This is a genomic window from Marinomonas flavescens, from assembly GCF_004352835.1.
Lineage (GTDB): Bacteria > Pseudomonadota > Gammaproteobacteria > Pseudomonadales > Marinomonadaceae > Marinomonas > Marinomonas flavescens.
In genome coordinates this window covers 230,686-345,592 of record NZ_SJSB01000002.1, presented here as the reverse complement: position 1 = coordinate 345,592, position 114,907 = coordinate 230,686, and the positions used below count along the sequence as shown (strand labels likewise).

General features: G+C 43.3%; 119 protein-coding genes, 2 tRNA genes and 1 pseudogene (2 of these 122 running past the window's edge). 50 read left to right on the top strand and 72 right to left on the bottom strand.

Annotated elements, in window-relative coordinates; genetic code table 11:
* The 4 genes from E0D70_RS03775 to E0D70_RS03760 form a co-directional block, all read left to right on the top strand.
* On the top strand, nt 1-908 hold the 3' portion of the coding sequence (locus E0D70_RS03775; protein WP_133010933.1) for a GGDEF domain-containing protein. Its footprint begins 865 nt before the window's first position; 908 of the gene's 1,773 nt are visible here — the last part of the coding sequence; its start codon lies beyond the left edge, outside the window; it ends in the stop codon at nt 906-908.
* 78 nt (nt 909-986) lie between these two features.
* Nucleotides 987-1,805: a UDP-2,3-diacylglucosamine diphosphatase gene (locus E0D70_RS03770; RefSeq protein ID WP_133010932.1), complete on the top strand. Its 819-nt coding sequence runs from the start codon at nt 987-989 to the stop codon at nt 1,803-1,805.
* A gap of 141 nt (nt 1,806-1,946) precedes the next feature.
* Nucleotides 1,947-2,381, top strand: coding sequence for a MarR family winged helix-turn-helix transcriptional regulator (locus E0D70_RS03765; RefSeq protein WP_133010931.1), 435 nt, complete (start codon nt 1,947-1,949; stop codon nt 2,379-2,381).
* A 111-nt stretch (nt 2,382-2,492) separates the two neighbouring features.
* The gene (locus E0D70_RS03760; protein ID WP_133010930.1) at nt 2,493-2,924 is read left to right on the top strand and encodes an organic hydroperoxide resistance protein; all 432 of its coding nucleotides are present in this window, start codon (nt 2,493-2,495) and stop codon (nt 2,922-2,924) included.
* On the opposite strand, the gene E0D70_RS03755 is transcribed toward E0D70_RS03760, so the two are convergent.
* From E0D70_RS03755 to E0D70_RS03725, 7 genes are all read right to left on the bottom strand, one after another.
* Nucleotides 2,914-3,591, bottom strand: a complete 678-nt coding sequence (locus tag E0D70_RS03755) for a 3'-5' exonuclease (RefSeq protein ID WP_133010929.1) — start codon at nt 3,589-3,591, stop codon at nt 2,914-2,916. The two genes, E0D70_RS03760 and E0D70_RS03755, sit on opposite strands and share 11 nt — an antisense overlap.
* A complete protein-coding gene (locus E0D70_RS03750) occupies nt 3,591-5,456 on the bottom strand; it encodes a DUF294 nucleotidyltransferase-like domain-containing protein (protein WP_133010928.1) in 1,866 nt (621 codons plus the stop codon). The genes E0D70_RS03755 and E0D70_RS03750 overlap by 1 nt, the downstream gene beginning before the upstream one ends.
* Nucleotides 5,457-5,570: 114 nt before the next feature.
* Nucleotides 5,571-6,353, bottom strand: a complete 783-nt coding sequence (locus E0D70_RS03745) for a diguanylate cyclase domain-containing protein (RefSeq protein WP_133010927.1) — start codon at nt 6,351-6,353, stop codon at nt 5,571-5,573.
* Complete coding sequence (gene siaC / locus E0D70_RS03740) at nt 6,350-6,727, bottom strand: biofilm regulation phosphoprotein SiaC (RefSeq protein ID WP_133010926.1); 378 nt, start codon at nt 6,725-6,727, stop codon at nt 6,350-6,352. Before siaC ends, E0D70_RS03745 begins: the two co-directional genes overlap by 4 nt.
* A gap of 7 nt (nt 6,728-6,734) precedes the next feature.
* Nucleotides 6,735-7,271 (bottom strand): biofilm regulation protein kinase SiaB, encoded by a 537-nt coding sequence (siaB, locus tag E0D70_RS03735; RefSeq protein WP_133010925.1) that lies wholly within the window; start codon nt 7,269-7,271, stop codon nt 6,735-6,737.
* A gap of 3 nt (nt 7,272-7,274) precedes the next feature.
* Nucleotides 7,275-9,281, bottom strand: coding sequence for a biofilm regulation protein phosphatase SiaA (gene siaA / locus E0D70_RS03730; protein WP_133010924.1), 2,007 nt, complete (start codon nt 9,279-9,281; stop codon nt 7,275-7,277).
* A gap of 74 nt (nt 9,282-9,355) precedes the next feature.
* On the bottom strand, nt 9,356-12,319 hold the full coding sequence (locus tag E0D70_RS03725; RefSeq protein WP_133010923.1) for a bifunctional diguanylate cyclase/phosphodiesterase: 2,964 nt from the start codon (nt 12,317-12,319) through the stop codon (nt 9,356-9,358).
* Between the two features lie 323 nt (nt 12,320-12,642).
* On the opposite strand from E0D70_RS03725, the gene E0D70_RS03720 reads away from it, so the two are divergent.
* The 7 genes from E0D70_RS03720 (at nt 12,643) to E0D70_RS03685 (ending at nt 19,785) form a co-directional block, all read left to right on the top strand.
* On the top strand, nt 12,643-13,659 hold the full coding sequence (locus E0D70_RS03720) for a TRAP transporter substrate-binding protein (RefSeq protein WP_133010922.1): 1,017 nt from the start codon (nt 12,643-12,645) through the stop codon (nt 13,657-13,659).
* Nucleotides 13,660-13,776: 117 nt separating this feature from the next.
* Nucleotides 13,777-14,334, top strand: coding sequence for a TRAP transporter small permease subunit (locus tag E0D70_RS03715; RefSeq protein WP_133010921.1), 558 nt, complete (start codon nt 13,777-13,779; stop codon nt 14,332-14,334).
* Nucleotides 14,327-15,643 carry a TRAP transporter large permease gene (locus E0D70_RS03710; RefSeq protein WP_133010920.1) on the top strand — a complete coding sequence of 439 codons (1,317 nt, stop codon included), beginning with the start codon at nt 14,327-14,329 and terminating at the stop codon, nt 15,641-15,643. Before E0D70_RS03715 ends, E0D70_RS03710 begins: the two co-directional genes overlap by 8 nt.
* A 229-nt stretch (nt 15,644-15,872) precedes the next feature.
* Nucleotides 15,873-17,636, top strand: coding sequence for an IlvD/Edd family dehydratase (locus E0D70_RS03700; RefSeq protein WP_420813324.1), 1,764 nt, complete (start codon nt 15,873-15,875; stop codon nt 17,634-17,636).
* Nucleotides 17,637-17,784: 148 nt separating this feature from the next.
* Nucleotides 17,785-18,777 (top strand): 2-dehydro-3-deoxygalactonokinase, encoded by a 993-nt coding sequence (locus tag E0D70_RS03695; protein ID WP_133010919.1) that lies wholly within the window; start codon nt 17,785-17,787, stop codon nt 18,775-18,777.
* Between the two features lie 4 nt (nt 18,778-18,781).
* A complete protein-coding gene (locus E0D70_RS03690) occupies nt 18,782-19,414 on the top strand; it encodes a 2-dehydro-3-deoxy-6-phosphogalactonate aldolase (RefSeq protein WP_133010918.1) in 633 nt (210 codons plus the stop codon).
* Between the two features lie 164 nt (nt 19,415-19,578).
* Nucleotides 19,579-19,785 (top strand): hypothetical protein, encoded by a 207-nt coding sequence (locus E0D70_RS03685; protein ID WP_133010917.1) that lies wholly within the window; start codon nt 19,579-19,581, stop codon nt 19,783-19,785.
* A 393-nt stretch (nt 19,786-20,178) separates the two neighbouring features.
* On the opposite strand, the gene E0D70_RS03680 is transcribed toward E0D70_RS03685, so the two are convergent.
* Complete coding sequence (locus E0D70_RS03680; RefSeq protein WP_207923191.1) at nt 20,179-20,412, bottom strand: enolase-like domain-containing protein; 234 nt, start codon at nt 20,410-20,412, stop codon at nt 20,179-20,181.
* 202 nt (nt 20,413-20,614) lie between these two features.
* Here E0D70_RS03680 and E0D70_RS03675 point away from each other — a divergent pair, with 202 nt between their 5' ends.
* Entirely contained in the window at nt 20,615-21,130 is a 516-nt protein-coding gene (locus E0D70_RS03675; RefSeq protein WP_133010916.1) for a gluconokinase, read from the top strand.
* Nucleotides 21,131-21,276: 146 nt separating this feature from the next.
* A complete protein-coding gene (gene gntR / locus E0D70_RS03670; RefSeq protein ID WP_133010915.1) occupies nt 21,277-22,272 on the top strand; it encodes a gluconate operon transcriptional repressor GntR in 996 nt (331 codons plus the stop codon).
* Nucleotides 22,273-22,293: 21 nt separating this feature from the next.
* On the opposite strand, the gene E0D70_RS03665 is transcribed toward gntR, so the two are convergent.
* The 3 genes from E0D70_RS03665 to E0D70_RS03655 all read right to left on the bottom strand — a co-directional run bounded on the left by E0D70_RS03665 (nt 22,294) and on the right by E0D70_RS03655 (nt 24,232).
* Entirely contained in the window at nt 22,294-22,878 is a 585-nt protein-coding gene (locus tag E0D70_RS03665; protein WP_133010914.1) for a cysteine hydrolase family protein, read from the bottom strand.
* Nucleotides 22,875-23,240 (bottom strand): hypothetical protein, encoded by a 366-nt coding sequence (locus E0D70_RS03660; protein ID WP_133010913.1) that lies wholly within the window; start codon nt 23,238-23,240, stop codon nt 22,875-22,877. The genes E0D70_RS03665 and E0D70_RS03660 overlap by 4 nt, the downstream gene beginning before the upstream one ends.
* Nucleotides 23,241-23,335: 95 nt before the next feature.
* The gene (locus E0D70_RS03655; RefSeq protein ID WP_133010912.1) at nt 23,336-24,232 is read right to left on the bottom strand and encodes a LysR family transcriptional regulator; all 897 of its coding nucleotides are present in this window, start codon (nt 24,230-24,232) and stop codon (nt 23,336-23,338) included.
* 149 nt (nt 24,233-24,381) lie between these two features.
* Between E0D70_RS03655 and E0D70_RS03650 the strand changes: the two genes are divergently transcribed.
* Nucleotides 24,382-25,071 carry a type 1 glutamine amidotransferase domain-containing protein gene (locus E0D70_RS03650; protein ID WP_133010911.1) on the top strand — a complete coding sequence of 230 codons (690 nt, stop codon included), beginning with the start codon at nt 24,382-24,384 and terminating at the stop codon, nt 25,069-25,071.
* Nucleotides 25,072-25,165: 94 nt separating this feature from the next.
* Here the strand turns inward: E0D70_RS03650 and E0D70_RS03645 are convergent, their stop codons facing one another.
* Both E0D70_RS03645 and E0D70_RS03640 read right to left on the bottom strand, forming a co-directional pair.
* Nucleotides 25,166-25,462 (bottom strand): Dabb family protein, encoded by a 297-nt coding sequence (locus E0D70_RS03645; RefSeq protein ID WP_133010910.1) that lies wholly within the window; start codon nt 25,460-25,462, stop codon nt 25,166-25,168.
* 135 nt (nt 25,463-25,597) lie between these two features.
* Entirely contained in the window at nt 25,598-26,299 is a 702-nt protein-coding gene (locus E0D70_RS03640) for a GDSL-type esterase/lipase family protein (protein ID WP_133010909.1), read from the bottom strand.
* Nucleotides 26,300-26,390: 91 nt separating this feature from the next.
* On the opposite strand from E0D70_RS03640, the gene E0D70_RS03635 reads away from it, so the two are divergent.
* Nucleotides 26,391-27,128: an ElyC/SanA/YdcF family protein gene (locus E0D70_RS03635; RefSeq protein ID WP_133010908.1), complete on the top strand. Its 738-nt coding sequence runs from the start codon at nt 26,391-26,393 to the stop codon at nt 27,126-27,128.
* A 44-nt stretch (nt 27,129-27,172) separates the two neighbouring features.
* Here the strand turns inward: E0D70_RS03635 and E0D70_RS03630 are convergent, their stop codons facing one another.
* From E0D70_RS03630 to E0D70_RS03620, 3 genes are read right to left on the bottom strand one after another with little or no spacing between them, the layout of a single operon-like run.
* Nucleotides 27,173-27,835 carry an anthranilate synthase component II gene (locus tag E0D70_RS03630; protein ID WP_133010907.1) on the bottom strand — a complete coding sequence of 221 codons (663 nt, stop codon included), beginning with the start codon at nt 27,833-27,835 and terminating at the stop codon, nt 27,173-27,175.
* 7 nt (nt 27,836-27,842) lie between these two features.
* The gene (locus tag E0D70_RS03625; protein WP_133010906.1) at nt 27,843-29,279 is read right to left on the bottom strand and encodes an anthranilate synthase component I family protein; all 1,437 of its coding nucleotides are present in this window, start codon (nt 29,277-29,279) and stop codon (nt 27,843-27,845) included.
* Nucleotides 29,276-29,506, bottom strand: coding sequence for a Trp family transcriptional regulator (locus E0D70_RS03620; RefSeq protein ID WP_133010905.1), 231 nt, complete (start codon nt 29,504-29,506; stop codon nt 29,276-29,278). Before E0D70_RS03620 ends, E0D70_RS03625 begins: the two co-directional genes overlap by 4 nt.
* Before the next feature lie 184 nt (nt 29,507-29,690).
* Here E0D70_RS03620 and E0D70_RS03615 point away from each other — a divergent pair, with 184 nt between their 5' ends.
* The 3 genes from E0D70_RS03615 (at nt 29,691) to E0D70_RS03605 (ending at nt 30,988) form a co-directional block, all read left to right on the top strand.
* Nucleotides 29,691-29,873 carry a YhfG family protein gene (locus E0D70_RS03615; protein WP_133010904.1) on the top strand — a complete coding sequence of 61 codons (183 nt, stop codon included), beginning with the start codon at nt 29,691-29,693 and terminating at the stop codon, nt 29,871-29,873.
* 4 nt (nt 29,874-29,877) lie between these two features.
* Nucleotides 29,878-30,474 carry a Fic/DOC family protein gene (locus E0D70_RS03610; protein WP_133010903.1) on the top strand — a complete coding sequence of 199 codons (597 nt, stop codon included), beginning with the start codon at nt 29,878-29,880 and terminating at the stop codon, nt 30,472-30,474.
* 124 nt (nt 30,475-30,598) lie between these two features.
* On the top strand, nt 30,599-30,988 hold the full coding sequence (locus E0D70_RS03605) for a hypothetical protein (RefSeq protein ID WP_133010902.1): 390 nt from the start codon (nt 30,599-30,601) through the stop codon (nt 30,986-30,988).
* 77 nt (nt 30,989-31,065) lie between these two features.
* Here E0D70_RS03605 and feoB read toward each other — a convergent pair whose 3' ends face one another.
* From feoB to E0D70_RS03590, 3 genes are all read right to left on the bottom strand, one after another.
* Nucleotides 31,066-33,111, bottom strand: a complete 2,046-nt coding sequence (gene feoB, locus E0D70_RS03600; RefSeq protein WP_133010901.1) for a ferrous iron transport protein B — start codon at nt 33,109-33,111, stop codon at nt 31,066-31,068.
* Entirely contained in the window at nt 33,108-33,356 is a 249-nt protein-coding gene (locus E0D70_RS03595) for a FeoA family protein (protein WP_133010900.1), read from the bottom strand. Before E0D70_RS03595 ends, feoB begins: the two co-directional genes overlap by 4 nt.
* A 224-nt stretch (nt 33,357-33,580) precedes the next feature.
* Nucleotides 33,581-33,964 (bottom strand): septal ring lytic transglycosylase RlpA family protein, encoded by a 384-nt coding sequence (locus E0D70_RS03590; RefSeq protein WP_133010899.1) that lies wholly within the window; start codon nt 33,962-33,964, stop codon nt 33,581-33,583.
* 208 nt (nt 33,965-34,172) lie between these two features.
* On the opposite strand from E0D70_RS03590, the gene E0D70_RS03585 reads away from it, so the two are divergent.
* Nucleotides 34,173-35,261 (top strand): AbrB family transcriptional regulator, encoded by a 1,089-nt coding sequence (locus tag E0D70_RS03585; RefSeq protein ID WP_133010898.1) that lies wholly within the window; start codon nt 34,173-34,175, stop codon nt 35,259-35,261.
* Nucleotides 35,262-35,341: 80 nt separating this feature from the next.
* Here the strand turns inward: E0D70_RS03585 and cdd are convergent, their stop codons facing one another.
* From cdd to radC, 9 genes are all read right to left on the bottom strand, one after another.
* A complete protein-coding gene (gene cdd, locus E0D70_RS03580; RefSeq protein WP_133010897.1) occupies nt 35,342-35,752 on the bottom strand; it encodes a cytidine deaminase in 411 nt (136 codons plus the stop codon).
* A gap of 3 nt (nt 35,753-35,755) precedes the next feature.
* On the bottom strand, nt 35,756-36,724 hold the full coding sequence (locus tag E0D70_RS03575) for an ABC transporter permease (RefSeq protein ID WP_133010896.1): 969 nt from the start codon (nt 36,722-36,724) through the stop codon (nt 35,756-35,758).
* A 1-nt stretch (nt 36,725) separates the two neighbouring features.
* Nucleotides 36,726-37,835: an ABC transporter permease gene (locus E0D70_RS03570; protein ID WP_133010895.1), complete on the bottom strand. Its 1,110-nt coding sequence runs from the start codon at nt 37,833-37,835 to the stop codon at nt 36,726-36,728.
* On the bottom strand, nt 37,832-39,388 hold the full coding sequence (locus E0D70_RS03565; protein WP_133010894.1) for an ABC transporter ATP-binding protein: 1,557 nt from the start codon (nt 39,386-39,388) through the stop codon (nt 37,832-37,834). The genes E0D70_RS03570 and E0D70_RS03565 overlap by 4 nt, the downstream gene beginning before the upstream one ends.
* 252 nt (nt 39,389-39,640) lie before the next feature.
* The gene (locus E0D70_RS03560) at nt 39,641-40,636 is read right to left on the bottom strand and encodes a BMP family lipoprotein (protein WP_133010893.1); all 996 of its coding nucleotides are present in this window, start codon (nt 40,634-40,636) and stop codon (nt 39,641-39,643) included.
* Between the two features lie 245 nt (nt 40,637-40,881).
* Entirely contained in the window at nt 40,882-41,700 is an 819-nt protein-coding gene (mutM, locus tag E0D70_RS03555; protein WP_133010892.1) for a bifunctional DNA-formamidopyrimidine glycosylase/DNA-(apurinic or apyrimidinic site) lyase, read from the bottom strand.
* Between the two features lie 120 nt (nt 41,701-41,820).
* Nucleotides 41,821-41,991, bottom strand: coding sequence for a 50S ribosomal protein L33 (rpmG, locus tag E0D70_RS03550; protein ID WP_123096784.1), 171 nt, complete (start codon nt 41,989-41,991; stop codon nt 41,821-41,823).
* A gap of 11 nt (nt 41,992-42,002) precedes the next feature.
* Entirely contained in the window at nt 42,003-42,239 is a 237-nt protein-coding gene (gene rpmB, locus E0D70_RS03545; protein WP_133010891.1) for a 50S ribosomal protein L28, read from the bottom strand.
* Nucleotides 42,240-42,496: 257 nt separating this feature from the next.
* Complete coding sequence (gene radC / locus E0D70_RS03540) at nt 42,497-43,174, bottom strand: RadC family protein (protein WP_133010890.1); 678 nt, start codon at nt 43,172-43,174, stop codon at nt 42,497-42,499.
* A 196-nt stretch (nt 43,175-43,370) separates the two neighbouring features.
* On the opposite strand from radC, the gene coaBC reads away from it, so the two are divergent.
* The 4 genes from coaBC (at nt 43,371) to slmA (ending at nt 46,965) form a co-directional block, all read left to right on the top strand.
* Nucleotides 43,371-44,594: a bifunctional phosphopantothenoylcysteine decarboxylase/phosphopantothenate--cysteine ligase CoaBC gene (gene coaBC, locus E0D70_RS03535; RefSeq protein WP_133010889.1), complete on the top strand. Its 1,224-nt coding sequence runs from the start codon at nt 43,371-43,373 to the stop codon at nt 44,592-44,594.
* Between the two features lie 29 nt (nt 44,595-44,623).
* Entirely contained in the window at nt 44,624-45,082 is a 459-nt protein-coding gene (dut, locus tag E0D70_RS03530) for a dUTP diphosphatase (protein ID WP_133010888.1), read from the top strand.
* 331 nt (nt 45,083-45,413) lie between these two features.
* Nucleotides 45,414-46,322, top strand: coding sequence for an acetylglutamate kinase (gene argB / locus E0D70_RS03525; protein ID WP_133010887.1), 909 nt, complete (start codon nt 45,414-45,416; stop codon nt 46,320-46,322).
* A 49-nt stretch (nt 46,323-46,371) separates the two neighbouring features.
* Nucleotides 46,372-46,965 carry a nucleoid occlusion factor SlmA gene (slmA, locus tag E0D70_RS03520; protein ID WP_133010886.1) on the top strand — a complete coding sequence of 198 codons (594 nt, stop codon included), beginning with the start codon at nt 46,372-46,374 and terminating at the stop codon, nt 46,963-46,965.
* A gap of 45 nt (nt 46,966-47,010) precedes the next feature.
* Here slmA and pyrE read toward each other — a convergent pair whose 3' ends face one another.
* Nucleotides 47,011-47,664, bottom strand: a complete 654-nt coding sequence (pyrE, locus tag E0D70_RS03515) for an orotate phosphoribosyltransferase (protein ID WP_133010885.1) — start codon at nt 47,662-47,664, stop codon at nt 47,011-47,013.
* 116 nt (nt 47,665-47,780) lie between these two features.
* Here pyrE and E0D70_RS03510 point away from each other — a divergent pair, with 116 nt between their 5' ends.
* A complete protein-coding gene (locus E0D70_RS03510; protein WP_133010884.1) occupies nt 47,781-48,557 on the top strand; it encodes an exodeoxyribonuclease III in 777 nt (258 codons plus the stop codon).
* A 149-nt stretch (nt 48,558-48,706) separates the two neighbouring features.
* Here the strand turns inward: E0D70_RS03510 and E0D70_RS03505 are convergent, their stop codons facing one another.
* Nucleotides 48,707-49,645: a D-hexose-6-phosphate mutarotase gene (locus E0D70_RS03505; RefSeq protein WP_133010883.1), complete on the bottom strand. Its 939-nt coding sequence runs from the start codon at nt 49,643-49,645 to the stop codon at nt 48,707-48,709.
* 238 nt (nt 49,646-49,883) lie between these two features.
* Between E0D70_RS03505 and E0D70_RS17830 the strand changes: the two are divergent.
* Nucleotides 49,884-50,288, top strand: a pseudogene (locus E0D70_RS17830) (ATP-dependent zinc protease family protein); the annotation flags it as partial.
* 75 nt (nt 50,289-50,363) lie between these two features.
* A complete protein-coding gene (gene rimK, locus E0D70_RS03500) occupies nt 50,364-51,272 on the top strand; it encodes a 30S ribosomal protein S6--L-glutamate ligase (RefSeq protein ID WP_207923193.1) in 909 nt (302 codons plus the stop codon).
* A 70-nt stretch (nt 51,273-51,342) separates the two neighbouring features.
* Here the strand turns inward: rimK and E0D70_RS03495 are convergent, their stop codons facing one another.
* From E0D70_RS03495 to E0D70_RS03485, 3 genes are all read right to left on the bottom strand, one after another.
* Entirely contained in the window at nt 51,343-52,296 is a 954-nt protein-coding gene (locus E0D70_RS03495) for a sensor domain-containing diguanylate cyclase (protein ID WP_133010881.1), read from the bottom strand.
* 2 nt (nt 52,297-52,298) lie between these two features.
* Nucleotides 52,299-53,309 (bottom strand): response regulator, encoded by a 1,011-nt coding sequence (locus E0D70_RS03490; RefSeq protein WP_133010880.1) that lies wholly within the window; start codon nt 53,307-53,309, stop codon nt 52,299-52,301.
* Between the two features lie 109 nt (nt 53,310-53,418).
* Complete coding sequence (locus E0D70_RS03485) at nt 53,419-54,573, bottom strand: GAK system CofD-like protein (protein WP_240536963.1); 1,155 nt, start codon at nt 54,571-54,573, stop codon at nt 53,419-53,421.
* A gap of 237 nt (nt 54,574-54,810) precedes the next feature.
* Between E0D70_RS03485 and E0D70_RS03480 the strand changes: the two genes are divergently transcribed.
* The gene (locus E0D70_RS03480) at nt 54,811-55,767 is read left to right on the top strand and encodes a DUF808 domain-containing protein (RefSeq protein ID WP_338068566.1); all 957 of its coding nucleotides are present in this window, start codon (nt 54,811-54,813) and stop codon (nt 55,765-55,767) included.
* A 27-nt stretch (nt 55,768-55,794) separates the two neighbouring features.
* On the opposite strand, the gene E0D70_RS03475 is transcribed toward E0D70_RS03480, so the two are convergent.
* The 10 genes from E0D70_RS03475 to E0D70_RS03430 form a co-directional block, all read right to left on the bottom strand.
* Complete coding sequence (locus tag E0D70_RS03475; RefSeq protein ID WP_133010878.1) at nt 55,795-56,589, bottom strand: HAD-IIB family hydrolase; 795 nt, start codon at nt 56,587-56,589, stop codon at nt 55,795-55,797.
* Between the two features lie 7 nt (nt 56,590-56,596).
* Nucleotides 56,597-57,355, bottom strand: coding sequence for a DeoR/GlpR family DNA-binding transcription regulator (locus E0D70_RS03470; protein ID WP_133010877.1), 759 nt, complete (start codon nt 57,353-57,355; stop codon nt 56,597-56,599).
* A gap of 18 nt (nt 57,356-57,373) precedes the next feature.
* Nucleotides 57,374-58,129 (bottom strand): glycerophosphoryl diester phosphodiesterase, encoded by a 756-nt coding sequence (locus tag E0D70_RS03465; protein WP_133010876.1) that lies wholly within the window; start codon nt 58,127-58,129, stop codon nt 57,374-57,376.
* 7 nt (nt 58,130-58,136) lie between these two features.
* A complete protein-coding gene (locus E0D70_RS03460) occupies nt 58,137-59,204 on the bottom strand; it encodes a sn-glycerol-3-phosphate import ATP-binding protein UgpC (RefSeq protein WP_133010875.1) in 1,068 nt (355 codons plus the stop codon).
* A gap of 3 nt (nt 59,205-59,207) precedes the next feature.
* Nucleotides 59,208-60,056: a sn-glycerol-3-phosphate ABC transporter permease UgpE gene (ugpE, locus tag E0D70_RS03455; RefSeq protein WP_133010874.1), complete on the bottom strand. Its 849-nt coding sequence runs from the start codon at nt 60,054-60,056 to the stop codon at nt 59,208-59,210.
* Nucleotides 60,056-60,931: a sn-glycerol-3-phosphate ABC transporter permease UgpA gene (gene ugpA, locus E0D70_RS03450; protein ID WP_133010873.1), complete on the bottom strand. Its 876-nt coding sequence runs from the start codon at nt 60,929-60,931 to the stop codon at nt 60,056-60,058. Before ugpA ends, ugpE begins: the two co-directional genes overlap by 1 nt.
* 77 nt (nt 60,932-61,008) lie before the next feature.
* The gene (gene ugpB / locus E0D70_RS03445) at nt 61,009-62,310 is read right to left on the bottom strand and encodes a sn-glycerol-3-phosphate ABC transporter substrate-binding protein UgpB (protein ID WP_133010872.1); all 1,302 of its coding nucleotides are present in this window, start codon (nt 62,308-62,310) and stop codon (nt 61,009-61,011) included.
* A gap of 153 nt (nt 62,311-62,463) precedes the next feature.
* Entirely contained in the window at nt 62,464-62,799 is a 336-nt protein-coding gene (locus tag E0D70_RS03440) for an Hpt domain-containing protein (protein WP_133010871.1), read from the bottom strand.
* Nucleotides 62,800-62,818: 19 nt separating this feature from the next.
* On the bottom strand, nt 62,819-65,986 hold the full coding sequence (locus E0D70_RS03435; RefSeq protein WP_133010870.1) for an ATP-binding protein: 3,168 nt from the start codon (nt 65,984-65,986) through the stop codon (nt 62,819-62,821).
* 234 nt (nt 65,987-66,220) lie between these two features.
* Nucleotides 66,221-67,924 carry a methyl-accepting chemotaxis protein gene (locus tag E0D70_RS03430; RefSeq protein WP_165942864.1) on the bottom strand — a complete coding sequence of 568 codons (1,704 nt, stop codon included), beginning with the start codon at nt 67,922-67,924 and terminating at the stop codon, nt 66,221-66,223.
* A gap of 384 nt (nt 67,925-68,308) precedes the next feature.
* Between E0D70_RS03430 and E0D70_RS03425 the strand changes: the two genes are divergently transcribed.
* The 3 genes from E0D70_RS03425 to E0D70_RS17485 all read left to right on the top strand — a co-directional run bounded on the left by E0D70_RS03425 (nt 68,309) and on the right by E0D70_RS17485 (nt 69,249).
* Entirely contained in the window at nt 68,309-68,485 is a 177-nt protein-coding gene (locus E0D70_RS03425; protein ID WP_133010868.1) for a type II toxin-antitoxin system HicA family toxin, read from the top strand.
* A gap of 121 nt (nt 68,486-68,606) precedes the next feature.
* Nucleotides 68,607-69,014, top strand: a complete 408-nt coding sequence (locus E0D70_RS03420) for a type II toxin-antitoxin system HicB family antitoxin (RefSeq protein ID WP_133010867.1) — start codon at nt 68,607-68,609, stop codon at nt 69,012-69,014.
* Nucleotides 69,015-69,090: 76 nt separating this feature from the next.
* Nucleotides 69,091-69,249: a hypothetical protein gene (locus E0D70_RS17485; protein WP_165942863.1), complete on the top strand. Its 159-nt coding sequence runs from the start codon at nt 69,091-69,093 to the stop codon at nt 69,247-69,249.
* A gap of 75 nt (nt 69,250-69,324) precedes the next feature.
* Here E0D70_RS17485 and E0D70_RS03415 read toward each other — a convergent pair.
* Nucleotides 69,325-69,400 (bottom strand) — tRNA-Phe (locus tag E0D70_RS03415).
* Between the two features lie 93 nt (nt 69,401-69,493).
* Nucleotides 69,494-69,569: transfer RNA gene (locus E0D70_RS03410), tRNA-Phe, on the bottom strand.
* Nucleotides 69,570-69,688: 119 nt separating this feature from the next.
* Between E0D70_RS03410 and trmL the strand changes: the two genes are divergently transcribed.
* Both trmL and E0D70_RS03400 read left to right on the top strand, forming a co-directional pair.
* On the top strand, nt 69,689-70,162 hold the full coding sequence (gene trmL / locus E0D70_RS03405; RefSeq protein ID WP_133010866.1) for a tRNA (uridine(34)/cytosine(34)/5-carboxymethylaminomethyluridine(34)-2'-O)-methyltransferase TrmL: 474 nt from the start codon (nt 69,689-69,691) through the stop codon (nt 70,160-70,162).
* 15 nt (nt 70,163-70,177) lie between these two features.
* Nucleotides 70,178-71,284, top strand: coding sequence for a potassium channel family protein (locus E0D70_RS03400; RefSeq protein ID WP_133010865.1), 1,107 nt, complete (start codon nt 70,178-70,180; stop codon nt 71,282-71,284).
* A gap of 104 nt (nt 71,285-71,388) precedes the next feature.
* Here E0D70_RS03400 and E0D70_RS03395 read toward each other — a convergent pair whose 3' ends face one another.
* From E0D70_RS03395 to E0D70_RS03345, 11 genes are all read right to left on the bottom strand, one after another.
* Entirely contained in the window at nt 71,389-71,640 is a 252-nt protein-coding gene (locus E0D70_RS03395) for a YfhL family 4Fe-4S dicluster ferredoxin (RefSeq protein WP_133010864.1), read from the bottom strand.
* Nucleotides 71,641-71,695: 55 nt separating this feature from the next.
* Nucleotides 71,696-72,187, bottom strand: coding sequence for a pantetheine-phosphate adenylyltransferase (gene coaD / locus E0D70_RS03390; protein ID WP_133010863.1), 492 nt, complete (start codon nt 72,185-72,187; stop codon nt 71,696-71,698).
* Between the two features lie 171 nt (nt 72,188-72,358).
* Nucleotides 72,359-72,901: a YggT family protein gene (locus E0D70_RS03385; RefSeq protein ID WP_133010862.1), complete on the bottom strand. Its 543-nt coding sequence runs from the start codon at nt 72,899-72,901 to the stop codon at nt 72,359-72,361.
* A 14-nt stretch (nt 72,902-72,915) separates the two neighbouring features.
* Complete coding sequence (proC, locus tag E0D70_RS03380) at nt 72,916-73,743, bottom strand: pyrroline-5-carboxylate reductase (RefSeq protein ID WP_133010861.1); 828 nt, start codon at nt 73,741-73,743, stop codon at nt 72,916-72,918.
* A gap of 102 nt (nt 73,744-73,845) precedes the next feature.
* Nucleotides 73,846-74,541 carry a YggS family pyridoxal phosphate-dependent enzyme gene (locus E0D70_RS03375; RefSeq protein WP_133010860.1) on the bottom strand — a complete coding sequence of 232 codons (696 nt, stop codon included), beginning with the start codon at nt 74,539-74,541 and terminating at the stop codon, nt 73,846-73,848.
* Nucleotides 74,542-74,662: 121 nt separating this feature from the next.
* Nucleotides 74,663-75,766: a diguanylate cyclase domain-containing protein gene (locus tag E0D70_RS03370; protein ID WP_133010859.1), complete on the bottom strand. Its 1,104-nt coding sequence runs from the start codon at nt 75,764-75,766 to the stop codon at nt 74,663-74,665.
* Nucleotides 75,767-75,878: 112 nt separating this feature from the next.
* Nucleotides 75,879-77,156 (bottom strand): dihydroorotase, encoded by a 1,278-nt coding sequence (locus E0D70_RS03365; protein WP_133010858.1) that lies wholly within the window; start codon nt 77,154-77,156, stop codon nt 75,879-75,881.
* Nucleotide 77,157: 1 nt separating this feature from the next.
* On the bottom strand, nt 77,158-78,162 hold the full coding sequence (locus tag E0D70_RS03360; protein ID WP_133010857.1) for an aspartate carbamoyltransferase catalytic subunit: 1,005 nt from the start codon (nt 78,160-78,162) through the stop codon (nt 77,158-77,160).
* Between the two features lie 224 nt (nt 78,163-78,386).
* Nucleotides 78,387-78,884 (bottom strand): bifunctional pyr operon transcriptional regulator/uracil phosphoribosyltransferase PyrR, encoded by a 498-nt coding sequence (gene pyrR / locus E0D70_RS03355; RefSeq protein ID WP_133010856.1) that lies wholly within the window; start codon nt 78,882-78,884, stop codon nt 78,387-78,389.
* 75 nt (nt 78,885-78,959) lie between these two features.
* A complete protein-coding gene (gene ruvX, locus E0D70_RS03350) occupies nt 78,960-79,421 on the bottom strand; it encodes a Holliday junction resolvase RuvX (protein ID WP_133010855.1) in 462 nt (153 codons plus the stop codon).
* Nucleotides 79,421-79,987 (bottom strand): YqgE/AlgH family protein, encoded by a 567-nt coding sequence (locus E0D70_RS03345; RefSeq protein WP_133010854.1) that lies wholly within the window; start codon nt 79,985-79,987, stop codon nt 79,421-79,423. The genes ruvX and E0D70_RS03345 overlap by 1 nt, the downstream gene beginning before the upstream one ends.
* 278 nt (nt 79,988-80,265) lie before the next feature.
* Between E0D70_RS03345 and E0D70_RS17480 the strand changes: the two genes are divergently transcribed.
* Together E0D70_RS17480 and E0D70_RS03340 are read left to right on the top strand one after the other, a co-directional pair.
* Nucleotides 80,266-80,421: a hypothetical protein gene (locus E0D70_RS17480; protein WP_165942862.1), complete on the top strand. Its 156-nt coding sequence runs from the start codon at nt 80,266-80,268 to the stop codon at nt 80,419-80,421.
* A 129-nt stretch (nt 80,422-80,550) separates the two neighbouring features.
* Entirely contained in the window at nt 80,551-81,390 is an 840-nt protein-coding gene (locus tag E0D70_RS03340; RefSeq protein WP_133010853.1) for an isopenicillin N synthase family dioxygenase, read from the top strand.
* Nucleotides 81,391-81,514: 124 nt separating this feature from the next.
* Here E0D70_RS03340 and E0D70_RS03335 read toward each other — a convergent pair whose 3' ends face one another.
* Nucleotides 81,515-82,264, bottom strand: coding sequence for a sulfite exporter TauE/SafE family protein (locus E0D70_RS03335; RefSeq protein WP_133010852.1), 750 nt, complete (start codon nt 82,262-82,264; stop codon nt 81,515-81,517).
* A gap of 337 nt (nt 82,265-82,601) precedes the next feature.
* Here E0D70_RS03335 and E0D70_RS03330 point away from each other — a divergent pair, with 337 nt between their 5' ends.
* Nucleotides 82,602-83,264: a DsbA family oxidoreductase gene (locus E0D70_RS03330; RefSeq protein ID WP_133010851.1), complete on the top strand. Its 663-nt coding sequence runs from the start codon at nt 82,602-82,604 to the stop codon at nt 83,262-83,264.
* Between the two features lie 71 nt (nt 83,265-83,335).
* Here the strand turns inward: E0D70_RS03330 and E0D70_RS03325 are convergent, their stop codons facing one another.
* Genes E0D70_RS03325 through E0D70_RS03315 form a run of 3 tightly spaced genes read right to left on the bottom strand, consistent with a single transcriptional unit; the run spans nt 83,336 to nt 85,702 of the window.
* Nucleotides 83,336-83,932, bottom strand: a complete 597-nt coding sequence (locus E0D70_RS03325; protein WP_133010850.1) for a Crp/Fnr family transcriptional regulator — start codon at nt 83,930-83,932, stop codon at nt 83,336-83,338.
* Nucleotides 83,907-84,851: a DMT family transporter gene (locus E0D70_RS03320; RefSeq protein ID WP_133010849.1), complete on the bottom strand. Its 945-nt coding sequence runs from the start codon at nt 84,849-84,851 to the stop codon at nt 83,907-83,909. The genes E0D70_RS03325 and E0D70_RS03320 overlap by 26 nt, the downstream gene beginning before the upstream one ends.
* Nucleotides 84,848-85,702, bottom strand: coding sequence for an arylamine N-acetyltransferase family protein (locus E0D70_RS03315; RefSeq protein WP_133010848.1), 855 nt, complete (start codon nt 85,700-85,702; stop codon nt 84,848-84,850). The genes E0D70_RS03320 and E0D70_RS03315 overlap by 4 nt, the downstream gene beginning before the upstream one ends.
* Before the next feature lie 206 nt (nt 85,703-85,908).
* Here E0D70_RS03315 and E0D70_RS03310 point away from each other — a divergent pair, with 206 nt between their 5' ends.
* Nucleotides 85,909-86,841: a DMT family transporter gene (locus E0D70_RS03310; RefSeq protein ID WP_133010847.1), complete on the top strand. Its 933-nt coding sequence runs from the start codon at nt 85,909-85,911 to the stop codon at nt 86,839-86,841.
* Between the two features lie 9 nt (nt 86,842-86,850).
* Here E0D70_RS03310 and E0D70_RS03305 read toward each other — a convergent pair whose 3' ends face one another.
* The gene (locus tag E0D70_RS03305) at nt 86,851-87,810 is read right to left on the bottom strand and encodes a helix-turn-helix domain-containing protein (RefSeq protein WP_133010846.1); all 960 of its coding nucleotides are present in this window, start codon (nt 87,808-87,810) and stop codon (nt 86,851-86,853) included.
* A gap of 218 nt (nt 87,811-88,028) precedes the next feature.
* On the opposite strand from E0D70_RS03305, the gene E0D70_RS03300 reads away from it, so the two are divergent.
* The 4 genes from E0D70_RS03300 to E0D70_RS03285 all read left to right on the top strand — a co-directional run bounded on the left by E0D70_RS03300 (nt 88,029) and on the right by E0D70_RS03285 (nt 92,581).
* Nucleotides 88,029-89,447 carry an ethanolamine ammonia-lyase subunit EutB gene (locus E0D70_RS03300; RefSeq protein ID WP_133010845.1) on the top strand — a complete coding sequence of 473 codons (1,419 nt, stop codon included), beginning with the start codon at nt 88,029-88,031 and terminating at the stop codon, nt 89,445-89,447.
* Complete coding sequence (gene eutC / locus E0D70_RS03295; protein ID WP_133010844.1) at nt 89,447-90,349, top strand: ethanolamine ammonia-lyase subunit EutC; 903 nt, start codon at nt 89,447-89,449, stop codon at nt 90,347-90,349. Before E0D70_RS03300 ends, eutC begins: the two co-directional genes overlap by 1 nt.
* Nucleotides 90,350-90,456: 107 nt before the next feature.
* Entirely contained in the window at nt 90,457-91,860 is a 1,404-nt protein-coding gene (eat, locus tag E0D70_RS03290; RefSeq protein WP_133010843.1) for an ethanolamine permease, read from the top strand.
* A gap of 235 nt (nt 91,861-92,095) precedes the next feature.
* Nucleotides 92,096-92,581 (top strand): helix-turn-helix transcriptional regulator, encoded by a 486-nt coding sequence (locus E0D70_RS03285; protein WP_165942861.1) that lies wholly within the window; start codon nt 92,096-92,098, stop codon nt 92,579-92,581.
* Between the two features lie 26 nt (nt 92,582-92,607).
* Here E0D70_RS03285 and E0D70_RS03280 read toward each other — a convergent pair whose 3' ends face one another.
* From E0D70_RS03280 to E0D70_RS03265, 4 genes are all read right to left on the bottom strand, one after another.
* Nucleotides 92,608-92,910: a 4a-hydroxytetrahydrobiopterin dehydratase gene (locus E0D70_RS03280; RefSeq protein ID WP_133010841.1), complete on the bottom strand. Its 303-nt coding sequence runs from the start codon at nt 92,908-92,910 to the stop codon at nt 92,608-92,610.
* Between the two features lie 52 nt (nt 92,911-92,962).
* Nucleotides 92,963-93,931, bottom strand: coding sequence for a TDT family transporter (locus E0D70_RS03275; protein ID WP_133010840.1), 969 nt, complete (start codon nt 93,929-93,931; stop codon nt 92,963-92,965).
* 152 nt (nt 93,932-94,083) lie between these two features.
* Nucleotides 94,084-94,608: a DUF7482 domain-containing protein gene (locus E0D70_RS03270; protein WP_133010839.1), complete on the bottom strand. Its 525-nt coding sequence runs from the start codon at nt 94,606-94,608 to the stop codon at nt 94,084-94,086.
* 44 nt (nt 94,609-94,652) lie between these two features.
* A complete protein-coding gene (locus tag E0D70_RS03265; RefSeq protein WP_133010838.1) occupies nt 94,653-96,623 on the bottom strand; it encodes a sigma-54-dependent Fis family transcriptional regulator in 1,971 nt (656 codons plus the stop codon).
* 424 nt (nt 96,624-97,047) lie between these two features.
* On the opposite strand from E0D70_RS03265, the gene E0D70_RS03260 reads away from it, so the two are divergent.
* The 6 genes from E0D70_RS03260 (at nt 97,048) to E0D70_RS03235 (ending at nt 103,152) form a co-directional block, all read left to right on the top strand.
* On the top strand, nt 97,048-98,133 hold the full coding sequence (locus E0D70_RS03260; protein ID WP_133010837.1) for an ABC transporter ATP-binding protein: 1,086 nt from the start codon (nt 97,048-97,050) through the stop codon (nt 98,131-98,133).
* A 4-nt stretch (nt 98,134-98,137) separates the two neighbouring features.
* Nucleotides 98,138-99,292 (top strand): ABC transporter ATP-binding protein, encoded by a 1,155-nt coding sequence (locus E0D70_RS03255; RefSeq protein WP_133010836.1) that lies wholly within the window; start codon nt 98,138-98,140, stop codon nt 99,290-99,292.
* Nucleotides 99,282-100,151 (top strand): carbohydrate ABC transporter permease, encoded by an 870-nt coding sequence (locus E0D70_RS03250; protein ID WP_133010835.1) that lies wholly within the window; start codon nt 99,282-99,284, stop codon nt 100,149-100,151. The genes E0D70_RS03255 and E0D70_RS03250 overlap by 11 nt, the downstream gene beginning before the upstream one ends.
* A 144-nt stretch (nt 100,152-100,295) precedes the next feature.
* Nucleotides 100,296-101,072, top strand: a complete 777-nt coding sequence (locus E0D70_RS03245; RefSeq protein ID WP_133010951.1) for a carbohydrate ABC transporter permease — start codon at nt 100,296-100,298, stop codon at nt 101,070-101,072.
* 11 nt (nt 101,073-101,083) lie between these two features.
* Nucleotides 101,084-101,356, top strand: a complete 273-nt coding sequence (locus E0D70_RS03240; protein ID WP_133010834.1) for a DUF2160 domain-containing protein — start codon at nt 101,084-101,086, stop codon at nt 101,354-101,356.
* Between the two features lie 68 nt (nt 101,357-101,424).
* Nucleotides 101,425-103,152, top strand: coding sequence for an extracellular solute-binding protein (locus E0D70_RS03235; RefSeq protein ID WP_133010833.1), 1,728 nt, complete (start codon nt 101,425-101,427; stop codon nt 103,150-103,152).
* Nucleotides 103,153-103,279: 127 nt separating this feature from the next.
* Here the strand turns inward: E0D70_RS03235 and E0D70_RS03230 are convergent, their stop codons facing one another.
* A complete protein-coding gene (locus E0D70_RS03230; RefSeq protein WP_133010832.1) occupies nt 103,280-103,822 on the bottom strand; it encodes a hypothetical protein in 543 nt (180 codons plus the stop codon).
* Between the two features lie 240 nt (nt 103,823-104,062).
* Here E0D70_RS03230 and E0D70_RS03225 point away from each other — a divergent pair, with 240 nt between their 5' ends.
* From E0D70_RS03225 to E0D70_RS03210, 4 genes are all read left to right on the top strand, one after another.
* Nucleotides 104,063-105,112, top strand: coding sequence for a peptidase M42 (locus E0D70_RS03225; protein ID WP_133010831.1), 1,050 nt, complete (start codon nt 104,063-104,065; stop codon nt 105,110-105,112).
* 185 nt (nt 105,113-105,297) lie between these two features.
* Entirely contained in the window at nt 105,298-106,314 is a 1,017-nt protein-coding gene (locus E0D70_RS03220; protein WP_276312840.1) for an NAD-dependent epimerase, read from the top strand.
* A gap of 26 nt (nt 106,315-106,340) precedes the next feature.
* Nucleotides 106,341-107,522, top strand: coding sequence for a nucleotide sugar dehydrogenase (locus E0D70_RS03215; protein ID WP_276312839.1), 1,182 nt, complete (start codon nt 106,341-106,343; stop codon nt 107,520-107,522).
* A 221-nt stretch (nt 107,523-107,743) separates the two neighbouring features.
* The gene (locus E0D70_RS03210) at nt 107,744-108,214 is read left to right on the top strand and encodes a YehS family protein (RefSeq protein ID WP_133010830.1); all 471 of its coding nucleotides are present in this window, start codon (nt 107,744-107,746) and stop codon (nt 108,212-108,214) included.
* A gap of 81 nt (nt 108,215-108,295) precedes the next feature.
* On the opposite strand, the gene E0D70_RS03205 is transcribed toward E0D70_RS03210, so the two are convergent.
* From E0D70_RS03205 to E0D70_RS03180, 6 genes are all read right to left on the bottom strand, one after another.
* On the bottom strand, nt 108,296-109,318 hold the full coding sequence (locus tag E0D70_RS03205) for a peptide ABC transporter ATP-binding protein (protein ID WP_133010829.1): 1,023 nt from the start codon (nt 109,316-109,318) through the stop codon (nt 108,296-108,298).
* On the bottom strand, nt 109,315-110,283 hold the full coding sequence (gene dppD, locus E0D70_RS03200; RefSeq protein WP_133010828.1) for a dipeptide ABC transporter ATP-binding protein: 969 nt from the start codon (nt 110,281-110,283) through the stop codon (nt 109,315-109,317). The genes E0D70_RS03205 and dppD overlap by 4 nt, the downstream gene beginning before the upstream one ends.
* A 9-nt stretch (nt 110,284-110,292) precedes the next feature.
* Nucleotides 110,293-111,237 carry a dipeptide ABC transporter permease DppC gene (gene dppC / locus E0D70_RS03195; RefSeq protein ID WP_133010827.1) on the bottom strand — a complete coding sequence of 315 codons (945 nt, stop codon included), beginning with the start codon at nt 111,235-111,237 and terminating at the stop codon, nt 110,293-110,295.
* Nucleotides 111,238-111,248: 11 nt separating this feature from the next.
* A complete protein-coding gene (locus E0D70_RS03190) occupies nt 111,249-112,259 on the bottom strand; it encodes an ABC transporter permease subunit (protein ID WP_133010826.1) in 1,011 nt (336 codons plus the stop codon).
* Between the two features lie 107 nt (nt 112,260-112,366).
* A complete protein-coding gene (locus tag E0D70_RS03185; protein ID WP_133010825.1) occupies nt 112,367-113,968 on the bottom strand; it encodes an ABC transporter substrate-binding protein in 1,602 nt (533 codons plus the stop codon).
* Nucleotides 113,969-114,591: 623 nt separating this feature from the next.
* A protein-coding gene (locus E0D70_RS03180; RefSeq protein WP_133010824.1) for an NAD(P)-dependent oxidoreductase crosses the window boundary here: on the bottom strand, nt 114,592-114,907 show its end. It continues 554 nt past the right edge of the window; only the last 316 of its 870 coding nucleotides appear in the window; the start codon falls outside the window, past its right edge; the stop codon is at nt 114,592-114,594.

Below are 114,907 nucleotides of genomic sequence, written 5' to 3'. Positions count from 1 at the left end.
CACAACTTTTTACTGACTACCCGACTTTATTTGCGGTTCCCATACTCAAGAATGAAAAACCGATTGGTGTCATTCGTCGACACCAGCTCCATGAGCTTTTCTCGACCACCTATGGACGATCTTTATACGAGCATAAGCCCGCAACGCTATTACTCAGTGACGACATATTAATCGTTGAGAGCACGGCCAGCTTATCAAGTGTGTCGGCACTAGTAACCAATCAAGAAGCGGATGCATTGAACAATGAAATCATCATTGTTCAAGAAGGAAAATTTATAGGTACTGGGCATTTACGTGACTTACTAAAGCGCATTACCGAATTAAAAATACAGAATGCGACCTATTCAAATCCGTTAACTTTGTTGCCCGGGAATGTTCCAATTCATAAAGAAGTCAGTTTGCGATTGGCCGCTAAAGAAGATTTTCACGTGGCCTATTTCGATCTCAACGATTTCAAACCCTTCAATGACTATTTTGGCTACGCAAAAGGCGATGCGGTGATCCAACTCGTGGGGAATCTAATCAAAGAACTGGTCAGCCCCGAGGGTAATTTTATAGGCCATATTGGTGGAGACGATTTTGTCGCTATTTTCCGCTCGCAAAATTGGGAGCATCAATGCCGCGCCATCTTAGATAAGTTTGCCCTAGAGGTGCGTCATTTCTACACCCAAGAGACCTTACAAGAAGGCGGTGTTTGGACTCAGGATCGCCAAGGTAATACGCTATTTCATCCGATTTTAAGCTTAGCCATTGGCGTAGTAAACCCGAACCCAGAAGAGTGTGACAACCATCATCTTGTTGCAGAACTGGCCGCCCAAGCAAAAAAATCAGCCAAACAAAAAGGCGGAAATGCCCTTTATATTCAACCTTATCAAAACACCTATTGCGAACCAATGTGCGCGGTGTGACAAAACTGTCATATGGCGCTCATGAATTTGTCATAAAGCCTCCCTACTCTAAGACTAAATCGTTTAAAGGAAGCTGTTATGCAAACCACTTTTCGTTCGGTCTTTATTTCAGATGTCCACTTAGGCACTAAAGCGTGCCAAGCGGATCATTTGCTAGATTTTTTACAAAAAATCACGACGGAAACCCTGTATTTGGTTGGCGACATTATCGATTTACAAGAGATGAAAAACCGCGCGCATTTTGTCGATACCCATACACGGATTATTGAACAAGTACTCGACATGGCTCGCACTGGCACTAAGGTGATTTATATTCCTGGGAACCATGACGCCTTCTTTCGACAATTCGCGGGACAAACACTATCAGGCATAGATATCCGTCTGAATGCCAGACACACCACCTCAGATGGACGTACCTTTTATGTGAGCCACGGTGATGAATTCGACCAAATGATAAAAATAAGCCCTCTTATGTTAGCCATTGGCGACCGCGCCCATGGCCTTATGCTTTCTCTGAATCAATGGATTAATGGCGTACGCCGCTTATTCGGTTTGCCCTATTGGTCGCTGGCTGGTTATCTAAAAACACATATTAACAAGGCAAAAGAGTTTATCGAGCGTTTTGAAACCGCTGCGCTGAAATCGGCTAAAAATCATCAGGTCGATGGCTATATCTGTGGGCATATTCACTACGCATCATTTCGCATCAAAGACGATGTGTTGTATTGCAATGATGGCGATTGGGTTGAGCATTGCACCGCATTAACCGAAGCACCAAGCGGGCAACTCAATCTTATTCATTGGTCAGAGCAGCCCAGACATCTTGCTACAGAACCACTAAATGACAATTGGGGGTTTACACCTAATGGCTCGCCAACTCCATCAAAGGCGACGTAACAAAATGCTCAAATTTGGAGTCAAAAGAACACTAAAATAGGATCAAGGCGTCAAAAAGCAAGGAAGCGGAATAGAAGGTATTGCTATTAAATAGCGCGCTATCTACTATAAACGAATCCAGAGTTTAGAGGTAAGTCCGCCATGACAGGCGCTCCAAAGTTAAATGAGCTTTTGTGTTTTTCCTTGTATTCAACGTCGTTGGCGATGAATAAGTTGTACCGGAAATTACTCAAGCCTTTAGGCATCACTTACCCACAATACCTGGTTTTAATTGTACTTTGGCAACATAGATCCTGCTCCGTATCAACCATTGGAGAACAGCTCTATTTAGACTCAGCCACCCTCACCCCGTTACTGAAAAGAATGGAGGTGGCCGGCTTTGTCACAAGGCACCGCGCTCAAGAGGATGAACGTCATGTCATCATCGAGCTAACCGAGCAAGGTGAAGCCTTAGAAACCAAAGTAGAAGGCATCATTCAACAGGCAGTTTGTGCTGTGGATCTTTCGTTGGATGAGCTATCGAATACCAAAGTAGCAATAGAAGCACTTCGACAGAGCTTACTTACACACTCTTAAGACGATTATAGAAGAGTGCCTTGTAACTAAGTTCTTATTTTTTAGCTATCAAATAGCGCACTATTTAATAGCTAGCTATTTTATTTTAAATTTCAACATTAGGAGACAGCAATGACAACATTAAATGAGGTTCTTTACACCGCACACGCAACATCAAAAGGTGGACGTACGGGAGAATCACGCTCCGATGATGGCGCTCTCAATGTTAAACTGAGCACCCCAAAAGCACTTGGTGGCGCCGGTGGTGAAGGCACCAACCCTGAACAACTGTTTGCCGCGGGTTACTCGGCTTGCTTTATTGGTGCGCTGCAATTGGTTGCATCACAACAAAAAGTCACGTTACCAACAGAAACCAGTATTGATGCGTCTGTTAGCATTGGGCCAATTGAACATGGTTTTGGTATTGCTGCAAACCTAGTGGTTAACATACCGGGATTGGACAAAACGCTTGCAGAAAAATTAGTGGATGATGCGCATCAAGTTTGCCCATATTCAAATGCGACTCGTAACAATATCGCCGTTACACTGAGCGTCAACGTTTAAACTTTTGTTTTGACGTAAAGGTCACATGACCTCCGCCTATCTCTAATAAGTCATGTAGGCGGCAACCTTTGCCTTGATAAGCCACTTGCGCCAGTAACAGCTCTGCTGTGGCTAAGGCATCGGTTAACGCGTCATGCCCTTGGTAATCAGGCAACCCATAGCGTGCTCTACAAGGCGCTAGACGAAACCCTCCCTCTTGAATTGGCTGATCGTTACGAGTTGATTTTGTTCTTTCGATTGCCAATGTATCTAGCCAACTCACCGACAGTGGTGGTTGTTTTAGCTGCTGCCACCATGCTTTTAAAAAGCCGAGCTCTAAGGGGGAATGGTGCATTACTAATACTTTATCGCGAAGCAATTGCCTAAGATAACGAATGACACCTTCTTCACGACGCCCATGATCCGCTACATCACCATCTGTTATTAGATGAATACCTATACTGTCTTCTACTTGAGCACCATCTAGCAATAGGTGCCGCGCGGTATCCAGTTGAATCTGCCCATTTTGAATCAATACCCAGCCAACACTCACAATATGATCATGCTTAGGGTCCAACCCACTCGTTTCAATGTCTAGCACCAAATAGTCCCATTCTTGCCATGGCCGCTTTTCACTCGACTTATGAAGTCGCCATGCTTTGAACCTATTAAAAAGAGACGTTAACACTAAGCGTAACCGCCAGCAAAGTGCTGCAAAGCAACCTCTTGTGCGTCTTTAATAATGGCAAATGTTGCTTTCAAATGTGTCCGTTCTAACGGACTTAAAAGACTAGGGTCAAGGTAAGCGCTGGCCTTACCTGATGATTGCCAGTGCCGGCGTTGTGCTTCTAATCGCAGCGCATTCAACTCATGCCAGGCATCCATCAAATTACGTGCGGTATCCGAACTAATGCGTTTTTCATAAATCGCCTGTTCTAAACGCTCAATCGTTCCCACTCGATACCTATCACAAGCCAATCCATACAAACGAGCAATGTCGTTGATCAGCGCTAACCCCTGATGCTTTAAGTCTAATTGATGCTTATGTTCACCCGACGACTCTAGTAAAAAATGTCGGAAAAAGCCCAATGGCGGTTTCGATGCCAAGGCACTGCGCGTTAATGTTGCCAAAAACAAACTATGATTTGCTACTTCTGTCTGCATACTTTTGAGCAGTGTTACAACAGACTCTTCATCGCCATAAACACAGCGCACATCAAAAAAAATACTCGCTTTTAAAAGGGCTTCTGGTGTCGAACTCGAGATCCATTTCGAAAAGACTTGTTGCCATTGTGATCGCGTCATTCGCCACTTTGGGTTGCTCGCCATAATATCGCCAGGGCACAAACGAATACCACAGTCTCCTAACCCATCACAAACAAAGCGAGCTAAGGCGGAGAAGTATGCACCTTCTACTTCAGTAGGTGCTCTTGATAGCATCAAACCATTATCTTGATCACTGCCTAGGGATTGGTCACTTCTTGCCTGTGAACCAAAGACCAAAAACTGAAATGCCATGGGTGGCTCACCCAACTCATTAATGGCAAGTTCAATAAGTCGTTGTGTTAAGTTATCACTGACGGCGGCCAGCACTTTGCCAATATCTGCTGGTTTCATATCCGTTAGGATCAAATTTACAATTAAGGTAGGCCACTGCTGGCAAACACGAGCCAAACTCTCTACGGTTAATTGTCGGTGAATTTGATTAATCAAAAGAATCGGACTGAGCTCTTGATGACGCAATAAATCAGCCGCCGTCATCATACCAACAGGAACACCCTCAGCAGACACGATAGGTAGGTGATGTATATTATGCTCGCTCATCAATGTTTGAGCCTCCATCACTAACGCCGTTGGTTCTAGAGTCGCGGGATCACCCGTCATAATATTAGCAAGCGTTACCTCTGCACTCATACCTAACGCCAATACTCGGGAACGAAGATCTCGATCCGTTACGATACCCACTAAATGCTTATCTTCAATAATGAGAATAGAGCTTACTCTCGCTTCCGTCATTCTAGCCGCGGCCACTTGCACCGTTTCATCCAAGGTTGCTTGAACGAGCTGACGAGTCATTATCTGCTCTATCGGTGTAGACAGCTGAAGTACTGGGGTATTCAAATCTGCGGATTGGCTGCGGGATAATTTACGGGATCGATGTTGGCGCGTATGTTTGAAAAATAACGCTAACGACTCGCTCTGTTCAAGCACCTTACAAAAGGCTTGTTTATCAAAGCGATATACCAAGCTGTCTTCCATCGCAATCACTTCCAGACCGTCTGGATTTTGTGCCAACACAGTCAATACACCAAAGCATTCTCCATCCGCAATTTGATCGACTAAAGCGCCTTTAGGCGTGCGTATCTCACAAGCACCACGACGAATTAAATGAACCGTCGCGGATTCGTCTATAAGAACTAATTTTTGCCCTTGGCGCACATAAGACAAGCTCATGCCTGTCAGCAAGGTTGTTATTTGAGCGTGAGAAAGATTGGAAAAAGGAGGGGTGTTTGCGATGAACTTTTGTACTTCTGGAACGTCAATGGCTGCCATTATCGTTTTGCTCTTGGTATCGAGTTAACCACATAATGCGCTTTTTCCAGTAACAATTGAATGGCACTTAGACTAATGTCTAGACGTTTACAAAGAAACTAATATTAGCGTCTCTCAATCTATTGTGATTTGGTTGCGTCCTTTTGATTTAGCCGTATAAAGCGCGTTATCAGCACGCGTCAGCAAGGCGTCGATATTGTCTCCGTCTCGGTATTGACTGATGCCAATACTCACACTCACTGTTAATGCTTTATTTTCAAAAGAGAGTGCTAAATACGTCACTGCCACACGCATTTCTTCCATCAAGGTTTGTGCTTCTTGCTGGTTTTTCCCTGTAAATATCACTAAAAACTCTTCTCCGCCCCAGCGACCAATATAACCATTGTCCGCCAATACTTCGGTCATTAGTTTACCCAAAGCCATAAGCACATTATCACCAATTTGGTGGCCAAATTGATCATTAACTAGCTTAAAGTTATCCACATCGATCATGGCAACACTGCAACTTTTCTGATGGTCGTTACGCTCAAATTCATGAGTTAAACGCTTCATCATCATACGTCGATTCGGCAGCTCAGTTAAAGGATCAACCAGTGCCGCTTGTTCCAGCTCACTGTTCATCTGCTTTAGAATTTTTTGATAATGGTCTGAGATCCGTGTGATTTTCTCAAGCTGACGTAAATGCTTGTCATAGCGGGCACTAATGCTCTTTTCCCGCTGCATCATCATATCTTGATAGGAGTCTGATAAGCGTGTGATGCGCTCGACTCGATTCCATTGATTCAGATTCATTTCCCATAAGCGACTTAACGCTTCACGAGCAGGATGACTGTCGTATTCTGAATTTTCCAGGATAGCTTTTACGTCGTCTTCTAATGCCGAGAAATCTATTTTCATGACCGTCCTATAATATTAAAGGGGAAAGTACAGTCTTCTTTAAATTCTTCAGCGAGTTCTGCAACTCGCTCATTCTCTTCATCATAGAGCCAATTAATAGCGACTTGACGACCAGTCTGGAAGGCTTCTTCCATCTCATCAAAAATATCCATCATGACTTTGATACTACTGGTATTGAGGTAAAACAGCGTCAGTTCTAGCGTTAAAGGCGCTGACGTTTCTTTTAGAAAACGACTAACCCAAGCCACTACATCGGCATACAATTCGTAGGAGTTCTCTGGGTATGAATCTCCATCCATATAAAGAGTGCCTTTCTCCCAATCACCTCGGATCGCTGGAGAAGACTGAGTACTTTCAATCAATAATTCGTTCATATATTTCTCAGATTTGTACACTTAGGCTGAAGTAGGCTGTTTCATCGTCGATCGGCTTTAATGTGGCTTCCATCGGTTTTGTAGATTTACGCGCCATGTCAATTAAGCCGAGCCCTGCTCCAGTCACCGCCTGTAGGTCACGAGGTTGTCGTAGTTGAGTTTTATACGCCGCTTTTAATTCGACTTTGTCCATTTTGGCAAACGATTCAATTCGTTTTTGTAACGCTACACCATCCTCTAATCGAACCGTGTTCCCTGCAGCAACACTATAACAGTCATTATTGTGGCTAACGATGACGGTCGCCGTTTGAGCCCCTTCGAGTTGTGACTGCGCCGCATAATGTCGAATATTTTGAGTGAGCTCAATATAGGCCGCAAAAACATCCAAGGCGGATGCCGGTGGCAGCTTCTCAGACTGTAAATAATTTTTCAGCGCATTACCGATTTCTTCAATTAAACTTCTCGATATAGGGCCATTAAAACACAGTAATATTTTATCTTTTTCGAAGCGCTCTCTTAAACCATAAAGGTCCGGCGTTGGCATAGTTTATCCCTCACGATTGGCTAATTCTTTACCAAAACGAAATGACAATAAAGTAATATCATCGCGCTGTGGTTGATCACCCATGTATTCATTTAATGCTTCAACAAATGCTGAAGCCTGTGCGCTTAAGGTTAGCCCTGCTGCATCTTGTAATAAGGATTCAAAACGACGATTACCGAAACCAAATTTTTTCTCTCCACCAGCTTGGTCCAAGAAACCATCGGTTGTCATGTAATAAGTCCAACCAGATACGGGTAAATCAATATTTTCGTATTCACCTAAACGCCTATCACCAAGCGCTCGTCTTGAAGGTTTGTACTGAATAATCTCTTTGCCATTACTCGCATACAAGCCAATTTTTGCCCCAGCAAATCGCATCGTTTGATTGTCTTTACTAATATAAACTAGACCAACATCGGCATTTGTGGCGACTCGGTCACCGCTCACATCTTCATTCAGCATTGATCGTAAAGTGCTATCAATAGAGCGTAGCAGAGCGGCAGGGTCTTGAATACCAACCTCCATAGTCGCGTGATCAATAGCAGCACGCAAAAGCATGGTCATTAATGCTCCCGGAACGCCATGTCCAGCACAATCTACAATGCCTAACAAACACCCTTCATCGGTGTTTTGAAAAACATAGAAGTCACCACCAACAACGTCTCTAGGACGCCACACTATGCTGTGGTGATCACCTAAAAATTGTTTCATCTGGCGATCAGGTAAAATAGCTTTCTGAATCAAACTCGCATAATCAATCGAAGCACCTATCTTGCGATGAGCATCGGCTACTTCTTGATGAGTTTCTTCTAGCTCAGCCGTTCGTTCTTTTACTTTACGCTCAAGATCTTCAGTATGATTTCTAACCTGAGCCGCCATGTTATTGAACGTTTTACTTAACTCGCCAATTTCGTCATTTCCCACCACAGGTAAAGTGACATTATAGGAACCACTTTCTATCGCTTTTGCGGACAATTGCAAACGACGAACGGGAGCAATGACTAATCGCTCTACTGCAAAACCAAAAACAGTGATCAACAAAACTAATACGAAAACAAAAATACCGACTGCTGGCAACAGCATATTCATATTAATCAGATTTACATCATTTAGATTCACATTGGTTACCACGAACCAATTTAGCAATGGAAAATACATAAACGACATAAGCTGAGTTGAACCATTCTGCTCAACCATCACAGAGATAACTTTTTCCCCACCTTTTTTCGCTTTCAGCATTGCCTGTTTTACGCTTTGCTTTGATTCATCGTTGTCTAATAATGCAAAAATTGAGCGAGCACCATAATTACCATCCAAGGTATCAAAAGCGATCAAGTTCTTATCTTGATGAGCCTCAATCCCTCCATCAGCATTGATAATAAAAGGCTGAACACCGGCGACAGGGGCTGTGGTAAATTTGTCTAGAAAGTGATCTAGGCTAAAACCAGTACCTACTAACCCAACAAATACACCATGATTTTTGACAATATAGTTGATCCAAATTTTTGTGAGTTTTAAATGCTCGTCTTCATCGACATTAATATTAAATAGCGAAGGCTGTTGACGTGTCTGAAAATACCAATCATCTCGGGGGGCACTGTGCGACAGTCGGTATTTTGGTGTCATACTAAAGGGGTTATTTTCATCTGAAAAATAGTAGTCTTTGGTCGCGTCCGTTACAAAGAACAATGAATGATCTTGAAACGAGCTTAAAAAGCCCTCGACATCTTCTGTAAAAGCCGCTTGTTTGGTAATGTTTGAAGGATCTTCCATCCATTCTTTTACCGTAGAGGTACCAGCAAAACGCTCCGCCAATGCCAACTCACGAGAGATGGGAGTTAAAATCTTTTGGTAATTTAATTCAGTAAAACTTTTTGCGTAGTTTTTAGCAGAATATATTTTACCTTCTTTAAGCAGCGCCCAACTCATTATAGCTGCAAACATCAGGGCCAAAATACACGTTATTATTAATGCAAACAGTGATTTGCTACGTAATCCCCAGCTGACCATAAGTAAAACATCCTAAGAAACAATAACGATACTAAAATGCCCATTTAGTAACTCTATTGAAGCAAATGTAAAGGTTAACTATCCGACTGTTTCTCTATGGAAAAGTCCTCACTCGGCTGAGGCCGGCCAAGTAAAAAACCTTGATAAAGATCGCAGTTATGGGCTTTTAACCAATCAAATTGTTCTTGCGTTTCTACGCCTTCCGCGATTACTTCCATGCCCAAATTATGACCTAGCCCGATGATCGACGCCGCTAATGATGCTTGCTTGTCACTTTCTTCAATAGCACGAGTAAATGATTGGTCTATTTTCAATTGGTCGATTGGTAACTGCTGTAGATAAGATAGAGAAGAATAACCAGTACCAAAGTCATCCAAGGAAATAAGTACACCTAATTTTTTCAGTGACTGCATTTTTTGGATAATATCTAATTGATCTCGAACCAACATACTTTCTGTTAATTCCAACTGTATCAACGCAGGATTTGCACCCGTTTGAGACAAAGCATCTTCTACTTCAGAGACAAAGTCAGCGTGACTGAATTGCAGAACACTGACGTTAATCGACATAATAAAATGACGATACTTAGGCTCTTTTTGCCATGTGGTAAGCTGCGCCATCGCCGTACGCATAACCCAACGTCCTAACGGCAAAATGAGCTTGGACTCTTCAGCAAAAGGAATAAAGACGCCCGGAGCCACCATGCCCTTTTCAGGATGAAGCCAACGTACCAGTGCTTCGACACCAACCATTTCTTGTTTGCCGTTCCACTGCGGCTGATAGTGCAAAACAAACTCGTCTCGCTGTAAAGCCTCTCTAAAGCTATTATCTAAGGTGACTCGTTCAAGAATTTTCTTATGCATTTGAGGCGCATAAAAACACACTTCATTTCGACCATGACCTTTGGCTTCGTACATCGCCATTTCTGATTGCTTAATAATTTCACTACTGCTTATTGAGTCTTGCCCGAAGATTGAGATACCAATGCTCGCCGTGATGGAACAACACTGTCCTTCTAACTCGAAAGGCTGCGCCAGTGTTGTCATGATCTTATTCGCCACATGTTTTGCACGGTACGCAATACGGTCGGGGTTTAAAGAAACATCAACGTCTTCAAGTAGCACAACAAACTCATCACCACTAAAGCGAGCAACTAAATCACCAGATCGGGTGGAATCCATTAAGCGAGACGCGACCTGCTGAAGTAAGATATCGCCTAAATGATGGCCTTTTAAATCATTAATATCTTTAAAATGATCTAAATCAATAAATAATATGGCACTGCGACGATGTTTCAGGTCGGTATTTTCAAGCAGATTCTCTATATCTTCAGTGATCATCCGACGATTAGGTAAACGCGTTAGGCTATCGTAATAATTAAGCTGATTAATGCGGCGCTCATTCGCTTTAGTTTCAGAAATGTCTTTAAAAGTCGCCACATAATGGGTCAGTTCGCTGTTGTCATCTTTCACGACAGAAATGCTTAACCACTCAGGGAATATCTCACCATTTTTACGACGGTTCCAAACTTCACCTTCCCAGCTCCCACTTTTATTAAGGCGCTGATACATTTCTTGATAAAAAGATTTTGAGTGACGACCGGAATTAATAATACTGGGAGCCTGTCCTTTCACTTCAGACTCTTTGTATCCGGTGATGGTTTCAAATGCCGCATTCACTCGAATGATTTTATTATTGTGGTCCGTTATTAAAATACCGTCTTGCGTCTGAAATGCCGTAGCCGCGATGCGTAGCTCTGACTCAACCGTTTTACGGTGAGTTATTTCACGAGACAAAAGAATATAAAAACCATTTGTGCCATCAAGATCAGAAGAGTGCGTAGTAGAAATATCAAACCAACGACGTTCATTTCCAAAGTCATAAAAGTACTCATAACCATTGGACTGCCCATGCTCTTTAGCTTCTGACATCGCTTTAGTAAAAATCGCCACAGACTCTTTAGGGAGCAATTCCGTATAATGCTTGCCAATCGGCCAGTCTGGCCTGCTATGCCACTCGTCCATTCTTGGTGAATGATAATCGGCTACAACGCCCTCATCATCTGCTTCATAAAATGAATCAGGAATGGCAGCCAAAATTGCTTTCATACGCAAAATAGAGCTGCTTAATTGAGCGGTACGTCGTTCGACTAATATTTCGAGCTCAGCTTTTCCCTCACGCATTTTTAGAGCTAAATACACCCACCGACCCAAAAGGATACTGGCTAGCAAAATAATGAAGAATTCACTAACAATACGCCATATAGGCAGCCACCCTTCTTTTGGGGAAAGCATCAAACGCCATTGAGCGTTAGCGACATCAATAGTGACACTAACGCTGTCCGTCATAGCGCTAGTATTTGAAGCAATAATGAGCGAAGGCTCTTGAGATACATTTAGCTTAACAAGTTGATAATCAAAATTATTCGTTTCTAGATCACTAAAACGAACAGACTCTAATAAAGAACTGAGACGAATAATGATGTTAGTGAATCCCCAAAAAGCAGGCTGACCTCCATCATTATCGGTTACATATACAGGTAAACGTCCAACGACCCCTCTCCCACCTTGAACTAAATCTAAAGGTCCTGACAGGGTGAGCTTATCAGTCATTTTCGCTTTTAGCGTATCAATACCTTGCTTAGTATCTGAAAATTGATCAAAACCTAATGACTGTTCATTTCCTTCTAATGGGAATACTTGCTGGACAACGCCATTTGGAGAGAGCGCGAAACTGGAAATTCCTGGGTACACTTTTTGTAAAGCAGCGGCAAAAGAAGGGAACCAATGGGTTTTTCCTTTCTCTTCAATCAGCATTGCGGAAAGGGCGTAATTGGCCGACAGACTTTTATCAATGGCCGTTTGCAATAATGACGCGTGACTTTGTGCAAGAGACAAAGCAATAGATTGATTGGCGTGTTTTTGCTTTAGTAGCATTTCTGCAGCAACAGAACTAAATACCAGCAGCGCCAAAATGAAAGCAATAATACCAGCTTGTTTAGGTCGCGCTAATAATAGCTTAGAAAATGTTCGATACATTTGTTACAAGCCAACTTGTGGTGAATTCATAAACGTATTGGACCTCAAATAGAGCTTAAAATTGCATCCTACTACACACATAGTTATTAATCGATATAAAGTCGTTTATAGAAGTAGACAAATTAGAACAGGTTATTTTAAGAGTAATCCCTCTTATTTGAAATGAATGATTTCCTTAGATATCAATAAATTAAAAAATAAATAAAATCTTACTTGACCAAATTTTAAAGTTACCGGTATCATAAAGTTCTAATTTACCGGTAACAAGTACCAGTATATTAAAGCCATTTTCCTAACAAAAATAATCATCAGGAAGAGATATTATGAGCAAATTCACGACTACACTAATCACCGCGACCCTTGCAGGCATTCTGTCTACATCCGCATTCGCGGCTGAATTCAATTACAAATTTCAATCATCTGACCCATCAGGTGATAAGAACTTTCAGATACAAAAAGAATGGACAAAGCGTGTAGAAGTTATGACAGGTGGTCGTGTTCATATTGATCTACTTCCCGTTGGCAGTGTATTCAAGCATACAGAAACGCTTGATGGCATCAAAATGGGCATTTTGGATGGGCAAATTACTGACACTAGTTATTTTTCCGGTAAAGATCCTGCGTTTGGCTTGATTGGCAACACCGTAGGAGCGTGGTCAGACGCAGAACAATTGATGCAATATATCAATTACGGTGGCGGTTATCAGTTAATGAATGAGCTTTATGCCCCTTACGGCGTGAAATTCATTGGTGGCTCTACTACCGGCGTTGAAGCACTAGTCTCTCGCGTTCCTTTAGACAGTGTAGCCGATTTAAAAGGGTTGAAAATTCGCGCCCCTGAAGGCCTAGTACAGCAAGTTTTCGCTGCGGCTGGTGCTGCACCGGTTAACCTACCTGGCTCAGAAGTCTTTACTGGATTAAGCAAAGGCGTTATCGATGCCGCTGATTACACAGTATTTTCAACCAACCAAAAAGATGGTTTGAATGATATTGCTCCGAATCCTGTTTATCCTGGCTTCCACTCTTTGCCATTGATCGATGTGTCTATGAGTAAGAAAAAATGGGACAAATTACCAGCGGATATTCAAGCAATCCTAACCGTATCTGTTCGTGATTTTGCACAAGATAATATCACTCAGTTACACATGGCTGACCAAGCTGCAGTGAAAATCGCCGAAGCTAACCCCAAGATTACTATCCACAATTGGTCTACGGCAGAACGCAAAAAATTCAGAACTATTGCTCGCACTCAATGGGAAGTATTTGCTAAACGCTCTCCGAATGCTCAAAAAGTATATGACTCCATTACTACATACTTAAAAGCGAACGGCCTACTTTAACCTGCTGGTTAATAAATACAGGGGGTCGAAACCTCCTGTATTTAAATCAAAAGTCATTACCTGCTTTGGTCACGCAAAAGAAAAACTTCTGTCTCTAATTTCCATTGGACAACTGCCATGAAATCCGAAATACATCCTCCAGAAATAGACTCATCTGAACAGCCCCGCAATGCCCTAGATCGCACTATAATAAAATTAGGAAATGCATTGAGTTTGTTGTTTATTTTTACCGTCGGTATTTCTTTCTATGAAGTACTGATGCGTTATGTATTCAATGCACCCACAATTTGGGTTCACGAAACGGCATCTTTCTTAGGCGGTTGTTTGTTTGTCTATGGCGGAATATATGCCATGGCGACCAACAAACACGTTCGTGTTGTTTTAATTTATGACCTTGTTTCTGATACTGCACGCCGTTGGCTAAACGTCTTTCATCATATTACCGGACTTATTTTTACTAGTTTGCTGATCTGGGCATCGTATCACATGGCCCAAGATGCATGGTTTTCACCACTTGGTAACTTGCAGCTAGAGAGATCTGGTTCTGCATGGAATCCAGCTTTTCCGGCATTGGTGAAAGGTACTATTTTACTAACCATGTGCATTATGTTTATTCAGTTTTTCCTACATCTTATTCAAGAGCTAAATGGCCTAAGGAAGTGTAAAAATGTTTGATTTATCCTCCATAGGGATAGGCTACGGCAGCCTATTGATGCTCGGTTCCATGATCCTACTTCTACTTACCGGTATGCAATTAGCCTTTGTAACATTACTTGTGGCAATGATTTTTGCAGTAGGCTGGTTTGGTGTTGGTGCCTTACCACTTATTACCAGTCGTTTGTACAGTTTCGTAGGTGGCTATGTTTTCCTAGCCGTTCCCATGTTTGTGTTAATGGCCGCCTTACTCGATCGATCGGGTATCGCCCGCGATTTATTTGACGCGATGAAGGTATTCGGTAAAAAACTACGTGGTGGCGTGGCGGTTCAAACCTTATTGGTAGCAATTGTACTCGCTTCTATGTCTGGCGTAATTGGTGGCGAAACAGTGCTACTCGGTATTATTGCGTTGCCACAAATGTTGCGTCTTGGCTATAACCGTAAACTCGCGATTGGTACCACTTGTGCAGGTGGCGCTTTGGGCACTATGTTACCACCAAGTATTGTGCTGATTATCTATGGCTTAACCGCCAGTGTATCGATCGGTGAACTGTTTAAAGCATCTTTTCTTCCTGCATTACTACTCGCATTATCTTATATTGCTTATGTTCTTATCATAAGTCGTATTCATCCTGAATATGCACCACTGCCTAGCGAAGAAGAACTTGCAGAAGATGCTGATGTTAACTATTTCAAAGCATTATTTTTCCCAATACTTTCTGTCGCTGTGGTATTAGGAAGCATCTATCTTGGTGTTGCTTCTGTAACAGAAGCTTCAGCCTTAGGTGTTGTCGGTATCATGATCAGTACTGTCATTCGTGGTGAAATGAGTTTCTCCATGCTTAAAGAAAGTGCCAAGGCGACCATGAGCACCTGTGGCATGATTATTTGGATTGGTATTGGTGCAACAGCATTGGTTGGCGTTTACAACCTAATGGGTGGAATCGACTTCGTTGAATCAGCTATTTTATCAATGAGTGGTGGTAGTGTGATGGGGACTGTTCTCATCATGATGCTGATCCTTTTTGTATTAGGCATGTTTCTTGACTGGGTTGGTGTTGCACTTCTTACCATGCCAATTTTTGTTCCTATCATCATGAATCTAGGTCTCGACCCTGTATGGTTTGGTGTGGTTTTCTGCTTAAACATGCAGGTGTCATTTTTATCACCACCGTTTGGTCCTGCAGCTTTTTACCTAAAATCAGTTGCCCCTAAAGATATCAGTCTAGGCGAAATATTCAGCTCTTTGCTGCCCTTTATTGGGTTACAAATTATGGTTTTAGCACTGGTCGTTTTCTTCCCTCAGCTGGCTTTATGGTGGAAATAACTAGCCATTAAGTCATGCCGTTCAACACGGCTTTTGAACGAGCGATCTTTGTCTGAATCAACACAGATCGCTAGGGGGCTGTTGCTCGTTCATATTGGCAGCCAAATGATCGAACAAGCTAACGCCAGCATACTTTCAAAATGAATTTTCAACTTGTCATAACGTGTTGCTGCTGCCATCCCAAATTTTAGTCAGCTTCGCGCCGTAAACATTCAGGAGACACAATATAATGACGGATTCCATGAAAGATAAAAAAAACAAGAGTCAGGCAGGTCCTGAGAAAGCCCCATTACGTAGTCAACAATGGTATGGAAAATTAGATAAAGATGGTTTTATCCACCGTAGTTGGATGAAAAACCAAGGATTACCGGATCACAGTTTTGATGGTCGACCAGTTATTGGTATTTGTAATTCATGGAGTGAACTCACGCCGTGTAATGCTCATCTCCGCGAGTTAGCTGAATACGTTAAACGCGGGGTTTGGGAAGCTGGTGGTGTGCCGCTTGAGTTTCCAGTGATGTCTCTTGGCGAAACACAAATGAAGCCTACAGCCATGTTATTTCGTAATCTGATGAGCATGGATGTGGAAGAATCAATGCGTGCTTACGGTATGGATGGTGTTGTTTTATTAGGAGGGTGTGACAAAACGACGCCCGCTCAATTAATGGGTGCTTGTTCTGTTGACTTGCCAACCATCGTCGTGTCATCTGGCCCTATGCTGAATGGTAAATATCGCGGTAAAGATATTGGTTCCGGTACGGACGTTTGGAAATTTAGCGAAGCCGTCCGAGGTGGAAAAATGAGCCTAGACGAATTTATGCGAGCGGAATCCAGTATGTCTCGTTCACGTGGTACCTGTATGACCATGGGAACCGCATCGACGATGGCGTGTTTGGTGGAAGCTCTGGGGATGTCACTCCCTGAAAACGGTACTTTACCCGCAGTAGATGCACGCCGTCAGGCCTTAGCTCATTTAACCGGTGGTCGTATTGTAGAGATGGTAAAAGAAGATTTAAAACCTTCTGATATTCTGACTAAAGCGGCATTTGAAAACGCCATTCGTGCTAACGCTGCAATTGGTGGCTCTACTAATGCAGTGGTGCATTTATTGGCAATAGCGGGTCGTTTGGGTGTGAAATTATCACTAGATGATTGGGATCACATTGGTGCGAACATCCCTTGTTTAGTGGATTTAATGCCATCAGGTCGTTTCTTAATGGAAGACTTTCATTATGCGGGTGGTTTTCCAGCGCTGATTCAACGCTTGAGTCATTTGTTTGATATGTCAGCCAATACGGTTTGCGGTGCTACCTTAGGTGAGATCACCGCAGGCGCAGAATGTTTCAATGAAGAAGTTATTCGTCCTCTTGATAATCCATTGCGTGCTCGAGCGGGCATTGCGGTGTTACGCGGTAATTTATCACCTCAAGGCGCTATTATTAAACCAAGTGCGGCGACTCCAGAATTGCTACAACACACCGGCAAAGCGGTTGTATTTGAAAATATTGAAGATTACAAAGCACGTATTGATACACCAGAATTGGATGTTGATAAAAACTCCATTTTAGTACTAAAAGGTTGTGGTCCAAAAGGTTACCCAGGCATGCCCGAAGTCGGCAATATGGCCTTACCTAGCAAGTTATTGGAACAAGGTATTACGGATATGGTACGCATTAGTGATGCGCGCATGAGTGGTACAGCGTTTGGTACGGTTGTATTGCATGTGGCGCCAGAATCTACCATGGGCGGGCCATTGGCATTAGTACAAAATGGAGATGAAATTACGCTGGACGTGGAAGGTCGAGGTCTTCATTTGCATATTACGGATGAAGAAATGGCGCGCCGTAAAGCGGCTTGGCAGCCAGAAGAAAGTCAATATAATCGTGGTTACGCGAAATTGTACATTGATCATGTTATGCAAGCAGATGAAGGGGCTGATTTAGATTTTCTCGTTGGCAGCAGCGGTTCAAAAGTGAGCAGAGAATCCCATTAATGCTAAAGCTTAAAAACAAACTATTTCAACAAACTCTAAAAGAAAATATCGAGTCAGAGGCTGTGGTCGATCTCGTAATATTTCTAGATTCTGATCAGGACGCTATGATTTCAGAGCAACACCATCTTATTGTTGGAGGGCGTTTATAATGACGACTCTTAAACCGATATTAGACTCTGGTTCTTTTGTACCCTTGTGCATTGCTGTCGACTGGGGAACAACAAATTTACGTGCTTTCTTACTTGATCAAAATGGCACTTCTCATGGCCAAAAAATCAGTGATCGAGGCATGTTAACGCTTAATGTTAATGAGTTTGAACCCGTACTTCGAGATTTACTGGAAGATTGGTTGCATCCTGATGTTCCTATTTATATGGCCGGTATGGTGGGAAGTCGTGGCGGTTGGCAAGAAGTGCCTTATCTAAACTGCCCAATTCAATTGGACAGTTTGGCTGACAATTTACGATGGGTAGAAAGTAATTTACCCTGCGATGTGGCGATTGTTCCCGGATTGCAAGGTATTGGCATTAGTGGTCATTTTGACGTCATGCGAGGTGAAGAAACTCAACTCCTTGGTGCGGTCGATTGGTTAAAGGAACAAAACCAACCAGATCAAAATGTGCTGTGCTGTATGCCTGGAACTCATTGTAAATGGGTGCCTTTATCTCAAGGTAAAGTGATGCAGTTTTCGACGAGTTTTTCCGGCGAGCTGTTTGCTCGATTGAATAACGAATCCAGTTTGGTCAAAGGTCTGCCAAAAAATACGCTTTTAAATCAAGACGCATTTCAAAAGGGCCTAGTTACGAGTCAACAAACCGGTGGATTGTTACACCATCTTTTTAGTGTGCGCAGTGATTATGTTTGTGGTGAATTGGCAGCTGATCAGGCGCGTGATTACTTATCAGGCATCGTTATTGGGCATGATGTAAAGGATATATTAGCGGCACAGCCGAACCCTGTTGAGACGACTGTACTCATTATTGGCAGCGATAATCTAAGTCATCGGTATCGAATGGCATTGTCTTTTCACAATGTCCGTACTCAATCGTTAGAAGCGAGTGAGGCAAGCATTCGAGGTCTAAAGCGCTTGGCTAATCAGTATTCGCCAAGTTGCATCCGTAAAAACAATGAAGAGGAATGATCGAATGAAATCTTTCAATGAATTAATGATTGAGTTTCCAATGGTGGCCATTATGCGAGGCATTCAGCCTAGTGAAGTGGTTGCACACACTCAAGTCTTAATCGACGCAGGATTTAGATTAATTGAGGTGCCTCTTAATTCACCCGATGCGTTTACGAGCATTCGTTTATTACAAAAGACGTTTGGTGACCAAGCGCTCATTGGGGCTGGTACCGTTTTAACCATGCCTCAATTGACTGAGCTTGTTGCTACTGGCGCAAAGTTAATGGTGTGTCCACATACCGATGTAGAGCTGATTAAAGCAGCCAAAGTTGCTGGTTTGTATGCTATGCCAGGTTTTTTCACAGCGAGTGAAGCGTTCGCTGCTTTGCATGCTGGTGCAGATGCGGTGAAGCTTTTTCCAGCAGAAGCATTGCCTAGTATTAATGTTATTAAAGCATTAGGCGCTGTGATTCCTGCTCAAGCTTGGTTGTGTCCTGTCGGCGGTGTGACACCAAATAATGTTAAAGAGTATTTGGACACAGGTGCTAGGGGGTTCGGTTTAGGGTCTGCTTTGTATAAAAAAGGACAAGAGGTAGCGGTTACTAAATCCAATGCAGAGTCCTTTATGGCGGCTTGGAAAAAATATCAAGCATAATATGCGCTAAATTGGCCAGCAGCGATTTTCAATGAGCATGGGCCAGCGGCTTTTATGCAGAGCAGTATGGTGTAAGGTCGTTAGTGGCTATGTTTAACATTCAGCATTCAGTTTTTTGAAGCCATGATAAAACCTATGTGCATTATCAAAAGGTTGGGGGTCTGATGAATGACTGGTTTATGAGTAATCTTGGGGATCCTATGCTGGCAGATGAATCATTAAACCAGATCAAGTTTGGCTTCTCTTCACAGTGTGATAGCAGCAAAAATGCGAATCACATGGCGGTGTTTTTTCGCCACGAATCAATAGGTGGGCAAATCAACATTGATATCACCCGAGCCAAACGAGCCTTCAACCCCTTTATTTATTAAACGATGAAAGTGACCACGATGAGAGCGACAGGTTACTGCCGTGGAACATTAAGAAGATGTAAGTGAAGAGACTTTTTGCAGCCTCCTTGTTGCACGGAATCATCCTGAAAGAAGATAGAGAACAATCCTTTGTTCTCTATCTGCATATAACCCTAGACCCACTTTTCGTGTTACGCCAATCCTATATTGAAAAAGTAATAGATAAGAATTTAAGCCTGTCTAAGTGACGATGGCCTGACGCTGACACATGAAACATTACTTGATAGTAAATAGGTTTGGGCTGAAAAGAATTTAGCTCAAATCTAATTTGAAGCTGGCACCACAGAAAATGGGCAACTGTCAGGTTAAGTCTGAGCTAGTACAATTAAGGCGATTAGTTATAATAGCTAATATTTATGGTTTAGAAGATGTTCCATCTGGTGTTCTAGCCATTGTCCAAGAAGGAATACCACCTTCGACTGGATAACGTTTGGCTTTTGTTTCATCAATCCCTATACCTAGTTTATTATTTAAGTAAGCATAACTTTTTTCAATTTCAGGGCAACCAAAAAAAACTTCTCTTAAAGCGTCATTCATGGGTGTGTATTCTCGGATTCCAAAATTAGTAGCACTGACAGAAAGATGCATATTTTCTGCAACTCCAATAGGGGATATATCACCAGGGCCATGTCATGCTGTTTAGACAGAAAATATTTCACTTAAACCTGTTAGCATTAGTCTTGAGGTTTGGAGCGGTTACTTTGATTTTTGGCGGAACCATTATAACCGTCCCTCTTGCTACTTATTTTTCATACCGCAAAGATCAACACGCTCTAGGAGACATGAAGAAATGATTAAAAAAATTATTGTATTGGGCGTATCTGGCTCAGGGAAGTCATCTATCGGACAGCGACTTGCTGAGCAACTAGGTTACCCATTTTTTGATGGCGACGACTATCACAGCGATGCCAACGTCAAAAAAATGGCCACTGGCACTCCGCTAAACGATGCGGACCGCATGGGCTGGCTAGCTACGTTAAATCAGTTGCTGAAAGACAATCAAAGCGCGGTGATTGCCTGTTCAGGACTCAAACCTGAATATCGAAACATCTTGCGCAACGGTGTCGATCAATTCGCCATGGTGTACTTAAAAGGCGATATCGAGACTATTTGGCAACGTCATCAAAAGCGCGACGGGCATTATTTTACAGGTCGTGACATGCTCGAAAGCCAGTTTTCTACCTTAATAGAACCAACCGAGCAAGAGGCTATCATCGTAGATATTAGTCAAAATGCTGACGCAGTCTTTCACGAGATACTGCAACACCTACAAAATAAAGCTTCAGAAGATACTAATGATCTATAATGTTCAACTATTCCATTATTAGTAATGACCAAACCTCATTCATACTTTTAAGATTAGGGTTCATTGGTACATATAATTTTTTTCATCTCTCAAAATATACTACGACATAATATTATATAGACTAACTATAGAGACTTAATAAGATAATGAAAAAAAAGCGCCCAACCCTACAAAACGTGGCCGACCTAGTCGGAGTTACTAAAATGACCGTCAGTCGTTATCTTAAAAATCCTGATTTAGTTTCTTTTCCATTACAAGGTCTTATCCGTGAAGCTCTAGATAGTTTGGGCTATATTCCCAACCGAGCGCCGGACATTTTATCCAACTCGAAAAGCCATGCAATTGGCGTTCTTATTCCTTCTTTAAGTAATCAAGTATTTTCAGATGTCGTTCATGGTATAGAAGCAGTATTGGAACCCGCTGGATACCAAACTATGCTTGCGCACTATGGCTACAGTCGAGAGTCTGAAGAAGCTCGGATTGCCACACTGCTGTCTTATAACGTTGATGGTTTGATTATCTCCGAGAGTTTCCACACCGATCGTGTCCGAAAAATGATTGAAGTTGCTGGTGTGCCAGTCATTGAGATTATGGATTCTGTGTCGCCACCGATTGAGCAAGCTATTGGTATTAATAACGAAGCCGCCGCTTATGCCATGACAAAATTCATGATTAATAAAGGGCGTCATAAAATAGCCTACTTTGCAGCTCGCATGGATAAACGAACCCTGCTAAAGGTCAAAGGCTATGAAAACGCTATGCTTGATCATGGTTTTACACCACTATGCATTAAAAGCACCAACCCCTCTTCGTTTGCTTTAGGTGCCGACTTTTTAAAAGAGGTCCTTAAAAATCATCCTGATACAAACGGTATTTTTTGTACCTCCGACGATGTAGCCATCGGTGCACTATTTGCTTGTCAAAAAGCGGGTATCAAGGTGCCAGAAGACATAGGCATAGCAGGCTTTCATGGCCACGATATTTCCCGAGTCATGGTGCCATTATTAGCGACTGTGATTACCCCCCGAGAGGAAATCGGCCGTTTAGCCGCAGAGCACCTGTTATCAAGACTACAGGGTAATCCTATTAGCCAAAAAGTAATCGATTTACCCTTTAAAATAGAGGCAGGGGAAAGTATTTAACGTTACTAAAGCCAACGGAGCCTAGCTCTGTTGGCTGGTTAGAGAAAGCGACTCAGGCAAAAGAGCAAACGCATCGTTTTGAGAGATGACCGTCGCATATTCACCATGCAGATTCGCCAACGACATTGCATGCACTTCTTCAGCACTGCGTTCACGACCATCGAAATCTTCTTTGGCAAACGCAAAGCAAGCACTCTGAACAACATACGTAGTAAAGCCTAAATTACCTGCTGAACGCACTGTAGACTCGACTGAATTATTCGTACTAACACCCACAACTACCAAGGTATTTATTTCCTGCTCTCGCAACCAAGACTCTAATTCTGAATGGGTGAACGCATCGGGCACCGCTTTGTCGATAACCTTTTCACCGTTTAATGGCTGTAACGCTTCTTGGAATAAAACACCTTCCTGCTCCGGCCAGAAAAATGATTCTAAATCTTGAGACAGGTGTCGAACATGAACAATCGGGGCATGGTTTATTCGCCAGTGAGCGAGTAGTTCGGCGATTTCATGTTCCGCATTCGGATTATTGCGCTCTCCTGCTTGCGCCCAAGACATGCCTTGCTGCATGTCTACAATCATCAAACATGGCGTATTTTTCATAATGAATTCTCGCTTTTTTGAGTCTTTAACAAGGCTGTCAATTGATGTGATTGGCGGCGTAGAAAAAAGAGACAGATTAATAAAATCACACAAAGTAGAAACACCACATTGCTTAAAAAGTTAATCCTATCCGTCGCCTTATTATTTACTTTCATCGTCATCTTTAACTTATCAATCTGCCCTTCAAGGGCCTGATAATCGTCGGTTGATGCGCTTGATACCTGTAAAATGGCGATACTACGTTCGAGCTCAACGACTTTTTTTTCTAGTATTGTCGTTGCCTTATCAAGGTGCGATTGTTCAGCCATTGCAGGGAGCATAAAACCGCCTAGTAAACACAATAAAACGATGCGCTTTAACATGAATGATGCCTATATCCATTAGATTGATACCAGCATCATAACGGTATCAAAGCGAACATGGCTAGCTTCTCAACTTGCTCTTTTTGATATTTACTTTACTGAAAACGAGAAAAGGCTTGTTTTAGAAAATCGAGAACAAGCCTCAGTTTTTTTGAATGAGTCGCGCCAGGCGGAAACACGGCAAACACATCAATATCCGAGCATCGATAATCAGACAAAATCCGCTCTAATGAACCTTGTTGAAGGCGAGGTTTTGCATCGTAACTTGGAATCCGCCCTATACCATTACCGCCTTCTAAAAAGAGCGTACGAGCCGCTGCATTGTTGGTACTAACTGCCCCTACTACCGATATGCTGAAAGAACGATCTCCTTGGCTCAGGTGTACTGAATTAGCCGCTTGCTTATACACAACCCAATCGTGATCATACAAATCTTGTGGCTGTGTCGGTTTACCATGAAGACGGAAGTATTCAGGCGCCCCACACAAATACGTTTCAAAAGAAGCCAGTCTACTCGCCTGCAAACCAGAATCCGCTAGCGGTGCACCACGAATGGCTAAATCAACACCATCCTTTATGATATTCACCACGTCATCGCTTAACGACACATCAAGCTCAATAAGTGGATACAAACGACGAAACTCATTCAGTGCCGGAACAACCATTTGCAGACCCAAGTTAACTGGGCACGTGATTTTTAACTTACCGATGGGCTCTTGCTTGGCTTTTTCTATTTGCAAATTGGCTTCATGCGCTTGATGGGCGATAGTGCGACACCGCTGATAATATGCCTCACCGGTTTCGGTTAACGAAATCGAGCGCGTTGTTCGGTTAAGCAATACCACGCCCAATTGGTCTTCCAGCTTTTTAAGGTGGTAGCTGACCACGCCGCGAGAAATACCCATGGCTTTTGCTGCGGCGGTTAAACTGCCCTGCTCAATCACTTGAGCAAACACCACCATACTTTTTAACTGCTCAAAGGAAATATCCATACGTTAGCGCTCTTTAATTACAACGCAAGTATTGTATCAATTATTGAACCAATGATATCAATTTTGTCCCTATAGTCATGATTTGAATCTATTACTATACTAATCGCAACAAAATCGATACCAACATACACCCTATTAAGGAGTCAGACATGAGTACTAAAAAAATCCTAGTGGTTCTAACCTCTCATTCAGAACTAGGAAACACAGGTCATAAAACTGGTTTTTGGGTAGAAGAATTTGCCGCACCTTACTATGCGTTTATCGATGCTGGTGCAGTAGTCACTGTGGCGACGCCAAATGGCGGCCAAGCTCCAATCGATCCAAATAGCGAGACACCAGACGCTCAAACAGAGGCAACAAAACGCTTCTATGATGACCAAACAGCACAAGATGTAATCGCCAATACGAACAAACTAGGTGATATGAAACAAGAAGATTTCGATGCTATTTTCTATCCAGGAGGCCACGGCCCACTTTGGGATCTAACAGAAAATAAAGAATCTATTGCTTTGATCGAAAGCTTTTTACGTGCCAACAAACCTATTTCTTCTGTTTGTCATGCACCAAGTGCTTTCTTAAATATTAAAGACAGCGATGGTGAATACTACATTAAAGATAAAACCGTCACTGGTTTTACAAATAGTGAAGAAGATGCCGTACAACTAACGGATGTTGTGCCTTTCTTATTAGAAGACGAACTTAAAAAACGTGGTGCAGATTACCAAAACAGTGCGGACTGGAACGCCTTCGCGGTTCAAGACGGATTAATGATCACAGGCCAAAATCCAGCGAGTTCTGAACTTGTTGCGGAAAAACTATTGGCTGAATTAGCAAAATAACTTTGTTCTGACGAATGTCTAATAACAAATGACAAATGTCTAAGACTCCACCAAAGCCCACCTTATCAATAAGGTGGGCTTTTTATTGGCTTATTTACAGTGCATAGTCAAAGACAATGATGTCTTCTAGAATTGGGCCTAGCTCTGCTTTTAGTTCTTCATGGGCTGGATGTGGAATGTATTTATCACGAGACTCTCCATCACAAAAAGTCATAAAAACACAATGAGTGTAGCCTTTAGCTCGTCCTTCTGGGCTGTTATTTTCTCCCCACTCGACAGATTCAATTCCATCGATCTTATTCTTAAGCGCAACAAGATTACCAAGGCACTGAGTAATCGCATCGGCCGTTACTTCAGCCTTAAATTGGATAAATAATACATGACGAATCATTATAGTCTCACTTCAAATATCGTTATAAATAATAGTCCTATATTAACACTAGGTCTGTTTAGCAAATATTTAAAAAATGCGGTCAATTTAGACATTTTAATGTGGATTTATATCAGAAATCATCACTAATAAAAATCAATATAACGGCAAGATAACGGCAAGATAACGGCAAGATAACGGCAAGATATAAGAAGATACAGCATTCGCCCAAACTCGATATTGAGGGCTATTTAGATGCAAATAATCACTCATTATGTCAGGAGTTACACATCCACGGTCATCTAGAAAACACGCGTTTATATCAAGATAAATCACCTTTTCTCCATCCGCATAGGGCTGAATTAAACGGTTCACCTCGTCATTTAACACCCGTAGTTTCTGCGTTGGTTTGGCGCTTCTAGGAAAAATCGCTAATAGCAGGATATTTGTATTAGGCAACTTTTCAGACAATATCTGCAGAATTTGTTGAATCCCTAATGCTGTCTCAGCTGGTGCATCTTGCCGATGCCCAGTGTTATTAGTACCAATCAATAGCACCAACAACTTTGGGTCTATATCATCCACCGCGCCATGGGCTAACCGCCACAACACATGCTCCGTTCGGTCGCCATTAAAGCCAAGATTTAATGCATTCAGAGAAGCATAATATTCATCCCAAAATACATGACCTTCCTCTTCCCATCCTTGAGTAATAGAATCCCCCAGAAACACCAGGTCAACAGATTTCATGGCCGCTTTCTCGGCTAATTTTTGCTGATGTCTGGGCAACCACCAATCCGTCTCTTGCGGTGCCGCCTGTATAGACAAGGGCGTATTTTCAGATGTTTCATTCTTCATATCATCACTCGCCTTTTACTCAACGCTTATTATATAAAAACCGTTAAACACGGTATTCTAACGCTTCCTTTTATTGAATTTGAAAGCAATCATGTCTTTAAGCCTTTTCACCGTCAAAAAAATCATCGGCATGGCGCTGATGCCGATTCCACTCTCACTGATTATTATGCTGTTTGCGCTTCTGCTTATTTCGGCGCGACCGAAAATAGCCAGAGGCCTATTGATCATCGCGATTGCCTGCTTAGGTCTGACCAGTTTTGACCCTGTCGCCAATCGCCTGATTGCACCATTGGAAAACATCTACCCTATTTTTGATATCAAGCAACCTGTGGATGTTGTTGTGGTATTAGGCAGCGCTCATCAGCACTACCCCAATGATCCTGCTGTGATGCAGCTAGGACGAAGCGCCATTTACCGCCTAGAAGAAGGCTTGCGAATTTTAAAAGCCAACCCAGACGCTCAACTTTTTGTCTCAGGTTACGAAGGTCACGCAAAAATCATGCACGATGCCGCGATCGAATTAGGTGTCGCATCAAACAAAATAGTTATGTTTCCAAAACCGAAAGACACAGAACAAGAAGCAGACGATATGGCACCGAAACTAAAGGGGAAACGCGTCGCGCTCGTCAGTGAAGCCTCGCATCTAAGGCGCGCCCAAGGCTTCTTTACAAAAGCGGGTATTTCTGTGATTCCCGCCCCCGCGTTTCGTTTAAGTGACACTCGCAGCGAATGGCGCATAGGCGCTTCTGAAAACTACAAATCTCAACGCGCTTTTTACGAATATTTAGGACTCGCGTGGCAATGGCTAAAAACAAAAAAGGCCGAGTAGTTACTCAGCCTTTCGTTTTATCTCACCATGACTAACAGCCAATATCAGACCTGAAACAAGAAGTTCTTAATCAGGTCTTTGCCCCCTTCTGTGGCGAAGGATTCAGGGTGAAATTGAATGCCTTGAATTGGGTATTCTTTATGACGAACGCCCATCAGCTCAAAGTTACCGCCTTGGTGAATCGCTGAGATATTACCAAAGTCAGCGACTTGGAAATCGCCCACTGTCGCGGTCACTTCAAGCACCTCTGGGAAGCTTTCTGCTTCGGCGATCAAGGAGTGATAACGCATCACTTCTAACTGATCAGGGATATCGTGAAAGATGCCTTCGCCATTGTGAGTAATGGGACTGGTCTTACCGTGCATCGGTAATGGCGCTTTCACTACATTGCCGCCAAATACATGACAAATACCCTGCATACCAAGACAAACACCCATTAATGGGATGGTTTTACCGAATTCCAAAATTACATCCGCACAGATACCAAAGTAGGCTTTATCGTCTGGTGAACCCGGACCTGGAGAAATAATAATGCGATCCGGCGCCGCTTTACGAATGTCGTCTAAAGTGACTTCGTCGTTACGTTTTACGATCACTTCAAAGCTGGAAACTTCACCCTTGCTTTGCTCAGTCTCTAGCACTTCGCCAATAAACTGATACAGGTTGTAGGTAAAGGAGTCGTAGTTATCAATAATGTATACTTTCATAGCGTTTTTACTCCTGTCCTGCATCTTGTGCGGCATTGGCTTTTGGCGCGAAGCTCTCTAAAACACGACGTGTGCCGGCAAACTTACGTTGAATTTCTTCGTATTCATCTTCAGCATTCGAATCGTAGACGTTACCGCCACAGGTCTGCACGTAGGCTTTCTCACCCTTCGCAAAAACCGTGCGGATCGGAATTGCAAACATGCAATCGCCATTGAAGGAGAATTGACCAACCGCGCCACCGTAAGGGCCACGACCGTCATTTTCCAAATCATCGATGATTTTCATCGCTTCGATTTTCGGTGCTCCTGTTAAAGTACCCGCTGGGAAGTTGCTCGCCAGCGCTGAGAACATGTCGTGATCTTCCGCCATAATACCGACAATTTCGCTGGAAATGTGCTGTACATGACTAAAGCGTTTGATGTCCATTAGACTACGCACTTTCACCGTACCAAAACGCGCCACACGGCCAATATCGTTACGATGTAGATCCACAATCATGTTGTGTTCGGCAATTTCTTTTGGATCATTTAACAAAGCACGCGCCAAGGCGACGTCTTCTTTTTCGTCTACACCGCGTTTTGCCGTCCCCGCAAGAGGGAAAGTTTCCATCTCGCCTTGGCGAACACGGAACAATAACTCAGGACTCGCGCCGATAACTTTTTGCTCACCGAACTTGATGTAATACATTTGTGGCGATGGGTTCACTTCACGCAATTGCTCGTACAAGTTAATGGTGTCGCCTTCCATGTTGAACCACATTTTGAAGCCGACTTCACACTGGAAGATTTTGCCGTCGACTATGTCTTGCTTCACTTTTGCCACGGCATCGGCGTGATCGGATTTCGACATGGATTCACCGGCAGGCGTCACCACAAACGGACCATTTTCTGGCGTTTCTTCCGTCATCATCTGGTTTACTAGGGCAACGCGATTGGCACCCTCTTGCCCATCTTCGTAATAGAAGTAGACCACTTCGCCGGTCATCTTGTCGTAGATGAGGCCGTCTTTGTACAAACCAAAACGGAAGGCATCAAACATGTCACTCGATTGCAGATCCAAGCTTGGCTCGAAGTAGTTCATGCTGTCGTAACCAAGGTAGCCGGTTAAACCACCCGCAAAGCCACGCGATAAAATATTTTGCGGCACTATGTCTCGCAATAAATAGTACGGATTATCAGATTCGTACGACTCTATGCTGCCATCTCGCTCTTGGATAAAAAGCTGATTGTCTTGGGCCCAGATCAATTTCTCAGGGTCAAAACCAATGATTGAATGGCGGGAAATAAAGCTCTCTTCACCAAGGGATTCCAACATAAAACAATGATCAAAGTGCTTTTCTACCGTTTTAAACAAGGCAAAAAAGTCACAATCGGCACTGATGGTAATGTACTTAGGTTTGCGAGGTAGCGTAATACGCTCAGGTCTTTTTGGAGAGATACTCATGATTCTTTTAATTCCTTCAATGCTCGGGAGCCACGGGTCACCGTAGCAATGCCAACACCTAACTGTTTTGCGATGTCCCGCTGGGGTACACCTTCATCTAACAAGGCGATGATTTTTAAACGGCGCGCCATTTCACTGATCTCGTTTGGCGTCAGTAACACGGTTAAGCGCTTTTCTAACGCTGCGGCATCATCGACTTCGGATAAAAACTGGATCAAATCCTTCATAGGAAATTGCTCTTTTAATGCGTTATGAGCCACTTATAAAATAGCTATGTATTCATGTACTAGTACAATATAGTTTTCAGGAGAATGAAGCAAGAAGTCTAAACATATTTTGGACAATCTAATCGTAGAAGCCATCTATCTACTAAGCTATACTGAAACGGTGGCATAGCTTAAGGAGATCAATATGAAACAAGGTTCAACACTCAGCTTAACGGCTAAACAACAAGCCTACACAAATAAAAAAGGCGACAATTTCGTCGAAAGTATGCGTTTAGAAGGTTACTCTGTAGATAAATCCTTATTTTCTCTTAGCGCAGCAGAACGAAAAGCTAAAAAAGAACAGATTTTGGCAAAATATCTAGGCTAACATCATGGTCGATAAATATGGCGTAGGGCAAGATCCGTACACCTACCCTAACTCCAACACTCTGATTAATAAGCTTCATATCAAAGATGCTAAACAGCTTTGTGAATTAGAAAACCAACTTTCTACTTTGGCATTAGCAGACATCGATTTTACCCCTGCTCCGTACAGTTTTTCCCATCTATGCTCACTCCATAACGCGCTTTTTGGAGAGTTATACGATTGGGCAGGAGTGCCTCGTTCGATTGCAATATCAAAACTTGATACACGTTTTTGTCAGCCCGAATTTATCGTGAGAGAAGCAAATAAGCTATTTTCTCAAATTCAAAAAAAACGCTTCTTTGAAAAGCTAGATTTCGATTGCCTCTGCACAGAAATGGCGGAATTCTATATTGAACTAAACATGATTCATCCTTTTCGAGAGGGAAATGGACGCGCTCAACGCCTGTTGTTTGAACATCTGGCAATCCACTGCGGTTATAACCTGAGTTTTGAAACCATCTCAAAAGAACAATGGATTGAGGCTAATATCATTGGCTGCCTTAATTGTGACTACTCGCCAATGAAAGATATTTTCATCTGCAGCCTTTCTCCGATAGAGTAAATCTGAATTCATCCAATAATTCCCCCTTTGCTCTGTAATAAAGACGCATTGACAGCGTCTAAATCAACAACAAAGCTTTCGTTGTTCTATATACTATTCACATTATCAATCATGAGGAAACGTAATGGGTATTGTCGTTGCTGTGTGTATGTGGCTCATTCTGCTGCTGTCTGTTCCGAATCCTCTACGGGGAAAACTAGAGAAAAGACAGGGTATGTTGGCACTGTTAAGCTTTTTAGCGGGTGTCTGGAATTTCGCTTTTTATGGTTCCTTTCATCTTGGTGAGTTCTGGGGAAATGCCGCGTTTATTTCTGGCTTCTTTATGATGTTCAGCAGCTTTCCTTTGCTACAAGCAGACACTTGGCCTGCTGCACTAAAAAGCCCAATTCAAACACTGCAGCGTTATCGTCAAGCAGTGCATAATGTCATCAATCACTTAGCTCTGTTTGCACTGGCTATCTATGCTGCTCTTTATACCTATGCTCTGGTACTACTGAATTTAGGAGCAAGCTAACAAAAAAAGAGAAACGTCCTTGTCGGCCGTTTCTCTTTTTTTATTTATCTTAATCTTCTCACCTAAAAGAGAAAATATTAGCCTCTTGCAATGATATTTTTATCTAAGGTAGGCTTTATCCACCATTTAAGTCCGAAGACAAAGAGCACAATCCAAGCAATTGCAATGCCCATGGATACAAGAGAGCTGGTAGGATGCTGAGAAAAGGTAAGTACTTGATACGTACATACCGCCCCAACATAGGCTACTGATGTACTCCAAGCCGTCACAACCCCAGTCCACAAGAGCCCACCTTCTTTTACCAAGGCACCAATCGCCGCGGCACAAGGCGTATAAAGCAGCACGAACACTAAATAAGCAAACGCGCCTTGCCAACCATTAAACAAAGACACCATTTTTTGATGACCTAGCGATAAGGTTTCTTCGTGCTGGGCATCACTCACTGCAGACAAACCTAATGGGTCAATCAAGGTATTCATTGCGCCGGTTAAGTTGCTCCAAAGAATCGCGCTAACCGCTTTCAAATTAGCAAAGGGCGATATATATTCTGCTTGATCATTGCCCCCAGCCACATTTGAATAAAGTGCATCCATGGTCCCAACGACGGCTTCTTTTGCCAACACGCCAGTAAACACACCAACGGCAGCAGGCCAGTTGTTGTCGCCCATTCCTATTGGTGAAAAGGCAGGTGTAATCACCTGGCCGACTTCTGCCAAGGCTGATGGTTTACCACCCTCTGCGGCCGAGCGCCAAGATGGAACGGAATTTAGTATCGTTAATATTGCCGAGACCACAATAATGGTTTTACCTGCACGAATAACGAAACCACGTACTTTATGCCAGCTAGACAACACAATATTGCCCCAACGTGGTCGATGATAATGCGGCATTTCGATAAACGAGCTGGCGTGTACATCTTTAAATAGCTGCTTTCTAAAAATCCACGCGGTTCCCACAGCCATCAGAATGCCTAAAAGATACAAACCAAATACCAGCGAGCCCCCATTGTCACGGAAGAACACCGAAACGAACATAACATATACCGCCAAACGTGCACTACATGACATAAATGGAGCCATTGCCATGGTTAGCATGCGCTGCTTAGGGTTAGATAAGCTGCGCGTCGACATGATCGAGGTGACGTTGCAGCCAAAGCCTAATAATAAAGGAATAAAAGCCTGACCAGGTAATCCAATCGACAGCATAACTCGATCGATAATAAAGGCCGCACGAGCCATATAGCCACTGTCTTCTAAAAAGCTCAGGCATAAATACAAACACGCTATGACAGGGACAAAAGTAGCAACCAGCTCAGCACCACCACCTAAACCGTTGGCAAGAACAATAATAATCCAATGAGGCACACCAACTTGCTGCATCCAATGGCTTGGAAAGGACACAAACCAGTAAGCGGTAAAAGAATCTATCGGATCAATAAACAAGGTACCTAAACCGATGGCTAAGGCAAACATCGCGTACATTGCCAATAAGAAAATAGGAATACCTAACAATGGATGCAATACAATACGGTCTACGAATTCCGTTGTATTGTGGGCTTTCGCTTGTTGTTTCATCACACCAGACAACCATGTTTTAACGGGCTTTGACTGTGCAACAATAGGATTGGCTTTTAGTGTTTCAACGAGCGCTAACACTTGCTTTTGTAGATCTATTACAGAAAGTCCATGACCATCAAGAATGGTAATACCCATGTTTTCGGCGAGCATTTCTAAGTCCGGCATGATGCGCATTTTTCTTGCGAGATCCGTCATCGTCATCACCACTATCATGGGCCGACCTAACTCAATTAACTCTTTTGTTAACTTTAAATTACGCTTTAGATTGGTCGCATCAACGACGTTAACAATGACATCGTACTCGCCTTTATTCAGAAAATGACGAGCAACCGATTCGTCAATACCACCAGATTCAGTGGCAAAACTGTAAATTCCTGGCAAGTCAGTCATGTCGACTCGCTGACCAGCAACAGGGAAAAAGCCCGTTTTACAATCTACTGTCACGCCAGCCCAGTTTCCGACTTTTTGACGCGTTCCGGCGAGCTTATTAAATAAGGTGGTTTTGCCTGTATTCGGGTTACCCACTAACGTAATGTGGTGACTCATTCGTCATGACCCTCACATTGCTCATCACACAGATGAATATACTGAGCATCGTCAGTATGAATAGCGATAAGAGTGGCACCCACTTTAATTTGAAGAGGGTTTCCAAAGGGGGCTTTCATCATAAGTTTCACCGTTTCACCGGGATCAAAACCTAATGCACTGAGTTGAATTTGTTTGTCTTCATGTGGGTGTGCCACGAAATGAATTTTAGCAACTTTACCTTTCGGTAGCTCTGACAGAAGCATGGTCCCTCCAAAATGAACACGATAACAATTATCAATACAATAATTGTGACTATTATGTCCCAGATGGCTAGGTTATCGCCAGAGGGAAAATGCGGTTAATTAGTGAAAACCATTACATGAATAGTAAGAAGCGTCATTGTAGATGATATCAACTATTGTTTCATCGAGACTGAAAAGGAAAAAACAATGACATTTTAGCTCTCAACTCACGCTTAGGAAGTGCTTCAATTTAAAACAGCAATGTCGACATCGATCACACCATGCTTAGTACTGGCAATTCGCTGAAAGGCGGATTTACTTAAATCGATAATACGGCCACTTACAAACGGACCGCGGTCATTGATTCGTACAATAACACTTTTACCATTGGCTACATTTGTCACTTTTACCTTGGTTCCAAAAGGCAAACGCTTATGAGCTGCTGTCATGGCTTTTTGGTTGAACAATTCACCACTGGCTGTTTGTCGTCCTTGGTATTTTGTGGCGTAGTATGTGGCTTCACCCGACTCTTCGAAGCCTACCGAATCAGCACGAGTAATCGCTCCGGTCGAACAAGCAGTGAGTATTAAAGACAAAAAGACCCAATAAATGGGCGTAATGTTTCTCATGAAATTATTATCCTTTTTTAACAAGCGCTGCCTCTCTCATCCAAAACTAAGTCATTCTGAAAGTACGATACCAGATTCCTTGAGTGAAAGGGTGCCAAAGGAAATGTGGATAGATTACTGACAGCAACGAGTCTTATCATATTATCGCGATATTTAAGGTATGCTCTGCAAAACATAGCGCCATTGCCAATTGTCTTGGATTGAGAACATGCCCACACCGACGACCAAACCAAACTTCACATTTGATAACAGCCCTAAAGTTTGGACCTTTCTCATTCTTCTCATCCTTTCTTTTGCTATTTCTGCCTTTTTAGAAGCCTTCAATTTACCTGCTGCTTTACTATTAGGACCTATGATCGCTGGCATTATAGTCACAGTACGAGGCGCTGGCTTAATGTTACCTAACCCTTTATTTGCTATGGCACAAGGCACACTTGGCTGGATGATTGCGGGGCATTTACCGACGAATATTTATCAAGAAATCGCCAAAGAATGGCCAATTTTCCTACTTGGTACTTGCTCTACTATTGTTGCATCAAGTTTGCTCGGTTGGCTGCTAAGTCGAACAGGCTTACTGCCAGGAACCACGGCAATCTGGGGCTCTTCTCCTGGCGCCGCGTCAGTCATGACCATAATGTCCGAGTCCTATGGGGCTGATATGCGCCTGGTCGCGTTTATGCAATACCTACGTGTTGCATGTTGTGCTATCGCAGCTACCGTTGTAGCGAGTATGTTCAATGTCGATACGACTGTATCGGTACAATGGTTTGCTCTCTCTTCTTTTTCTGATTTTATGATTACTGTAGTGATGAGCTGCATGACCGTTTTTATTGGCGCTAAGTTACGCCTTCCTGGTGGCCCTCTTCTGCTATCCATTGCGGTAGGCATTTTTATTAAGTTCTCTGGCGTATTTTCAATTGTATTGCCTAGCTGGTATTTGGCCATTAGCTTTGGATTACTAGGATGGGGAATTGGCTTTCGCTTTTCACCGTCAGTTCTACGCCATGCACTACACGTTTTTCCACATGTTATCTCAGCAATTATTGCACTGATCTTTATTAATGGCTGCTTTGCGATGCTATTGGTTTACTTCGCTAATATTGACCCACTGACGGCCTTTCTAGCCACCAGCCCAGGCGGTGCCGACTCGGTAGCCATTATTGCGGCTTCCACTAATGCAGATGTCGCCTTTGTCATGTCGATGCAGATCATGCGCTTCTTATTGGTTCTGATCGTCGGCCCTATGTTAGCTCGCTGGCTATCCGTTAATAAAGCCACGAAAACAACTAAACAGTAGGCATAAAAAAACCACGCTATACGTGGCTTTTGCTCTCACTTCTATCCTTACTTTTAGCATTATTATCAGCTAAAGCAAACTTATTCAGCGAGGTTTTCAGGGCCAAAAGAATGAGGCAAAAGTGCCTCTAATGAAAATGATTGGCGTACTTCAGAATCATTACAGACATGAATCAAAGTATCTTGTGAAGCAAACTCTCGAATCTTCTGACGACAACCACCACAAGGCGTTACCAATTTGGAACCACTGCCCATGACATAGATGTTTTTAATTTGGCTCTCGCCATCTAATATCATCGCGGCAATGGCGCCAGCTTCAGCGCAAGTACCTTCTGGGTAAGCCGCATTTTCAACATTACAGCCAGAATAGTATTGACCATTGACCGTTTCAATCGCAACACCCACTTTGAACTTCGAGTAAGGCACATAGGCCTTACTCATTGCATTTTTCGCAAGCTCAAAAGCAACGCCGTCTATCACAACATCTGGCATAGTCTAGGCTCGCTCTTTGACATAAGGTCGGCCAACGGCTTTTGGCCCAATCGCTTTACCAATAAAGCCTGCTAGCAGAAGAACAGTCAAAACATAAGGAAGTGACTCAATCGCTTGTACCGGCACTTCACCTAATCCTGGAATTACAAAACCTTGTAAGCGCACTGCAACAGCGTCTAAGAAGCCGAATAACAAACACGCAAACATAACAGGAACAGGACGCCATTTACCAAAGATCAGCGCAGCCAAAGCCATATAACCTTTACCCGCACTCATATCCTTCAAGAATCCAGCATTGTGTGCCGTAGACAAGTATGCGCCAGCAACACCACATAAGATGCCACACACTATTACCGCGCGGTAACGAATCCATGTAACTGAAATGCCTGCAGTATCAACTGCTTGAGGGTTTTCACCAACAGCACGAAGTCGCAAACCAAAGCGTGTTTTATAAATTACCCAATAAGTAACAGGCACCATAAAGAAGGCAAGATAGACAAGAATATTGTGCCCACTTAGTAAGTGCGTATATATCTGCCCTATGACAGGTACATTCTGCATCGCATGTGCGAATGGTAATGTAATATCTAAGAAGCGCTCATTGCCTGTTAAGGCAGGAGTTTGTCCTCCTAGATTAAACCAATGCAGCCCTAAAGTGACTGTCATCCCGGCAACAATGGTATTGATGGCAACACCAGAAACGATATGATCACCTCGGTGTGTAATACAAGCAAAGCCATGAATTAATGCCAGCATAACCGAAGCCATAATACCAAAAATCAAACCAACCCAAGCAGAACCAAACACAGCAGAAGCAGCGGCAGCAGCAAATGCACTGCCTAATATTTTCCCTTCTAAACTGATGTCTACAATACCTGCTCGCTCAGAATACAAGCCAGCCAAGGCTGCAAGAATAAGTGGTGTAGAAACACGCATTGTGGCATCTAACATTTGAATAAGCGTATCGTACATTTTATTTCCCCTGTGCCGCTGTGGCTCTGCGAATAAAGAAGCCTTCGATGCGATCTTTAAACATGTGCTCTAAAGCCCCAGAGAACAAGATGACCAAACCTTGAATAACCACCACAATATCTGGTGTAATTTCTGGCATATCAAATGCGACTTCTGCACCACCCTGATACAGAGCACCAAATAAAATCGCAGCCAATAAAATACCAAACGGATGATTTCGCCCCATCAGAGCCACTGCAATACCAGCGAAACCGTAACCCGCAGCAAAATTCAGCAACAAGCTATGGTTAACACCCATGATTTCATTCAAACCAACAAAACCAGCAAGAGCACCAGAGATCATCATGACCCAAATAGTCACTTTCGATGTATCAATACCTGCGTATTTAGCGGCAGTTGGATTCGTCCCCAAAGTACGTAATTGATAACCCCAACGAGTATGCCAAATCAGCAACCAAACACCCACACAACACAATAATGCCCAAATAAAAGCGCCATTTAATGGTGAATCACCAATATCGATTCCCAAAGGCATCAATAAAGAATGCAGATAAGGCATCCATGCATTTTCTTCAAACGTCCGGCTGTTCAATGACAAACTATCAGGTGACTTAAGCCAATTCACCATTAAATAAACCATTAAAGATGAGGCAATAAAGTTAAACATGATGGTAGTAATTACAATATGACTACCACGCTTGGCTTGTAGATACGCAGGGATATAAGCCCAAGCAGCGCCAAACACAGCCGCGCCAATAATAGCTAACGGCGCAATCACATAAAACGGCATAGTATGATCAAGGGCCAAACACACTAACCCTACCCCCAAACCACCAATATACGCTTGACCTTCACCACCGATATTGAAAAGACCCGCTTTAAACGCAACAGACACAGCAAGACCCGTGAAGATAAAGTTGGTCGCGTAATACAAGGTATAGCCGATGCCTTCGTTATACCCAAAAGCCCCGTAAAGCATATAGCCTGCGGCTTCGAACGGGTCTTGACCGATGGCATAAATAACCAAACCAGAAATCAGAAATGCCAAACTAATATTAAGCAGCGGAATCAATGCTAGATTGACCCAAACAGGAACCTTTGCCTGACTCATGCTGACTCTCCTTGTTCATCATCACTGTAGGCATTTGCCATCATTAAGCCAAGTACACGCTCGTTGGCATCCTTTGCGTCCAACTCACCAACAACAGCGCCATCAAACATCACAAGGATACGGTCACTCAACGCCATAATTTCATCCAATTCAACCGAGACCAATAGAATGGCTTTGCCTGTGTCTCGTAAACTTACAATTTGCTCATGTATGTTTTCAATTGCTCCAATATCTACTCCACGAGTAGGCTGGCCAATTAACAACACATCTGGGTTTTGTTCCACTTCTCGAGCAATAACGATCTTTTGTTGATTACCACCCGAAAAATTCGCCGTTTTTAAATGAGGATTTGGCGGACGCACATCCCATGCAGCCATACGATCTTTGCATTCATCCACCATCACTTTGCGATGCATAAATACTTTGCCATTGTAAACATCAGAATTATGGTACCCCAAAACGGCGGCTTCATAAGCCTCAAAACCTGTCACCAAGCCCATTTTATGACGGTCTTCAGGGACATGTGCCATTTTCATATCACGCATTTGCGACGCATTTTTAGGCGAGTTCGCGTTAATTGTTGCACCTGCGAAATGAATCTCACCTTCGCTCATTTCCGTGATACCAGACAGTACATTCAATAATTCACTCTGGCCGTTACCGGAGACGCCAGCAATACCTAAAATCTCGCCTGAGCGAAGCTCTAAACTGACGTTTTTGAGTCGCTTGACACCTTGAGCATCAAATTGAGAAACGTTCTTTGCCGACAATAAAGTATCGCCGGGGGTTGCATCACCTTTGTTCACGGTCAAACGCACTTTTTTACCGACCATTAATTCGGCTAATTCTTCTTTGTTTGTTTGCGCTGTTTCTCTATGAGCAACCATTTCACCTTGACGCATCACAGACACATTGTCCGTGGAAGCCAAAATTTCCCGCAGCTTATGAGTAATCAAGAGCACGGTGACGCCTTGCTCCTTTAAAGAGTACAAAATACGGAACAAATGGTCCGCTTCTTGTGGCGTCAATACACCGGTAGGCTCATCTAAGATCAAGATACGAGCGCCACGATATAACGCCTTCAAAATTTCCACTCGTTGCTGTAAACCAACAGGAAGGTCTTCAACGACCATATCCACATCTATATCCAAACTGTACTCTTTGGCCAGACGAGTTAATTCCGTACGAGCATCGTGTATACCCTTACGTAACACGGCACCACCTTCGGCACCCAATATCACATTTTCTAAGACGGTGAAGTTTTCCACCAACATAAAGTGCTGATGCACCATGCCAATGCCGGCTTTGATTGCCTCTTGAGAATTACGAATATTGACGATTTCTCCGTCCACTTCTATGTGGCCAGAATCCGCTTCGTAAAACCCATAAATGATGCTCATTAGGGTCGATTTACCTGCCCCATTTTCACCAATAATACCGTGAATGGTACCTTTGGGGACCTGCAAGCAAATATCTTTGTTAGCTTGAACAGCCCCAAAGCGCTTACTAATGTCGCGCAATTCAATTGCGTATGGCGTTGTTGTGTTTGTCATATTTCAATAATGATTCGTCAATTTATGTTGGAAGCAGTAAATACACTTAATACAAACAATATTGTACTTACTCTGGCAATGATGCGATTACGTCTATCCTAGATACGCTCATCCTTATCGAAGGATAGCAGGTAGACCGAATAACAACTCGCACAACATATTGTTGGCAAATCTATTGCTTCGAAGGAAGGCATCAAATGCAAAAAAACAGCCGCTCACTCATCGTGAACCGCTGTTTTTTTATTTCACTTTCTAATCGTTGCAACTACCGTTTTTAGAGTAGTCATGCACCTGTATTTTACCGCTAATAATATCAGCTCGAATGGTCTTCATTTTCGCAACCATCTCAGGAGTAACTTGCTTTTCGTTGTATTTATCCAACGCCCAAGACACACCGTTATCAGCAAGGCCAAGCGTGATAAGACCTGGTTTCCAAGTACCTTCTGCAGCCGTTTTATAAGTGTTGTAAGCGGCTTGGTCTACGCGTTTAACCATAGAAGTCAGCATAACGCCTGGATGAAGGTAGTTTTGGTTTGAATCCACACCAATCGCATACTTGCCGGCATCAGCGGCGGCTTGGTAAATACCAATGCCTGTTCCACCAGCGGCGGCAAACACGACATCAACCCCTTGGGAAAACTGACTTTTCGCAAGCTCAGACCCTTTAGTTGGATCCGTAAACGCAGCGCCAGTAGAGCCAACCATGTTTACAATCACTTTATCGTTTGGTGCAATGTATTTCACACCCTGCTTGTAACCGCAGCTAAATTTACGAATCAGAGGAACATCCATTGCACCGATAAAACCAACCGTATTGGTTTTCGTTTTCATGGCTGCTAATGCGCCTACCAAGAAGGATCCTTCTTGTTCTTTAAAAACGATCGACTGTACATTTGGTAAGTCGATAACGCTGTCAATGATACTGAAATGGATATTAGGAAAGTCTTTCGCTACTTTTTCAGTGGCTGCAGACATACTGTAACCAACCGCAACGATTGGTGAGTAACCGCGTTTTGCCAAACGACGAAGACCTTGCTCTACTTGTGCTTCATTTTTTGGTTCAAATTCACGAATCTTTTGACCAGTGTCAGCCGTGTATTTTTTAACGCCGTTATAAACACCTTCGTTAAAAGACTTATCAAATTTACCTGCTTGGTCATATACGACTGCTGGCTTATCATCTGCGGCGTGGACCAAACTTGCTGACATAGCCAGCGCTGTTACGGATGCAAGAAAGACACCTTTCATTCCAATTCCTCTTTCTGTTTTTTTTAATTATGGCGTCGACATGTAAAAAACTGTCTAGCCGGTCAAAATAACTCTATTCGCTGATTATCGCAATCTAAACGCACCAAAAACTCGGTGTTTTTTCAAACTACTCTTTACTGAAAAAAAAACCACTAAAGTTCGTATTTAACACTCAATCTTATTTTCAGCATTTATCATTGTCACTAACCAACTGAGCAATAACCATGCCTATACTAACCAAATGGTTAAGTTTGGCAGTGCAAACAATACACAGTACTGCGTTGACCTTGTCGCACTTCCTTTAAAGGCACGCTACAAACGACACAAGGCTTATCCGCACGACCATAAACAGCAAGCTCTTGTTTAAAGTATCCAGGCTTACCGTCGCCTCCGACGAAATCTTTTAGCGTCGTTCCGCCCTGTTTTATCGCTGCTGATAGCACTGTTTTAATGCACTCAACTAATTTAGCATATCTGGCTTTACTAATATTTCCAGCCATACGGGTCGGACGAATACCTGCCATAAACAAGGCCTCATTTGCATAGATATTCCCTACGCCGACCACAACTTTACTGTCCATAATAAAGCTTTTAATCGCCACTTTACGGCCTTTTGATTTAGCGTAAAGGTAATCAACATGAAACGAATCAGATAATGGCTCTGGCCCTAAATGACTCAACAACTCATGCTGCAGCCAATCATTGGTCGTCCAAAGAATAGCGCCAAAGCGACGCGGATCGGTATAACGCAACCAATGTGTCCCGTTTTGAAGGCAGAAATCCACATGATCATGAAACAAAGGCGGCGTTTCAGGTTCAACAAAATACAAACTGCCTGACATCCCAAGATGAATAATCAAGGTACCTGACGCGGTGTGAATGCCTATGTATTTACCACGGCGAGTCAAGCGAGTAATAATTTGCCCTTGCATCTCTTCAGCCAACGTTGGCGTGATTGGCCATCGTAGTTTAGGCTGACGAATATCAATCCGAGCAATGGATTGCTCAACAAGCAGTGGTTCAATTCCACGCAAGGTAGTTTCTACTTCTGGTAATTCAGGCATAGGGACCTCGACAAAGATGCACGGTGAAAACAATGCTGATGATATATTCAACGGACTCTACTATATAGTAGATACAAAAAAACCGACTCAATGAGTCGGTTCTTTTATAAAGATCGAAAATTATTTAATTTTCGCTTCTTTGTACATTACATGCTGACGTACAACAGGATCAAACTTTTTCATTTCTAGTTTGTCTGGAGTATTACGCTTGTTCTTGTCAGTTGTGTAAAAGTGACCAGTACCAGCAGAAGATACCATGCGAATTAAATCGCGAGCGCCTTTAGAAGCCATGATTCAGTTCCTTATACTTTTTCGCCGTTGGCACGCATTTCAGTAAGAACTGTTTCGATGCCTTTTTTATCGATAATACGCATACCTTTAGAAGATACACGTAAACGGATGTAGCGGTTTTCACCTTCGACCCAAAAACGGTGCCAATGAAGGTTAGGAAGAAAACGGCGCTTAGTACGACGCTTTGAGTGAGAAACGTTATTACCTGTAACAGGGCGTTTCCCAGTAACTTGACATACGCGAGACATAATTAAATACCTTTTGCTATCCAGAAAGATTATTGGAAGTGTGCTTCACTTCCTCAGGCGGAGCATGATTCCTTATGAATCAAAAATATCCCGTACCGAGGAATAGCGGCGCGCATTCTCCCATAAGCAAGAGCCCTGAGCAAATATTTTGTTAAAAAAACGATCAACTTTCAAAAGTTCGTCGTTAAAAAAGCAAAAAAACACCAAATAAGCCGATGAAATCATCAGTACAACACTTTAAGCTCATCGCCACATCATCACGATATCATGCCTCTTTCAGCAAGCGACACTGGCACGCCATCTCCCACAACAAAATGATCCAACAAACGCACATCGACTAAATCCAACGCCTGCTTGATTCTAGATGTAATCGAAATATCGGCCTGACTCGGCTCGGCCACACCACTTGGATGATTGTGCGCTAGGATCACGGCGGCAGCGTTATATTGCAAAGCGGCTTTCACCACTTCACGAGGATAAACCGCCGCCGCATCAATTGTGCCCATAAACAGCTCTTGATAACGAATCAGTCGGTGCTGGCTGTCTAAAAATAAAACAGCAAACACTTCACGCTGAGAGTGACGCAACTGTGCGGACAGATAATGCCGGACATGCTCAGCACTGCTAAACACGGTTTCACGCTTCAACTGCTCTTGCAGATGACGCTTAGACATTTCTAAGACCGCCTGCAACTGAGTATACTTTGCATCACCGAGCCCAAAGCCTTTACAAAAATCTTCTCGACTGGCGGATAGAAGGGAACGTAATCCGCCAAACTGGGTCAATACTTGCCTAGCAAGCTCAACGGCGCTGATTCCTTGAGTGCCAGTACGAAGAAAGATAGCCAACAACTCTGCATCACTTAATGCCTCAGCACCTTGATGAATGAGTTTTTCGCGTGGTCTTTCTTGCTCTGGCCAGTGTTTAATACTCATGATCTACTCCTTGATCCATGTTAATCTTGCACCACTTTAAAGACAGGCGTCTCACTGCTTTAATTATGGAAAACACACTTTCAGTTTTCCTAATAAAAACGGAGATTAACGTTAGCGGCTTCCTGCCTTACGTTATTGCTTTTATATACTAGTCTAGCCTGTAAATCGGCTATCGATTTGAATTGAGAAGTTTTATATGTCAAACCTAGCGAAACAAAATATTCTATTAGGCATTACGGGCGGTATCGCTGCGTACAAAAGCATCGAGCTCATTCGCTTATTAACAAAAGCAGGCGCAGAGGTTCAAGTTGTGCTGACAGAAGGCGCAAAAGCGTTTGTCACAGAAATGACTTTGCAAGCCGTATCAGGTCACGCCGTGCGCAGTACTTTATTAGATCCTAATGCCGAAGCCGGAATGGGACACATTGAGCTGGCTAAATGGGCCGATTTAATCGTTCTCGCCCCTGCTTCCGCAGATTTTATGGCGCGTTACGCACAAGGCATGGCCAATGATTTATTAAGCACGTTATGCCTCGCTACCGAATCCCCTGTTTTGCTCGCTCCAGCAATGAACCAAGCCATGTGGAAGCACCCTGCCACTCAACATAATACGGCGTTATTAGCTAAACGAGGCGTATTGAGCATTGGCCCTGCCGATGGTGCCCAAGCTTGTGGTGACATAGGTCCTGGACGTATGAGTGAACCTCGTGACATTTTTGAGGCTATTGATGCTTATTTTAACCCCTCATTTATGACACAAGACCTGGCTAACCAACATTGGGTAATTACAGCAGGTCCAACCATGGAAGCTATTGATCCAGTTCGCTTTATTAGTAATCACAGTTCAGGGAAAATGGGCTATTCACTCGCTCAAGCGGCACTTGATCGTGGCGCAAAAGTGACGCTAATTAGCGGCCCAGTGCAAGTTCCTGTACCGGCAGGTGTCACGCTTATTTCCGTTAAAAGCGCCGATGATATGCTCGCTGCGTGTGAAACAGCAATGGCTCAACAAGCCGATGTTTTTATCGGTGCTGCTGCCGTCGCAGACTTTAAAATGAAGCAAGCCTGCGATCAAAAAATGAAAAAGCAAAGTAATACGGATGAATTGCAGCTGACCTTGATCAAAAATCCTGACATCATTGCGACGCTCGCCAAAGATAAGCGAGCAAGAATCATGGTGGGGTTTGCTGCAGAAACACAGAACGTCATCGAATACGCGAAAGGTAAACTAGACAGCAAAGGGTTAGACATAATCATCGCAAACGATGTGTCTCGCTCCGACATTGGCTTTAATCAAGACGAAAACCAAGTCACAGTCATTACTAAAAACGACACTTGGTTTCCGGCCAAAGCAGCAAAAACAGCATTAGCCACGGAGTTAGTGAATCTGATTCTACAATACACTCACTCAACCCATTAAATCCCTACTTACAAAATAAAGTGAAGACTATGAAACAAGCTATTCAGTTAAAAATTCTTAGCGACAAAATCGGCAAAGAAATCCCTCTTCCAACTTACGCAACCGAAGGTTCTGCTGGACTTGACCTTCGCGCTTGTCTAGATAAAGCGATTGAATTAGCTCCGGGCGACACCACATTGTTACCGACTGGATTGTCTATTTATATCGAAGATCCTAGCTTGGCGGCAATCCTTCTGCCTCGTTCAGGGCTTGGTCATAAACACGGAATTGTACTTGGTAACCTTGTTGGCCTAATCGACTCAGACTACCAAGGCGAGCTAATGATCTCTTGCTGGAATCGCGGACACATATCTTTCACCATAGAACCAGGTGAACGCGTCGCACAATTGGTACTAGTGCCTGTTGTTCAAGCTGAATTTAATATCGTGACTGAGTTTGAAAGCACCGAGCGCGGCGAAGGTGGGTTTGGTCACACCGGCACTAAGTAATTTTTAGACACAAAACAGTACGAAAAGGTGAGTTTTTCTCATCTTTTCGCACTTTCTCTACTGATTCTCTCACCCATATTTCAGAACCGTAACTAAATTTAGTTTTTAAGCCCTCACTTCGTAATTTTCATACAAATTTCTATAGTTAATCGCTTTGGTTCAGGCTATTATTTCAACCCTAAGTGGTTGCTTACACTCGTCACTGACCATGAACAATCATCGTTTGACGCAGCAACTCAATAAATTATTTTAAAAATGGCTATTTACTGAGCCATCAAGACCCTACTTGTTTAGATCAGGGTATTTTATCGCTAACAGGAGTAAGTTGATCGTGGCTTTTACGCGTGAATCCGCTTTAGACGTTGCCGAAGTACTAAGTGAATCGCTTCCTTATATCCAGCGCTTTGCTGGCAAAACATTTGTTATAAAATATGGCGGCAACGCCATGACTGACGAAGCGCTTCAAGCAGGATTTGCACGCGATATCGTTCTGATGAAAGCCATTGGTATTAACCCAATTGTTGTTCACGGCGGTGGTCCACAAATCGGCGACATGCTGAAGAAGCTAAATATCGAATCCAAATTTATTAATGGAATGCGCGTTACCGACTCAGCAACCATGGATGTTGTAGAGATGGTTCTTGGCGGCCAAGTTAATAAAGACATCGTCAATATGATTTCTCAAGCTGGCGGAAAAGCCATTGGCTTAACCGGTAAAGACAGCCATTTTATTCAAGCAAAAAAACTGTTTGTTAAGTACCAAGCTGAAGGCATGAGCGCACCGGAACAAGTTGATATTGGGCATGTTGGTGAGGTTGCTAGTATTGATATTAGTGTCTTAAAAGTATTAGAAAATAGCGATCTGATCCCTGTTATTGCCCCTATCGGCGTAGACGCTGAAGGCAATTCATACAATATCAATGCAGATTTAGTCGCGGGTAAAGTTGCAGAAGCCGTTGGTGCTGAAAAATTAATGTTACTAACCAATATTTCTGGCGTACAAGATAAGTCAGGTAATGTGTTAACAGGCTTAACAACCACTCAAGTTGACGGACTTATTGCCGATGGAACTATCTATGGTGGTATGTTACCGAAAATCAGCTGCGCTTTATCTGCTGTAAATTCAGGCGTAACAAGTTCGCATATTATTGACGGACGCGTACCTCACGCGACTTTGTTAGAAATATTTACAGACATAGGTGTAGGCACCTTAATTTCTAATACAAAGTCGGCTGAATAGCCTTAGTACTGCATACTAACAATAATTGGTTTGGGAACTGGACAGTCAAATGAGCAACAAGAAAAGCGATCGTCGAACACAGATACTGCAATCTTTAGCTCAAATGCTAGAAAGTAGCCCTGGCGCTCGTATCACGACTGCGGCATTGGCCAAGCAGGTTGGTGTATCAGAAGCGGCTTTGTATCGCCATTTCCCAAGCAAAGCGAAGATGTTTGAAGGCTTAATCGAATTTATTGAAGAATCGCTTTTTTCTCGCATCCATAGAATCGTAAAAGACGAAAGCGACGTGTTAGCTCGCATTGAGATGATTCTGACGTTGATTTTAGGCTTTTCAGAGCACAATCCTGGGATGTGTCGACTACTAACAGCCGATGCCCTCGCTGGTGAAACAGAAAGACTAAGAATTCGTATCGCACAATTGTTCGACCGAATTGAAACCCAACTCAAACAGGTAATGCGTGAAGCCGATTTAAAACAAGGTTTGCGACCGGTTATGGGAGTGGCACCTTGTGCTAACTTTTTACTGGCAGTAATTGAAGGAAAAATCCGCCATTACGTGCGCAGTGAATTTAAGGTGAGGCCGACAGAAGTTTGGTCTGAGCAATGGTCGGCATTAGAAAAAACACTTATGCTCAATCGCTAGCACTGGGACAAAAGAGCCCCAGACACTGAGCTGAACATGGTTCGATTAAGATTCGATACCATACTGCTGACGATAAGCTTTAACAGTATCAAGATACTCCGCAAATTCAGGGGTTGCTTGTTCTGCTAAGTAAGTCATTATGTCATTAAGCGAAACGATACTAACGACAGGCATACCGAAGTCACGTTCGACTTCTTGAATGGCAGATAATTCGCCTTGACCACGCTCTTGACGGTCTAATGCGATCAATACGCCAGCGGGTGCGGCTTTCGCATCTTGAATAATGGCCATAACTTCTCGAATGGCAGTGCCTGCAGTGATAACGTCATCAATAATCATGACGTTGCCAGCCAAAGGAGCGCCAACGAGTGATCCACCTTCTCCGTGGGCTTTTGCTTCTTTACGGTTAAAGACGTAAGGAGTATCCACGTTATGGTGATCGAACAGAGCAACAGCGGTGGTGGTTGCAAGGGGAATGCCCTTGTAAGCAGGACCGAATAAAACATCAAATGGAATATTTGCTTCCATTAATGCGGCCGCATAAAAGCGACCTAACTTTGCTAACGCTTGGCCGGAATTAAATAAGCCAGCATTAAAGAAGTAAGGGCTTACACGGCCAGATTTAAGTGTAAATTCGCCAAAACGCAACACATTTTGCTCGATGGCGAACTCGATAAACTCTTTTTGGTAAGGTTTCATGCCGACTCCAGATAGATTTTAAAAATAGAACAAAGCGCCGCCAAGAACGAGCGAAGCCATGCCAACATTGGATAGGCGCTAATATAACACACGGCTAGGAATTGTAGGGACCAGAAATGAAGGTCATCAGTCTTAATGTAAACGGTATAAGACAAGCTGCCGATCGCGGCTTTTTTGAATGGATGGTTCGCCAGGACCCGGATGTTGTTTGTCTACAAGATATTCAGGCAGACGAAAGAAGCCTAAACGACAGTGTCTTCTTCCCACCTGGATACAACACTTACTTTTTTGACTCGATGGAAGACCCCGAGCAAGCAGGTGTGGCCATTTATTGTAAAACCATGCCAAAAGCTATCATGACTGGCATGGGGTTTCCTGAGTGTGACTTTGAAGGACGCTTTATCCAAGCGGATTTCGAAAAGGTAAGCATTGGCGCTTTCCTAACACCTCATGGCTCCAACCACGAAGACATGCTTCAACAGCATAAATATCGCTTTATGGAAGGATTTAAAAACCATTTAATAAAAACTCGCCGCAAGCGTCGTGAATTCATTTTTTGCGGAACAGCCAATGTTGCTCGGTCGCCCATTGATGTTAGTAGCTGGTTCGTAAATCAGCGTAACTCCGGCTTTTTAGCGGAAGAACGCAAATGGATTAACGAAATTTTCAACGAGCTCGAATACATTGACGCCTTTCGTCAGGTTAATAAGCAAGACAAGCAATATACCTGGTGGCCAGATTACGAACGCGCCTGGAAATTAGATGAAGGCGGTCGTTTGGATTATCAAATCGCGACACCCGGAATTAAGCATTTAATTCAAGGCGGTAGCGTCTATAAAGGTCAGCGTTTTTCTGACCACGCCCCTTTAATCATGGAATACAACATCGATTAATCTATTGAGCAGTGTCGAAAAATATATTGAACAAAGAAAAAAGCCCTCAATCGTTGGATAATCTGACGATTGAGGGCTTTTCTATAACAAGTATTTCATTCTGAGGGCTTGATTGTGAGAGTGACACCATCCCCCTAAAACAGTAATGCTTATACGGATTCTGTGGTTTCAGCTGGCTCTAGTGGCTCAACCGATACACTCACTCTAAGCTGGTGCATATCACCCGGTTTAATGTCATAAGCATCATTCATGGCGTTAGCGGTTTCAACGCAAACAAAACGACGATAATCTTCGTCTTCCATGTCGCTGCGTTTTTTGGCAAGTTCAGGGCCAGGATTCCACAAAACGGTGCTTTGGCTACCCTTGCTACGAACAATAATTTTTCGCTGCAAGCTTGCATCGTGAATTTCACAAACATCAGGCGATTCTAAATAGACACTGTCAATATATTCAAACGGAGACACTATGCCTTTTTGCTGTTTTCGCTCTCCTTTGTCTAATTTGTCGATATAGATAACGCCATCAAGACCATGTACCTGTGTGGTTTTATTATCCCCTACATGAAAATAGGTATGCAGAGCTTCGCTAACCGGCATGGATTTTTCTGATAAATTTGCGGCAGAAAAGTTAATACTGAAACCATCGGCAGAAAAACGAAAAACTTGTCTTAGTTCAAAAGCTTGTGGCCACATTTCTTCAATCAATGGATGCTCTTCAGACGCCAATCGAAGAACTATTTTCACATCGTCATTTTTAAAACGCCCAACCTCAGCAAGCTCCCAACGAAAATAACGTGCTAAACCGTGAGCAGGATAGTCACTGTGTTTTTCGTTCGCTCCAAACCAAGGCCAACAAACCGGCACACCGAAATGGCGGCGACCAAATCGAGTTTTGGCCCCTTCATTTGAAGATTGAAACAACACATCTTCTTGACCAGTAGGTATAAAACTCACTAAATGACCGCCCCATAACGCGATACGCGTCTTAAACCCTGGCTGATCAATAACAATTTCATCACACTCTCTCAGACTTGCTGGCAATATATCACCGCCCAGCGCTTCCAACTCGCGAATCAGTTGGCCATTCATTCAAGACTCCATAAAATTAATCCAGTACGCACATATTAGCCTCAGCCAATACGATTACAATAGTTTGTGCTTATGCTGACCATTTAATCATTCCGATCAGCGCTTTTTAGCGAATAAAACTTAACCTATTTTGCTTTTTAAGCTATAAAGCCAATCAATACGATAGCGCCTTCTACTGAAGCCAAGCGTCATTTTTTTGTTTTTGCTATTATCGACAATCTAGTCAGAGCCAAGTTTTATGAATCAACTTAATGAATCCAAAATCGTCATCGGCAGTGAAGAATGGTGCGCCTTCTCCTCTCTTAACATTCCGGCGGTAAAAGCGCGCATCGATTCTGGCGCAAAAACCTCTTCTTTGCACGCGATCAATATTCAGTATTTTTCACGTAACGGTGAGCAATGGACCAGTTTTGAGGTTCATCCATTACAAGACAACCGCAAAATCACTGTACATTGCGAAGCGCAAATCGTTGATCATCGCGTCATCAAAAGCTCCAGTGGCGATAAAGAAAAACGCCCTGTGATTCGCGCTTCTTTAGCACTCGGTGAAAAATCTTGGGTTGTCGAACTAACGCTCACTGACAGAGACAGCATGGGCTACCGCATGCTGCTAGGTCGCGAAGCAATGAATGGTCGTATTCTCGTCGACCCAGAGGGTCACTGCCTGCTAGGCGATCGAGTACAGAATGACTTAGCTTCTTTATACAAAGCGCCTGAGATGCGCACAGGCGGCCTCAAAATAGGCTTACTGGCTAGTAATCCTGATTTGTACAGCAATCGTCGTATTATTGAAGCCGCTGAAGCACGAGGACATGAAATTCAATTTTTAAACATTAAAAATTGCTACATGAAATTAGACGCAACCACACCGGAGATTCACTATCGCGGCGGCCGAGTTTTAAATGATTTAGATGCCGTAATTCCTCGCATTCGCCCTAGTAAAACATTTTACGCTTGCACCCTATTACGCCAGTTCGAATCCCTCGGTGTGTATTGTTTAAACAACTCAACCGCCATTGCTCAATCTCGCGACAAACTGCGTGCGTTACAATTATTATTGGATAGCGGTCTAGACATTCCTACCACAGGCTTTGCAAACTCTCCTTTAGATACTGGCGACCTAATTGATATGGTCGGCGGAGCGCCATTAATTATAAAACTACTAGAAGGTACACAAGGGACAGGCGTTGTACTTGCAGAAACACGTAAAGCAGCCGACAGTGTGATTAATGCATTTAAAAGCTTAAACGCAAATATTTTGGTGCAAGAGTTTATCCAAGAGTCCAGTGGTAAAGATCTACGTTGCTTTGTGATTGATGGAAAAGTTGTCGCGTCTATTCAAAGAACCGCCGCTGCGGGTGAGTTTCGAGCCAATATTCATCAAGGTGGGCGAGCGGAATTGATTAAAATCACTCAAGAAGAAAAACGAATTGCGATTAAAGCCGCTAAAGCAATGGACCTAAAAGTGGCTGGGGTGGATTTGATTCGCTCTAACAAAGGCCCGCTGTTATTAGAAGTTAATTCATCACCTGGTTTACAAGGAATTGAAACGGCGACGAACCAAGACATTGCGGTGCGCATGATCATGGCGATTGAGAGGCAGCTCGGAGCGCTAAAAGAAGACTAATTAGAGCTAGGATTAGCTGACACCAATAAGCCCATCAGAATCTCTTTTGATGGGCTTATTGGTACGCTAATCAACCCATTGTTTGATTACGCCCCGCATTTTTGGCTTTATATAAAGCCTCGTCTGCTCGCATTAACCAAGAAGACACCATTTGGTCTTTAGGACTTAATTGTGCAACACCTAAACTAATGGTGACTTTTATGTCTCCCTTATCCGTATTGATTGTCAGTGCCTCGATTTTCTTGCGCAGTTTTTCACTGAAGCTCATCGCCCCTGCTAATGCAGTATTAGGCAAAACAATAACGAATTCTTCACCACCATAACGGCCAACAAAGTCCCCTTTACGGGAAGAGGCTATCATCAATTTTGCCACTTCTTTCAGCACAATATCCCCCACTGGATGACCGTAATTATCATTTACATGTTTGAAAAAATCCAAATCGGCCATGACTAAAGAATGAGGCGCTTCTTGCTTCTGCTGATAAGAAGAAAAAATAATGTCGAGCGCTTTCTCTAAGCTTCCTCGATTGTGTAATTCTGTCAGAGAGTCCGTTTTACTTAATTGTTCGAGCTGTTTGTTTGCCGCAGATAACGCCAACTTATGACTTGCAGCATCCGTTACATCATAAACAGTAATACAGACATGCTCGATAGTGCCATTCACATTACTTATTGGACGCAAAGTAATATTTTGGTACATGTAATCAGCTAGCCCTGTGATTGGGCGATAACTATTAAAAGGAAAGAGATAGGCGCGCTGCTCCCAAGAGATAAAAATGGATGTTCTCAAAGCCATTACATTATCTAATTTACGTTTGAGCCATTCTTCATCTATATCTGGAAAAAGACTGAATAATGACTGATTCCTTGCCGTAGACGAACTCTTGCCACTGTGGTTTTCCATAAAACTGTTCCACAAGATCACCTTGTAATGCTGGTCTACTATCACAAGCCCTAGATCAATATGGTTGAGTGTATCAAACAGCCAATGAATTTCTGCCATTTCTTCCATCGAGTTTGTCATTGCTAATCCTCAACCAAATAGGATAATAAATCTTCTAGTACGGGAACGGATTCTTCTGTAAACAGTAGAAGTAAGTCACAACTCACATTGTAGTTTTCAAGTTCGTAGACAATTTCTACCGTTAATGTGCGCCGCCATTTCGATCTTTTCTCGTTAATCAGATTCGCCATGGTAACGTGTTGCCCCAATAAAGCAGGATGTCCAAAACTAAAGTCGATGTTCAATTGCTTGCCGAGTGCATCCATGAAAGGCCCGACCAACACAGAAGAAACCTCCATCAGCAATTCAACTTCCATATCAAAATCAATATCACCTGAAACCTTAAGTAACTTAGCAATATCAGAAAAGCTGGTATCGTTAAAAATAAGCAAGGCTTCAAAGGCAACACCAGAACCAACAAAGCCTTGAGATATGGCAGAATATTGATTGTCTTTTGCACCATAGCTTAGGGCCATCTGTAACTCACTGACCTCTAATATATTGACCTTTGGCACAGGTAACTTAACAAAAACATTCAACATATCGGCCAACACACTGGCCGCTTTTCCCATCGCAATATTGGATACTTCTTGAAGACATTCTGAAAATGAAAAGTCATCAACAACAGAATGGTTAACGTTAAGAGCTTTTTTATTGAGATCTTCTTGCTTCATCAACCCTAACGATAAGAGTGACTGTTGCATGAGGTCAGGTTGGATGGGTTTTTTATAAAACTCTCTAGCCCCCAATTCTTTGACGCGCTGTACCGCTTTCAGCTGCACATCACTAGACACGACCAGCACTTTGGGCGCATGTTCAACGCTCTGCAACGCTTCCAGCGTTTGATATCCATCTTTTACTGGCATGTTCAAATCAAGAAAAAGAATATCAATTTTTTTCTTAATAATTATGTCTAAGGCTTCCTGTCCATTTTGCGCATAATCCACAGTAATATCCCAACTAGCCGGCAATGCCTTTGCTAATTGTTTTCTGGCGACACTGGAATCATCGCAAATCAGAACATTCGTATTCATTTATGCCTTCTCCAACACTTAATAATAACGATTTACTTGTGACTGTGGAGATCAAAAAAACTCTGATAACATCACGAGGCTTGATATTTTCCCTACATTAGGAAACCTTCTACACCATAGACAGCAATGCTTTAACGATCAGGTGTTCGTCATATTTTTCTGCTTTCTGGGAAATTAACGGTGTTTTTATTACCTCTACCCCTAATGCAAACAATTTATGCTCATCTATAACACCATAGTCGTATTCATCGTCTAAAAGTAAATAATCCAGTCCACCAAAGGAAATGTCTTGTAGTGATTTTGTATCAACGAGTACCGTAGAAACCAATCGCTCAACCTGCGTCATTAACGACAAACCAAATTGCTCTGGATCAAAACCCAAATTTGGTATGTAAACTTTAGGGTTTGGGTTTTGACAGATAGCACGACCGACGCCCTCAGGCATCAAGTTAGCTAACAAACTGCTATAAAAACTACCGGGTGGATAACAGATCAAATCAGTACTTTCGATCATATCTCGACGGTCATCGGCAATTCTTCTATTGATAGGAGACACCGTTTTTAGCCCTTTGTTCAGCCACATGCGCTTTATCGGACTTTCCAATACCGCATTTTCTTTACCCGTAATACGATGCTGCCCAAGAACCAACTCTCCCGTCTCAAGCTCTACGCCTAAATGATAAGGCGAATCTAAGATGGTTTTTACTTCACCGAGTGTTTTCGTCAGACGAGAAAACAGAAACACGATAGGGTCTAACTGCTGCTGGTTATTTAGATAACCACCGGAAATAATAAGGTTACCAATACTGGCTCCACGCAAATCAAACGTAGCGCTGATTTTTTCTTGTATCACACTCAACTGAGTTTGAATTAACGCTCGCATCGGATTAGGTATTGGTTTAATCAGGGGGTGTTCACCCGCCACCAGCTGTTCAAGTTCTCCCCTAAGCACATCTAGCGAAAGTGACATCTCAAAGCGATGGGTGAATAACGCATACACCTCTGGCTGCCCCATAACGGTTTCGTCTGCCAATGCCATTAACCGACTGCGTAAGTCCCCAACCGCTGGCATATCAAATTCCGCTCTTAAGCGAGCTGAACTGCCACCAGAATCAAAGGGCGTTACTAAATGAATAGAGTGATGGGTATATTCTTTAAGTACTCGGCTGATTTTATTCAGCGCAGAACCGCCACTAAAAAACAATACTTTGGGCCCTTGCTCTGGCAAGCTCTGATAGCGATGAACGCGAGTAAAATCTGGCATTTTCATACGCCGCCAAATGCGGTAAGTACTGGACATATAGACCTCAGAAACATGGAATACGCACTACCTTAAATAACCTCGAACATGACAACAAGAGGAAAAATGTTAACGTGTTAATCAGTAGTGTTTATGGATAACTCAGAAGAGTGATGGCTCTCTTACAGCCGCATTATCGGCATTATCAAGATTCGTGTACACCGCGTCTAGTATTTGGTTTTTCAACCGACCTAGCGCACAATGAAAAACTTATCCTATTCAGGCAATGGAACGTATTTTATGGCAATGACAGGGCTTCTTGCACTACTCGACGACATTACTACTTTACTTGATGACGTCGCCGTCTTTTCTAAAATTGCAGCAAAGAAAACAGCTGGCGTATTAGGGGATGATCTGGCCTTAAATGCGGAGCAAGTCTCTGGCGTCAAAGCCGACCGTGAACTGCCTGTTGTTTGGGCCGTTGCTAAAGGCTCTTTTATTAACAAAGCAATATTAGTGCCTCTTGCTCTCGCGATTAGCGCTTTTATTCCTTGGCTTATCCAACCATTATTAATGGTTGGTGGAGTATACCTTTGTTATGAAGGCGCAGAAAAAGTTTTGCATGTGTTTCAACATCGCCATGACGATAAGAGTAAAATACACAAGGAAATTGAGAAAAAAAAAAGCCTCTCTGACAAAGAACTACTCTCATTAGAAAAAACCAAAGTTCGTGGCGCGATTCGTACTGACTTTGTTTTATCATCTGAAATCATTGTCATTGCGCTTGGCACAGTAAATGGTCAGCCCTTATTAATTCAAGCGATCGTCGTAAGCATAGTCGCGTTACTCGTTACCGTCGGTGTGTACGCATTAGTCGGCTTAATCGTTCGTCTTGATGATATTGGCCTACATCTCACTCGGTCCAAAACAGCACTAACAAAGACGATCGGATCAGGCATATTAAGAAGCGCCCCTTGGGTGATTCGCCTACTTTCTATCGTAGGTACCATTGCGATGTTTTTGGTCGGTGGAGGGATTTTTGTACATGGTCTACCTGTGCTACATCATCTTGCCCAAGAAGCCGTTTCTGGGGAAATAACACAACTGCCCATTATGAACTCTATGATTAATATCGGAATCAGTTTGCTTGTTGGCGCCCTACTAGGAACCGCCGCAACGTGGGGGATTTCTTTATTTCAAAAGGGCGATGCACACTAAGACTAATGCATCAGCCCTTTGACAGTATTATCGATTCGTCAGTAGATATTCTGCAAACTCGGCAAAGCCAAAACCGCCTGGTTGCTGAGTTTGAAATTGCGGTGGATATTGCATAACGGGTAAATGTTGAGCGATATTTGCCACTCCCACACTCAATGGAAAACGCGCAAACATGCTTTCGTCATTTGGCGCATCACCAACATACGCAACCTGCTGACGACCAGCGTCTTCACTAAGACCATAACGCTCTTTCAACACTCTTTCAGCCATTGCAAACTTATCATAACCAACACGGCTAATATTAATATGAATGGAACTGACTTTCACATTGAGGCCTTGCTCTAACAGGACTTTTACACAAGCGTCTTTTTCTTCAATCGCGGCAGGTTTTACATCTTGCGCATAATCAATTGCCACATCCGTTAACCGATAGGACTGATCTCGGGCAAGGCGGAGAGATGGAAAAGCCGTTAGTGCTTGTTGAACCTTTGCCAGAATATCCGCTTGATCTGCTCTCATTTGTGCTTCATCACGCCAAAAGGTGTAATCCAACACACCGTCTGTATTTGCAATAAAACAACCGCCACCTTCCGTAATAACACCTTCAACAGGGAGTGTACGAGCGATCATGTCTGACCAACCAGCACAGCCACCCGTCACAGGGATAACCCTAATGCCTGACTCAGTTAAGCGTGTTAAAGCCGCTAGAGTTTGCTCTGGTAAACGCCCATGCCATGTTAGCGTGTCGTCCACATCTGTCAGAATAAATTGAACACCCTGACAAGCTTGAGTTGTTAAGTTCTCAAGTGATTTGATTGACATATATATCCTAAGTAACTAATTCCACTTTAACGCCAGCAGACACTAAAAGCTGCTGCCTCTGTAACGTCATTTCATCACTAAAAAAGCGGTCGATCTTAGAAAAAGGCTGAATCCGTGCCATGGCTTTACGATTCCACTTATGCTGATCTGCAACCAGAAATGCATGACGGCTTTGCTCCACCAGCACTCGACTCACTGCCGCTTCTTCTGGATCAAAATCCAAAAGCCCTTGCTCTTCATCTAAACCACCACACCCTAAAATGCCATAATCAAAATAGTATTGGCGTAACCCAGCTAAGGTTTCTTCTCCTACTAAGTCATGATGTTTATGACGTAATTTTCCAGCTAAGACACGTACTTGAGTATCTGACCGCATACCAAAAATACTCGCCACGGTGAGATTGTTAGTAAAAACTTGCAGCTTTTGATGATTCAACAAGGCCCTACTCACATACTCAACGGTCGTACCAATCCCTAAAAACAGTGAAGATCCATCAGGAATTTCCCGTGCAACGCTTTCTGCAATGGCCATTTTGGCTGCAACATTCAGAGTATGACGATGCTCAAACGATAGGTTTTCAATACTAGAAACCGGCGAAATGCCACCATGTGTACGCCTTACTAGATTCTGCTCTGCAAGCTGATTAATATCCTTACGGATCGTTTGAGAAGATACGTCAAACTGCGCCACCATATCTTCTACTAGTAGACTATCTACTTGCTGAACCCAGTTTAATATTTGACTCTGTCTATCGTTTAAGCTCAAACCCATTACCCTATTCGACTAAATTAACGCGGCAAATTGAGTTGGATCATCGGTAATAATGACGTCCATACCCCATTCCCAATGATTCGCCACTAGCTGTGAATCATTAGCGGTATAACACATCAGCTTATAACCTTGCGCTTTCACTGCTTGCGCCTGTTCTTTGGTTAGCGAGGCATAGTAGCAATTCAGACTATATGCATGAATCTGCTCTAGCTGCGTTTGCCAGTCTGCTGGAATATCTTCATAAAGCTGACCAAGATAACGCTGCGGATCCAGATCAAAAACCATACGTAAAGCAGCGTGATTAAAGCTAGAAATTAAGAGCTTATCGTTATCAATCCAGTATTCTTTTAGAGCATCTAATACTGTTGGCACTATATTTTCTATATCAGCAGTATCGTGCTTTATCTCTAGATTTAATCCCATACCAAGTGATTGGATACACTCTAATGCCTCTATCAAGGTCGGGACTTTTTCCCCTTCGAATTCAGAACCAAACCACGCACCTGCATCTAATGTGCTGACGACAGCAGGATCGGCTTCTCGAGTAACGCCAGAGCCACTGGTGCAACGATCTAATGTTGCATCATGGAAAATAATCAAGCCGCCTTGAGCGATCAAATAGACATCAATTTCAACCCATTTAACCCCAGTTGCCGCAGCGGCACGAATAGAAGCCAGCGTATTCTCAGGGCCTAACAAAGAAGCACCACGGTGCCCCATTACCTTTGTTTTTAAAATGTCTTTTACTAAAGCCGTTTTTGTTTGCATAAAAGCCTCACAAACGTTGTTGGGTAACAGCATCAAACAGGTGCCAATGCTTCGCAGGCGCAATTAACCACATATAACTACCAATTTCAGGCAAATGAGGTCCAGCCAATCGTATAACCATAGGTTTGGGTTGACCGCTACCGTCTTCAAGTAAGCCGTGGATTAATGTTTCAGCGCCTAGAGACTCTACCGCTTGCACTTGCAAAGAGAAATCGGCATTTGCCTCATCACTTTGTTGTAAATGTTCTGGGCGGATGCCCCATATCACAGAGCCACGATGAGCATGAGACATAGGTAAGCGAGTCTTATCCGACAAAACAATGCCTTCTTCAGTCATCATGGCATCAAACAAATTCATCGAAGGAGAACCAATAAATTCAGCAACAAACGTCGTAGCCGGTTTATCGTATAGTTCCATCGGTGTACCAATCTGCTCGGCTTTACCCTTGTTAAGCACAACAAGACGATCTGCCAATGTCATGGCTTCTACTTGGTCATGCGTTACGTAAAGAGTTGTCGTTGCTAATTTACGTTGCAACTGACGAATTTCAACGCGCATCTGTACGCGAAGTTTTGCGTCTAAGTTAGACAAAGGTTCATCGAATAAAAACACTTTCGGATCGCGTACCATGGCACGACCCATAGCCACACGCTGGCGCTGTCCTCCTGACAATTGACCAGGACGACGGTCTAACAATTCGTCTAAGCCCAACATATTAGCAACATCCGTTACTTTGGCTTGGCGCTCTTCTTTGGGCACACCACGATTTTTAAGGCCGTATTCCATATTGGCGCGCACCGTCATATGTGGGTACAGCGCATAGTTTTGAAAAACCATCGCAATATCGCGGTCAGCAGGCTCTTTGTCGTTTACACGATTGCCTTTAATCAACAAGTCGCCTTGAGTAATTGTCTCAAGACCTGCAACCATGCGCAGCAATGTCGATTTACCACAACCTGAAGGGCCAACAAGAACGATGAACTCACCTTCTTCTATGACTAAATCTATACTTGGTATCGCTTGGTAACCATTTGGGTAGGTTTTACCTATGTTCTTTAATACTAAATCGGTCATTGCTTACTTCTCCGCGTCAACCAAGCCTTTAACAAATAATTTTTGCATTCCTACCACAACAGCTACAGGAGGAAGCATCGCCAATAAAGTTGTTACCATCACATAATTCCACTGAATGTCGCCATCAGGAACGGATAACATACTTTTAATACTCATCACCAAAGTGTAATAAGTATCGTCTGTGGTGATGATCAGCGGCCAAAGATATTGGTTCCAACCGTAAATAAACATAATCACAAACATCGCCGCGATATTAGTACGCGACATAGGTAACAAGATGTCGAAAAAGAAACGTATCGGACCCGCGCCATCAATCCGCGCCGCCTCGACCAACTCCCCAGGAATCGACATAAAACACTGACGAAACAAGAAAGTCGCCGTGGCACTGGCGATCAAAGGTAAAATCAAACCACTGTACGAATTCAGCATGTTCAAATTAGCAATGACCTGATACGTCGGCACAATGCGCACTTCCACCGGCAACATCAGAGTCATAAAAATCACCCAAAAGATCGCCCCACGAAAAGGAAACCGGAAGAACACAATCGCATAAGCAGAAATAATTGAAATTGCGATTTTACCAATGGTAATGCCAAGCGCCATGATCAAGGAGTTTAACAACAGGTGCCACACTGGAATTTGCAGTGTACTGCCCGCTTCAGCAAATAACACATGCGCCCAATTCTGAACGCCGTGATCACCAAACCACAGAGGGACGCTACCGGAGTTAAACGATCCTTCTGGTTGCGTTGAACCCACTAAAGCAACCCACACAGGCAAAGCAATAATCAACACACCGAACACTAAAATAAAGTGGCTAAACATTTTTAGCCAAGGGCGATTCTCTATCATTAGTATTGCACCTTACGCTCAATGAAACGGAACTGTATGACCGTCATGAGACCGACAATTGCCATCAACACAATAGACTGAGCAGCTGAACCGCCACTGTCTAAACCAATAAAACCATCTTTAAATACTTTATAAACTAAGGTATTTGTACTGCCGTCTGGACCACCTTGGGTCGTGGTATCGATAACACCAAACGTATCAAAAAAGGCATACACCAAATTAACAACCAATAGGAAAAAAGTCGTAGGCGATAAGAGAGGAAAAACGATATCCCAAAAACGTCTGAAAGAGCTGGCACCGTCAATCGCCGCGGCCTCAATCAAAGAGCGTGGAATCGCTTGCAACCCAGCCAAGAAAAATAAGAAGTTATAGCTGATTTGTTTCCACGTGGCAGAAATCACCACTAGAATCATTGCTTGATCGCCATTGAGGAAATGGTTCCAATGCAGACCGATACGGTCTAAAAATAAAGCAATGGGACCAATATTAGGATCAAACAGTATCCACCAAAGCACCCCTGCAAGCGCTGGAGCCACCGCGTATGGCCAAACCAATAATGTTTGGTACACCATTTTTCCACGAATAACTCGATCAGCCATCACAGCCAACCAAAGCGCCACACCGATTCCTAAAAAGGCCACTGAGAAACTAAATACCATGGTGACGAGCATGGACTTGTAATACAGAGGATCGCTAAAAAGATCGACGAAGTTTTCGAGACCAACAAACTGCTGACTCAAACCAAAAGCATCTTCACGATAAAATGCTTGAAGAACCGCTTGACCCGCTGGCCAAAGAAAGAAAATCGCCGTGATAATTAACTGTGGTAACACCAGTAAGTAGGGCAGCTTTTTTTGAGGAAAATAAACAGACATAACGTCACTCGAACAGAAAACTAGAAATCAAAAATCCCTATCTGCACAGCAGATAGGGATAGCAACAATAAAGGCAATTAGTTATGCGTTTTTTCAAACTTACGTAACAGAACATCACCACGTTTCACAGCAGTATCTAAAGCAGCTTGAGGTGTTTCTTTACCACTCCAAACACTTTCTAACGCGCCATTAATCACATCACGAATCTGAACAAAATTACCCAAACGTAAACCACGAGAGTTTACCGTTGGTTGCGTTGCCGTCATTTGAATAACAGCCGCTTCTGTTCCTGGATGAGATTGATAGAAGCCTTCTTTCTTAGTTAGATCGTAGGCAGCGTGTGTGATTGGTAGATAACCCGTGAACTGATGCCATTCAGCTTGGATTTTCGGAGTAGATAAGAACTGAAGGAAAGCCGCGGCCGCTTTATATTGCGCTTTGTCTTTGCCTTGCAAGACCCACAAAGAAGCACCACCGATAATGGTGTTATCAGGTTGTTTAACTTCGCTTGCCCAATAAGGAAGAGATGACACACCAAAATCAAACTTGGCATTTCGAGTCATACCACCATAAGCAGATGATGAGCCTGTGTACATGCCACACTGCTGGCTATAGAATTTTGGTGCGGAATCACTGCGACGACCGCCGTAGCTGAAAATACCGCTCTTCTGCCATTCACGCATTTTAGTAATGTGCATAACTTGCAATGGGCCATTAAACAAAAGTTTAGTGTCTAGGCCGGTGAAACCATCGTCATTTGACGCGAATGGTACGTTATGGCGAGCACTTAAGTTTTCAAGTTGTACCCAAGATTGCCAACCTGTCGTGAAACCACATTTCGCGCCACTAGCTAATAATTTTTTAGAAACAGTCTCAACTTCTTCCCACGTTTTAGGTGGTGCGCTGATGCCTGCTTTTTTAAACATCTCTTTGTTGTAGTAGAGCACTGGAGTAGAGCTGTTAAAGGGCATGGATAGCATGTTGCCCTTCACATCTGAGTAATACCCTGTAACAGAGCTTAAGTAAGCTTTAGGATCAAAACCTGTTTTAGTGTCTTTCATGAGCTTGTAAACTGGGTAGATCGCGCCTTTAGCCGCCATCATCGTTGCCGTACCCACTTCAAACACTTGCACGATGGCAGGTTGTTTGTGCGCACGAAACGCAGCAATCGCAGAAGTCATGGTTTCGGTATAGGTCCCTTTGAAAACAGGATCTACTTCGTATTTGCTTTGGGAGTCGTTAAACTCTTTAACAATTTCATTCAACTTTTCACCATTAGCACCGCCCATGGCGTGCCACCACTCAATTTGAGTTGCGGCGAAACTGGTACTAGCAACAGACATACCTAAAACGGCTGTCGCGATCATTGATTTACGCATTTTGGAGTTCCTCATATGATTATTTTAGTAGTTGAGAAAGCACTGTAGTGACTCAATGTTTCATTTTTATGATAATTTGGTTTCAAATGAAAGAAAAAAGTACAAAAATGTACAAAAATGAAGATTAATTAAATTTTAGCGGCCTAAATGGTGTCAAAACGCTTGAGATGAAAGCGATTCTTGCAAGGCGATATGATTTGACCGTAATTGCATAACGGCCTCTTGAACAACCGTTATGTCTTCTTTGTTTGCGGCTTGTTCGATGATTTTTGCACTCGCACTCATCGCAATACCCGAGACTTCAGCACTTGCTCCCTTGATACGATGAGCGACCTGAGCAACCTTGGCCCAATCTTCTATGGCGGCATAATCAATTAATTGCTGCACCAGCCCAGCACTTTCTTTAATAAACTCCTTGGCGACTAAATCCATGAGCATTTTATTATTGGCTAAACGATTTCTATAATCGATCACATCAAAAATCAGCATCCCTTTTCCCTTCGTTCGGCTACGCTTCTGGTAACCACTTTTCTAGCATACTTTGCAGCTTATCTTTCGCAATCGGTTTTGCTAAATGATCATTCATACCCGCGTCGAGACACAAATCCCTATCTCCCTTCATGGCATTCGCACTGAGCGCAACAATAGGCACATTCGATGATGTTGCTCCCTCCTGCATTTGCCTGATTACACGAGTCGCCTCGTAGCCATCCATTATCGGCATTTGGCAATCCATAAAGATTAGATCGTAAGACGCCGCCTGCGCCTTCTCAATAGCTTCTTGGCCATTCATAGCCACATCCACATCGACACCAAACATGTTTAATAAACCACGTACCACAATTTGGTTTGTTAAGTTATCTTCTACCACTAAAATTCTTGCTTCCATATTATCAATGCTCTTTTGTGGCTCTTCTGATGACGAGGTATTGACCGTCATCGTTGGCTCTACCTGCGGTGGCAAGGTCATATTTGCTAACTGCTCTTCTAACCGTGAGTAAAATACCGGCTTAGCAATGAAGCTTGCATCAGAATATTTAGTTATGTCTGAGTAAGGCTTTAAGACAATAAAACGAATGTCATGTTGCCGGCACAACTGCTCTAACTGAGCGACTTCTTGCTCAGAACAATCATCCAAAACAAACTTATCCACTAAAATACCCGTCAGCGAATCTATGGGCATGGTCAACAATGACCCAAGCTTGTCATGTAAGGTATATTGAACACCAAAATGCGCCAATAATTGGCCAACATATTGCCGCCCAGTGTCATTAGAGTACACCACAGCAACCGACACATCATAGCGAGGTCCGCTCAGCGCCTCGTTCTCACACTCAAGAGAAACATTAAACCAAAAAGAAGCGCCGTTCTCTTTTTGAGCAGAAAATCCTATTTCTCCACCCATTAATTCGATCATTTCTTTACTGATCGCCAGCCCCAATCCAGTACCGCCATACTGTCGTGTTGTAGAATTATCTGCTTGCTTAAAACGCTGAAATAAACGCGCTTGTTGAGATTCTGAAATGCCGATACCTGTGTCATCAATTCGTACATGCAGTGTTTTCTGGCCTTCCTTTGAAGGACGAAGCTCAACATACAAATTCACCTCTCCTTCTTTCGTGAACTTGATCGCATTACCTAATAAATTCATAAGAATTTGCTTCAACCTTAAGCGATCACCAATCAACACAACAGAGGGCACGTAAACCGCAGGAACATTGAAAGCAATGCCCTTTTCTTCTGCTTTCACCACGAGAAGGCGAGATATTTCTTCGATCAGTTCACGCAAATCAAATGGCATTAACTCTAATGAAATACTCCCCATTTCAATTTTAGATAAATCCAAAATATCGTTAATAATTTCCATCAAGGATTCAGCACTTTGGCGAGACAAATCAGCCAACTCAGTTTGTTCTGGGCGCAACCCCGTATTTTTCAATAAAGACAAACAACCAATGACGCCATTTAATGGCGTTCTAATTTCATGGCTCATATTCGCCAAGAAATCGCTTTTCGCTCTGTTGGCATCTTCCGCGGCTTCTTGTGCCTTACTGTGGGAAAATTGGGATTTTCTTAAGGACTTATTCGCCAGCGATAAATCCTTTGTGCGTTGACGAACACGACTTTCAATCTCTGCCGTATGACTGCTCACCATCAATAAAAACCAACCCAACATAGCGGCTAAAAAGAAGCCCCCTGCTAACACAAAACGAACGTCCCAAGGCTGACGATAAAAGACCCCTTCACTCACCTGGAATAAACGCCAATGCTTAGCACCAACCTTCACATCCTTACTCACAGCGATGCCAAAATCATCGCTATTAAAACGTGTTATTAGCGTCTCTGCTGATAAACCAGCTCCTTTACTTTTGGCAAGTATCGCAGGAGATTCTCCGCCACCGCCCATATCAACCAAATACAATTGAGTATTTTTTAAAACACCTCTATCAACAATGGCTTGCGTTAAGAAATCCAAACTCAATGCCGCTGTAGCCACCCCTTTTAACCGATCTGAACCCTCATGAAAGAACGGTAAATAGAGCAATACCGCCATATTGCTGCGTATCAATTTAATGGGAGCTGTTGGGTAAGGCTGTTTGAATTTAATGGCCTGATCTAACGCATAACGACGATTTTTTTGCGAATAAATATCATAACCAAACGCCGCCTCACGCCCTTTGCTAGGATTCATAAACGTCACGGCAATATGCAGATCTCGTGGTGTTGCAGGAATAAATTTTCCCTTGTCATTTTTCTCTTTGAGGTAAAATCTAAAACCAGAATAATTTTTTTGAATATCGGCTTCAAAATCGGCAACATCATCCTGATCCACCACCATATTCAAAGACACGGCATAAATAGATTGGTCACGATCTAACACACTGTCCGTATAACGCTTGAAATCTTCTGCGTTAATCTTCGAACTTCCTCGAACAAAACCCACAATGCCATAAAGAATGTCTTCCATGTTCTCAATGCGATTGTTAAGCGACAAATCCAATAGCTCAACATTCAAATTGAATTCTTTTGTTTGTTTGGCTAATTCAAAATGACGCACGCCAAACGATAAAGCCACCGTTACCAATATGACAAATAAAAGCCCCATCACTAGCTGAAAGGGACGCCTAAGTTTATTTTTTGATAAGTTCGGAAATACCACAACAAACCACGGCACCACCACTAAAATGCCAATGAGATCTCCCGTCCACCAACTTAACCACTCTCCCCATAATTGGCTTCGTTCAATAAACCCTACAAAATATAACGCGCTCACGGCAATACTGGCGCTCACCAAGGTAGACACAAGCGCCGTTAAAACAATAAAACGCAGTACTAAAGTAGAACGGTAAAAAGCAAACGGAAAAGACACATAACGAAGAACCAAAAAGCGCCCGACATAGGCTTGGAGCATAGCGGCAAACGCAATCACACAAAACAAAGGGAAATGAACAGCATGATGAAGATATGAAGAGGCAATAAAACTAAATAATATAGAACCAAAAAACACACCGAACAGCGCCCACCGATGAAATAGCAGAACACTGATTAATGCAAACCCAGAGGCTGGGAACACCACAGTGGCATACCCTGGAGGCACCACTTCTGACAAACCTAACAATCCGAAAAGAACGTATCCAATAGTGGTTAAAACGAGTATTTTTATTCCTTTCCGCATAGTGTCTCGATTCATTCTTCTGGTTGAATTAACCCAATTAAACAGACCCGGCAATGTCATTCAGCCATATTTCACATCACAGGTTCAAGTCAAAGATAAGGTTTCTATCAGTGTAGACACAATCTCTCGTTTATATATCCCTAAAACCGTTATTCAATAAAATAAAAAAAGGCCTCATACCAAATGAGACCTTTCGCCTTTTACCTCACAAGAACACAGTGCTAAAAAGTACGCTTAGAGCTGGAACTGATTCACCGCTAACGTTAACTTTTCAGACAATCCATCTAATCGCTTAGCCGTCGCTACCGTATTTTTTGCGGCTTCTGAACCTTCTTCTGTATTAGCCGCAATATTCTCTATTTTATGAGCAATATCGTCACTCGCATTACTTTGCTCTAAGAGTGCATTACAAATGTAATTAATGGCTTCTTCAACCTGCTCAGTACTGCTTCTCACTTGCGACATAGAGCCACCTGCTTTTTCAGCCAGTAAGACCCCTTTTTCGACCTGCGCCACTTCCGCTCCCATACTATTGGAAACCGCCGTGGTCACTTCTTGGATTTTCGTCACGATAAACGTTATTTCTTTGGTCGATTCCGCTGTACGCTGAGCCAAATTACGAATCTCATCCGCAACAACCGAGAAGCCTCGACCTTGCTCGCCTGCTCGGGCTGCTTCAATCGCAGCATTCAACGCCAGTAAATTGGTTTGATCAGCCACGTCCCTAATGACCTGAATAATATTCGTAATATCACTAGAGCGCTGTTCCAAATCTCGGATCAATGACGACGAATCTTGCGACAGTTGAGAAATTTTGGCCATTTCATCCGTTGCCGATAACACCACATCGCCCGCTTCTGCCGATAACTTGCCAGACTGAATAGAAAAGCCCTGCGCATTTTTAGCCTGTTCTGCCACCTGACTAATACTGACAGATAGTTGCTGCACCGTGGATGCCACAGAAGAAGCCGCATCGCTTTGGCCGATAGAGCTTTTGGCACTGTGTTCAGAAGCATCAAATAGCTGAGTCGCCGCAGCAGACACTTCGTTTGAGCCCTCTTGTACATGGCACAACATAGCGTGTGTTTTCTCAACAAACTCATTCATTGAACTAGCAATCGCAGCCAATTCATCACGCCCCTCTACTGGTAAACGCTGGGTTAAATCCCCCTCACCAAGTTGCTTAACAACGGTTTGAATATGGAACACCCTTTTACGCAAATCACTCGCCACAAAACGCTGAATCGCCACCACAAAAATGCCGCCGGCTAACAATGGCGTCAGAATCAGCCAAAGAATGCTGTTCATCAGATCAGAAATTACCGTATAAGAAAGCTGCCCTTTGGCTTGATTATCGTTAATCAACTGATCAATACGATCCATCATAGGCACCAGTTGCAGCCCATAAATAGCATCTGGAATTTGCAGCGCATCTTGTGGACTATCTGGAGCTATCTTAATCGCACTGTTAAATTGCTTATCATATTCTGCCCACAATGTCGTAATCTCGCCTAACAGCGCTCTGGTTTCTTCAGGACTGATGGCCTTAACACCATCTGCTGATTCGGTATCCGCCGCCTTGTCATTAGTACCTTCAAGGCTGCCTTGAGAGCTGTCTTGACTCTCAGAAGACCCATCGCCTTCAGTACTGTTTTTCTCAGCCGGTAGAGTGTGTTCAATTTGCGCTAATAAGGTAATAATTTTGGTATTGGCTGCATCGAGAGCGGTTTTGGTATTCGGTAAGATAGGATCGTTTTTCGCCACCGACAACGCCGTGGCCTTAATTTCAAATAAACTCTGAGACGTCGCCACTTGACCCTGATAGTCATGAAAGCCCACTCGTAAACCAGAGAGGGTATACGCACTGAAAATACCCACTAAAATAATACTAACCGCAGTAATGGCAGAGAGTAGCCACATTTTTTTATTAATACTCAAACTTACGCCTCCGAAAAAGAAGAACATCCCACGCCCAAAGCGCGCTTTCTGAATCGGCAACATTACAGTAACAATGTTAAGGAAATGTAACAGTGGAACACACCAACTGTACTTACAAAAACAGGACTTTTATTAGAATGATTGGCAATATAAGTCTTTCACAATACGTTAGAAGAGGTGATTAAAGCTTGGCTGTAGCAGTGCGAACAAATGACTCGCATGGCGCTATCCCCTAAGTTTTGGATATTTTAGTAAAATTAAGATGATGTAACAGATAGACACCTCTCACCATCAGAATAAAGTAAACAAAAAAGATTACTAAAACCCTTTACAAGGTAAACATATTTGTTTACTATTTTGCTATTATTTGGACAAGGAGACAAGGTGAAGCAAAGTGAATTCAGACGGCAACTAGAAAAAATGGGAGTAGAGGTTAAGAAAGGCACAAACCACTTAAAGCTCTACTACGAAGATAAACGATCGGTAATGCCAAGACACCCAAGCAAGGAAATACCGGAAGGAACAAGATTGGCAATACTAAAACAATTAGGAATAAAATAACCCATAAAGGTTATTTTATTCCTAATAATTAGTGTTAGTACCAATTCTAAGCCGCATACGCAGCTTATATATATTTAAAACGCGCATGCGCACTATTAAATTGCCATTTAAAGGAATTACCATGAAATACCCAGTCACAATTGAGAAAGACGGAAATGGCTACAGCGTCAGCTTTCCTGATATTCCAGAAGCATTAACCTGTGGCGATACCTACGAAGAAGCTCTAGCCGAAGCAGAAGACGCCTTGGTTACCGCTTTTGAGTTCTATTTTGAAGACGAACGCTCAGTACCGCTACCTTCTAAAGTAACCGGTGAATCCGTGAGCGTGCCTTTAAGCGTTTGGAGCAAAGTGCTTTTACTAAACACGATGCTTGAAGAGCATGTTTCTCAATCGGAACTGGCTAAACGTATAGGTAAAAAGAAGCAGGAAATGCAACGTATTATCAACCTTGGCCATAATACGAAAATCGATACTCTAGTGACCGCACTAGAAGCATTAGGTAAGAAAATCAGTTTCTCTGTCGTCTGAGTTCACTTTTTCGCACCTTGTTAAATAAGCCCCTCTAGAAAGGGGCTTTTTTACGATTAAACTAAAGGAATTTATAATGAATTTATCCTCGACAGATGCGACCGCAGTAGCAAATGCCTTACAGGCATCCGATATTACTGCCATAGCGAGTGTTGTTGTGGCTGTTTGCGCTTTGTTCATTACCATCTGGCAGGCTTGGTTTCGAGCAATATGGTCAATAGATCACAGCGTATAAATTGAACAGGACATTCACTATTAGTAATAAAACAGCCTGAGAGGTTTAGAAGATAAAACTGGGGAGTACAAAGAATGGTGCCCAGAGACGGAATCGAACCGCCGACACGAGGATTTTCAATCCTCTGCTCTACCGACTGAGCTATCTGGGCAAATACTGGAAGAACGACCTTAACATAAGGTTCGTTATTTTAAAGTAAAAAAAAGGCCATCTGAACTAACAAATGGCCTTTCTTTATAAATCATGGTGCCCAGAGACGGAATCGAACCGCCGACACGAGGATTTTCAATCCTCTGCTCTACCGACTGAGCTATCTGGGCAAGTGCGGCGTATTATAGATGAGTCTCTTTATTCGTCAACACTTTTTTTAAATCTTTTAACAAAAACTTAGAAAAGCGCTTAGGTCTGTTATTATCTCCCCATATCAAGGAGATAAAATATGCTGCACGTTGTTTTGTACCAACCAGAAATTCCACCTAATACAGGTAATGTTATTCGTTTATGCGCCAATACTGGCTATCAGCTTCATTTGATCGAGCCATTGGGGTTTGACTTAGAAGATAAAAAGTTACGTCGAGCAGGGTTGGATTATCATGAATTCACTCGCTTAAAACGCTATCCTGATTTTCAAAGCTTTGTCGATCAAAATGACATCGGGACTATTTATGCGCTGACAACTAAAGGCAGTCGCCCTCATAGTGAAGCGGCTTTTAATGAAAACGATGTGTTGGTGTTTGGTCCTGAAACTAGAGGGCTTCCTACCGAGTTCATTGAAGCGTTACCAAAAGAGCAACGCCTTAGATTGCCGATGCAAGCGAGTTCTCGTAGCCTGAACCTTTCTAATACCGTTGCTGTAATGGTCTATGAATCATGGCGTCAGTTAGGCTATAAGATGCCTCCCAGTGACCAATAAACAAACAGAGGCAAGATGAATTCGATTGGATTACTGTTAAGACGCAAACACACTCGCCGCCAGTTTCGTAGCAAGGTGCATCTTCATGATAAGAGAGATTTAAAGAAGCGCTTTATTCTGCTCGCGGCGGTTGTCGGTTTACACTGTATCGCAATGGTGTTCTTTGAAGATCTTAATTGGTGGCAAGCGTTTTGGCTAACAATGACCTCTGCGACGACCACAGGCTATGGTGACATCTCCGCTGTTACCTTTTGGGGACAGTTTTCAACCATTGTGTTGATTTACGGAATGGGAATCACACTGGTCGCTCAGATCGCAAGTGATTATATTGAACTGCGAATAACCAACAAAGAAATGCGCATTAAAGGCCGCATGGAGTGGAATACTATGCAAGATCACTTGCTCATCATTAACACCCCAAAATACGACACAGAACGCTATCTAGACCTGCTAGTCACTCAGGTAACCAATACCCCTGAACTAGCAGAAGTGCCTATTCAAATTCTCACCCCAGACTTCCCTGAAGGCTTGCCGTTAAAGCTTCGTTCGCAAGGCGTTGTTCATCAAACAGGTGAGGCAACCACAGAGGGCATGTTACTTTCTGCTGGTGCAGATAAAGCGAAATACATCATTGTGCTGTGCTCAGACTATCAAGAGCCGCATTGTGACAGTGTCACTTTTGATATCCTACACAGAATACAGACACTTCACTCATCGGCCTTCATCCTTGCTGAGTCCATTGACGATAGTAACCGAGCACGTTTCAAGAAAGCAGGAGCCAATGCGGTCATTAGGCCAGTTAGAGCGTATCCAGAAATGCTCGTTCGATCTCTTATTGCTCCAGGTACGGAACAGGTTCTTGAAAACTTATTCCGCTATGAAGGCGATCATACGATTCGTTTGGATATTCGCTTAGAAGGGTTTACGTGGGCAGACATAGTCACCAGACTCATTCAAAACAATATTGGTACGGCGCTGGGCTTTGAAAATAACAATGGGGATATCATTACTCATCCTGCGACTTCTGAAAAGATATCCGCTCGGTCACTGATATTGCTCGTCGGAGATGAGCAAGTTTTACCGAGTAAAGAGCAGATCGCCAGCTACTTTACGCCTAATTAAGGATTCGTTCTTTTTCTGTTATATATGAGCAGAATTTGAGTGTTTTCAGACTTTTTAGACATAAAAAAACTAGGCAATGCATAGTTTTTTTATGCTTATCTATTTTATAGCTGGCCAGTTAAGACCAGGTATTTTTCCATTAGCTGTTCTTCCGTTTCTTTACGATTCGGGTCTAATGGAATGCAATCAACGGGACAAACCTGCTGACATTGCGGCTCATCATAATGACCAATACATTCGGTGCATTTGGATGGGTCAATGACATAAATTTCGTCACCTTGAGAAATGGCCTCATTCGGACATTCTGGCTCGCAGACATCGCAATTTATACATTCATCGGTAATGATCAGAGACATTATTCTTCTCTCCTAACAATCAGCAAGGCAATTCTCGCCAAACCAAAACAAGCGGTTAACGTTTCACCGAGTTATAGTGCTCTTTCAGAACACGTGCTACTTCAGGGTTCACAAATTGACCAAAATCACCATCTAAGGAAGCAATTTCACGCACTAAAGTAGACGAGATATAAGAATACTTTTCAGAAGGCGTTAGGAAAATGCTTTCTACATCAGGCGCAATCGCACGATTCATATTGGCAAGCTGAAATTCGTACTCAAAATCAGAGACAGCACGAAGCCCTCTCACAACAACTTGGCCCTGTACTGAACGTGTGAATTCAGTCAGTAAGTTATCAAAACCAACAACCTCAACATTCGGCAAATGGCCTAATACTTTTTTTGCTAAAGCAATACGCACATCATGAGAAAGCGCTGGCCGTTTTTTAGGGCTCGCCGCTACAGCTACGATAACCTGTCTAAACAGTTTTGACGCACGTTCAACCAAATCAGTATGGCCGTTGGTAATGGGGTCAAAGGTACCCGGATAAACTGCAATCGCACTCATAGCTTTCATCCAAAAATTTATTAAAGGGAGAATACCTTGGCTAGCTGATTATTTACTGTCCATTTTGTATTCCCATTGAGGGGTCGCATCATATAGGAATACGACCCCTTTCTCAATTCACTAGCGTCATTACAGATATGCATTAAGCTTATAAGACCCAACGCTGTCTGATTAAATAACGTATGGCGATAGAAATTGTTTCAGTAATGAAATCGCCAAGAAGATAAAAATTGGAGATAAGTCCAAGCCACCTAATGGAGGAATAACACGCTGACAGGTGCGATACAAGGGTGCGGTAATTTGCCCGACCAGCATGGCGCCTGGATGATTTGCTCCTGGCGCAACCCAACTCAAAATAACAGAGAGTAATAAGGCCCAAAAGTACAAATCAAGCAGATGGTAAATCGTACCTGCCACAGTATAAATTGCATAATGTACCGGCGTACCGGCAAAGCCAAGCATAGTAAAAATGATTCCAACGGTTACCAGTTGTACCAATAAAGCCAACACAAGGCAGGCGGTATCAAGACGGCCAAAAGAAGGGATTATCTTACGTAATGGCAATAACAATGGACTGGTCGCTTTAACAATCCCTTGGCTAATCGGGTTATAAAAATCGGCGCGAGTCAGCTGCAATACTAAGCGTAGCAATACGACAAATAAATAAAGGTTCGCAATGGTTTTAATCAAAAAAACAAATGGATCTGACGTCATGAAAAAATTCCTCGTTACTCTGTTTGACCAGAAAATTGGCTAGCAAGCTGCTTAGAACGGTCCACACAAGCCGTCATGGCATCATCGACTATTTTGTCAATGTTTGCCGCTTCAAAAGATAATAATGCTTGTTCTGTTGTGCCGTTTGGTGAAGTGATATTTTTGCGTAACTGGCTAATGGGCTCATCCAACTCAGTTACCATTTTTGCCGCACCCAGCATGGCATAAGTCGCTAATTGACGGCATGCCGCTTCATTCAGGCCTTGTTCTTGCCCACTTTTGACCATCGCTTCTAAGAATCGAAAGAAATAAGCCGGTGAGCTACCAGACAACGCCGTCACCGTATGCATGTGCGCTTCTTCCTCTACCCAAACCGATTCACCGATACTGGAAAATACATCAGAAACCCACGCTTTTTGCGTGTCATTTGTATGTGCATTAGCAATCAGGCCGGTCATGCCAGCGCCCACTTGAGATGGCGTATTCGGCATGCTGCGAATGATAGAAACAGATTGTCCTAACCATTTTTCAATCGCCGCTAATTCAACGCCTGCGGCGACAGATAAGAAAATTTGCTCAGGGCGAACCTGATCAGCAAAACCTTCGATAACACCTTGAATTTGTGCAGGTTTAACGCACAACACAACCGCATCTGCTTTTGCGACTGCTGCGTTATTATCTGCCAGCATTTCAATGCCAAAAGTAGCGCTGTATTTATCACGTTTTTCCGCTGTACGGGAGGTCCCCATAATTTTTGACGCTGGGTATCCCGCATCAATCATACCGCCAATAATGGCACTCGCCATATTACCCACGCCAATAAAGGCAATACTTGGTTTCATTTCAAATCCTAATTAATCTATTGTTAACTCGTCTAATTGACGTGTTTATTCACCAAAAGACGGCCTAGCCATCTTTCTAAAATCACTCTGCTGGTTATCATTTTATAATGCGGGGTAATCTCTCGCACCAAAAATAGCCGTTCCCACTCGGACCATTGTGCTACCCGATGCAATCGCGGCAGGTAAATCGCCGGACATTCCAATCGACAATGTATCTATCATGCTATCAGTCACCGCCAATTCAAGGAAGGCTTGATGTAAGGGCGCATACACCTTCATTTGAGCTTCTAGGCTTTCCTGTGGTGCTGGTATCGCCATTAATCCACGTAGCCGAAGATTTGGCAGTGTCTGAATAAGAGCAACCAATGTTTTTAAGGCTTCTATTGAAACACCTGATTTACTTTCTTCACCACTGATATTCACCTGAATACATACATTAAGAGGTGACATGTTTTCTGGTCTTTGCTCGTTTAAACGACGCGCAATTTTCTCACGATCAATGGTATGTACCCAATCCATATGTTCCGCAATTAGGCGCGATTTATTGGACTGGATTGGACCAATAAAGTGCCATTCAATGTCTGTTAAATGCGCCAAAGCTTGACGTTTATCAACCGCTTCTTGGACATAATTCTCACCAAACAAGCGTTGTCCAGCTTGATAAGCCACTTCTAGTGCTTGCAATGGTTTAGTTTTACTAACAGCTAATAGACGAACACTGTGATCTGGCCGATGATACTGACGTGTTAATTCCGCAATTTGTTGAGAAATTTCAGCGAGTTTAGCCTCTATGCTCATAGCAGCTTGCGCTCCTTTTTTATTCGATAAGGCAAACAGGAATGGTTTATGGCACCTTTTTATCAGACTGTAAAAAGGTAAAGGGGAATAATAGCATTATTATTAAATATCGGATAAGAAACTAAAAAGTATAAAACTCTGAGCTTGTTGCATAAATAACACCGTGAAACTCAATACGATAGCCAAAATCAGTTGCTACCGAGCTGGATGCATAAAGAGTAGCACGGTGCAAATCATCCAGCGTGGAATGCTCTGGGTAATAAGCCATTCCAATGCAAATACCTTCGGCAATCAGACGGTTTGATTCACTGCCAGGAAAACGAATCGCTTTTAGCAGTTTTTCTGTGACAATTTCAGCGTCTTTCATATGACGAATGCGAATTCCCATGACAAATTCACCGTCACCATAGTACGCAACCAAGTCATTATCACGAATGGTACTTTGAATAATACGGGCTAATTCCTTTAAGTTTTTATCGTCACCCGGCTCTAATTTGGCTCTAAGTTTTAAAGAAATAAGGGCTACTCGAGAAAAATGACGACGAGAATCTTTCAAAACCATGGAGAAATTATTTTCAAAACTGAAAGAACTTAACAGTCCAGTTTTAGGGTCATAGTGCCCTTTTTCTAATAAAATTTGATCTGAATTTTCTCGCAACCCTGCCGCTTGTATAAGTTGAGCGCCATCGTTAAGAACCAGCTCCATAAGACCATCATGCTGTTGTGACGTAGTCTTTTGGAATACTACCATAAGGTAAGTAGCGCCTTTTAACTCATGAACATTGAGCATAAACGCTCTGCTGAAACCATTGCTCGTTAAAAACACCTGCCATAAAGACCACTCTGATGATTGATCAATGTTTGACTCTTTACGGATGGGACAAGAAGGGCTTTTTGAAAAGGTGGCTAATGATTTGGGTAGTACTACAATATGCCCTTCCGATCGCAGTAGCTGTGCACTTGTCTGGTCGTGACTAACGAGAGACCATTCATCTTTATCGGCGTCTTTTATCAACAAGACCCCATAAGTTTCGGCTGAAATTTCCTGACAACGTTTGAGAATTTCTTCCCAAAAAAAGGCAACAGATTTACCTTCTGCAATCGATAACAAGCGCTTAGTATGTTCAGCATTTAGTTTTTTAAATTGATCGCATTCTTTTTCAAGCTCATCAAGACGGCTACGCAATAAATGAATTTCGTCATGCTCTACAAGATGTGAATCCATATAAAAAACCACAATAGTTGATATTAATAACTAGACTATCAAGTCGGCCATAAAAGTAAAGATTTAACAAAACAATTGAGCCAACGCGCTGCTCGCATTGACTCAATTTATATCACACTAGTTGGTAAACTCGTTGTCCTGAGATAAAAGTAGACATGACACGCCCGGTAAAACGCTCGTCTAAATAGGGCGAGTTTTGGCCTTTAGTTTTACGGTTTTCTAATGTCCAATCCCATGATGCGGTGCTGTCGAACAAAACAAAATCTGCAAAGCTACCCACTGTCAACGTACCAGCCTCTAAGCCAAAGCAAGAAGCAGGCCCATAGGTCAGACACGACAAGACGGTCGGTAAATCTAAATCGCCTTCGTCCATTAATGTCATCGCTAGAGGCAATAAAACTTCAACATTCGCCATACCAGGTTCAGTGGCGGCGAAAGGGGCTATTTTAGCCATTTTTTCGTGCGGTTGATGGTCTGAACAAATAGCCGTGATCACACCGGCTTTGATACCCTCGATCAAGGTTAAACGATCATCTTCACTGCGCAACGGAGGCAACACATGGTAATGACCATTAAATTGATTAAGTACTTGGTCGCTTAACAGCAAATTATGCACTGCAACATCGGCCGTGACATCAAGACCAGATGCTCTCGCATCAGCAATCATCTCGACAGACTTACCACAAGATAGCCGTGCGAAATGCGCACGAACGCCGCTCTTCTCAACTAATAACAAATCACGCATTAGCGCGATGGTTTCTGCTGTTTCAGGAATGCCTGCCAACCCATGCATGGTGGACATCAAACCTTCGTGGGCACAACCACCTTCTGACAAACTGCTTTCATCTGGGTGGAAAACCACCAGCAAATCATGCGTCGCTGCGTATTCTAATGCGCGATACAGCACTTTTGTGCTTGCCATTGGTCGGCGATGGTTTGACAAGGCCACACAACCTGCGTCCGTTAATGACACCATATTACTCAAATGCGCGCCGTCCAAGCCTTGCGTAAGCGCGCCCAGCGGAAACACATTCGCCATACCTGCTGCATCGGCTTTATCTTGGATGAGTGCTGCGACGGCAGGCGTATCTACAATAGGATTCGTATCTGGCGGGCAAACCAAGGTCGTCACACCACCAGAAACGGCAGCACGGCCTTCTGTTGCGATATTACCCTTTTGAGAAAAACCAGGCTCACGCAATGCCACGGCCAAATCCACTAAACCAGGCAACACCCAAAGCCCAGACGCATCAATCACTTCTGCATCTTCAAAGCCATCTGGAGCGTCACCAATCGCGGCGATTTTTTGGTTTTCCACATACAGATCAGTAACAAGATCCACACCTTGGCTAGGATCGATAATACGACCATTCTGAATTCGTAATTTCATGTTATTTATCATCCCCTACCGCTTGTGCTTCACCACGTTGCAACTGACCACTCATGGCCATCGACAACACCGCCATACGAACCGCAATGCCGTTGGTCACTTGATCCAAAATAACGGAATGTTCACCGTCAGCGACTTCTGAGGAGATTTCTACTCCACGGTTAATCGGACCTGGATGCATCACAATCGCGTCAGGTTTTGCCCATGCTAGAGAGTCTTCAGTCAATCCATACAAGCGATAGAACTCGCCTTCACTTGGCAACAAGGCGCCTTTCATGCGTTCTTTCTGGAGGCGTAACATGACCACTACGTCGACATCTTTCAGGCCTGCTTCAAGATCGTGACAAATGATGGCACCCATTTCGGTGAAGAACTCAGGCACTAAGGTTTTCGGCCCCACTAAACGCACCTCTTCAACACCTAACGTCGTCAAAGCATGAAGCTGAGAGCGAGCCACTCGAGAGTGCAAGATATCGCCAACAATCGCGACTTTAAGCCCTTCAAATGCCCCTTTGTGGCGACGAATCGTCAGCATGTCCAACATGGCTTGTGTTGGGTGTGCATGTCGGCCATCGCCCGCATTAATAATCGCCACATTAGGCGTGCAGTGTTCTGCGATAAAATGCGCTGCACCACTGTCTGAATGTCGAACAATAAACATATCACTCTGCATCGCTTCTAGATTTTTAAGCGTATCTAAAAGTGATTCTCCTTTAGAGGTGGCAGACGTTTCAATATTAAGATTAATAACGTCCGCAGAAAGACGTTTAGCGGCTAATTCGAAGGTGGTACGAGTACGAGTGGAATTTTCAAAAAATAGATTTACGACGGTTTTACCGCGAAGGAGAGGGACTTTTTTAACCGACTGCTCACCCATCGAAAGGAACGAGTCCGCTCGATCTAAGATTTCCGTCAAAATGGTTTTATCAAGACCATCCAATGTTAAAAAATGTTTTAGCTGACCGTGTTCATTTAATTGTAATGCCCGAGGGTCGGATCGCATCATGGTTTGCTTTCCTCAAACTGCAAAGACAAAATCGTCTTTCTCTGTGTAAGATAGGAAAATGCCCAGCATAGAGTATTCCATAACCGGGCATGTGTGACGCTAAGCAGTGACCTCACTAGATAATTTAAATGTAATATCAAGCGTTTCAACCACCTTGCTAACCACCTTTATCCAGTTGCTAATTGTCGTATTTGTAGACTGAAAAATAAAGCACGATAGACATATTAATGCGCTTCAATCACAGAAACTGTAAGGGGTGAAGGCCCAGATAGCTTAACTCTTTGGTCAGGATTAAGGTTTAACTGCTCACCGATCACATCCGCTTGAATTGGCAGCTCATGTTGACCTAAATCGTAAAGAATCGCCAAGCTGATACTAGCAGGTCGGCCAAAGTCGAAAATCTCATTCATCGCTGCTCGAATTGTTCGGCCTGACATCAACACATCATCCACCAAGATAACATGACGGTCTTCAATGGCAGGAAGCGAGGTTTGGTTTACTTTAGGATTTAAGCCAGCGCGGGTAAAATCATCACGATAAAAAGTAATATCGAGCGTCGCCAAAGGTTCATCTGTCTCAACGGCTGACATCAATTCTTTAGCAACCCAAACACCACCAGTATGAATACCTACAACAATCGGGTTTTCTATGCCCTTTTGTTCACAGTAGCGGGTTAATTGTGCCTTCATCGACGCAAGAGACTGTTCTAAATCTAACTTCATTTCTACTCCACTATATATTGATATCAACAGGCGATTAATGATGAAAATTTCTGTTTGCTTGCCGATACGTGGTCGCTATTCTGACAATTCCATGAACCAAGTTTCTAAAATCATTTGCGCTGCCAACCCATCAACTGAGTTTTCTTTAAAATTGCGATTACCACCACGCGCAATCACTTGGCCTTTTGCTTCATAAGAAGACAAGCGCTCATCCATCATATGGTAAGGACGGTTAAAACGTCCATGAAGTCGTTTGGCAAATTTACGAGCACGCTGGCACATTTCATTTTCTGAGCCATCCATGTCCAATGGCAAGCCAACAACAAAGGCATCTGGAAGCCATTCATCCACGAGCTTAGTGATCTCATCCCAATTGGGAATGCCTTCTTTGGCTTTTAATGGAGCCAGAGGCGTTGCGCTGCCAGTGATAGATTGCCCAATGGCAACCCCCATTCGAGTGGTACCAAAATCAAAGCCCAATACCGTATTAACGGTATTGGGCTTCTGGTTATTACTTGGTGACGGTGTTGCTGTCATTAAGCATGTCCTATGTCCGGTGAAAGTCTTGCCATGTCAATTCCCAACACTTTAGTCGCGGCGGTAAATTGCATGTCACTTGGTGTATTGAATAATACGTCTAAATCGGCCTCGCATACCAGCCAATCATTATTCGCAATTTCAGTTTCTAATTGTCCAGCATCCCAACCAGCGCACCCGAGTGTGATACGAAACGCCTCTGGACCATTGCCTTCAGAGATTCGCTCTAAGGTTTCTAACGACGCTGACAATGATATTTCATCGGTGATTTTCAGCGTATTACTCCACGATTTATCGGCGGTATGTAAAATAAAACCACGCTCTGCTTCCAGAGGGCCACCATTGTAAATAGGTTCGGAGGTAAGACTAGGACAGGCGATTTGCATGCCTAGATGATCCGCTAACTCAGTAAAATCAATATTGGATGGACGATTAATGATAATACCCATCGCCCCTTCTACATTATGTTCGCAAAGATAAACCACAGTATGTTCGAAGTGTGGATCGTCAAGATGTGGCATTGAAATTAGAAAGTGATTTTTAAAAGAATCGAAAAATGATGTCATACTAATTTGCCCTCTTTATTATGAATACGCAGTGAATTCACGTCATTAAAACGCCTCAGAATAAGGCTAATGTACATAGAGCGTCTCGGCTAAAGATATATGGCCGACAGTTACAGTATAGGACAAGCTTTAAAATTACCCATCCAGAACACGTTATTTATCTCGATTTCACTTCAAAATGCATTAATCAGGCGGTAAACTGAAGTCAGCATATAAACACTCTTTTATAAAAAGCGCTTATATACAAATACCGCTTACCGATCCGAGGCACAAGTAAAATGTCTTTTAAATCATCGCTTACTAGGTTGAATACACCGACGCACGTCGCTGCATTTGGCTGCGCGACCGCGATAGATTTAGCAGATTGGCAACGTCATTATCTTGCTGAGTCCATCGACTTACGCCTCTTTTTTCACAGTGGCTGGTCTTCTTAACGCCCTGCTTTGTCGCATGATTCCATTATTAACAGGTAACAACGCTCGCCGTTGTCGTACTTGTCATATTGCCTTTTCTCGCCTAACCGCGGGGACAACGACATGGCCTTTGGCCAACAGGAAAACACCATGAAATTAGAAGCCATAGATTACACCAGCGCCACGGCACAAGAAGATTTTGTTAAATCCCTTCACGACACCGGTTTTGGCGTTTTGAAGAATCATCCCATCCAAAAATCCTTAGTTAGCGCCATTTACCAAGAGTGGCAGACCTTTTTTGATAGCGAAGAAAAGTACGACTACCGCTACAACAAAGGCACTCAAGATGGCTACTTTCCACCAGATGTGTCTGAGACGGCAAAAGGCCACACCAAAAAAGACATCAAGGAATACTTTCATTATTACCCTTGGGGTCAGTGTCCAGAAGACAAAAAAGCCTTACTCGCTCAGTATTACGCAGAAGCCAACAGCTTAGCCGCTGAGCTCTTAGCGTGGGTTGAAAAGCACACGCCGGCCGACATTGCTCAGCACTACTCTCAGTCGCTTTCGAGCATGGTGGCTAACAGCGACCAGACACTCCTTCGCGTGCTGCATTACCCGCCATTAAAAGGCGATGAAGAACTTGGCGCTATCCGCGCTGGCGCGCACGAAGACATTAACTTGTTGACGGTACTGCCTTCTGCCAATGAACCCGGCCTTCAGGTACAAGCGAAAGATGGCAGCTGGATGGATGTCCCTTGTGACTTTGGCACCTTGGTGGTGAACATTGGCGATATGCTACAAGAGGCTTCTGGAGGCTACTTTCCGTCTACCTCACACCGTGTGATCAACCCAGAAGGAGCGGATAAAACCAAGTCGCGCATTTCATTACCACTCTTCTTGCATCCAAAACCGGAAGTTGTGCTATCTGAACGCCACACCGCCAAAACCTACCTGCATGAGCGATTGGTTGAGCTCGGCGTTATTTAACTGTTACGCCGCACCTATCGGCGGCGTCCGTTAGCTCTACTAGTAAAGAAAAGGCGCGCTAAATACCATTTAGCGCGCCTTTCTTGTTAACTCCGACCCAATCAGACTAGTCTTGATAAAACACCTATAACAGCGCTTTGACAGATAAACTCACGCCAGATAAGAGCAATAACACCAAAGCGATACGTTTAATTACTTGAGGAGAAATATTCGGCGGGTAACGCTTCGCTAATAGCGCGGTAATAAAAACACACGGAAAGCCAATGACACTGATCCAAATCATCGGTAACGTGATTTGCCCACCCACACCCATAATAACAATGCGTAATAAGCAGGAAATAAAGAAAACACTTAATAAGGTGGCGCGAATCACACTAAGTGCAATAGGCTGACGATACATTAAATAAGAGATTGGCGGCCCTGATGTTGCGAACAAACCGCCAAAGATGCCAGAAATACCACCAAATATAAAATACACCCAAGGTCGTGAGGGTTCTGCGTCCTTTTTGGGTTTCATTAAGCTCATCAAACATGCAAAAATAATAGTGACGCCAAGCAGTAGCTGCAACCAATGCAACGCATTATTACCGAAGTAACTCAGCAGATACACTCCGATCGCAATCATGGGTGTACAAGCAATGAAGTACATAATTAAGTTCTTCACATTGACCTGTTTCCACACACCACCATATAAGCCAATGGCCGCATTCACCATACTTAATGCACTAACCGAAAAAGCAGCAACTTCTAGCGATGCTAAAGAAAACAACCCTGCGCCACACATCACAATCAAGCCAAAGGCAAAGCCCGTTATACTCTGAATGTAACTCCCTACTATGAAAACGAAGAGAAGCAATATTGAAATATCATGCATAGAAACACGCTCAACTGACAAATGTTACGGCTAAAAATAATTGATTAGTACGCATTAAATCACAAACATTTTAAAAAGGTTAAAATAAGTCACTTTATAATCCGCATTACTAAATATTTTTTACTTATAACATGTAGATAGCAATGATTATGAGCAAATAAAAAACACGATGACGTGATCTTTTTAACCAATCAGACGTCGATGTTAAGCACAAAGAATTGTGTAAATCATCAGCAACAACTGTCATAAAGCTATGCTTTCTATTTTAATTTCTTATTACTGCCCCCACCTTATTCTTAATACTTATATTTTATTTTAAATTTTATTGAGAACAATTATGAAAGATCAAATCGATATACAGTTTGTCTCTGACATCATGTGCCCATGGTGTGTTGTTGGCTTAGGTAATCTTAATGAAGCGTTGGCACAGCTAGACGATAAAGTCTCTGCCAAAATCACCTTTCAACCCTTTGAGCTTAACCCAGACATGCCTCAAGAAGGGCAAGATTTTAATGAGCATATTCAACAGAAATACGGCATTTCTAAAGAGCAATCTGACCAAAACCGTCAGACAATCAAAGAACGTGGTCAAGAAGTCGGCTTTGACTTTGCCTTTAAACCAGAAAGTCGTATGTGGAACTCATTTGATGCCCACCGCTTATTATATTGGGCAGAGCATGAAGAGAAACAAGCCGCACTGAAACAAGCGCTCTTCAAAGCACACTTCACTCATGGCCAAAATGTTAGCAATCATGATGTGCTAGCGAGCCTTGCTGCGGCCGTGGGGTTAGATCCAAAGGCCGCTAAAGGCATTTTAGAAAGTGGTCAGTTTGCAGAAGAAGTACGCCAGAAAGAAGCTTTTTGGCAGCAAAATGGCATTACCTCAGTTCCAACAGTGATCATCAATAACAAATATGCGATCTCTGGTGGCCAGCCTGCCGAGGTATTTAAAAAATCACTCGAAGATATCATGGAAAAAGAGAAAGCTGGTTCAGCTTAACGATTTAATACCCACGCCCCGCTGATCTCGTAATCAAAGGGGCGTATTTTTTATTTCAGAATAGAAGAAAGCTAAGGGCGATGTCCTAGTTTCAATTTCTGGCGAATACGACTTAACGCCACAGGAGTAATGCCGATATAGGAGGCGATATACTGCTGCGGAATTTGATCTTTTAGCTCTGGATAGGCGACACAAAAATCCAAATAGCGCCGCTCGGCTGAATCCTTCACAAAAGTACTTTCTCGCTCTTCTTTGGCAATGAAAATGGTTTCTAAGAAAAGCAAATAGCATTCTAAAAAGACTTTGTCATGGCGCATTTGTTGGTAAAATTCCGCCCAGTTGTAAGACGTAATGACGCTGTCTTCCAGCGCCTGTATACCAAACAACACAGGAGACGTCGTGACCATAGATCGCGTCGATCCGATGATTTTTGGCCCTTTTACAAGGGTCTGGGTAAACTCTTTTCCCTCATCAGACACGCTAACATAGCGCACTAATCCTGAGTGCAAAAAATACCATCGATCAACGCACTCCCCTTGCCGAAATAAATACTGCGTCTTCGCAATTAAATGCACTTCGATTGGCGTGGTCAGTGCCCGCCAATCGATCTCATCCCCTAAGCGATTAAAGTAAGAAAACACATCATTTTGCAGCTGAACTCGATCCATCAAGACTACTTCTCTGTTTGATTCTTTCGTCAATTAAAGCCAGTGCGAGCAATAGCAGCAAGACTCCCATTAGAAAACCCGCATTTAATAGCGAGGCCAAGCGTGACTGTGAGATCGCCGTATAGCAAGCTACCCAGACTGGAATCGTATAAGAAATCGCCAACAAACGGCTCGCGCCAACCTGCACCACCAAGCGTTGTTGTAACACAAAAGTCAGCAAGGTCGTAAAGAACGTCAGGTACAAGGCATTCACCCAAAAACCACGACTCGACCACATTACATGGCCAAGATCTCCCCATAGTAACGCCACCGGTAAAAGCCATATTGACCCAAATAACATAATCATAAAGGCACCCGGTAACGCTCCCAGAGAGCGCCCCCATTTTTGCACCGACACCACATGCAGCGCCAACAACACACAAGCCCCCAGAAAAATAGAATCTCCTGCATACCATTGAAGACTTGTTCCTTGCTGGGTCGCGAACAAGACGCTCATGGCGCCTATTGTTCCCAAGACAAACCCCAGCACTCGTAACCATGATGCACTTTCTTTTAACCACACTTTTGCAATCAGTACTCCCATCAAAGGAATCAAGGTATAGAGTACCGAGGTATGCAAAGGCGTGGTGGATTGCAGCGCCACAAACAGCCCCACAAAAAAGCCCACCAGCGTGCCACTGATAAACAAATACTGACGCACTCTCTGCCAAGATTGGAACAGCTGTCGACACTGCTCAAGCCGCGTCAGCTTACCGCGACGCCAGCTCACCCACAACGCCAAGCTCATCACAGCCAACGCCAACAGAAAACGAAAGACAGACGTCGCTAACGGGCTTGCGTACGCTGCCATATTGCCAGACACCACAAAAGACGACGCCATTAACCAAGCCCAGAGCAGCAAGGTAAAAAGGCCACTCATGACTCTAGCCTATTTTCTGCGGCCAATTTTGGGCTAATAAAACGATCAAAAAGGTGCTCTGCTACCACAAATTCAAGGGCAATCGAAAACACCTCAGCCAACACACGCTGCAGCGTTTCCGCGGAGTCGATCCGTTGCATTTGCATGTCTCCCTGAGTGGTTATTTTCAGCCGCTCATTTTGCAAGAAAACGGTTCTTTGTGGTGTTTTTAAACTCGCCATTAAGTTATTCACAAACACAGCGCTGGCGTGCTTATGTGAATAAAAATGACCTAATTCACAATCTGCATCGCTGTAAGACGCCAGATCAAAACAATAGAGCGTAAACAGAGCCTGCTCTTGTTCAATCTGTAACGCGTATTCACGCATTCCATAAGCCGTCTCATAGGTCGCTATTTGGTAGCGATCTTGCCCTGCCGTTTGACGCAAATTAGGCGTCAGCTGCAAGGGGGCAATAGGCCCATGGCCACCAAAGCCAGTGTCGATCAAATAGCGCATGCCATCGAGTGTTAACAAAGTCACTCTATGGGTTCTCGGAGCACTGATATCACGGTTATTAAGCACTCTTGCCAATACTAGCTGAACCTCATAGCCCAGCGCCTTGAGCAGCTCAAAAGTGAGCTTATTGTGTTCAAAGCAATAACCGCCTAACTCTCGATTGACAAATTTATGGCTAAGCGAAGCAATATCAAGGGGCAATGCGTCCCCAAGTACCACCGACAGGCTGTTAAAACTGTGACGTGCTACATGGCGGCCCTGTAGCTGCTGAACAAACTCTAAAGAAAGTACATTAGGTGGCGTCAGCCCTAAATCAGTTAGATAATCTTGCAATGCTGGTACTAGCTTTGTCATGCCGATGTCCTCTATGGCGATCTTATTAATGCCAAGATTAACGAAAAAAAACACCGATGGAATTAACCTAGGTTAATTCCACAACACTATTCCCTAGTAGGTATAGCTGTTTATTCGCCCATCCATTATGGTCATGCCGTTACTCGTTCTTGTTGCTTGAGAGTGGGACTAAGGAAAGACACCAGCAAAAAAAAGACGAGGTAAAAATGGTCATTCGATCTCACCGCAGTGCGCTTATAATTTTGGCGCTGGTTAGCTTCATTTGGGGCTCTGAGTTCACCTTAATTGATATGGCGATGGAGATCATCCCCGTCAATACCTACAACGCCATCCGCTTTGCCCTCGCCGGATGCGCCTTACTGCCACTGCTTTGGTTCTCCAAAGAAACACTCCATAAAAGCCAGCTTCGCCCACTGCTCTACAAAGGCGCAGTACTAGGGATTCTGCTATTTATTGCCTTTTATGCCCAAACGGAAGGGCTAAGACATACCAGTGTTTCAAACGCCGGATTTATTACTGGTTTGGGTACCCCATTGGTGCCGGTACTCGGCTTTTTGTTGTTTCGTGCCAAGGCGAGTGTATCCGTTTGGATCGGGGTGATGCTGGCCACACTTGGCCTCTATTTTCTCACGGTAGGCGACAAACTGGCCTTTAACCAAGGTGATTCTCTCGTCCTTGTCTGCGCGTTTGCTTTTGCGATTCATATTTTATTAACCGGCAAATTTGTGAACCACTTACCGGTGATTCCCTTAACCATAGTTCAGCTTTTTGCCGTTGCGATATACAGTACAATCAGCGCGGTGTATTCCTCCGAACCGGCTTTTTATTTAGCGGGTAATGCACCATTAACCTGGCAACAAAGCCTTTTCACACCCATTGTGCTGGGTGCTATTGTGTTTGCAGGACTGTTTGGTACCGCCTTCGCTTATTGGGCTCAATCCGCCGGACAAAAATTATTGCCTGATTATAAAGTCGCCTTGGTGTTTACCTTAGAACCTATTTTTGCGTGCTTAACCGCATGGCTGGTTCTCGATGAACAACTTGGCCCTATGGGATTATTAGGCGCCGCAGGGATTATGAGCGGAATGATAGTCGCTGAGGTAGGTGATAGGATTTTTACAAAAGAAGTTTGTGTTTAACTTACCTTGTCATACACGCCACTCCAAAGTATCCGATGGGCGCTCATCAAAAAGCCGACGATAGTCTTTCGCAAACTGACTCAGGTGCCAAAACCCCCAACGTACTGCGATGTCGCTCACGGACTGCGTATGATCGGCATTAATCAACTCTCGACGCACACCATTCAATCGGCTGATTCGCAAATACTGAATCGGACTCATGCCCAGAATACTTTCAAAACTGTACTGCAATGTACGACGACTGACGTTGGCTATTTCACATAATTGAGTGACAGTTACCGGCATATCTAAATGATGATCCAAAAAATGTCGGGCACAATCCACTACGCTTTTCCGGTGCACATAACTCTGTGTTTTCACTGGCTGAGGCGTTTCCACTTTGAGCACCTCTAATAAAGCCATCATCACAATATCATGTTGCAATCGAACCGCGGCCCCTGCGTTCTGGTTCGATAAAAGCCGCGCTAATAAAAAACGTACTTCTCCCAAGGTTTTATCTGGTACACCTAGTCGGCCGTGCTCTGTTAGCTCTTGCCAATTCAAATTCACACCGTGGATATTAGCCACTTTCATCAAAGCTTGATGGTCCACGACCAAACCATATAAGTTGTAATCTTGTGGCGTAGTCAACTCAAAGTGACAGTCGCCAGGACGGCACATAATAGTATTGTGTTGAATGGCTAACCCATTGATACGACCCTCAGCTTGATCCGCCAAGGGAATGCCTAACCACACAGAATCTGGCCAAACAACACACTTTTGTTGCAACGCCTGATTCGTATGTTCACGAAATACCTGCAACCCTTCAAATGGCAATTCAACAATGCTGCCATAAAAACGACCTCGGCTTGTTTGATCGTATTCCTGTTGCCAATTGGTCAAATTACTGGCGTGTAAATCGGCATCACGAGCTTCACTGACATTAATAGCGACGCTCTCATTTGGTGCGTTTATGCATTTACCAAACATAACTTATTCCTAGTGAATAACGAAATAACGCAAAACTTTCATTTAAATATTTCATAAATAATTGATAAATATAGATTTGTTCTTTTTGCCAATATTCGATAACCACTCATGGTGGTATTTATTAAGCTCTATATAAACAACATTTATACCTTTTTTGATTCATCTTATTTGACCCTATTAATACTGAGTCAGAACAAAATAACAACGAGAGTTTGTTTATGACAAGTCCCCATTCTGCTTTTCAATTTCGTCATATGGTTGGCGAGCGCACTTTTGGCTTTACCGATCTTGCCGATTTAATGGCAAAAGCGACCCCTGCTCGTTCTGGGGATCGACTCGCGGGCGTGACTGCTCACAATGCAGAAGAAAGAGCCATTGCACAAATGACTTTAGCGGATGTGTCGCTCTCTTTGTTTCTCGAGCGCCTACTTATTCCCTATGAAGAAGATGAGGTCACGCGGTTAATCATAGACGATCACGACACACTCGCTTTTGCACCGATTGCCCACTTAACCGTTGGCGGATTCCGTGATTGGCTACTGAGTGATTTAGCCACACCCGCTATGTTAGAAAGCATTCGTGCCGGGATAACGCCAGAAATGGCGGCGGCTGTCAGCAAGATTATGCGCAACCAAGATCTCATCCTAGTCGCCAAGAAATGCCATGTGAAAAGCGCCTTTAGAAACACCATTGGCTTGCCCGGTCACCTCTCTACACGTTTACAACCCAATCACCCTACTGATGACTTAACGGGCATTGCCGCTAGTATGTTGGATGGCTTGCTGTACGCCAATGGCGACGCCGTGATCGGCATTAACCCTGCGACCGATAATGTCCAGCAAGCCTCACGCCTGATCCGCATGATGGATGAAGTCATTCAACACTACGAGATCCCGACTCAGTCTTGCGTACTCACCCATGTGACCAATACCATAGAATGCATTGACCAAGGCGCTCCTGTGGACTTGGTGTTTCAATCCATCGGTGGCACACAAGCGACCAATGACAGTTTTGGCTTTAACCTCAACACCTTAGCAGAAGCTCAAGATGCCGCACTGTCATTGAACCGTGGCACCGTTGGCAACAACGTTATGTACTTTGAAACTGGCCAAGGCAGTGCTTTGTCCGCCAATGCTCACCATGGTTTAGACCAACAAACTTGTGAAGCGAGAGCCTATGCAGTGGCTCGTAAATTTAACCCTCTGTTGGTCAATACTGTGGTTGGTTTTATTGGCCCTGAATACTTATACGACGGCAAAGAAATCACCCGCGCCGGTTTAGAAGACCACTTCTGTGGCAAGTTGCTTGGGTTACCTATGGGGTGTGACGTTTGCTATACCAACCACGCCGAAGCTGACCAAAATGACATGGACAATTTACTCACACTACTCGGCGTGGCTGGCTGCACTTTTATCATGGGTATCCCGGGCTCTGACGACATTATGCTGAACTACCAGACGACCTCATTTCACGATGCACTCTATGCCCGCCGAGCATTAGGTTTAAAACCCGCACCAGAATTCGATGCTTGGTTAGCGAAAATGGAAATATTCAAAAATAACGAGCAATTCACACTCAACCATCAACTGCCAGATGCCTTTTATCATTCACTCAACCGTATGATCGGAGGCCACTGATGGACAAGCCAGACCATAATAAACCTCATCTCAGCCCCACCCATCCTCACAATGAGCCCATGGAGGCGGTCACCACAAATGCATGGAGTAAGCTTAACGCTTTTACCGATGCCAGGGTCGGTCTCGGTCGCGCAGGGATCAGTGTGCCAACCAAGCATCTGCTGGCTTTTCAGCTGGCCCATGCACAAGCCATTGATGCGGTGCATACACCACTCGATCTAGCCAACCTAGACAATCAGCTCAAGCAACAACCTTGGTCGCCGAGCCGCGCCCCCTTGCACTTACACAGCCGAGCAATAGATCGCGCAACTTATTTGCAGCGACCAGATTATGGCCGTTTATTGGACACAGCCTCAGCCGACCTACTTGATACTCATAGAGCAGACAACCCACAGGGCTATGACCTTGCTATTGCCGTGGTAGATGGCTTATCCGCTCTCGCGGTAGAACAAAATACCTTGCCTTTTTTGACAGCTTTGTTTGAAAAACTTCCAGTGAAAAATACCGCCGCAGAGACACTGTCATCCGATGACTGCTGGACTCTAGCGCCCATTTGCTTAGTAGAACAAGGGCGCGTTGCCATTGGAGATGATATCTGCCAACGCTTAAACGCAAAGTGCGTGTTGGTGTTAGTCGGTGAACGTCCAGGGTTAAGCTCTCCTGACAGTCTAGGGCTTTACCTGACGTGGGATGGCAAAGTGGGCTACACAGACGCGTATCGTAACTGTATTTCGAATGTTCGCCCTGCCGGTTTGAAATACCAAGAGGCGGCCAGAAAAGCCTATTACCTACTCACAGAAGCCAGAAATCTGAAGCTATCAGGCGTGAAACTAAAAGACCGCTCCGATGACGAACTCGTATTAGACAATAAAGAAACAACCAACTTTCTCGTATCCAAATAGAGCGCTGTTAACCCAGCATTCGAAATGCTCAAAAATATCTAAAAAAAACGTGTACAGCGTTAGAACATCACAAATGACTTTTAACATTCTGAAATAAAGGAATACTTATGTCTGAACAATTAGATAAAGAGTACTTGGCAAAACGCCAACTAAAACGAGGCTCAGCAGGCTGGATTTTGCTAGCGGGCTTAGGTGTCTCATACGTTATTTCTGGCGATTTTGCAGGTTGGAACTTTGGTATTGCTGAAGCTGGGTGGGGTGGCTTTGCTATTGCTGCTTTACTAATGGCCGTCATGTATTTCACTCTGGTTTTATCATTAGCAGAAATGTCTGCGGCCATTCCTGCTGCTGGAGGTGGTTATAGTTTTGCGCGTCAAGCGATGGGGCCAACCGGTGGTTTCTTAACAGGCTTAGCTGTACTTATTGAGTATGCTCTTGCTCCTGCGGCTATTGTGATTTTTATTGGCTCTGCGGTTGAAGCCTTACTTGGGTTTAATGGCCCTTGGGTCTACGCAGCATTTTATCTTGTTTTTATCGGCATCCACTTAGCTGGTGCTGGTGAAGCATTAAAAGTCATGATGATTATCAGTAGTTTGGCTGTCATTGCGATTCTCGCTACAGCAGTCGCATTGGTTGGGCATTTCGATACTAGCCGTTTATTTGATATTGCAGTCACCGATGCCGCTGGTGCAACAGAGTTTTTACCAATGGGTTGGCATGGTGTATGGGCTGCTCTGCCGTTTGGAATGTGGTTATTCTTAGCCGTTGAAGGTGTTCCCTTAGCTGCAGAAGAAGCAAAAGACCCTGCGAAAGATGTGCCTAAAGGTATTATTGGAGCTATGATCTTCTTGCTGTTCACGGCCTTATTGGTCGTCTTCTTACTCGCTGGTGCAGCTGGTGCAGATGTAATTGGAAAGAGCTCTGTTCCCTTAATTGATGCATTAAATTTCGCTGGCTATAACTCATTAGGAACCACTGTAAATATACTTGGGCTTGCTGGCCTAATCGCTTCTTTTTTCTCAATTATTTATGGCTATAGTCGCTTAGTATTTGCCTTATCGCGCGCGGGCTATATTCCTCAAAGCTTATCTGTTACGAACAAACGTAAAGTCCCTGCTCGTGCTTTGATCGTACCTGGTATTTTAGGATTTATTGCCTCTTTAACAGGAGAAGGCGACTTGATACTAGCTATGGCCGTAGTGGGTGCGACCGTTTCTTATGCCTTAATGGCACTAAGTCACATTTTGCTACGAATCAAGCAACCAAACATGCATCGTCCATATAAAACTCCCGGCGGTATTTTTACCTCATCAATTGCCTTTTCTTTATCTTTGCTGGCTCTGTCTGGTGTGTATGCGTATGACCCTAGAGCGTTCGGCTATACGTTAGTTTTATTCGCTATAGGTGCAGCCTATTACTTCTTCTACAGTAAAAACCATCTTGTCGCAAAAACACCTGAAGAAGAGTTCAATATGTTAGCTGAAGCTGAAGCTGATTTAACAACTCCTTAATTTTCTAGCTACTCAATTTTTTAACTATCTAGAAAGCCTGTTCATCTCTTTGAGCAGGCTTTTTGTACCGCAGTGAACGAACAAAACACCTTTAAATGGCCTTTCATTGTCATTTGTTACGTTTAATACACAATAAAAACTATTTATTGAAACAAATATGAAACAATAATGGTCTATGCTTAATACTATCGTTGGATTCTCTTATATTAAAGGAATCGCATTAAAGGCAAAAATCATGAAAATGAAAATGAAAGGCCAGATCGAAAGTATCTATCCCAGTAAAGCGCATAAGATAAAACACAAAACCTCAAAAAAATCGAAAAAACGAACGTCGAAAACAGAGCAAGAGTTAAGTAGCAAAACGGCACTATCTGAGCAGAAAGCACAACCTAAGTCGCTACCACAAGAAGACACTATCAAAAACCGTGCTTCCAAAAACTCTCAACCACTTGAAAGGGCAGATAAACGCCAGACGATGCAAGACATCATTAGTCGCATGATGGAAGGTGAACTATCTCAAGGAGAAGCGTTGAAAATGCTACGCATTCGAGTGCTTGGCTTAAAACAAGAGGATTACGCGCAGCTCGTGGGAGTGTCTCGAAAAACCTTATCAGAAAATGAGAACAACAAAGGCAACTACAGTGCAGAGGTGGTAAATAAGGTATTTCATCCATTCGGTCTAAAAGTAGGGCTTGTCGCTATTTCGTCTAAAGCAAGGTAACAGCGACACCCCAAAGACAAAGGAAACTAACCAGCAAAACGGTCCATTCGCTTCGCCAAATTAAAATCTTTTTCAGACACACCACCCGCTTCATGCGTGGTTAATTGAACGTTGACCTTATTATAGGTATTGGACCATTCTGGATGATGGTTTTTCTTTTCGAAATACAGAGCACTCATCGTCATAAAACCAAACGCATGCTGAAAGTCTTTGAATTGAAAGAGTTTTGTGAGTTTCCCGTCTTTAATAACCCAAGGAGACACAGTCTCACTGTTCAATAATTTAAGCGCATTTGAAATACCGAGTTCACTAAGCTTTTGTACTGTCATAGCATCCCCCTATTTATCTAACTAATCATTAAATAGTAGTCCACTTTTCGCATCAAGCAAAGGCTAACTCCCGGCGTAAAGTAATCGCGTAGTAATAGACATATCGAAATACGACATACAGCACAACTAAAGACGCGATAAACAATTCAACGACAGCAAGCACGCCTAACAAATGAACAAGAACATTGCTTACTCCCCATATAATGCACTGCTCTTGCACTTTAAAAAGTGCGGTGGCGCCCACGGCCAAAGGAAAGGTAAACGCAGCATAACCCGGGCTAAAAGGAAGGCTCATTAGGCGTAATCCAAACCGGTAAATCACAGCCGTTTTAATCAAGGCTGTTACAAGTAGCGCGACAACGACACTTTTAGAAGGATCGTCAATGACCGTTAGATACCCTGCCAAACAAATACTCGCTGGTGCCGCTAAAATAACAAAAGTTGGTTTTGCCTGGTCCGGTAAGGTCCCACAACATGCTAGACGATAAATCATGACAGGCAGTAACATCAGATAGAAAACAATACCAAACCATAAAACCCCTACCGCAAAAGGCTGAAAAAAAGCAGAAGGGCAGCTGATTGCAGCCACAATAATACCCACTGATGGCACAAACCAACTTGGCACCATGTCAGTTATCGTAAAACTTTTGCACCTATGGTAAATAAACGTCACTAGAAATAACACATGCAGTGCAATAGCAATTAGCCATAATCCAATCCCCAGTTTCGGCATAAAATCCTCAAGAGAAATGGTAATCATCATTAACGCCATAGCAAACGCTGGAACCACACTGCCGACAACAGGATGTTTTAAATCTTTACTTAAGAGTGATGGCTGTAATACAAATTTACCCAATAATAAAAGCAATAACATTGCCCCTATCAGGGCAGTAATATATTTCACCGAAGAAGGAACCCAGCTTAAATAGGTCCAGCTACAACCTAGACTAGCAATGCCAAGAGCAAGGCCTGCCATTGGTGTTGGCGCAAAAGAAAGTATATAACGAGTTCTTTTTAGCATAGCTTATTTCCTACATCAGCCCTTATGAATAAATAGATCTTAAAGAAAATAATGCAGACGTAAAATCTAAATATTCTGTTCGGTAAAACTAAACGCGATAAAAATCGAACGCCAACACATTAGAGTTTTTTCCGCCATTGCGCGCCTAATTATTAATATCCTTTAGGCTTAGTTACTACTGGGCAATTTACCACTATATTGGTGCGTGTAATCGTCACTAAACCTTGATCTTCTGCATCTAAAATAGCCTCTTCTGAGGTCAAATCATATGCCGTAGATTCCTCTTTCCACGCCACCACGTACATAAGCCACAATGGCGAATAATGACTGTTCTCACTTTGGTAGCCGACTGGAGTAGGGACAGACGCAAATACATTGCGATCTTGCTCACCATTAGGGAATGCGTAAACACGTTCTAAAACAGTTTTAACTCTAGGTGGTTTAGGGTAATTAGGCACAGCATCCGCTAAACGAGGCGCGTAATTTGCATTTTCGGCTTTAGCAAGCGCACGATCCGATACATCCGTCGTAATATAGAAAACCGTCTCTCCATTATGCCAAGCTTTGAGCAAAGGAAGACTCACCATCTCCTGATGACCTCCTTTCTCACCCCCCTGATAAGCGCAGGCAGATAATAACAAGGTAAATAATAAACCACTTAACACTTTGTATATCATAATCAGATATGCTCCTTAGCATGTAGATTCAGCTAAAGATAAACCTAGCCTTTTTCTTTTAATTTTGCGTATTTATACACGGTATTTCGGCTGACATTCGCGGCTTTGGCCGTTTGCGAAATGTTGCCCTTATATTCAACTAATAAGCGAGGAATCAGAGTCTCTAATGACTCATAAGTTCCATCCGATGTTGCGGGTAATTCATAGCCTTCTGGACTATTTTCATGAATATCATCGAAGAAGTCATCTGGTAAATGCCATTCCTCCAATACCTCTTCATCAGCCATCGCCATACCAACTTTCAACACATGAATCAGTTGGCGCATGTTGCCCGGCCAAGGATGCTGAACCAATAATCCTAGCATCTCTGCCGATAACTCAGGTCCCGGCTCCTCTTGGCGTAAACGGTTATGCAGATATTGGATTAGTTTGGCTTTGTCTTTGCGAGCTCGCAAAGCAGGAAGTTCTATGTTCAATCCAGAAATCCTGTAATACAGATCTTGACGAAAACGACCTTCGTCGACTTCTTTTTTTAGCACGCGGTTAGTCGCGGATATCAGCTTAATATCCACCGGATAAGTGTCTGTAGAACCCAGCGGCGTCACCACTCGCTCTTGTAGCACTCGCAATAATCGGGATTGCACCGCCATTGGCATTTCACCAATTTCATCCAAAAATAACGTACCACGATGGGCACGTCGAATAAGTCCAATAGAACCTTTATTTTGTGCGCCAGTAAAGGCGCCTTTTTCATAACCAAATAGTTCAGATTCAACCAGTTCTGACGGAATAGCCGCACAGTTTACCGCCACCAGCATGCTGCTGGCTCTAGAGCTATGATAATGCAAACTGCGAACAAAAATTTCTTTCCCTGCGCCTGTTTCCCCATGAATTAAAATCGGAATATCTTTTTCCATGATCTTATGCGCTTGTCGAACCAAACGCTCAACATCTTCGTCACCATGCTGTAATTCGTCTAAGGGAATGACATTATCAGGAGTCGACTTTTCGGTCATGATGAGATCTTTAGTATTTTTTTTCAGTAGGTTAGAAGGTGCGACATATTCTGCCCGTTGACGAAAATCAGGCACCCGCATAATTTGTTGCACCGGAGGGATCACTTTTACATAAAACTGATAACGCCCTAATGAACGTAGTTTAATAGGTAAGCTGGGCGGATGATGGCGAATTTCACGCATCTCAATATCAAAGACCTGATTAATATTTAGCAGCCCTAAATCTCTCGCTAATACCACTTCTGCACGACGATTTGCAGACACTATAGTGCCACTTTCATCAAGTACTAAAATACCCGACCAATGACTGTCTAAACTGACCACGTTAGTATTAAATGTGACAATGAAATGATCTTGTTGAAACGCCGAAAATATAAGGCGATTTTCTACACTTAAGGACATGAGTTTAACCATACCAAAAGTATGATCTTGAGGCAGATAAGCATCCGATGAAATATCTAATACACCAACCAAGTCGTTTTTAGTATTGTAAATTGGTGACGCTGAGCCAACCATAAAACGATTGGCTCGCAAAAAGTGTTCATCACGACCAACTTGAATCGCTTCACCGGTAATTAGCGCAGTACCAATGGCGTTCGTACCTACGCCTATTTCACTCCATTGGTTACCTCCGACCAGACCATGTTCGGACGCTCTACCAAAACGTGGTTGTCCCCAAGTATTAAGCACGTGCCCTTGGCAATCCGCTAACACAATCATACAAGCAGAATTACTCAAAATATTCTCGTAGTAAGGCAACACTTCATTTTCAGTCGTTTCGAGTAAACTTCGATGCTGATCAACTAAATCACTTAGTGTGCCTTTTGGTAACGCTGCAAAATCGGGACGGCTACTATGGTCCAGCCCGAACTGTTCACATCGATACCAAGAGTCCTGAATATGGTCTTTATGGTTCTGCTTTTGCTCATCATTCTGTCTTGAGATGTTCTCATCTGAAGCGACTTGAGACTGCTTTTCTTGCTGCTCTTTGTTCTCCATTCATGGCTCCAAAGTATTCAGGCGAAACAGCAATAAGCCATCCATTTGCCTAGACAGACACTTTTATTTTGCACAGAGTCGTTGTTATATTTTTTGTATCTAATGTGCATAAAGTGTTCATTGTTTCAATCCACTGTAAACACTTTGAACGCTTATGAACAGTTATATTTCATAACAAAAAATCAAATACCTAATCATATAAAAAAATAAAATCCTTAAAATTCAAATAGATAAAAACAAAACAATTTAGTTTCTTGGTGCTGGCATGGGATTTGTAAGACTGTAAGCGTGATGCGATGTTCGATTCTGCACTTGTTCACTTAAACACTGAGTGGACACCTTAATCGTCAACTTATTTCAGCAAGCTATCTCATCACAAAAGAAAAATGCACGACAACAACAATAACAAAAAAGGGTACTCACAATGTCTTTGACGCTGCAAAACGTGTCTCGCGTTGTTGACGGTGAAACTTGGATCGATAACGTCAATCTGACACTCGAACCTGGCTCCTTCAACGTCCTGCTTGGCCGAACACTTTCAGGAAAGACAACGCTAATGCGATTGATGGCGGGTCTAGATAGACCCAACACAGGAAAAATACTGATGAATGGCGTAGACGTGACCGGTATGGCGGTTCGTGAGCGTAATATTTCTATGGTTTATCAGCAATTCATCAATTACCCAAACCTCTCTGTTTACGAAAATATCGCGTCACCACTGCGCCTTGCCAAAATAGCCAAAAACGAAATTGATAAACGCGTTCGTGAAACCGCAGAAATGCTGCGCATTGACCCCTTTTTAGATCGTTTGCCATTGCAGCTCTCAGGCGGTCAACAACAACGTACTGCCATGGCGCGTGCACTCGTCAAAGACTCGCAAATTATTTTATTTGATGAACCTCTTGTTAACCTAGATTACAAACTACGCGAAGAACTACGCCAAGAACTACGAGCGTTATTCAAAGCCCGTAACTGCATCGCAGTCTACGCCACCACAGAACCCAATGAAGCATTAGCCCTTGGCGGCAACACCGCGGTTATGCACGAAGGGAAATTACTGCAAATGGGGCCTACGGCTGAAGTTTACCATCAGCCAAAAGACATCATTACGGCAGAAATGTTCTCTGAGCCGCCAATCAATGTTGTTCCGGGGCGGGTCAGTGAAAACGAAGTCACCTTTGATGAAACGGTGCATTTTCAGCTCAACAGCGATTTGCGACAGCTGACCCCAGGTCAATATCAGTTTGGTGTGCGTGCCTCGCACATTGGCTTAGTTCCCCATTCAGACGACGATCTAGAGCTGCCGGTTAAAGTCGATTTGGCCGAAATCAGTGGCTCCGAAACCTTCTTACACGTTCACAATCCACACTTTGATCTCGTGCTCCATTTGTCTGGCGTACATGAGTATCAAGTCGATCAAGACATCAAGGTGTACTTCCCCACGCACAAACTCTATGCCTTCGATAGCCAAGGCAAGATGGTGCATTCACCAGCGCGAATGAGGGATTAAGATCATGGCTGAAATCACACTCAATGCACTCGCTCATAGTTACAGCGAGAACCCAAGCAAAGCTGAAGACTATGCTATTCGAGAGATGTCTCACGTCTGGGAGCAAGGCGGTGCCTTTGCTCTGCTTGGCCCTTCTGGCTGTGGTAAATCCACACTTCTTAATATTATTTCTGGTTTGCTGAAGCCGTCAGATGGCGAAGTCTTATTCGACGGAAAACGCGTCAATGAGTTAAAACCAGAAGAGCGAAATATTGCTCAAGTTTTCCAGTTCCCTGTGGTGTACGACACTATGACGGTGTTCGACAATCTAGCTTTTCCTTTACGTAACATTGGTGTACCCGCACACAAAGTCACCTCGAAAGTTCATGAAATTGCTGAAATTCTCGAATTGTCGGATCAGCTTAAACGCAAAGCTAAAGGCTTATCCGCCGATCAAAAACAAAAGGTCTCTATGGGCCGCGGTTTGGTACGTGATGACGTGTCGGCGATTTTATTCGATGAACCTTTAACCGTGATCGACCCACAATTGAAATGGAAACTACGTCGTAAGCTCAAGCAAATCCACGAACAATTTAACATCACCATGGTTTACGTCACCCATGACCAACTGGAAGCCTCGACCTTCGCCGACAAAATTGCCGTAATGTACAACGGACAAATCGTACAATTCGGCTCTCCTCGTGAGTTATTTGAGAACCCTGCGCACACATTCGTTGGCTATTTCATTGGCAGTCCAGGGATGAATTTTTTTGAAGCTGTAGTTCAAATTGACGCTCAAGATAACGCCAACATTATTTTTGGTGAACATGAAATATCCATTCAAGAAACTATGTTGGAACAAATTAAAAAGATGGGCTGTGAAAAAGTCACCCTAGGTATTCGACCTGAATTTGTTCATGTTTGGGATGGTAAGAACGACGATGCTTACCAAGTCGAAGTGGACTATGTAGAAGACTTAGGAACTTACAAGATTCTCTCTTTTATTTTTAACGGTCAAACCATGAAAGCTCGCCTTAGTGAAGATCAAAAAGTGCCTTCTGGGCAAATCTTCGTGAGCTTTCCGGAGCAATGGACCAAGGTGTATGTGAACGAGTACTTGGTGGAGCCCAGTACGACAGCATCTACCTCGGCTCATAAGGAGGTAGAACATGCAAACTAAAGTCGAAAACAACAAGGCGTGGTTTCTCGTCTTACCGGTTTTTATCATCGTTGCCTTCTCGGCCATTATTCCGCTGATGACGGTAGTGAACTACTCAGTACAAGACATTTTTGACCAGAATACCAGCTACTTTGTTGGTGTGGAATGGTTCAAACAAGTCATGCTAGATAGTCGCTTGCACGATGCGCTTATCCGTCAATTTATCTTCTCTTTCACTATCCTGTTAATCGAGATACCTCTCGGTATTGGCGTAGCACTGATGATGCCAACAAAAGGCCGTAGTGCGTCTTTATGTTTAATTTTGGTAGCGCTTCCTTTATTAATTCCTTGGAATGTTGTGGGCACTATATGGCAAATTTTCGGCAGAGAAGATATTGGCTTATTTGGTGCCTTCATGAGTTTTATTGGTGTCGACTACAACTATGCCTCCAATCCTATTGACGCCTGGTCTACAGTTGTTTTGATGGACGTTTGGCATTGGACACCTCTTGTAGCACTACTTTGCTATTCCGGCTTACGCGCTATTCCCGAAATGTATTACCAAGCGGCGCGAATAGATCGAGCATCACGCTGGGCGGTATTCCGCTATATCCAACTACCGAAATTAACCAGTGTATTAATTATTGGCGTGCTGCTGCGCTTTATGGACTCGTTCATGATTTATACCGAACCCTTTGTCCTTACTGGTGGCGGCCCTGGTAGTTCAACCACTTTCTTAAGCCAAGCGCTGGTACAACAAGCCATTGGACAATTTGATCTTGGTCCAGCTGCGGCCTTCTCTCTGGTGTATTTCCTTATTATTTTATTGGTGTGTTGGGTGTTCTACACCACCATCATGAATAATCAAAAAGACAAATAGGAGCGGATCATGACGCAATCATCTACACAAGCCGCAAAACAACCAACAGCTAGACTATATGGTACAGCTACTACGCCACAAGCCCCGGTTTATAGCCGTGCAGAACACAAAGCGAAGAATGGCACTCTACGTCGTCGATTCGGTATGACACTGTATTTAGTACTGCTTTTGCTGCCTATATATTGGCTAGTGAATATGTCCTTCAAAACCAATACAGAAATTCTTAGCGGTTTAACACTCTTTCCTGAGCATTTCACTCTCGACAACTACGCCAAGATTTTTGGTGATCCTACTTGGTACATGGGTTATGTGAATTCCATTACTTATGTAGGAATGAACATGGTGATCAGTTTATTGGTTGCCTTACCAGCGGCATACGCCTTTAGCCGTTATCGGTTTGTCGGCGATAAGCACATGTTTTTCTGGCTACTATCAAACCGAATGGCACCACCCGCGGTATTCTTACTGCCGTTCTTTCAACTGTATTCTTCGGTTGGTTTGTTCGATACACACATAGCTGTGGCCTTAGCACACTGCCTGTTTAACGTGCCTTTAGCTGTGTGGATTCTTGAAGGCTTCATGAGCGGCGTACCTCGAGAAATCGATGAAACAGCCTATATTGATGGCTATACATTCCCTAAATTTTTCGTGCGTATTTTTATTCCTTTAATTCGTTCTGGCATCGGCGTAACGGCGTTTTTCTGCTTTATGTTTTCTTGGGTCGAATTACTACTAGCACGCACTTTGACCTCAGTTGAAGCGAAGCCAATTGCAGCCATAATGACTCGAACTGTCTCCGCCTCAGGGATGGATTGGGGGCTGCTCGCAGCCGCCGGTGTACTAACCATTATCCCCGGTATGTTGGTCATTTACTTTGTTCGCAACCATGTAGCTAAGGGCTTTGCCCTTGGTCGAGTGTAAGGAGAATTATTATGGCTTGGATGTCTTGGACACTACCAACCGCGCTCTTTTTTATTGGCATTGGGGTCATCTTGATAGGTATGACCGCATGGCAAATTGCTTCTCCCTGTGTGGAGCGTCGAGGTTTTTTACCACTCGATACCACGCGAGGCGATCGTTTATTCATTGGCCTGCTTAGCAGTGCCTTTATTCACCTAGCATTCATCGCGTTAACGGATGTGAACATTGCGGTAGCAACAGCCCTTTGCGTCATTTGGATGATTATCCTAATGCGTTGGGGCTAATCCGCTCGTACGACCAGGACTATACGGCACGGACGCCGCTAGAAAATCAAACTATGTTGAGGTACATCATGCACTACAATAAGAAAAAAATTGCACTGGCAGCCTTACCCTTCGCGGTTATGATTCATTCTGCCTCGCTGTTGGCTGATCAATACTCAGACGCAGCAGAAAAATGGGTAGACAATGAATTTACTGTCTCAACACTCACCAAACAGCAACAGATCGACGAAATGCACTGGTTCACAGAAGCCGCAAAAAGCTTCCGAGGCATGGACATAAATGTGGCGTCGGAAACGCTCACCACTCACGAATACGAGTCCCAAGTATTGGCCAAAGCCTTTACTGAAATCACAGGGATCAATCTTCACCATGATTTAATTCAGGAAGGGGATGTCATTGAAAAACTGCAAACGCAAATGCAGTCTGGTCGTAACATTTACGATGCTTATATCAATGACTCTGATTTGATTGGCACCCATTTCCGCTACGGTAAAGTCGTGCCTATTTCTGACATGATGAAAGGTGATGGTAAAGCGTACACCTCACCAACCTTAGATCTAGACGATTTCATTGGCCTGTCTTTCACTACTGGGCCGGATGGAAAACTTTATCAACTTCCTGACCAACAGTTCGCCAATCTATATTGGTTCCGTGCCGATTGGTTTGCGCGCCCTGATCTAAAAGCAAAATTCAAATCCATTTATGGTTACGACTTAGGTGTCCCCGTTAACTGGTCCGCATATGAAGATATCGCTGAATTCTTCACGGATAAAGTAAAGAATATCGATGGCAAACGTGTATATGGTCATATGGATTACGGTAAAAAAGATCCATCACTTGGCTGGCGTTTCACTGATGCTTGGTTCTCTATGGCGGGCGCAGGTGATAAAGGCTTACCAAATGGATTACCTGTGGACGAATGGGGTATCCGTGTAGAAAGCTGCCACCCTGTTGGCTCAAGTGTTTCTCGTGGTGGCGCAACGAACGGCCCTGCCGCGGTTTATGCTACCCAGAAATATGTTGATTGGTTACGTAGTTATGCACCACCAGAAGCGCAAGGTATGACCTTCTCTGAGTCAGGCCCAGTTCCTGCTCAAGGTAATGTGGCACAACAAATCTTCTGGTATACCGCTTTTACCGCAGATATGACTAAAAAAGGCCTACCTGTTGTCAATGAAGATGGTACGCCAAAATGGCGCATGGCACCGTCTCCTGTTGGACCATACTGGGAGCAAGGCATGAAAAAAGGCTATCAAGACGTAGGTTCTTGGACCTTTATGAAGTCTACCCCTGAAAAACGCCGTCTAGCGGCTTGGTTATACGCTCAGTTCACTACGTCTAAAACGGTTTCATTGAAGAAAACGTTGGTTGGCCTAACGCCAATTCGTGAGTCAGATATTAACTCCCAGGCAATGACAGATGCTGCTCCCTACTTAGGTGGTCTAGTGGAATTTTATCGTAGTCCTGCTCGTACTGAATGGAGTCCAACCGGTACTAACGTTCCAGATTATCCAAAACTGGCCCAACTTTGGTGGCAATATGTTTCACAAGCAGCAAGTGGTGAAGCTACACCTCAAGTGGCTTTGAACGGTTTAGCCGCAGCACAGGATAAGGTGATGGCACGACTAGAACGAGCCAAAGTACAGCCTATCTGTGGACCTAAGTTGAACAAACCTCGTGACGAAGCCTATTGGTTAGCACAACCTGGTGCACCAAAACCAAAATTGGCTAACGAGAAACCTCAGGGTGTTACCGTGGCTTATGATGAACTGCTCAAATCTTGGAAGAAAAAATAGACATCTAGAGCAGTCATAAACACTGTGTTTGTTGCTGCCCTACTCTCATTGAAAAAGCGCGATTCTGCATTTAAGCGTCGCGCTTTTTTTTACATTAATAAGCCACTGTGTAAATTAATTCCACGCCCTAAAGATCAAACTTTTTTTCTAAATCATCCACTAAGGATTCACTAATATTATCGGCGTCTACATGCTCGTCTTTTTCATTCCATTGGTGAATGGCGCGCTCAATGTTTACATAGACGGCTTTAAAATAACCATAAAGTGGGGTGTAGTTTTTTTGCACTAGCTGAGTCACTTCTTGATTACCTTGGTAAACAATCACTTTATGAGAAATCAAAGGTCGGCTTAACGCACGGCCACCATTTTTATACCGACGCAAGTAGTCAATAGTAATCACCAAATCACCGACATGAGGCCCTGGTTTCGAAGCATAAATGCCTTCTTCCATGAGGTGTTTATGAATGGCATAAGCAAAATCTTTACTTAGCTTATCTTGAGAGGAAAACTGTTTACTACCTGGAATAGCTTCGATGGATTCGGTCAAATTCACCGTGAGTTTTTTAATATAAAACGCGTGGATAGTGTTGGCGTCTGGTGCTTTATCAACCTGCCCGGCGCAGCCTACCAAGGCAACAAAAACACACAAAATAACATTCCTTATTCGCATTTTATAATCCTAATTATGACAGTCAGTGGTTATATTATCGATTTTATAAAACGATAACACCGATTCGAATAGTGTAAACATTTAGTATGTTATGCATTTATTTCCTTTTTTAAAAGCCTTCTTTATTTTGTCTCTTTGAAGCCCCTATAAAGAAGGTTTCAATGTCACATTTTCGATGTTAATTTTTCAAAAAAACTTTATGATCAGACGGATTACATCCGCTTATAGAGAAGCCCGTTAATGCTAAGTGATGATTTCATTGATTTACTCAAATTATTGGTACGGCAACCCAGTGTTGTCGGTGCAGAACACTCCTTTTTTCGAGTGTTGCAGCGTGAATTAGAAGAGCGTGGCGCTAAGGTAACTTGGTACGAAGGCTTATTAGTTGCTCAAGGCAGCGACCCTATGAGTGCGATGTTTTCAGCACACATCGATCGTCATGGTTTGGTTTGTACTGGACCAAATGAATTTCAATACGCGGCCTTTGTTTCGGCTAATCGTACCGATTTACTTAATAATTCTGTCTCTGAAGAATTAATGAGTAAAATCACTGAGCGTTTTAACCATGAAGATGTCTACGCCTATGATCCTTGGTCAGGCATTTATCGGGGCAAAGGCGTCATCAAGCACGCTTACATATGCGAATTTCGCAATAACTTAATTTTTGAAATCGATGGGTTAGAAGACGTTGTTGCTGGTACGCCCATTGCGTTTAAGGACAAGCTAGACGTTCAAGAAGATCGCCTTGCTGGGCAACTGGATAACGTTATTTCAGCGGCCGCTTTAGTCCATTTATTTAGCCTTGGCTTTAAAGGCACAGCATTTTTTACCGCACAAGAAGAAGCAGGTAAAAGTTGGCGTTATTTATTGGAATGGTTTCGTCGTTTTGGCGGTTCAACCAATCGCTTATTCGTTGTTGATACCAGTCCTTTTCCCAGCACTGAAGCGGCAAATAAGCAACGTCTAGTGCTGCGTGAAAAAGACGCCAATGCCACTTTTAATAAAGAAACAACTCAACTAATTGAGAACCTCTGTACGCAACACGGTATGAGTTATTTATACAAAAACCGTTACGCGGAAGCGGAGAATAACAAACGTGAAGCCAATGGTTTACCAGCCTCATCGATTGGCAGTACTGAATTAGGGCGTATTATTGCGGCCTCGAATGGCTTAGTAGATGGTACTACGATTCAAATTCCAACCACGGGATATCATACCATGCATGAATCTGCGTCTAATGAATCCGTTGAAGCCTTTATCAAGATTCTCAAGATAGTGTCTAATACCTAGCCTGCCATATTTATCCGTCTTGGCGACAACACAAGCTTGTGTTGTCGTGCCTGCTCTGTGTTTTGTTAAGAAATTATTTTAGGAAATGCAGATATCCTATTTTTTGTATCATCTATTCACCTTTTATCGCTAAAACTATCTTTATAATATGAAGATAAACTGATCTTTAAATGATGAGAGATAATGTGAAAATATTAGTAACTGGTGCAGCGGGCTTTATTGGACATGGTTTAATCAAGCCACTTTTACTTCGAGGTGACGACATTGTCGGTATTGATAATCTCAACGATTATTACGACCCTGCATTAAAGCTGGCTCGCCTAGATGACTTAGCCCATTTTGGTGAGTCTCATCACGCTCAAGATCATTTTCGCTTTATTAAAATGGATTTAGCAGATCGTGAAGCCATGTCCACGCTATTCGAAAATGAAAAATTTGATGCCGTAGTCAATTTGGCCGCTCAAGCTGGCGTGCGTTACTCAATCGAAAACCCTCAGGCGTATATTGACTCCAACTTAGTTGGCTTTGCTAATATTCTTGAAGGCTGTCGTCAAACCAAGGTCAAACACCTTGTGTATGCGTCTTCTAGCTCTGTTTATGGCATGAATAAAAAACAGCCTTTCAGCACAGAAGACCGAGTCGACTACCCCATCAGTCTTTATGCCGCCACTAAAAAATCCAACGAACTAATGGCACATTCTTACAGCCATCTTTATAACATTCCAACCACTGGCCTACGTTTTTTTACTGTCTACGGTCCTTGGGGACGCCCAGATATGGCGGCTTATAAATTTGTCAAAGCCATCTTCGAAGATAATGTCATTGACGTGTATAATCACGGACAGATGAAACGTGATTTCACCTACATTGATGATATTGTGGAAGGCATTGTGCGCGTGATCGATACTGTGCCAACACCGATGGAAAGTGATATTACCGCCACGACGGCACCTTATAAAATTTTTAACATTGGCAATAATCAACCCATTGAGCTGCGACGCTTTATTGACGCGATTGAAAGCGCCTGTGGAAAAAAGGCCAAAGAAAACCACTTGCCGATGCAAGCAGGTGATGTACCTTTAACCTTTGCAGACATTGACGAGCTGATAGAAAGTACCGGTTTCAAACCAGAAACCAGCGTAGAAGATGGAATGCAACGTTTTGTCGATTGGTATCGTAACTTCTACCCTTCGACTCATTAAACATACAGACGATTTAGGAAGATATTTTGACGACTAAAAAATACAACATTGCCGTCGCAGGGACAGGTTATGTAGGCTTATCAATTTCTATGCTACTCGCTCAACATCACAAAGTGACTGCCGTAGACATTATCGCCAGCCGAGTGGCAATGCTAAACAAAGGACAATCTCCTATTAGCGACACGGAAATTGAAAACTTCTTAACCACTAAAGAGCTAGATTTCGTTGCCACCGAAGATAAAATACTGGCCTACACAAACGCTGACTTTGTCGTTATTTCAACGCCAACTGACTATGACCCTGAAACAAACTACTTTAATACTAGCTCAGTAGAAAGCGTGATTTCGGATGTGTTGGCCGTCAACCCAAACGCGGTTATGGTGATCAAATCCACTATTCCTGTTGGCTATACTGCCGAAGTGAGAGCCAAATTTAAAACAGATAACATCTTGTTCTCTCCAGAGTTTTTGCGTGAAGGTAAGGCTCTTTATGACAACCTTCACCCTTCGCGTATTATTGTCGGTGAAGACTCTGAGCGCGCGCGAGTGTTTGCTGGTTTATTACAAGAAGGTGCCATCAAACAAGATGTACCAACCTTGTTCACTAATTCTACTGAAGCCGAAGCCGTAAAGCTTTTCTCTAATACTTATTTGGCGATGCGCGTTGCGTACTTTAACGAGCTAGATTCTTACTGCGAAGCCTTTGATTTAAGTTCTAAGCAAGTCATTGAGGGAGTAGGGCTAGATCCACGCATTGGTTCACACTACAACAATCCATCATTTGGTTACGGCGGCTATTGCCTACCGAAAGACACAAAGCAACTGTTAGCCAATTACGACAACGTACCGAATAACCTGATTCGCGCCATTGTAGACTCAAACACAACACGTAAAGACTTTATTGCCGATGCCATCATCAAGCGCAACCCTAAAGTTGTTGGCGTGTATCGTTTAGTGATGAAAACTGGCTCAGACAACTTCCGTGCTTCTGCGATTCAAGGTGTGATGAAACGCTTAAAAGCCAAAGGTATAGAAGTCATCATTTTCGAACCAGAACTAGAAGAAGAGACCTTCTTCCACTCTACCGTTTACCGTGACCTTACTGAGTTTAAAGCCGCTGCGGATGTCATCATGAGTAACCGTATGACCGATGAACTAACCGATGTAAACGACAAGGTCTATACCCGCGATTTATTCGGTAAAGATTAAGTTTATCTAGCACATCAATAAACACAGAAACCTAACAGGCTCGGCTTGTTAGGTTTTTTATTAATTTAAGCCTTCCTATTTCTTCTATTAACGAAAAAATCGTCTTTTCATAAATAGCGTTCATATTTGATAAGTAAAGTCGCTAAACTCTGTTAAAATCTGCTTTGAATCGCCAGTGATTCACCCTGACTGTACTGGACACCTAACACTAGGACTCTACCTTGACCAATAACGATATTTTACGCCGTCTTCGCTATACCTTTGATTTGAAAGATTCTTATGTAAAAGACATCTTTGCTGAAGCTGATCACACTGTGAGCCGTGATCAAATCATCGCATGGATGAAAAAAGAAGAGGAAGAGGGCTACACTTCTATGGTTGATATAGATATGGCTGCTTTTCTGAATGGCTTTATCAATGTGCGTCGTGGCAAACGCGAAGGTGAGCAACCTGCTCCAGAAAAACGCCTAAACAATAATCTTATCTTTATGAAGCTACGCATTGCGCTCAACTTCAAAGCAGAAGATATTCTTGAAATCATGCAATTGGCTGAGTTCAACATGAGTAAGCACGAGCTAAGTGCCTTCTTCCGCAAACCAGATAACAAACATTATCGTGAGTGTAAAGACCAGATTTTGCGTAACTTCATCATGGGATTGCAGCTAAAGTTTCGCCCTAAAACAGACATTTAATCTGTTATTTTTAGATAAAAAAACGCCCATCAGGGCGTTTTTTAATAAGAATGTCTCGCTCGTTCGCTTTACAGACGATGTTTACGCAACACCTTCTGCAAAGGCTTCGATACGATTCTCTTCCACTGCATGACAAGCAATTAGATGGCTGTCGTCTTCCGTTCTCAAAAGTGGTGTTTCACTACGGCAACGATCATTCGCATAGGAACAACGTCCATGGAATGCGCAACCAGAGGGCGGATTTAATGGTGAAGGCAATTCACCTTCTAACTTAATGCGTTTACGACGTTTTTCGGGGGACAACTGCGGCGTACTAGAAAGAAGCGCCAAAGTATAAGGATGCTTCGGATTGTTAAACAGCTGCTCACAAGAGCCCTGCTCAACCACTTTACCGAGATACATGACCATTACATCATCGGCAATGTGCTCCACAACAGATAAGTCATGTGAAATGAACACATAGCTCAAACCGAATTCTTCTTGCAAATCCATCATCAGATTCAAGACTTGTGCTTGAACCGATACATCCAACGCAGAAACCGGCTCATCAGCCACAATAACATTGGGGTCCAACATTAGGCCACGAGCAATCGCAATACGCTGACGCTGGCCACCAGAAAACATGTGTGGGTAACGATCATAATGCTCTGCTTTCAAGCCGACTTTTTCCATCATAACAATGGCTTTGGCTTTACGCTCAGCTTTAGACAACGACGTATTGATTACCAAAGGCTCTTCCAGAATCGAGCCGATTTTCTTGCGCGGATTCAAAGAACCATAAGGGTTTTGAAAAATGATTTGGATTTTCTGACGCAGTTTTTTCTGAGCACTTTTACTCAAGCTTAATAGATCTTGGCCTAAATAACTTAACTCACCTTCCGTCGGCGTTTCTATCATGGTCAGCATGCGACCCAGTGTGGACTTACCACAACCTGATTCACCAACTACTGCCAATGTTTTCCCTTTTTCTAAATTAAAGCTAACACCATCTACCGCTTTCACCACGGCTTCAGCCTTAAACATGCCTTGTTTAACATGATAATGCTGCTTAAGCTTCGTCGCTTTCAGGATTAACTCGCTGTCGATTGGTTTTGACGTACTCATGCGGCTGGTCTCCCCTCACTGTTCAATGGCGTATGACACTTCACTTGACGCTCGATTGGACCTTGGTTATCCGGCTCAACCTGACGACAATGGTCTGTCGCATAAGGGCAACGCGGGCTCAACAAACAACCTTGAGGTCGATCGTATTGTCCTGGCACCACACCAGGCAAGGCTTCCAAACGCGCTTTACCAGCTGCCGATTCGGGCAAAGAAGCTAACAACGCTTGGGTGTAAGGATGTTTAGGCGAACGGAACACCTCTGAGGCAGGGCCAGACTCAACAATTTGTCCTGCGTACATCACGATGACACGATGCGCCACTTCAGCGACTAAGGCCAAATCATGAGTAATCAGCACTAGGCCCATTTGCTTTTCGCGCTGTAATTCAATCAACAGATCAATAATCTGAGCTTGTATCGTCACATCTAACGCTGTGGTTGGTTCATCCGCTACCAATAACCGTGGATTACACGCAATGGCCATAGCAATCATCACACGCTGACTCATGCCACCAGAAAGTTGATGCGGATAGTTGTCTAAGCGAGATTCTGGTGCTGGGATACCAACTTGAGTTAGTAACTCAATCGCACGAGTTTTTAGTTCTTTCTTACTGCCACCCTGATGGGTTTTTAACGCTTCAATGATCTGATAACCGACGGTAAAACAAGGGTTCAAGCTTGTCATCGGATCTTGGAAGATCATGGCAATATCAGAACCCGTTAGTTTACGACGCTGTTTTTCTGGCATCGTTTGCAGGTCTTGCCCTTCAAACGTCAGCTTATCAGCCGTCACGTTTCCTGGAAAATCAATCAAACCCATAATAGCAAGAGAACTCACACTCTTACCTGAGCCAGATTCTCCAACGATGCCAAGGACTTCCCCTTCCTCAACCTTGTAACTAATATTATCTACGGCGCGAAAATTACCGAAGGTAACGCTTAAATTTTCAAGCTGTAACAATGACATCACAACCTCCTACTGTTTCAGCTTAGGATCAAGCGCATCGCGTAAGCCATCGCCCATCAGGTTAAACGCTAAGACAGTGATCAAGATCATCAGACCAGGAAAAGTCACCACCCACCACGCGCGCTGTACGAATTGCAGAGCATCAGCCAACATAGAACCCCACTCAGGAGTGGGTGGCTGAGCACCTAACCCCAAGAAGCCCAATGCTGCCATGTCTAGAATCGCACTAGAAAAGCCCATCGTCGCTTGTACGATCAGTGGCGCTAAACAGTTCGGTAGAATACAAATAAACATCAAACGCAGCGGGCTGGCACCTAATACACGAGACGAAGTAACGTAATCACGTGACATTTCACTCATGGTGGCAGCGCGAGTAAGGCGCACATAATTCGGTAAAGAAACGAGAGATATTGCCAAGGCTGCATTAAAAATACTTGGCCCAAGAATCGCAACAACCGCAATCGCCAACAACAAGCTTGGCATCGCCAACATGATGTCTACAATTCGCATGATAATCACGTCTACAACGCCTTTGCAGTAGCCTGCTACCAAACCAAATAAAATCCCCAATATCAAAGAAATGGTCACCGCGAATGCACCAACAGAAAGGGACAATCGAGCACCATAAATTAAGCGGGAGAAAATATCACGACCCACATCATCTGTGCCTAAAAAGTAAGTCCATTTACCTCCTTCCAACCAAGCTGGCGGAAGTAATAAAGCATCTCGCATTTGATCTGATGGCGAATGAGGCGCCACTACATTGGCGAAAATTGCCATTAGAAAAATCAATACAATAAAAACCAACCCAGCCACAGCGCCTTTATTACTGCTGAAATAGTGCCAGAACTCACGTAATGGCGTTCTCGGTGCTGGTGCTGTATTAACAATCTCATGACTGTCAGTTTCGTTATTATTCGGCGCATTGAGTGGCGCATTAGATTGAACGGTCATAAAACGCCTCCTTATCGGCTGTGTCGAATACGTGGATTAACAACGCCGTAGGCGATATCCACTAATAGGTTTACGATAATAATAATGGTCGCTACGATCAGAATCCCGCCTTGTACAACAGGATAGTCACGACGGCTAATAGACTCGATCAGCCATTTACCAATACCAGGCCAAGCAAATACCGTTTCGGTCAAGATAGCACCCGACAAAAGCGTACCAACTTGCAAACCAATCACGGTGATAACAGGGATCAAAGCATTACGCAGCGCGTGAATCACGATTACTCGCCAAGGCGCGATGCCTTTCGCACGGGCGGTACGAATGTAGTCCTCGTTTAACACTTCAAGCATTGAAGAACGTGTCATACGAGCGATAACCGCCATAGGGATAGTACCTAGCACAATGCTTGGCAAAATAAGATGAGACACGGCCGAAGAGAAAGCCCCTTTCTCACCAGATAGCCAAGAGTCAATCAACATAAAGCCTGTCGTGTTATCAATCCAATACACCACATCGATACGCCCAGACACAGGCGTCCAACCTAGGGTGACAGAAAACACCAGCATGAGAAGAAGGGCCCACCAAAATATGGGCATAGAGTATCCAGTGAGTGAAAAAGTCATCACCGAATGATCAAATATGGTTCCGCGCTTAACTGCGGCAAAAATACCCGCTGGCAAGCCGATTAAAATAGCAAAAATAGCAGCACAAATAGACAGTTCAACGGTGGCAGGAAACAAGGTCAAAAACTCTTTCATGACTGGCTCGTGAGTCACTAAAGAATTACCCAAGTCACCGTGCAAAATACCGTTAACATAATCGAAATATTGGACATACAGAGGTTGGTCTAAACCAAGTTGAGCCGCTAATTCAGCATGACGCTCAGCAGAAACACCATGTTCGCCTGCCATGACCTCTATAGGGTCTCCAGGAATCATGTGGATCAAAGTGAAAGTTAGCAGAGTAATACCAATAAAAGTCGGGATAACCAGACTTAAACGGCGAAAAATAAATTGAAACATAAAGGACTGGCTCTCTAGAAGTAAGATGTGACCGAGCTTGCGCTCGGTCAGCTCAGTGTTTGCCTGCGTCCTGGCAAACAAACACTGCGTATCGTCCGACTGGGGACTTAGTCTTCTTTACTTACATTGTAAAAGTAGAAACCACCAAGTGGATCAATTTTGAAACCTTTTACGTTTTTACGAACAGGAACATAAACCACTGAGTTCGCAATCGGCATGAATGGCGCTTGCTCGTGGAAAATAACCTGTGCTTCTTTGTAGTACTTGATGCGTTTATCGATATCAGAGGTGCGTTTCGCTTTGATCAATAGATCATCAAAGTCTTTATTACACCACTCAGAATAATTACCACCACCAACAGCATCACAGCTTAATAGTGTGTATAGGAAGTTATCTGGGTCACCATTATCACCGGTCCAACCAATTAGCAGTGAATCTGCTTCGCCCGCTTTAGCACGTTTAAGGTATTCACCCCATTCGTACGTTACGATGCTCGCTTTCACACCAACTTTTGCCCAATCTTCTTGGATGATTTCTGCCATACGACGAGCATTTGGATTATAAGGGCGTTGTACTGGCATTGCCCAAATAGTGGTGGTAAAACCATCAGGATAGCCGGCCTCTGCTAATAGCTTTTTCGCTTTAGCTGGATCGTATTGGTAATCCTTGATGGAAGTATTGTAAGACCACATAGTTGGTGGAATTGGGTTCTTAGCGACTTTACCTGCGCCTTGGAAAACAGAATCAATAATCGCCTGTTTATCTGTAGCATAGCTTAGCGCTTGACGAACTTTCACATCACCAAATGGCTTTTTCTTGACGTTAAAAGCAAGATAACCAACGTTCAAACCTTCTTGATCCAATAAATTAATGTTTGGATCTGCTTTCATTTGCTTAAGATCAGCAGGATTCGGATACGGCATCACATCACATTCACCGGCTTTCAGTTTCGCATAGCGAACAGAAGCATCTGGAGTGATAGAGAAGACTAAACGATCTACTTTTGCTTTGCCGCGCCAGTAATCTTTAAAGGCAACATAACGAATCACGGAGTCTTTTTGATACTGTACTTTTTGGAATGGACCAGTACCGACTGGATCTTGGTCAAGTTTCTCCGGTGTGCCCGCTTTCATGTATTGATCAGCTTGCTGTTTAGAGAAGATCGACGCAAAGTCCATCGCTAAGTTAGCGATGAAAGGCGCTTCTGGATGATTAAGAACAAATTTCACTGTGTAGTCATCGACTTTAACAATGTTTTTGATCAGTTTATCCATGCCCATGTCATCGAAATAACCGTACGAACCACCACCTACTTTATGGTATGGATTACTTTCAAGACGCTGACGGTTAAATGTGAACAATACATCGTCGGCATCAAAGTCACGTGTCGGTGTGAAATCTTTAGAGGTTTGGAACTTTACGCCTTTACGTAAATGGAAGGTATATACCAAGCCATCATCAGAGACGTCTACACTTTTTGCTAAACCAGGTTCAACTTCCGTCGTACCTAATTTGAATTCCATTAGACGGTTAAACATTTGTTTTGAAGAGGCATCAAAAGTAGTGCCTGAATAATACAATTCAGGGTTAAAACCTTCTGGGCTACCTTCAGAACAATAAACAAGAGTAGACACGGCTTGTGCCGACGTCGCCATCAATGCGCCTGTAGCAATAATTGCTAGCGGTAATGCTGCTAACCCTTTTTTCATTTTCATTCTCCATTTGGCATAATTATGATCGTGTTTAACACGTGGGAAGTTGAATCAAGGTAATCGTTTCTTTGTGATCGTTGAGTGGATAAGGCGACACTGAAATTGACATAAAACCACCCCGTTTAGACCTTAGTCCAAACGGGGTGTTCTGTCTCATCCTTGAGCCCCCTTTAGCAATTTATCGCGCCTTGTAAAACAAGTACGTTCAAAACAGCATCATTCAAGACTACTTAAGCTTTTCAGAATGACCAATCGAAATAATGATATGTCCTATGCGTGTAATGAATGAGTAATTTATGTGTACGTCCGTGTGACGCGAAAACAAAGGGTTTAAAGGTTTTTTATGCCGTAAGATGGCAGTGCACAATGGCCTGTTTTTTCACTAAAAAGATACAGAGATGTTGCTCTAACGAAGCAAATTTCATTATTTCATGAACAATTCAGCACAATAACACCCGCTCATGAAGCCATCACACAAGCAAAAAAGACAGGATATGAGGCTTTTATACAAAATATAAAAAAAGCCCTGTGTTATTGAAAACACAGAGCTTGTTTATGTCTCTATTCGTCGATTTTCTAGAGTATTGCTTTGCTCAGAAACAAGCTGAGTAAATACGGTGCTATGCTTTTTTATCTAACGCCTTGATTAATACAGAAGTATCCTGACGTCCACGCCCTTCTGCCATCAATTCTTGATAATCTTGATCTACCGCTTTTGTTAATGGAATTGATAAGCCCATTTTTTCGGCCTGCGCCAAACATAAACCTAAATCTTTATGCATCCATTCGATGGCAAAACCAAAATCAAATTCCTCTTTTGCCATGGTTGCCCCACGGTTTTCTAACTGCCAAGAACCTGCCGCGCCATGCTTAAGTGTTTCGACCAACGCTGGCATGTCTAATCCTGCTTTTTCCGCAAAGCGAACGCCCTCGGAC

Excerpts from the sequence above, each read along its gene's own strand:
- E0D70_RS03770 (WP_133010932.1), top strand. The coding sequence starts at position 987 with ATGCAAACCACTTTTCGTTCGGTCTTTATTTCAGATGTCCACTTAGGC.
- E0D70_RS03765 (WP_133010931.1), top strand. The coding sequence starts at position 1,947 with ATGACAGGCGCTCCAAAGTTAAATGAGCTTTTGTGTTTTTCCTTGTAT.
- E0D70_RS03760 (WP_133010930.1), top strand. The coding sequence starts at position 2,493 with ATGACAACATTAAATGAGGTTCTTTACACCGCACACGCAACATCAAAA.
- E0D70_RS03750 (WP_133010928.1), bottom strand. The coding sequence starts at position 5,456 with ATGGCAGCCATTGACGTTCCAGAAGTACAAAAGTTCATCGCAAACACC.
- E0D70_RS03745 (WP_133010927.1), bottom strand. The coding sequence starts at position 6,353 with ATGAAAATAGATTTCTCGGCATTAGAAGACGACGTAAAAGCTATCCTG.
- siaC (WP_133010926.1), bottom strand. The coding sequence starts at position 6,727 with ATGAACGAATTATTGATTGAAAGTACTCAGTCTTCTCCAGCGATCCGA.
- siaB (WP_133010925.1), bottom strand. The coding sequence starts at position 7,271 with ATGCCAACGCCGGACCTTTATGGTTTAAGAGAGCGCTTCGAAAAAGAT.
- siaA (WP_133010924.1), bottom strand. The coding sequence starts at position 9,281 with ATGGTCAGCTGGGGATTACGTAGCAAATCACTGTTTGCATTAATAATA.
- E0D70_RS03725 (WP_133010923.1), bottom strand. The coding sequence starts at position 12,319 with ATGTATCGAACATTTTCTAAGCTATTATTAGCGCGACCTAAACAAGCT.
- E0D70_RS03720 (WP_133010922.1), top strand. The coding sequence starts at position 12,643 with ATGAGCAAATTCACGACTACACTAATCACCGCGACCCTTGCAGGCATT.
- E0D70_RS03715 (WP_133010921.1), top strand. The coding sequence starts at position 13,777 with ATGAAATCCGAAATACATCCTCCAGAAATAGACTCATCTGAACAGCCC.
- E0D70_RS03710 (WP_133010920.1), top strand. The coding sequence starts at position 14,327 with ATGTTTGATTTATCCTCCATAGGGATAGGCTACGGCAGCCTATTGATG.
- E0D70_RS03700 (WP_420813324.1), top strand. The coding sequence starts at position 15,873 with ATGACGGATTCCATGAAAGATAAAAAAAACAAGAGTCAGGCAGGTCCT.
- E0D70_RS03695 (WP_133010919.1), top strand. The coding sequence starts at position 17,785 with ATGACGACTCTTAAACCGATATTAGACTCTGGTTCTTTTGTACCCTTG.
- E0D70_RS03690 (WP_133010918.1), top strand. The coding sequence starts at position 18,782 with ATGAAATCTTTCAATGAATTAATGATTGAGTTTCCAATGGTGGCCATT.
- E0D70_RS03685 (WP_133010917.1), top strand. The coding sequence starts at position 19,579 with ATGAATGACTGGTTTATGAGTAATCTTGGGGATCCTATGCTGGCAGAT.
- E0D70_RS03680 (WP_207923191.1), bottom strand. The coding sequence starts at position 20,412 with ATGCATCTTTCTGTCAGTGCTACTAATTTTGGAATCCGAGAATACACA.
- E0D70_RS03675 (WP_133010916.1), top strand. The coding sequence starts at position 20,615 with ATGATTAAAAAAATTATTGTATTGGGCGTATCTGGCTCAGGGAAGTCA.
- gntR (WP_133010915.1), top strand. The coding sequence starts at position 21,277 with ATGAAAAAAAAGCGCCCAACCCTACAAAACGTGGCCGACCTAGTCGGA.
- E0D70_RS03665 (WP_133010914.1), bottom strand. The coding sequence starts at position 22,878 with ATGAAAAATACGCCATGTTTGATGATTGTAGACATGCAGCAAGGCATG.
- E0D70_RS03660 (WP_133010913.1), bottom strand. The coding sequence starts at position 23,240 with ATGTTAAAGCGCATCGTTTTATTGTGTTTACTAGGCGGTTTTATGCTC.
- E0D70_RS03655 (WP_133010912.1), bottom strand. The coding sequence starts at position 24,232 with ATGGATATTTCCTTTGAGCAGTTAAAAAGTATGGTGGTGTTTGCTCAA.
- E0D70_RS03650 (WP_133010911.1), top strand. The coding sequence starts at position 24,382 with ATGAGTACTAAAAAAATCCTAGTGGTTCTAACCTCTCATTCAGAACTA.
- E0D70_RS03645 (WP_133010910.1), bottom strand. The coding sequence starts at position 25,462 with ATGATTCGTCATGTATTATTTATCCAATTTAAGGCTGAAGTAACGGCC.
- E0D70_RS03640 (WP_133010909.1), bottom strand. The coding sequence starts at position 26,299 with ATGAAGAATGAAACATCTGAAAATACGCCCTTGTCTATACAGGCGGCA.
- E0D70_RS03635 (WP_133010908.1), top strand. The coding sequence starts at position 26,391 with ATGTCTTTAAGCCTTTTCACCGTCAAAAAAATCATCGGCATGGCGCTG.
- E0D70_RS03630 (WP_133010907.1), bottom strand. The coding sequence starts at position 27,835 with ATGAAAGTATACATTATTGATAACTACGACTCCTTTACCTACAACCTG.
- E0D70_RS03625 (WP_133010906.1), bottom strand. The coding sequence starts at position 29,279 with ATGAGTATCTCTCCAAAAAGACCTGAGCGTATTACGCTACCTCGCAAA.
- E0D70_RS03620 (WP_133010905.1), bottom strand. The coding sequence starts at position 29,506 with ATGAAGGATTTGATCCAGTTTTTATCCGAAGTCGATGATGCCGCAGCG.
- E0D70_RS03615 (WP_133010904.1), top strand. The coding sequence starts at position 29,691 with ATGAAACAAGGTTCAACACTCAGCTTAACGGCTAAACAACAAGCCTAC.
- E0D70_RS03610 (WP_133010903.1), top strand. The coding sequence starts at position 29,878 with ATGGTCGATAAATATGGCGTAGGGCAAGATCCGTACACCTACCCTAAC.
- E0D70_RS03605 (WP_133010902.1), top strand. The coding sequence starts at position 30,599 with ATGGGTATTGTCGTTGCTGTGTGTATGTGGCTCATTCTGCTGCTGTCT.
- feoB (WP_133010901.1), bottom strand. The coding sequence starts at position 33,111 with ATGAGTCACCACATTACGTTAGTGGGTAACCCGAATACAGGCAAAACC.
- E0D70_RS03595 (WP_133010900.1), bottom strand. The coding sequence starts at position 33,356 with ATGCTTCTGTCAGAGCTACCGAAAGGTAAAGTTGCTAAAATTCATTTC.
- E0D70_RS03590 (WP_133010899.1), bottom strand. The coding sequence starts at position 33,964 with ATGAGAAACATTACGCCCATTTATTGGGTCTTTTTGTCTTTAATACTC.
- E0D70_RS03585 (WP_133010898.1), top strand. The coding sequence starts at position 34,173 with ATGCCCACACCGACGACCAAACCAAACTTCACATTTGATAACAGCCCT.
- cdd (WP_133010897.1), bottom strand. The coding sequence starts at position 35,752 with ATGCCAGATGTTGTGATAGACGGCGTTGCTTTTGAGCTTGCGAAAAAT.
- E0D70_RS03575 (WP_133010896.1), bottom strand. The coding sequence starts at position 36,724 with ATGTACGATACGCTTATTCAAATGTTAGATGCCACAATGCGTGTTTCT.
- E0D70_RS03570 (WP_133010895.1), bottom strand. The coding sequence starts at position 37,835 with ATGAGTCAGGCAAAGGTTCCTGTTTGGGTCAATCTAGCATTGATTCCG.
- E0D70_RS03565 (WP_133010894.1), bottom strand. The coding sequence starts at position 39,388 with ATGACAAACACAACAACGCCATACGCAATTGAATTGCGCGACATTAGT.
- E0D70_RS03560 (WP_133010893.1), bottom strand. The coding sequence starts at position 40,636 with ATGAAAGGTGTCTTTCTTGCATCCGTAACAGCGCTGGCTATGTCAGCA.
- mutM (WP_133010892.1), bottom strand. The coding sequence starts at position 41,700 with ATGCCTGAATTACCAGAAGTAGAAACTACCTTGCGTGGAATTGAACCA.
- rpmG (WP_123096784.1), bottom strand. The coding sequence starts at position 41,991 with ATGGCTTCTAAAGGCGCTCGCGATTTAATTCGCATGGTATCTTCTGCT.
- rpmB (WP_133010891.1), bottom strand. The coding sequence starts at position 42,239 with ATGTCTCGCGTATGTCAAGTTACTGGGAAACGCCCTGTTACAGGTAAT.
- radC (WP_133010890.1), bottom strand. The coding sequence starts at position 43,174 with ATGAGTATTAAACACTGGCCAGAGCAAGAAAGACCACGCGAAAAACTC.
- coaBC (WP_133010889.1), top strand. The coding sequence starts at position 43,371 with ATGTCAAACCTAGCGAAACAAAATATTCTATTAGGCATTACGGGCGGT.
- dut (WP_133010888.1), top strand. The coding sequence starts at position 44,624 with ATGAAACAAGCTATTCAGTTAAAAATTCTTAGCGACAAAATCGGCAAA.
- slmA (WP_133010886.1), top strand. The coding sequence starts at position 46,372 with ATGAGCAACAAGAAAAGCGATCGTCGAACACAGATACTGCAATCTTTA.
- pyrE (WP_133010885.1), bottom strand. The coding sequence starts at position 47,664 with ATGAAACCTTACCAAAAAGAGTTTATCGAGTTCGCCATCGAGCAAAAT.
- E0D70_RS03510 (WP_133010884.1), top strand. The coding sequence starts at position 47,781 with ATGAAGGTCATCAGTCTTAATGTAAACGGTATAAGACAAGCTGCCGAT.
- E0D70_RS03505 (WP_133010883.1), bottom strand. The coding sequence starts at position 49,645 with ATGAATGGCCAACTGATTCGCGAGTTGGAAGCGCTGGGCGGTGATATA.
- rimK (WP_207923193.1), top strand. The coding sequence starts at position 50,364 with ATGCGCACAGGCGGCCTCAAAATAGGCTTACTGGCTAGTAATCCTGAT.
- E0D70_RS03495 (WP_133010881.1), bottom strand. The coding sequence starts at position 52,296 with ATGACAAACTCGATGGAAGAAATGGCAGAAATTCATTGGCTGTTTGAT.
- E0D70_RS03490 (WP_133010880.1), bottom strand. The coding sequence starts at position 53,309 with ATGAATACGAATGTTCTGATTTGCGATGATTCCAGTGTCGCCAGAAAA.
- E0D70_RS03485 (WP_240536963.1), bottom strand. The coding sequence starts at position 54,573 with ATGCCAGATTTTACTCGCGTTCATCGCTATCAGAGCTTGCCAGAGCAA.
- E0D70_RS03480 (WP_338068566.1), top strand. The coding sequence starts at position 54,811 with ATGAAAAACTTATCCTATTCAGGCAATGGAACGTATTTTATGGCAATG.
- E0D70_RS03475 (WP_133010878.1), bottom strand. The coding sequence starts at position 56,589 with ATGTCAATCAAATCACTTGAGAACTTAACAACTCAAGCTTGTCAGGGT.
- E0D70_RS03465 (WP_133010876.1), bottom strand. The coding sequence starts at position 58,129 with ATGCAAACAAAAACGGCTTTAGTAAAAGACATTTTAAAAACAAAGGTA.
- E0D70_RS03460 (WP_133010875.1), bottom strand. The coding sequence starts at position 59,204 with ATGACCGATTTAGTATTAAAGAACATAGGTAAAACCTACCCAAATGGT.
- ugpE (WP_133010874.1), bottom strand. The coding sequence starts at position 60,056 with ATGATAGAGAATCGCCCTTGGCTAAAAATGTTTAGCCACTTTATTTTA.
- ugpA (WP_133010873.1), bottom strand. The coding sequence starts at position 60,931 with ATGTCTGTTTATTTTCCTCAAAAAAAGCTGCCCTACTTACTGGTGTTA.
- ugpB (WP_133010872.1), bottom strand. The coding sequence starts at position 62,310 with ATGCGTAAATCAATGATCGCGACAGCCGTTTTAGGTATGTCTGTTGCT.
- E0D70_RS03440 (WP_133010871.1), bottom strand. The coding sequence starts at position 62,799 with ATGCTGATTTTTGATGTGATCGATTATAGAAATCGTTTAGCCAATAAT.
- E0D70_RS03435 (WP_133010870.1), bottom strand. The coding sequence starts at position 65,986 with ATGCGGAAAGGAATAAAAATACTCGTTTTAACCACTATTGGATACGTT.
- E0D70_RS03420 (WP_133010867.1), top strand. The coding sequence starts at position 68,607 with ATGAAATACCCAGTCACAATTGAGAAAGACGGAAATGGCTACAGCGTC.
- E0D70_RS17485 (WP_165942863.1), top strand. The coding sequence starts at position 69,091 with ATGAATTTATCCTCGACAGATGCGACCGCAGTAGCAAATGCCTTACAG.
- trmL (WP_133010866.1), top strand. The coding sequence starts at position 69,689 with ATGCTGCACGTTGTTTTGTACCAACCAGAAATTCCACCTAATACAGGT.
- E0D70_RS03400 (WP_133010865.1), top strand. The coding sequence starts at position 70,178 with ATGAATTCGATTGGATTACTGTTAAGACGCAAACACACTCGCCGCCAG.
- E0D70_RS03395 (WP_133010864.1), bottom strand. The coding sequence starts at position 71,640 with ATGTCTCTGATCATTACCGATGAATGTATAAATTGCGATGTCTGCGAG.
- coaD (WP_133010863.1), bottom strand. The coding sequence starts at position 72,187 with ATGAGTGCGATTGCAGTTTATCCGGGTACCTTTGACCCCATTACCAAC.
- E0D70_RS03385 (WP_133010862.1), bottom strand. The coding sequence starts at position 72,901 with ATGACGTCAGATCCATTTGTTTTTTTGATTAAAACCATTGCGAACCTT.
- proC (WP_133010861.1), bottom strand. The coding sequence starts at position 73,743 with ATGAAACCAAGTATTGCCTTTATTGGCGTGGGTAATATGGCGAGTGCC.
- E0D70_RS03375 (WP_133010860.1), bottom strand. The coding sequence starts at position 74,541 with ATGAGCATAGAGGCTAAACTCGCTGAAATTTCTCAACAAATTGCGGAA.
- E0D70_RS03370 (WP_133010859.1), bottom strand. The coding sequence starts at position 75,766 with ATGGATTCACATCTTGTAGAGCATGACGAAATTCATTTATTGCGTAGC.
- E0D70_RS03365 (WP_133010858.1), bottom strand. The coding sequence starts at position 77,156 with ATGAAATTACGAATTCAGAATGGTCGTATTATCGATCCTAGCCAAGGT.
- E0D70_RS03360 (WP_133010857.1), bottom strand. The coding sequence starts at position 78,162 with ATGATGCGATCCGACCCTCGGGCATTACAATTAAATGAACACGGTCAG.
- pyrR (WP_133010856.1), bottom strand. The coding sequence starts at position 78,884 with ATGAAGTTAGATTTAGAACAGTCTCTTGCGTCGATGAAGGCACAATTA.
- ruvX (WP_133010855.1), bottom strand. The coding sequence starts at position 79,421 with ATGACAGCAACACCGTCACCAAGTAATAACCAGAAGCCCAATACCGTT.
- E0D70_RS03345 (WP_133010854.1), bottom strand. The coding sequence starts at position 79,987 with ATGACATCATTTTTCGATTCTTTTAAAAATCACTTTCTAATTTCAATG.
- E0D70_RS17480 (WP_165942862.1), top strand. The coding sequence starts at position 80,266 with ATGTCTTTTAAATCATCGCTTACTAGGTTGAATACACCGACGCACGTC.
- E0D70_RS03340 (WP_133010853.1), top strand. The coding sequence starts at position 80,551 with ATGAAATTAGAAGCCATAGATTACACCAGCGCCACGGCACAAGAAGAT.
- E0D70_RS03335 (WP_133010852.1), bottom strand. The coding sequence starts at position 82,264 with ATGCATGATATTTCAATATTGCTTCTCTTCGTTTTCATAGTAGGGAGT.
- E0D70_RS03330 (WP_133010851.1), top strand. The coding sequence starts at position 82,602 with ATGAAAGATCAAATCGATATACAGTTTGTCTCTGACATCATGTGCCCA.
- E0D70_RS03325 (WP_133010850.1), bottom strand. The coding sequence starts at position 83,932 with ATGGATCGAGTTCAGCTGCAAAATGATGTGTTTTCTTACTTTAATCGC.
- E0D70_RS03320 (WP_133010849.1), bottom strand. The coding sequence starts at position 84,851 with ATGAGTGGCCTTTTTACCTTGCTGCTCTGGGCTTGGTTAATGGCGTCG.
- E0D70_RS03315 (WP_133010848.1), bottom strand. The coding sequence starts at position 85,702 with ATGACAAAGCTAGTACCAGCATTGCAAGATTATCTAACTGATTTAGGG.
- E0D70_RS03310 (WP_133010847.1), top strand. The coding sequence starts at position 85,909 with ATGGTCATTCGATCTCACCGCAGTGCGCTTATAATTTTGGCGCTGGTT.
- E0D70_RS03305 (WP_133010846.1), bottom strand. The coding sequence starts at position 87,810 with ATGTTTGGTAAATGCATAAACGCACCAAATGAGAGCGTCGCTATTAAT.
- E0D70_RS03300 (WP_133010845.1), top strand. The coding sequence starts at position 88,029 with ATGACAAGTCCCCATTCTGCTTTTCAATTTCGTCATATGGTTGGCGAG.
- eutC (WP_133010844.1), top strand. The coding sequence starts at position 89,447 with ATGGACAAGCCAGACCATAATAAACCTCATCTCAGCCCCACCCATCCT.
- eat (WP_133010843.1), top strand. The coding sequence starts at position 90,457 with ATGTCTGAACAATTAGATAAAGAGTACTTGGCAAAACGCCAACTAAAA.
- E0D70_RS03285 (WP_165942861.1), top strand. The coding sequence starts at position 92,096 with ATGAAAATGAAAATGAAAGGCCAGATCGAAAGTATCTATCCCAGTAAA.
- E0D70_RS03280 (WP_133010841.1), bottom strand. The coding sequence starts at position 92,910 with ATGACAGTACAAAAGCTTAGTGAACTCGGTATTTCAAATGCGCTTAAA.
- E0D70_RS03275 (WP_133010840.1), bottom strand. The coding sequence starts at position 93,931 with ATGCTAAAAAGAACTCGTTATATACTTTCTTTTGCGCCAACACCAATG.
- E0D70_RS03270 (WP_133010839.1), bottom strand. The coding sequence starts at position 94,608 with ATGATATACAAAGTGTTAAGTGGTTTATTATTTACCTTGTTATTATCT.
- E0D70_RS03265 (WP_133010838.1), bottom strand. The coding sequence starts at position 96,623 with ATGGAGAACAAAGAGCAGCAAGAAAAGCAGTCTCAAGTCGCTTCAGAT.
- E0D70_RS03260 (WP_133010837.1), top strand. The coding sequence starts at position 97,048 with ATGTCTTTGACGCTGCAAAACGTGTCTCGCGTTGTTGACGGTGAAACT.
- E0D70_RS03255 (WP_133010836.1), top strand. The coding sequence starts at position 98,138 with ATGGCTGAAATCACACTCAATGCACTCGCTCATAGTTACAGCGAGAAC.
- E0D70_RS03250 (WP_133010835.1), top strand. The coding sequence starts at position 99,282 with ATGCAAACTAAAGTCGAAAACAACAAGGCGTGGTTTCTCGTCTTACCG.
- E0D70_RS03245 (WP_133010951.1), top strand. The coding sequence starts at position 100,296 with ATGACACTGTATTTAGTACTGCTTTTGCTGCCTATATATTGGCTAGTG.
- E0D70_RS03240 (WP_133010834.1), top strand. The coding sequence starts at position 101,084 with ATGGCTTGGATGTCTTGGACACTACCAACCGCGCTCTTTTTTATTGGC.
- E0D70_RS03235 (WP_133010833.1), top strand. The coding sequence starts at position 101,425 with ATGCACTACAATAAGAAAAAAATTGCACTGGCAGCCTTACCCTTCGCG.
- E0D70_RS03230 (WP_133010832.1), bottom strand. The coding sequence starts at position 103,822 with ATGCGAATAAGGAATGTTATTTTGTGTGTTTTTGTTGCCTTGGTAGGC.
- E0D70_RS03225 (WP_133010831.1), top strand. The coding sequence starts at position 104,063 with ATGCTAAGTGATGATTTCATTGATTTACTCAAATTATTGGTACGGCAA.
- E0D70_RS03205 (WP_133010829.1), bottom strand. The coding sequence starts at position 109,318 with ATGAGTACGTCAAAACCAATCGACAGCGAGTTAATCCTGAAAGCGACG.
- dppD (WP_133010828.1), bottom strand. The coding sequence starts at position 110,283 with ATGTCATTGTTACAGCTTGAAAATTTAAGCGTTACCTTCGGTAATTTT.
- dppC (WP_133010827.1), bottom strand. The coding sequence starts at position 111,237 with ATGACCGTTCAATCTAATGCGCCACTCAATGCGCCGAATAATAACGAA.
- E0D70_RS03190 (WP_133010826.1), bottom strand. The coding sequence starts at position 112,259 with ATGTTTCAATTTATTTTTCGCCGTTTAAGTCTGGTTATCCCGACTTTT.
- E0D70_RS03185 (WP_133010825.1), bottom strand. The coding sequence starts at position 113,968 with ATGAAAAAAGGGTTAGCAGCATTACCGCTAGCAATTATTGCTACAGGC.